The following is a 115,343-nucleotide window of genomic DNA, read 5'->3' as shown; positions in this document are numbered from 1 at the left end:
CTCGATCTCCACCGTGCCGAGGATGTCGGGGGTGTTGAGGTAGTTGCGGATCGCCAGCGAGGCCTTGTTGAGGCGCGCCTGGTAGGCGGCCGCGGTCAGCACCGGTTCGCCGATCGCCGGATCGTTCTGGTCGTCGAAGAAGCGCTCCATGTTGTAGGTGGCGATGTTGACGTCGTCGGCCTGCGGCGCGGGGGCGGCCTTGGGCTGGTCGGCGCCGTCGCACTGCACGGTGGGCGCGGTTTCCGGGTAGATGGTGTAGCGGCGGAAGCTGTAGTCCAGCGGGCCGCTGACGCCGAGCACGGTGCAGCCGGCGGCCACGTCGATGCGCTGGCCGCCGAGGCCGGCGCTGCCGACCGCGATCACCTGCGGGCTGGTGTTCCAGCGCGGCACGTCGGCCGGCGAGCCGGCCGGCAGCGCGTCGGGCTGCTGCACGCCGGCGGTGCGCCAGGCGCGCGGCAGTCCGGTGACCACGGCATGGAACACGCCATTGCTGGTGGCGCTGGCGTTGGTCTCGTTGACGTTGCCCAGGGTCGGCGTGTTGACGGTCAGGCTGGGCACGGTGACGCGCATGCCTTCCAGGCGCTCGAGCTGGTCGTAGGCGCCGTTCGGGTCGGGGAAACGGGTGGTCAGCTCGACCGCGGCCGGCAGCGGATTGCCGGTGGACTGCAGCAGCACCGTCGGCGAGGTCAGTTCGGTCAGCGGCGGCTGGCTGGGGTCGGTGCTGGGCACGTATTCGACCACCGTGGCCTGCACCCGCACCGAATTGCCCACCGCGGCCTCGGCCGGCGGCGCGCTGCCGGTGTAGACATAGATGCCCTCGGAGGTGAGCGGGTCGGCGTCGGCCTGGGCGTCGGGCGTCTGCAGGAAGAAGCCGGCGCTGCGCCGCGCGGTGACGATGCCGCTGGTGGCGACCACCTGGCCGACCAGCGGCGAGCGCGCGCCGCTGCCCTGGATGCTGTGGATCGGCACCAGGTTGAAGTCGTCGTTGAGGATCACTCCACTGGCGGTCAGCGTGGACGGCAGCGCACCGCTGACGCCGGTGATGTCGAGGTAGAAGGTCTCGTCGGGTTCGTTGCTGGTGTCGCCGTTGACCAGCACGCGCACCTCGGCGCTGCTTTCGCCGGCCGGGATGGTCACCTGGGTCGCGGCCAGTGCCTGGTAGTCGCTGCCGGCAGTGGCGGTGCCGTCGCGGGTGGCGACGGTGAAAGTCACACCGGCGCTACCGGCCGGCTGGCTCAGCGTCACCGTGAACACGAATGCGCTGCTTCCGCTGTCGCCTTCGGCGCGGCTGACGTTGGCCACGCTGGCCACCGGCTGGTTGCCGCCGCCGCACAGGCTGACCGGCGCGGCGCTGTTGCGCGGGGTCGGCGCGCCGGTGGCGAAGTCGGCGTTGTTGTTGTCGCTGTCGGTGCAGCCGCCGTTGCCGCGCAGCACCGCCAGGGTGTTGCTGGGCGCGGCGGTCGGGGCGCTGCCCTCGGCGCAGCTGGCGCTGCTGCCGTAGCCGACGAAGTCGGCGTTGCCGGCCGGGCAGGCGCCGCTCAGCGCGGCGCTGCTCTTGCTCAGCGCGATCTTGCCGGCGCTGCCGCTCATGGCGATGGTGCCGGTGGCGTCGGGCGTGGGCAGCGCGGTGCTGCCGCCGCTGCCGTCGGCCTGTTTGACCAGGTAGTAGCCGCCCGGCGCGATGCTGCCGCTGAGCGTGGTGACCTGCCAGCTGCTGCCGGCGGCCGAGGCGTACTGCACCGACCAGCCGGCCAGGCTCACCGCCTCGCTGCCGTTGTTGTGCAATTCGACGAAATCGCTTTTGTAGGTGGCGCCGCTGTTGCCGCCACCGCCATAGACCTGGCTGATGACCACCTGGGCCTGGGCGTACCCGGCACAACCCAGCGCGCACGACAACACTGCAGCTCGAAGCAGCATGGTTCGCATGAACAAGATCTCCCCAATCCTTGAAGACGTGGACTTAAGAGTGGCGAACGAAACGTAGCGAGCAGTCGCCAGGTGGGTGCGGACGGCGCGGAGGAACCGCAGTGTACGAGTGGTACATGAGGATTCCGAGCACCGTCCGCGCCCGCCTGGTGGCTGCGCAGTAGTTTGGTTTGCCGCTCTTACGCAGATAACGTGACGGCGCCCCCCAGGCGCCGCCGACGATTGTGCCGGAGTTTGTCAGCCGGTGCTGACGAATGTGTGACATTCGTCGCTGCGGTACCCTTGCCGGCCCGGAACGCCCACGCCGCCCATGCCCGTCGAACAGAACCAGCGCCCGCTCGAAGCCGGCATCCACACCGACCTGGAAGGCCGCCTGACCTACGGCGGCTACCTGCGCCTGGACCGGCTGCTGTCGGCGCAGCAGCCGCTGTCGAACCCCCCGCACCACGACGAACTGCTGTTCATCGTCCAGCACCAGACCTCGGAACTGTGGCTGAAGCTGCTGGCGCACGAGCTGGGCGCGGCGATCGCGCACCTGCAGCGCGACCAGGTGTGGCAGTGCCGCAAGGTGCTGGCGCGCAGCAAGCAGGTGCTGCGCCTGCTGACCGAGCAGTGGTCGGTGCTGGAGACCCTGACCCCGTCCGAGTACATGGGCTTCCGCGACGTGCTGGGTCCGTCCTCCGGCTTCCAGTCGCTGCAGTACCGCACCATCGAATTCATGCTCGGCAACAAGAACGCGCAGATGCTGCCGGTGTTCGACCACGACCCGCAGGGCCAGGCGGCGCTGCAGGCGGTGCTGGAGGCGCCCAGCCTGTACGAGGAGTTCCTGCGCTACCTGGCCCGCTTCGGCCACGCGGTGCCGGCGCCGTACCACGCCCGCGACTGGCGCCAGCCGCACGTCAGCGACCCGCTGCTGCGCCCGGTGTTCGAGCGCATCTACGAGAACACCGACCGCTACTGGCGCGAGTACGCGCTGTGCGAGGACCTGGTGGACCTGGAGACCCAGTTCCAGCTGTGGCGCTTCCGCCACATGCGCACGGTGATGCGGGTGATCGGCTTCAAGCGCGGCACCGGCGGCTCCAGCGGCGTCGGCTTCCTGCAGCAGGCGCTGGCGCTGACCTTCTTTCCGGAGCTGTTCGAGGTGCGGACCTCGGTGGGGCTGGAGAGCCGGGACCCGGGACTCGGGACCCGGGACCCGGGTGGGGCGTCGCAAGCGCCGTAGTGGAGCGCGCGGGCAGGCGCCGCTCGGCCTTGCTGCGCTGCGTCGTGGTCGGAGGCGTTGGTCTTTCCGCGTGGCGCGCCGCGCGGAGGCTGGCGTACCGCATGCGCACATCGCCTTCTCGCCCGGAATCCCTGGCCTTCGAGCGCCCGCCTTTCCGGGTCCCGGGCTCCGGGTCCCGAGTCCCGGCCCCACCACGCATTTGACGCCACGCCGTCGCTCGGTGATCCTCGCCCGTTGCCCGGCCTGGCCGGACGCACCGCCCCAGCCCATCCTGAATACGCAAGGGAACACCGCATGAGCGTTGACGTCGTCGCGTCGAATCACCCCGCCTCACCGCAGCCGCCGTCAGCGCAACCGCCCGAATTCAAGACCCTGCTGGGGCATCCGCGTCCGCTGTGGATGCTGTTCATGACCGAGTTCTGGGAGCGCTTCGCGTTCTACGGCATTCGCTGGGCGCTGGTGCTGTACATCGTGGCGCAGTTCCATGGCGGCCAGGGTTCGGGCCAGGCCGCGGCCAGCGCCACCTACGGCGCCTACCTGGCACTGGTGTACGCGGCGGCGATCTTCGGCGGCTACATCGCCGACCGGGTGCTCGGCTACCAGCGCTCGATCCTGGTCGGTGCGGCGGTGATGTCCACCGGCCTGTTCCTGATCTCCGTGCCCAACCCGCAGATCTTCGAACTGGGCCTGGCCACCGTGGTGGTCGGCAACGGCCTGTTCAAACCCAACATTTCGACCATGGTCGGCAAGCTGTACAGCGCCGCCGATCCGCGCCGCGACAGCGGCTTCACCATCTTCTACATGGGCATCAACCTGGGCGCGATGATCGCGCCGTGGCTGACCCAGCAGCTGGCCGAGAAGGTGTTCGGCACCGAAGCGATGCCGTCCTACAAGATGGTGTTCATCGCCTCGGGCATCGGCATGCTGATCAGCCTGGTGTGGTTCTGGTTCGGCCGCCGCCAGCTCAAGGGCATCGGTGCGCCGTTGCCGGGCGGTGCCGGCGGCATGCGCGTGGTCTACGTGTTGCTGGGCATGATGGTGGCGGTCCCGGTGGTGTACCTGGCGCTGGCCGCCGGCGCCGAAGTGCTGCAGTGGATCCTCAGCACCATGTTCGTGGCCCTGGCGATCATGTTGCTGGTGGAAGGCATCCGCAACGGCAAGGTCGCGCGCGACAAGGTCATCGCGATGCTGATCATCTTCGCCTTCAACGTGCTGTTCTGGATGTTCTTCGAGCAGGCCGGCAGTTCCTTCACCTTCCTCGCCGACGAGATCGTCAACCGCCAGTTCGGCGACTGGACCTTCCCGACCGCGTGGTTCCAGTCGGTCAACTCGCTGGCGATCATCACCCTGGCGCCGGTCATCGCCTGGATCTGGGTCAAGGCCGGCCGCTTCAATCCCTCGATCTCGCGCAAGTTCGCGCTCGGCCTGGTGTTCAACGGCCTGGCCTTCCTGCTGCTGATGTTCGCGCTGTCGAGCCTGGTCAACGACGCCGGCAAGATCCCGTTCTGGACCCTGTTCATGGTCTACGTCATCCAGTCGGTGGGCGAGCTGTGCCTGTCGCCGATCGGGCTGTCGATGGTGACCAAGCTGGCGCCGGTGCGGCTGGTCGGCTTCGGCATGGGCGGCTGGTTCCTGTCCACCGGCATCGGCAACAACCTGTCCGGCATCTTCGCCAGCCATGTCAGCGGCGAAGGCGGCATGACCGTGTCGTCCGCGCTGGGCGGGTATACCTTCGGCTTCTGGGCGCTGCTGGGCGCCGGCGTGGTGCTGTTCCTGATCGCGCCGCTGATCAGCAAGCTGATGCACGGTGTGAAGTAACCTGAGGACGACGCAATGGCGATGAACAAGACGATCTGCGCTGCCCTGGCGGCGATGCTGGCGCTGAGCGCGTGCGGGCAGACCGCGGCGCCGCCCGACGCGCAGGCGCCGGCCAAGCCGCTGGACACCTCGGTGCAGAAGCCGCCGGTGGCCGACCCCAACCAGCCGGTGGCCTCGGGCAATACCCCGGCCGCCGCCGACGTGGCCGCGGCCAAGGCCCTGGGCGCGCAGTTCGATCCGCAGCGCAATCCGGCCGACGACCTGGACACCGCCATGGTCGAGGCCAAGCGCGGCGGCAAGCGCATCCTGCTCGACGTGGGCAACGAGGCGTGCGACTGGTGCCACACCCTGGACAACTTCATCGAGGGCGATGCGGAACTGCGCAGCTTCCGCGACGCCAACTTCGTCTGGGTCAAGGTCAACGTCAGCGACGCCAACAAGAACGAGGCGTTCATGGCGCAGTACCCGAAGATCGTCGACTTCCCGCACCTGCTGGTGCTCGACGCCGACGGCAAGCTGCTGCACTCGCAGGTGCTCGCCGACCTGCAGAAGGGCAAGGACTACGATCGCAGGAAGTTCTCGGACTTCCTCAAGGAATGGGCGCCGCCCAAGGCCTGAGCGGTCGCGAAGCGCAGTTCTCGTAGGAGCGGGTCTTGTCCCTTTTGTGGGATCAGCCGCGACCGGGCTTCCAAGGAATGCCCGGTCGCGGATGAAGCCGCTCCTGCGGTGTTCGAGGCCCCGGTGTCACGGGCCCCGGCGCCTCAGCGCCCGGTCATGCTCGGCAGGCCCTCGGCCGCCAGGCGGTCGATCAGCCGGTTCAGCAGCCGCTGCTCGTCCTCGCTGAAGGGCGCCAGCAGGCGCCGTTCGCATTCCAGCACCATCGGCGCCACCACCTGGTACACCTCCACCCCGGCCGCGGTCAGGTGCAGCACCGAGCGGCGGCGGTCGTCGCCGTGGGTCTCGCGCTGGATGAAGCCGCGCTCCAGCTGCCGCGCCACCGCCCGGCTCACCGCCACCTTGTCCATCGCGGTGCGCTCGGAGACCTCGCCGGCCGACAGCCCCGGATACAGCGCCAGCACCGCCATCACCCGCCACTCGGTCACCGCCATGCCGTAGCGCTCGCCGTAGACGCGGGCGATGTTGCTGCTGATGCGGTTGGACAGCACGCTGATCCGGTACGGCAGGAACCGTTCCAGATCCAGGGAGGGCGAGTCGGGCGTCGGGGCGGGCGTGGCGATCGTCATGCTGCATTGCACCTTGCTGGTGGTTTCACTTGTAACTATAACGGAGGATACTACGGTCCATTCTCGCGAGTCTGGCGCCCGTCCGCATCCGAAATTTCGGCCCGGCCGCCGCGACTCCCCCCTCCAGGAGACGCGTCATGAATGCACAAGCGCAGCATCCGTCGCAGCCGACCAACCTCGGCATGCAGGTCACCACCTTCGAGAACCCGATGGGCATCGACGGTTTCGAGTTCGTGGAATTCGCCGCGCCGACCGGGCAGGGCGAGCAGTTGCACGCGTACTTCCGCAGCATGGGCTTCACCGCGGTGCTGCGCCATCGCCAGCGCGCGATCACCGTGTACCGCCAGGGCGGGGTCAACTTCCTGGTCAACGAGGAGCCGGACTCCTTCGCCGCCGATTTCGCTGCCGCGCACGGCCCCTGCGCCTGCGGCTTCGCGATCCGCTTCCGGCACCCGGCCGACGAGGTGTTCGCCAAGGTGCTGGAGAACGGCGGCGAAGCGATCGCCGACAAGGCCGACACCCGCGCGGTGCCGGCGCCGGTGGTCAAGGGCATCGGCGACTGCATGCTGTACCTGGTCGACCAGTACGGCGAGAAGGGCTCGGTGTACACCGAGTTCGAGCCGGTGCCCGGTGCCGAGCAGCATCCGGCCGGTTTCGGCCTGACCTTCATCGACCACCTGACCCACAACCTGTACTTCGGCAATATGCAGCGCTGGTCGGACTACTACGAGCGCCTGTTCAACTTCCGCGAGATCCGCTACTTCGACATCAAGGGCGCCAAGACCGGGCTGGTGTCCAAGGCGATGACCGCGCCGGACGGCGTGGTGCGCATCCCGCTCAACGAATCGTCCGATCCGAAGAGCCAGATCAACGAGTACCTGGACGCCTACCGCGGCGAAGGCATCCAGCACATCGCCTGCTTCACCGACGACATCTACGAGACCGTCGAGCGCATGCGCGCGGCCGGTGTCGAGTTCCTGGACACGCCGGACACCTACTTCGAGGTGATCGACCAGCGCATCCCCAATCACGGCGAGGACGTGGCGCGGCTGGCGCGCAACAAGATCCTGATCGACGCCGACCTGGAGACCAAGCAGCGCAAGCTGCTGCAGATCTTCACCCAGAACTGCATCGGCCCGATCTTCTTCGAGATCATCCAGCGCAAGGGCAACGAAGGCTTCGGCGAAGGCAACTTCCAGGCGCTGTTCGAGAGCATCGAGCGCGACCAGATGAAGCGCGGCGTGCTCTGAGGGCAGATGCTGACAGCGCAGCGCGGAGAGTTCGGACAGCGGCATTAGCCCCTCTCCCATCGGCGACCGAAGGAAGTCCCTGTGGGAGAGAGGGGTTGGGGTGAGGGTACGGTGGGGTCATGACGATCAAACCGCCACTACCCACATCGACACTGGCACACGCACGCCACCTACGTCGCACCATGACCGACGCCGAGCGCGCACTATGGCGTTGTCTGAGAAGCGGACAGTTGCAAGGTGCCAAGTTCCGGCGTCAGTACCCGATCCCACCGTATGTCGCAGATTTCTGTTGTGTGGCGGCAAAGCTGATTGTCGAAATCGACGGCGCGCAACATACCGAACCATGCGATGCCACAAGAACGCGTTGGCTGGCATCGCAAGGCTGGCGGGTCATGCGCTTCTGGAACAATGACGTACTGCTTTCGATCGATGCCGTGATCCAGGTGATTTGCGACGCCACTGGGTCGCCGTACCCTCACCCCAACCCCTCTCCCGGTGGGAGAGGGGCTTGATATCCAAGGCTCAAGCATATGCATGACCATCATCGCTACATGTCCGGCTTCGGCAACGAATTCGCCACCGAGGCGGTGCCCGGCGCGTTGCCGGTCGGGCAGAACTCGCCGCAGCGCGTGGCCCACGGCCTGTACGCCGAGCAGTTGTCGGGCACCGCGTTCACCGCGCCGCGCGGCGCCAACCGGCGCAGCTGGCTGTATCGCATTCGGCCGGCGGTGATGCACGGCGGCTTCGTCGCTTACGACCGTGCCGGCGCGTTCCACAACGACTTCCAGCGCGGTCAGGTGCCGCCGGACCAGTTGCGCTGGAGCCCGTTGCCGCTGCCGGAGACGCCGGTGGACTTCGTCGACGGCCTGTACACGATGGCTGGCAACGGCTCGGCCGAAGCGCAACATGGCGTGGCGGTGCACCTGTATGCGGCCAACGCGTCGATGCAGGGCCGTTTCTTCTACAACGCCGATGCGGAACTGCTGTTGGTCCCGCAGCTCGGGCAACTGCGCCTGTGCACCGAACTGGGCACGCTGGAAGTGGCCCCGCAGGAGATCGCGGTGATCCCGCGCGGGGTGCGCTTCCGCGTGGAACTGCCCGACGGCCCCGCGCGCGGCTACGTGTGCGAGAACTTCGGCGGCCTGCTGCGGCTGCCCGACCTGGGGCCGATCGGCGCCAACGGCCTGGCCAACCCACGCGATTTCCTCACGCCGGTCGCCGCCTACGAGGAAGACGAGGGCGAGTTCGCACTGATCGCCAAGTTCCAGGGCCATCTGTGGCGCGCGCCGATCGGGCATTCGCCGCTGGACGTGGTCGCCTGGCACGGCAACTACGCGCCGTACAAGTACGACCTGCGCCGCTTCAACACCATCGGCTCGATCAGTTTCGACCATCCCGATCCCAGCATCTTCACCGTGCTGACCGCGCCCAGTGACACGCCCGGCACCGCCAACATGGATTTCGCGATCTTCCCGCCGCGCTGGTTGGTGGCGCAGCACACCTTCCGGCCGCCGTGGTTCCACCGCAACGTGGCCAGCGAGTTCATGGGCCTGGTGCACGGCGTCTACGATGCCAAGGCCGACGGCTTCGCCCCGGGCGGCGCGTCGCTGCACAACTGCATGAGCGGGCACGGCCCGGATGCGGCCACCTTCGACAAGGCCTCGCAGGCCGACCTGTCGCGGCCGGACGTCATCGCCGACACCATGGCCTTCATGTTCGAGACCCGTGCGGTGCTGCGCCCGACCGCACAGGCGCTGGACGCCGCGCATCGCCAGCGCGACTACCAGCAGTGCTGGCAGGGCCTGCGCCGGCACTTCCGCGCGCCCTGAGCGGGCGCCGGCGCGGCCGCGTCGCTCAGGCTGCTGCCGGGACTGCCGCTGCGACGCACGGCGGCGCTGCCCGTCAGGCGGCCTCCGCCGCCGCCGTCAGCGCGCCGTGCAGCGATGCCGGCAGGATCTCCAACACGCGCTCGCGGATGCGCTGCGCGTAGCGCTCGGAGGTCATCTCCGGCATGGCGCGCAGCGCCAGCGCGATCGCGCGCAGGGTGTCCTGCTCCTCGCGCGCGGCGCGCAACTGCAGCTGCAGGGCAGGCGAGGCCGGATGCCGCTGCAGTTGCAGCAGGTCCAGCAGATACATGCGTGCATTGAGCAGGGCGCGACGCGGGTCGGCCGGTGGTGGTGGCGCGCTCGCGGCCACCGTTGCGGCGGCGACGCTGCGCCCATCGTCCAGGTAGCCCTGCTCCAGCAGCCCCTGCACGATCGCATCGGCGCCGCGGCCGCCCAGCGTGGCCAGTTCCTCGACGCTGCGCTGGCCGTCGGCCAGGATCAACACGCGTCGCTGGCGCATGTCCAGCGGCGCATCGTGCGATTGCAGTGCCGCAAGGGCGAGGGCGGTCTTGCGCGGGTGCATGGCGGCGGGGTCGGTAGGCGCGCAGCGTGGCGCAGTGCGGTGAAATGCCGATGACAGGGGCGATGCGTCGGCGTGTCAGTGCCGGCAAGCGGCACGCCGTCGACGTGGTCGAACGCCTGGTCCGGGACGCGGTGCTCGGCCGCGCATGCCTGGCAGTGGGTCGCCGCTGCCGTGCAGGGCGAGGGCATGCACGCTAGCCTATGCGCTGGTCCAGCGAGGAAGTGCGATGAAGCCGATTCAACCAGGCGTGGCGGTGTTGCTGCTCGCGCTCGCCGCCTGCGACCGGCAGCCGCCCGCGCCGCCGTCCGCGCCTCCCGCACCGTCTGCGCCGGCGCAGGCGCAGACCGCGGCACCCGCCACGGCCGACGACGGCGCCTTGCCGCCGCCGGACATCGACCAGCCCGATAGCGACGTGCCGCCGGCACAGGCGCCGGCCTCGGCGCTGCCGCCGGAACTCGCCGCGGACGACCGGCGACTGGCCCGCATCGATGGCTATGGCGACCTGCGCCTGGGCATGCCGGCGGCGCAGGCACGCGCCGCCTGGGGCGGCGAGCTCGACGGCCAGCCCAGCGCCGGCAGCAGCTGCTACGTGCTGCGTCCGCGCTGGGCCAAGGGCAACCACCGGTTCGGCCTGATGATCGAAGGCGACAAGTTGGTGCGCTACGACGTGCGCACCCCCAAGGAGACCGCGCCCGGCGGCGGCAAGGTCGGCATGGACCTGGCGCAACTGCGCGCGCTGTACGCCGGTCGCGTGGAAGAGCAGCCGCACAAGTACGTCGAAGGCGCCAAGATGCTGCGCGTGCGCGGCGAGTCCGGCCAGCCTGGCGTGCTGGTGTTCGAGACCGACGCAGCCGGCAAGGCCGTCGCCTGGCGCGTGGGCCTGCCGCCGCAGGTGGATTACGTGGAAGGGTGTGGCTGAGAAGCCGGGAATAGGGAATCGGGAGTGGGGAATGGGAAGAGCATGAGGGTCGAGTGACTGAGGCAACTGGTGCCGCTTTCGCCTCAGTGGCGCATGACCGCTCTTTGCTCCTCGCTTTTCCGATTCCCCATTCTCTATTCCCGATTCCCGGCCGTCAGGCCACCCGCAGCTGCCGCCGCTCGCGCCGCCGCGCGCGCCGCGCGTACCAGCGTTCGCGCAGGCAGGAGAAGATCACGTACAGCGCCGGGGTGCTGAGCAGGGTCAGGCTCTGCGAGATCAGCAGGCCGCCGATCATCGCGATGCCGAGCGGGCGGCGCAGCTCCGAGCCTTCGCCCAGGCCCACCGCCAGCGGCACCGCGGCCAGGATCGCCACCATCGTGGTCATCATGATCGGGCGGAAGCGCACGATGCAGGCTTCGCGCGCGGCCTCCAGCGGGGTCTTGCCGTGCTCGCGCTCGGCGACCAGGGCGAAGTCGATCATCATGATCGCGTTCTTCTTGACGATGCCGATCAGCAGCACCAGCGCGATCATCGAGATCACCGACAGCTCGGTGCCGGTGACCCACAGCGCCAGCAGCGCGCCCATGCCGGCGGCCGGCAGCGTGGAGAGAATGGTCACCGGGTGCACCAGGCTCTCGTAGAGCATGCCCAGCACGATGTAGACCACCACGATCGCGGCCAGCACCAGCACCAGCATCGAGTTCGGCTGCAGCTGCACGCCGAAGCCGCCGCCGTCGGCGATGCGGATGTCGCCGGGCATGCGCAGCCCGGCCACGGTGGCGGCGATGATCGCATCGCCCTCGCCGGTGCTCACGCCTGGCGCCAGGTTGTAGCTCAGGTCCATGGTCGTGTACTGGTTCATGTGCGTGATCTGCGACGGCGCCAGACCCGGCACCTGATGCGCCACCGCGGTCAGCGGGATCATCGTGCCGTTGCGGTTGGGCACGTAGATGCGGTTCAGCGCCGCCGGCGTGGCGGTCTGGTCCGGCAGCGCGTTGACCACCACGCTGTACTGGTTGAGGTCGGAGTAGATGGTGGAGATCTGGCGCTGGCCGAACGCGCCGTACAGCGCGCCGTCGATGGCGCCGATCGACACGCCCAGGCGCGCGGCCAGGGCGCGGTCGATCACGATGTTCTGGCGCAGGCCGGCGTTGTCCACGTCGGTGCCGACGTCGCGCAGCTTGGGGTTCTGCTTCAGGGCGGCCTGCAGCTTGGGCAGCCATTCCTGCAACTGCGCGTTGTCGTTGCCCTGCAGCGAGACGCGGTACTGCGCGCCCTGGCTGGTGCCGCCGCCACCGTCGCTGGGCAGGTCCTGGATCGCGCGCAGGCGCAACTGCAGGTCGGGGTAGCGGTCGGCCTTGGCGCTGAGCCGCGCCAGCACCTGCGCGGTGGTATCGGTGCGGCCTTCGTCGCGGCGCTTGAGCTCGATGTTGAAGCTGGCGCTGGAGCCCTGGCGGCTGCTGCCCAGGCGCGCACCGACGATCTTCACCGCAGGGTCGGACATAAGCATGTCGGTGATGCGGCGCTGGCGGTTGACCATGTCGGCGAAGGACACGGTGGCGCTGGAGGTGGCGCGGCCCCAGATCAGGCCGGTGTCCTGCGCCGGGAACGAGCCCTTCTTGACCGCGCCGGCCAGGAACACCGTGGCCGCGATCAGCAGCAGCGGGGTCAGCGCCAGCAACAGCGCGTGGCGCAGCGAGAAGTCCAGGGCCACGGTGTACACGCGCAGCATGCGCTCGTGCATGCGCTCCAGCCAGGCGCCGAAGCGGCCGGGTTGCTCCGGCTCGGCGTGCGCGGACAGGAAGCGGCTGCACAGCGCCGGGGTCAGCGTCAGCGAGACCACCGCCGAGACGCAGATCGCCGCGACCAGGGTGACGGTGAACTCGCGGAAGAACACCCCGATCATGCCGCTGGCGAACAGGATCGGAATGAATACCGCCACCAGCGAGGCGGTGATCGAGACGATGGTGAAGCCGATCTCGCGCGCGCCGGCCAGCGCCGCGTCCAGCCGCGACATGCCCTCGTCGAGGTGGCGCATGATGTTCTCGATGACCACGATCGCATCGTCGACGACGAAGCCGATCGCGATCACCAGCGCCAGCAGGCTCAGGTTGTTGAGGGTGAAGCCCATGACGTACATCGCCAGCGCCGCGCCGGCCAGCGACAGCGGCACGGTGGCCGCGGCGATCAGCGTGGGCGCCAGCCGGCGCAGGAACAGCGCCATGGTCAGCACCACCATCGCCAGGCTGATCATCAGCGTGGCCTGCACCTCGTTGAGCGAGGCGCGGATGGTCGGGGTACGGTCGAAGTACGCCGTCATCTTCGTGCCCGGCTGCAGGTAGGTGCGCAGCATCGGGATCTCGGCCTTGACCCGGTCCACCGTCTCCACAATGTTGGCGCCGGCGCGGGTGAACACATACATCACCACCGCCGGCTTGCCGCCGAACCAGGCCGCCTGGTAAGCGTCCTGCTGGCCGTCGTAGACGTTGGCGATGTCGCGCAGGCGCACCGCGCGGCCCTGTTGCTGGCTGATCACCACCTGGCCGAAGTCGGCGGCCTTGGCCACCGCGTCGTTGGCGACGATGGCCGTGGTGGTGGCGCCGTCGCTGAGGAAGCCGGTGGGCGAGGTGACGTTGGCCGCGCGCACCGCATTGCGCAGGTCGTCCGGGGTCAGGCCCATGGCGTTGAGCGCGCGCAGGTTCACGTCCACCCGCACCGCCGGCGTGGAAGCGCCGCCGATGTCCACCGAGGCCACGCCGGTGATCTGGCGCAGGCGCTGCGCGAGCAGCGAATCGGCGACGTTGTACAGCTCGTCGGCCGACTGCGTGTCCGAGGTCAGGGCGATGGCGATGACCGGATCGTCGTTGGGATTGGCCTTCTGGTAGCGCGGCGTGGCCAGGCCGGAGGGCAGGTCGGCCTGCGCGGCGTTGATCGCGGTCTGCACGTCCTGCGCCGCCGAATCGATGTTGCGGCTGCTCTGGAACACCATGAACACCTGGCTGTTCCCCTCCGAGCTGGAGGAGCGCATGGTGTCGATGCCGGGCACCTGGCCCAGGTGCCGCTCCAGCGGCGCGGTGACCGTGGCGGCCATGGTCGAGGCATCGGCGCCGGCCTGGCTGGCCTGCACGAAGATCACCGGGATCGAGATGTTCGGCAGCGCCGCCACGCCCAGGCGCAGGTAGCACATCATGCCGATCACGAACAGGCCGATGGCCAGCAGCGCGGTGCCGATGGGACGGCGGATGAAGGGCGCGGAGATGTTCATGGGGCCGGGAATGGGGAATGGGGAATCGGGAATCGCAGTACGCGCCCGGTGTCAGTCTTTCGAGGATCCGGCATGGAGTGAACGAGTCGGCAGCGCGCGGACTCGGCGCTTTCCGATTCCCCATTCCCCATTCCCCAATCCCGGCCCCTCACGCCCTTCCCTCCGCCGCCGTCGCCTGCCGTGCCGCACGCCGCTCGCGCCAGCGACGCACGCGCTCGGAGGCGCGTTCCATGTACAGGTAGATCACCGGGGTGGTGTACAGGGTGACCAGCTGCGACAGCAGCAGGCCGCCGACGATGGAGATGCCGAGCGGGCGGCGCAGTTCCGAGCCGATGCCGTCGCCCAGCGCCAGCGGCAGTGCGCCCAGCATCGCCGCGGCGGTGGTCATCATGATCGGGCGGAAACGCAGCAGGCAGGCGCGGCGGATCGCGTCGTGGGCGTTGGCGCCCTCGCGGCGCGCGTCGATCGCGAAGTCGATCATCATGATCGCGTTCTTCTTGACGATGCCGATGAGCAGCACGATGCCGACGATGCCGTCCACCGACAGGCTCAGTCCGCACAGCATCAGCGCCAGCAGCGCGCCGACGCCGGCCGGCGGCAGCGTGGAGATGATCGTCAGCGGGTGGATGTAGCTCTCGTACAGCACGCCCAGCACGATGTAGATCAGCACCACCGAGGCCAGCAGCAACCACACCACGTCGGTCTGGCTGCCGGTGAACTCGGCGGCCTTGCCGATGAACTCGGCATGCAGCTGCGGCGGCAACTGCAACTGCGCGCGGGTTTCCTCGATCGCCGCCACCGCCTGCGACAGCGAGTAGCCCTGCGCCAGGTTGAACGACACGGTGACCGCCGGCAGCTGCTGCTGGTGGCTGACCACCAGCGGCGTGGTCGACTGCTTGGCCTCGGCCACCGCCGCCAGCGGCACGGTGCCGCCACTGCCGACGGTGATGCCGGTGTTCTGCGCGCCGATGCCGGTGGCGGTGGAGGAGTTGCTGGAGGTGGTCTGGCCGAAGCTGGTGGCGTTGCTGGCGGTCAGCGCGCCGCTGCCGTTGCTGGCCACCGCCAACTGGTTGAGCAGCGCGGTGCTGGTGCGGAACTCCGGCGCCACTTCCAGCACCACGCGGTACTGGTTGAGCTGGGTGAAGATGGTGGAGATCTGGCGCTGGCCGAAGGCGTCGTACAGCGTGTCGTCGATGGTCTGCATCGGCACGCCGAGGGTGCTGGCCTTCTCGCGGTCCACGTGCAGTTCCAGCGCACGGCCCTGGTTGGCCAGGTTGTTGTCCACGTCGGCCAGTTCCGGGCGCTTGCGCAGCGCCTCGGTCAGGCGCGTGGCCTGGGTCGCCAGTTCGGCGCTGTCCACGTCCGAGAGCGAGTACTGGTACTCGGTGGCGGCCACGCGGGTGTCCAGGGTCACGTCCTGCACCGGCTTCAGGTACAGCGCCACGCCGGGCAGCCCGGCCACCGCCTTCTGCAGCCGCGGCAGCAGGTCTTCCAGGCTGTCGCGGTCGCTGCGCGGCTTCAGCACGATGCTGAGCTGGCCCTGGTTGAGGGTGGGGTTCATCGAGCCGGCGCCGATGAAGGCGGCCACGCCGGTCACCGCCGGGTCGCGCCGCAGCGCCTCGGCTACCGCCTGGGTGCGTTGCTCCATCTGCGGGAACGCCACGTTCTGGTCGGCCTGGACCACACCGGTGATCAGCCCGGTGTCCTGCTCGGGAAGCAGACCCTTGGGGATCACCACGTACAGCAGCACGGTCAGCACCATGGTCGCCAGCGCCACCAGCAGGGTGAGCTTCTGGTGGCCCAGCACCCAGTCCAGGCTGCGCTCGTACACGCCCACGGTGCGCGACCACAGCGTGGTCTTGCCGGCCGCCGCGGTGCGCTCGTGCGCGTCCTCGCCCTCGGGCAGGGCGTCGGGCTTGAGCAAGTAGGCGCACATCATCGGCGTCAGCGTCAGCGACACCAGCATCGAGATCACCACCGCGATGCTCAGCACCCAGGCGAACTCGTGGAACAGGCGGCCGGTGACGCCGGGCATCAGGATCAGCGGCAGGAACACCGCCACCAGCGACACGGTCAGCGACAGCACGGTGAAGCCGATCTGGCGCGCGCCGATCTCCGCGGCCTCGCGGCCGCTCTTGCCCTGCTCGATGTAGCGCACGATGTTCTCGATCATCACGATCGCATCGTCGACCACGAAGCCGGTGGCCACCACCAGCGCCATCAGCGACAGGTTGTCCAGCGACATGCCGGCGAAGGCCATCACCGCGAAGGTGCCGGCCAGCGACAGCGGCACCGCCACCGACGGAATCACCGTGGCCCACAGCCGGCGCAGGAACACGAAGATCACCGCCACCACCAGGCCGATGGTCAGGATCAGGGTGAACTTGACCTCGTGCACCGAGGCGCGAATGGTCTCGGTGCGGTCGGAGAACACGTCCAGGTGCACGCCGGCCGGCAGCACGCCCTGCAGCTGCGGCAGGATCGCGCGGATCTGCTCCACCGTCTGCACGATGTTGGCGCCGGGCTGGCGGCGCACTTCCAGCAGCACCGCCGGCTTGCCGTCGGCCCAGGCGGCGAGCTGGTCGTTCTCCACCCCGTCCACCACCTTGGCCACGTCCGACAGCCGCACCGGCGCGCCGTTGCGGTAGCTGATCACGGTGTCGCGGTACTCGGCGGCGCTGGACAGCTGGTCGTTGGTGCCGATGCTGTAGGACTGGGTCTTGCCGTTGAGCGAGCCCTTCGGCGCGTTGACGTTGGTCTGGGTCAGCGCGCTGCGCAGCGCCTCCAGGGTCAGGCCCATGTTCGACAGCTGCGCCGGATTGACCTGGATGCGCACCGCCGGGCGCACGTTGCCGGCGATCGACACCAGGCCCACGCCCGGCACCTGCGACAGGCGCTGGGCCAGGATCGAGTCGGCGTAGTTGTTGACCTCGCGCAGCGGCAGCGTGTCGGAGCTGAGCTTGAGGGTGAGGATCGCCGCGTCGGCCGGGTTCACCCGGTTGTAGACCGGCTGGTAGGGCAGCGAGGAGGGCAGGGTGGACTGGCGGATCGCCGCCTGCACGTCCTGCGCGGCGATGTCGATGTCGCGGTCCATCGCGAACTGCAGCACGATCGTGGACAGGCCGGCCGACGAGTCGGAGGTCATCATCTGCAGCCCGGAGATCTGCCCGAGCTGGCGCTCCAGCGGCGTGGTCACCAGCGAGGCCATGGTGCTGGCGTTGGCGCCGGGATACTGCGTGGTCACCACCAGGCTGGGCGCGTCGATTTCCGGCAGCGCCGACACCGGCAGCTGCCGGTAGCCGAGGATGCCGAGCAGCAGCACGCCTGCCATCAGCAAGGTGGTGGCGATCGGGCGGCGGATGAAGATCGTCGAAAAGCCCACGGGGAAGATCCTTGCTGGTGAGAGTCCGGCGCGGCCAGGCCGGCGCCGGGAAAGACGGCGGAATCAGCGGGGGCCGTGGCCCCGTGCCGCGATCGCGACGTGGGGCGGGAACGCCGCCGCCTGCGCGCGATCCGGCCGCCGCCCGCCACGCAGGCGCGGCAGGGCCGTTGCCGCCGCGCGCCGCGTGCGCGGCACGCTCAGCGCGGCCCGCCGCCGCCGCGGCGTCCGCCGCCGCGCTGCTGCTGCTTGCCCTCGGCCGCCTTCAGTTCGGCCTCGGTCGGCTCCGGCGGCGCTTCGCCCGGCTTCAGCGCATTCACCTTGGTGCCGGGCTTGAGCCGGAACTGGCCTTCGGTGACCACCCGCTCACCGGCCTTCAGGCCTTCCGTCAGCTGCACGTGGCTGTCGCCCACTTCCGCGCCCTGCTTGACCGTCTGCATCTTGACCGTGTTGTCGGCCTGCACCACGTACACGTAGTCGCCGTTGGGCCCGCGCTGCACCGCCTGGGTCGGCACCACCACGCCGTCGGCCACGGTGCGCAGGGTCAGGCGCACGTTGACGAACTGGCCCGGCCACAGCGCGCGGTCGTCGTTCGGGAACACCGCGCGGACCTTGAAGGTGCCGGTGTCGGCGCTGATCTGGTTGTCGATCACGTCGACCTGGCCGTCGCTGGCGATCGGATGCGCATCGGTGCGGTCCAGCGCGGTCACCGGCAGCGGCGCGGCGGCCTGCGCCTGGCGCACGTCCTGCAGCTGGATCTCCGGCAGGTTGAAGGTCACGTAGATCGGGTGCACCTGGGTGATGGTGACGATGGTGCTGCTGGTGCTGACGATGTTGCCCACGTCCACGCCGCGGATGCCGGCGATGCCGTCGCTGGGGGCGAGGATGCGGGTGTACTGCAACTGCACCTGCGCCGCACGCATCTGCGCGTCGTTGGCGGCGACCGCCGCTTCGTACTGCGCCACCTGGTTGCGCTGGGTGTCCAGGTCGGTCTTGGCCACGTACTGGCGGTAGGCCGGCGAGTCGGAGCGCTGGAAGGTGGAACGCGCAGTGGCCAGCAGCGCCTGGTTCTGGCGCTTGCTCGCCGCGGCCTGGTCGTAGCTGGCCTGCAGCGAGCGCGGGTCGATCTGCGCCAGCAGCTCGCCCTTCTTCACTTCCTGGCCTTCGCGGAAATTCAGGCTCATCAGCTGGCCGCCGACCTGCGGGCTGACGGTGACGGTGCTCAGCGCGGTCACCGTGCCGGTGGCGGTGGCGTAGATCGGCACCGCCTGGTGGGTGGCGGCGACGACCGTCACCGGGACCGGCGTGTTGTCGCTGTCGTCGCCCATGCCGTCACCGGGGCCGCCGCCCTTGTGATGTCCGCCGCGCATGACGCGCATGCCCACCACCACCACGGCCACCGCTGCGAGGATCAGCAGCGCAATCTTCCAGAAACGCGACATCCGGGGAAACTCCTGTGGCGAGGCGGGGTGGAGGGCCCTCCCGCAGTGGCTGGTGACGAGCGAGAAAGCATATCGCCGGCGCGTTGCGATTGGACCATGACTGAAGGGACAGACCCCGCGGGCGGGCAAGGCCGGTCGTCCGCTCTCGCAACGCGCAGGCGGCGCATCGGTTGACACGGATTCGCAAGGGTTTTTTGTCCGCAGCGGGATCCGTGGCCGCCCCTCGCCGGCGGCCGATGCACTACAGTGACTGAACGCCCGTTGCGTCCCGATCTGGAGCCTTGCCATGCCGCGCCTGTCCCGCCTGCTGTCCGCGATGCTGTTCGCCGTCCCCGCCCTGGCCTGGGCGCAGAGCGCCGAGCGCCCCGAGGTGACGGCCGCCGCGGCCAAGCTGCAGGCCAAGGTGGTGGAGTGGCGGCGCGACTTCCACCAGCACCCGGAGCTGTCCAACCGCGAGGAGCGCACCGCCGCCAAGGTCGCCGAACGGCTGCGCGCGTTGGGCCTGAAGCCGCAGACCGGCATCGCCCATCATGGCGTTGTGGCCATCGTCAAAGGCGCGCTGCCCGGGCCGAAGATCGCCCTGCGCGCGGACATGGACGCGCTGCCGGTGACCGAGCAGACCGGCCTGCCGTTCGCCTCCAAGGCCACCAGCGAGTACCGCGGCGAGACCGTGGGGGTGATGCACGCCTGTGGCCATGACGCGCACACCGCGATCCTGCTCGGCGTCGCCGAGGCGCTGGTGGCGATGCGCGCGCAGCTGCCGGGCGAGGTCATGCTGGTGTTCCAGCCGTCGGAGGAGGGCGCGCCGGGCAACGAGGAGGGCGGCGCCTCGCTGATGCTCAAGGAAGGCCTGTTCCGCGACTTCAAGCCGCAGGCGATGTTCGGCCTGCACGTGTTCTCCAGCGTCCAGGCCGGCAAGATCGCGGTGCGCGGCGGCCCGCTGATGGCCGCCTCGGACCGTTTCAGTATCAAGGTGATCGGCCGCCAGACCCACGGCTCGGCGCCGTGGAACGGCATCGACCCGATCGTGACCAGCGCCGACCTGATCGGCGCGGCGCAGACGGTGATCAGCCGCCGCGCCAACCTGTCCAAGCAGCCGGCGGTGCTCAGCTTCGGCGCGATCAAGGGCGGCATCCGCTACAACATCATCCCCGACGACGTGGAGATGGTCGGCACCATCCGCACCTTCGACGAGGGCATGCGCCAGCAGATCTTCGCCGACCTCAGGACCGTGGCCGAGCACACCGCCGCCGCGCACGGCGCCAAGGCCGAAGCGCACGTGCCCGACCAGGACGGCAACCCGGCCACGGTCAACGACCCGGCGCTGACTGCGCGCATGCTGCCCAGCCTGCAGGCGGTGGTCGGCGCCGGCAACGTCTACGAACCGCCGCTGCAGATGGGCGCGGAGGATTTCTCGTTCTACGCGCAGCAGGTGCCGTCGATGTTCTTCTTCGTCGGCGCCACCGGCCCCGGCATCGACCCGGCGACTGCGCCCAGCAACCACTCGCCGCAGTTCCTGCTCGACGAGACCGCCCTGGACGTCGGCCTGCGCGCGATGCTGCAGGTGGCGTTGGATTACTTGAAGCAGTGATTGGGGAGTCGGGATTGGGGATTCGTAAGCGCATGGGTGCGGCGGCTTAGGGAATCGTCATCGTTGCTGCCCCATCGCATATCCGTTGGAGCGGCGCTCGATCGTCCCGGGGAGTCAACCGTCATGCAGGTGCGAGGCGCGAGTGGCGCGCTTGCCGATGGCGCAATGCGTCGGGACTGAAGTCCCTCCCACAGTGCATCCGGCGGGCTCGCGGTGAGCCTTTGTGGGAGCGACCTCGGTCGCGACGTGCAACGCCTCGCATCGACGCAAGCACGTCGATCCAAGTGAGCCAGATTTTGCTTTTGCCACTCCCGAATCCCGAATCCCCGCCCCATACACCTCCCAGCCAGAACGCGCCCGCTACACTGCATGGCATGAACACCCCCCAGGATTCCAGTCTCGGCCGCGAGGTCGCCTACCCGTCGCAGTACGATCCCGCGCTGCTGTTTCCCATCCCGCGCGCTGCGGCGCGCACCGAGATCGGTCTCGACCCCGCGGCGCTGCCGTTCTTCGGCGTGGACCGCTGGCACGCCTACGAACTGAGCTGGCTCGATGCGCAGGGCAAGCCCTGCGTGGCCACCGCGACCCTGCACGTGCCGTGCGCCTCGCCCAACCTGATCGAATCCAAATCGCTCAAGCTCTATCTCAACTCGCTCAACGCGATGCGCTTCAACAGCGCCGAAGCGCTGCGCAGTTGCATCGTCACCGATCTGTCGGCGCGCGCCGGCGCCGACGTGGCGATGGAATTCGGCCTGCCGCCGATGGACACGCTGGGCGAGGGCGAGTCGCTCGATGCGCTGGACATCGCCATCGACTGCTACGGTCCGCCGCGTCCGGACTTCCTGTCCGCTGCCGACGGCGACATGGTCGAGGAAACGCTGACCAGCGAATTGCTCAAATCCAACTGCCCGGTCACCGGCCAGCCGGACTGGGCCTCGCTACATGTGCGCTATCGCGGCGGCCGCATCGACCGCGAAGGCCTGCTGCGCTACCTGATCAGTTTCCGCGAGCACGCCGGCTTCCACGAGCAATGCGTGGAGCGCATCTTCCACGACCTGATGACCCGCTGCCGGCCGCAGTCGCTGCAGGTGGAGGCGCGCTACACCCGCCGCGGCGGGCTGGACATCAATCCCTGGCGCGCCACCGCGGACGTGGCCGAGCCGCTGAGCTTCCTGCGCGATCTGCGTCAGTAGAGCGGCGCTGACAACGCGATTGCGCCATCGGCCGCGACGCGCGACATCATCGACGCGGCCGAGCGTGCTGCAGGCGGGACTGAAGTCCCTCCCACAAGAAGTGCCCTGCGGGGAGCGCTGTCGTCAGCTTCTCTGCGGCAGACCGGGGTTCGCGCAGTCGTCGCCTGGACGATGCGCCCACATGGCGATGGTGGCGAGTGCCCGCGGTCCCGCTGGCATGCACGGTCCCGAGCGTGCGAGCGACACATTTCGCCGCGTTGGAATGCGCGCGGCGCGCCTGAACCGCAGCCGCGCGGTTCACGGCCGCGCGATCCTTTTTTAACAAATCCTGTGACACCGTGGCAGCGTCCCATCACGCAGGAAGCCACGCGATGAACAGTGACAAGCGCGCCGATTTCTCGGCGGTCACCGCCAAGGTGGATACCACCGCCGACGTCGTACAGAAGGCGGATTTTTCCGCCGTGCAGAGCAAGGTCGACAGCACCGCCGAACAGGTGCAGCAGGTGTACGTGGTCAAGCCCGGCGATTCGTTGTCCAAGATCGCCAAGCTGCATTACGGCGACGGCAATGCCTGGACGCGCATCTTCGAGGCCAACCGCGACGTGCTGGCCGACCCCGACAAGATCTACCCCGGCCAGACGCTCAAGCTGCCGGCCGGCGCCTGAGGCGTCGCCACCACCCCCTTTCGTTATTCCGACAGGAGTCCCCACCGATGAAGACCCGCTCGATCTCCGCATTTTCGCCCCTGATGATCGCCTTGGTCGGCGCGTTGGCGCTGGCCGGCTGCAAGAAGCAGGAGCAGCAACAGACCGTGTCGCCCGATCCCACCTCGTCCGCGCCGACTGAGCAGATGCCGGGTCCGGCCGCAGCCCCGGCGGAGCAGCCGGCGCCGGCCGCCGCAGGCGCCAATGCGGTGAACGTGGCCGCCGTCGCTGTCGGCAACACTGCCGCCGCGGACAAGTCTGTCGCGCCGATGACCACGCTCGCCAGCAAGGACAAGATCATCGTTTCGGTGAAGACCGAGGGCTCGGCGACCAACGCCAACGTCGGCGCCAAGCTGGTGTTCCAGGACGGCCAGACCGCCGGCGAGCGCACCGAGACGCTCAATACCAGCGGTGCCGACACCACCAACTTCGAGTTCACCAATCCCAAGGGCTGGCCGGCCGGCCAGTACAAGGCCGAGGTCACCGTGAACGGTCAGGCGGCGGGCACGCCGCAGACGTTCGAGGTGAAGTGATCCAGGGCTGAGGCCCGGTCACGGTCGCACGCGCCGCCTCTCTCCCGGCACGTGCGACACGCTGGCGCAGCCGCGAGGCTGCGCCTTTTTTATGCGTGGCCCGATGCGCCGACAGCACTGCCGATGCGGTGGATGAAGACGATGTGGGGGGGACTTCAGGACACTCCCATAGCCCGGAAACCCGTCATAGGAGCGGCTTCGGCCGCGACCGGCTTTACCGGGACGCCCGTCGCGGCTGACGCCGCTCCTGCCACGGAGGCGCAAGCTGCATCCGGCGGATCAGCGGCGCCCTTCCATCCCGACGCACGTCCTGGACGATGCCTTGCCGTCCACTCGGCGGCGTCTGCGCGCACCGCCGCTGGCCAGCACCGCGCAGCCGCGCACGGCGATCAGTGATGCGCGTGCAGATCCAGCATGCGCCCACCCACCACCACCTGGCGCAGGCGCAGGTCGCTGTCCAGCACCGCCAGGTCGGCGCGGGCGTCGGGGGCGATGCGGCCGCGGTCGCCCAGGCCCAGGTAGTCGGCCGGGAAGGTGGACACGCGCTGTGCGGCATCGGCCAGTTCCAGGCCCGCCTGCACCAGGTTGCGCAACGCCTGATCCATGGTCAGTGCGCTGCCGGCCAGCGAGCCGCTGGCCAGGCGCACGCAGCCGCCGCACTTGTGCACGCGCTGCTCGCCCAGTGCGTATTCGTCGTCGGGCATGCCGGTGGCGGCGGTGGCGTCGGTCACCGCGTACAGGCGCGGGATCGCGCGCGCGGCAAGGCGAATCACGCCGGGATGCACATGCTGCAGGTCGGGAATGAGTTCGGCGTACTGCGCATGCGCCAGCGCCGCGGCGGCGATGCCGGGGCGGTAGTGGTCCACGCCGGTCATGCCGTTGAACAGGTGGGTGAAGCCGGCCGCGCCGGCCTGCAGCGCCGCCACGCCGTCCTCGTAGCTGCCGGCGCTGTGGCCGAGCTGCACGCGGATGCCCAGTGCGGTCAGCGCCGGAATCAGCGCGGTGTGCGCGCCGATCTCCGGCGCCAGGGTCAGCACCCGGATCGGCGCCAGCGCCTGCCACTGCTGGACCAGGGCGAGGCTGGCCTCGATCGTGCGGTCGGGCTGCGCGCCCAGCCGCTGCGGGCTGATGAAGGGCCCTTCCAGGTGCACGCCGGCGATGCAGGCGGCGTCGGCATCGGGCGCGGCCATGGCCGCGGCGACGCCGCGCAGTGCATGTGCGATCTCCTCGACGCCGGCGGTCATGGTGGTCGCCAGCAGGGTGGTGGTGCCGAAGCGCAGGTGGGTGCGGGCGATGCGCCGCGCCGCGTCGCCGCCCTGCATCAGATCCACGCCGGCGGCGCCGTGCACATGCAGGTCGACGAAGCCCGGCAGGATCAGCGGCAGCTGCGGATCGTCGCCGCCACTGTGGTCGTCCACCTGCAGCCGGCGCACGTGGGTGTCGAAGTGGACGTGGCCGCGGCGCCAGCCCAGCGGGGTGAGCAGGCGGCCGTGCAGGGAGCGGGTGTCGGTCATGGCGTGGGCTCGGCGACGATCACTTCGATGCCCAGCCGCTGCAGCCCCTCGCGGGTGGCCTCGTCGATGCCGGCGTCGGTGATGATGGCGTGGATCTGGTCCAGGCGGGCGATGCGGTGCAGGCTGACCCGGCCGAATTTGGAGGCGTCGGTCAGCACCACGATGCGCCGCGCGCGCTCGACCATGCGGTGGTTGAGCCGCGCTTCGGCCTCGTCGTGGGTGGTCAGGCCGAACTGCAGGTCCAGGCCGTCCACGCCCAGGAACAGCGTGTCGAAGCCGTAGGCGTTGAGGCTGGCCTCGGCCTGGCTGCCCTGCAGCGACAGCGATTGCTGGCGCAACTGGCCGCCGGTGAGCAGCACGTTGATGCCGGGCGCGTTGGCCAGTTCCCAGGCGATGTTGAGGCCGTTGGTCATCACCGTGACGTCGCGGTGCGCGCGCAGGTGGCGGGCCAGGGTCATCGTGGTCGAACCGGAGTCGATGATGATGTTGGCGCCGGGCTGCACCATGCGCGCGGCGCAGGCGCCGATCGATTCTTTCAGCGGCAGGTTCAGCGCGTCCTTTTCGTGGATGTCCTGCTCCTGCGGCGGCGTGCGCACCAGCGTGGCGCCGCCGTGGGTGCGGGTGGCCAGGCCCTGCGCCTCGAAATGGTTGAGATCGGCGCGAATGGTCACCGCCGACACGTCGAAGCGTTCGACCAGGTCGGCAACCTGCACCGTGCCGTGTTCGAGCAGCGACTGCAGGATCTGCTGGCGGCGGGAGCGGGTGTTGCGCATGGCCATTCTCGGATTCGCGGGCGACCGGGAAGATTAGCCGTTCGCCGCGACGCCGGCAGCCGCTTCGGCGTGTGGCCGGCGCGCGCCGGCGCGGTTGGCGCTGCAGGCGCGGGCGTATTCGCCCAGGCACAGGCCGATGCGGTGCTGGACCAGCGCCGCCGGGGTAGTGGCGAGCTGGCCTGCGCGCACCGCGCGGTACTGCTCGGGCAGGAACTGGCTGAGCAGCACCAGCGGCGGCGCATGCGCTTCCAGGTTGGCGAACAAGGTGTCCACCGCTGCGCGCACCGTCGGCGCGCCCCAGTAGTAGCGGCAGCGGTCGCTGAAGGAATGGCGGCGCAGCAGGCGTTGCGCGGCGGCGTCGCCCGGATAGTAGGACTGCCAATATCCGGGTTGCGCCTGCATCGCCGCGTCCAGCACCTGCGGCAGTTGCGAGCACTGCGCCGCGGGGAGCAGTTCGGCTTCGATCGCGGCCAGCGCGCACAGCGCCTCGCGGTAGGCGAAGGTGGCGGCCGGGCCGACCTTGAGGATGGCGAAGTGGTCGCGCACCAGCGCGTGCAGCGCGTCCTCGCGCTGGTAGTCGGTGGAATGCGCCTCGAACACGATGCGCGGCTGCTGCTCGAGGAAATCGGCCAGTGCGGCGGCCGCGGCCGGATCGTAGTCGTGCACGCTGCTGTGGTCGAAATCCACGCCCGGCTGCACCACCAGCGCGATCACCCGCTGCCACGCGGCGCGCAGCGACGGCGTGTCGAAGGCCCGCCGGTGGATGGCCAGGGTCTGCGCGGCCGCGGCCGGCGTGGTCACCTGCAGGCCGCCGGCCAGCGAGGCTTCGCCGCCGGGAATCGGCACCTCGGTGCCGATCACGTACACCGGCGGCGGCAGCCCATGTGCGGCGGCGGTGCGCTCGGCGATCTCGGCCAGTTCGGCCGACCGCGCGGCGACGATGGCATCGGGCAGCGGCACCGGGTCGTCGGCGCAGGCCATGCTGCAGTCCAGGTGGATCTTGTGGAAGCCCGCGGCGGCGTACTGTTCGATCAGCACGCGCGCATGCGCCATGGCCTCGGCGGCCGGCCCCTTCTGCCAGGCGTTCGGGCCCAGGTGATCGCCGCCCAGGATCAGCCGCGCGCGCGGGAAGCCTTCCGTCTCGGCCAGTGCGCCGACATAGTCGCGGTACTGCGCCGGGGTCATGCCGGTGTAGCCGCCGAACTGGTCGACCTGGTTGGAGGTGGCCTCCACCAGCAGCAGCGTGTCGTGGGCCAGCGCGACCTGCATCGCCGCGCGCAGCACCTGGTCGTTGCTGCAGCAGACGCTGTACAGGCCGACGTTGGCGCCGGCGCGGTGGGAGGCGAGCAGGGTCTGCAAGGGCGACATGGACACTCCGGCGGATCAGGAATAAGCGGGATGGCAGGCCAGCAGCGCGGCACCGCGGGCGCCGCCGGCATCGCCGAAGCGCGGCGGCACGATCGGCGGCACCTGCACGCCGGCGAACAGGTGCGCGGCGATGGCGTCGGGCAGTTGCCGGTACAGCGGCGGGTATTGCGACAGCCCGCCGCCGAGCACGATCACGTGCGGGTCCAGTGCCAGCACCACGGCGGCCAGGCTGTGGCCGAGCAGGTCGCGGTGGATGTCCAGCGCCTGCTGCGCGCGCGCATCGCCGGCCTCGGCCAGGGCGATCACCGCGCTGGCATCGGCGGCGTCGCTGCCGAGATGGCGCGCGATCGCCGCCACGCCGCTGCCGGACACGTAGCGCTCCACGCAGCCCTGCAGACCGCAGCCGCAGTCCAGCAGCGGCAGGCGATGGCGCTGCAGCAGGTGCCCGGGCACGCTCCAGTGGCCCCATTCGCCGGCGATGCCGTTGCAGCCGGCGAGCAGGCGGCCCTGCACGCAGAAGCCGCCGCCGGCGCCGGTGCCGAGGATGGCGCCGAACATGCTGGGGTAGCCGTCGGCGGCACCGCCGTGCGCCTCGGACAGTGCGAAGCATTGCAGGTCGTTGCCGATGCGCAGCGGACGCGGCAGCCGCGCCTGCAGGTCCTGCGCCACGCACTGGCCGGTCAGCGCCGGCACGTTCGCGCTCAACTGACGGCCGCTGCGGCGGTCGCGCACGCCGGGCAGGGCGATGCCGAGCGGGCTGTCATGGCGGCCGAGCGCGGCATCGGCCGCGGCCACCAGCGCCACCACGGCCTGCAGGAAGCCGGCGTAGTCGCCCTGCGGCGTGGCCACGCGGCGGCGCCACAGCACCTGCAGTGCGGCGTCGCAGGCCACCAGTTCGATCTTGGTGCCGCCAACGTCCAGGCCGTAGCAGGTGGGCGCGCCGGGCTCAGCCATGGTGGATGGTGACGCCCTGGACCACGCGGTTGACGGTGCCGTCGGGGAACGGATTGTCCGGGGTCAGGCCGAGCGCGGCCGAACGCTGCAGCGCGAACAACTGCGCGAAGCCCAGCCACAGCGGCGCCAGCCACGGATCGTCCAGGCCGGCGACGGCGAGCGTGTGGTCGTCGCCGGCCCCGATGTCCGCATGCGGGCCGATCGCCAGCACCTGGCCGGCCACGCCATCGCGATGCAGTTCGTCGAGCAGGTCCTGCTCGTAGCGGCGCGCCAGCGGCTGCACGCTGCGCAGCATCACCACCAGGGTGCTGCGGTCGAGCGTGGACTTGGGGCCGTGGCGGAAGCCCAGCGGCGTGTTGGCCAGCGCCAGCACGCGGCCGGCGGTGAGTTCCAGCACCTTCAGTGCAGCCTCGCGCGCCAGCGCTTCCAGCGGGCCGCTGCCGAGATAGATCACCCGCGCGAACGGGCGCTGCGCCAGCGCCGCCACCGCGCCATCCCATTGCGCCAGGCCGCGGTCGGCCAATTCGGCCAGCCGCTGCAGGCGCGCGCTGCGCGTTTCCCACGGAGCGCGGTCGAACACGCTCAGCGCCGCCAGCAGCATGCAGGTCAGGCTGCTGGTCATGGCGAAGGCGCGGTCGCAGCTGGCCGGCGGCATCAGCAGCGTGCAGGTGTCGGTGCGGCCGGCGCCGCGGCGGGCCAGTTCGCCATCGGCGTTGCAGGTGATGTCGAGGAAGCGCGCGTCGTCCACGTCGCTGCGCACGCGCTCCACCGCGGCCACGCTTTCCGGGCTGGAGCCGCTGCGCCCGAACGACACCAGCAGGGTCGGCCGCGCGCGCTGCAGGTACAGCGCCGGATGGGTCAGCAGGCTGGTGGTGTGCACCGCGCGCACCTCGGCCGGCCACTGCGCATTGATCGCGTCGGCCACCATCTCGGCGATGAAGCCGGAACTGCCGGCGCCGGTGAACAGCACGCGCTGGTTCGGATCGGCGAGGCGGTCGCCGAGGAAGGCCTGCAGGCGGTCGCCGGCCTGCGCCAGATCCTGCGCCAGGGTCCGCCACAGCGCCGGCTGCTGGGCGATCTCGCGGGCGGTATCGGCCCCGCCCAGGTGCTGCCAGGCGGATGCATCGGAAAGCGGAAGGAGGTCCATGCGGTGGTTCCTGTTGGGCCAGCGCACCATCCGGCTTTTCTTTCGAAATGTCAAACATCGAAAGAAAAAAGAAAGTATTTGCCTGTGCCCAATGTGCTTGCGGATCGCCCGCCTTAAAACGAAAGGTGCAAGTGGATGCCGCTATCGCAAGCCGGATCAGCCGATTCTGCCGAGCTGAAAGCAAAGTCATGCGAGGTAATATCTTTCGTTTTGCCAAAATAAATCTTGTTTTTTGCTTTCAATTTATTGACATCTTTCAAATCCCTGGCCTAGAGTCGGCGCAACGCTTTCGAAACGCCCGGGGAAACGGGTTTGGGGGTCGTGTGGAGAACCGCGTTCGTCGTTCGCCGCTATCGCCGGCGATCGCGCTGCCGGCCCTGCTGCTGGTGGCCGCCACCGTCGTCGCCGAGCCGGTCGGCAACCTGCGCACGGTCGCCGCCGGCGCCAACCGCGACGGCGTGCAGGGCTGGGACCTGCAGACCGACCGCGGCGTGCGCCTGCGCATCGAACTGCCGGCGGCCGACATCGTGCGCGTGCAGGCCGGGCGCCACGGCACGCTCACCGGTGCCGGCGACAAGGCCACGCCGATCGTGCTGCCGCAGCCCAAGGCCGCGGTGCAGGCGCAACTGGAAGACGATGCGCAGGAGCTGCGCGTGCGCACCGACGCGCTGGTGCTGCACGTGCAGCGGCAACCGCTGCGGCTGCGCCTGGAGCGGCTGGAACAGGGCCGCGCCGTCGCGCTGTGGCAGGAACTGCAGCCGCTGGACCTGGATGCCACGCAGAGCGTGCAGGTGCTGTCCTCGCAGGCCGACGAAGCCTATTACGGCGGCGGCCAGCAGAACGGGCGCTTCGAGTTCAAGGGCCGCGAACTGGAAGTGTCGTATTCCGGCGGCTGGGAGGAGGGCGATCGCCCGAGCCCGGCGCCGATGCTGCTCAGCAGCCGCGGCTGGGGCATGCTGCGCAACACCTGGAGCGACGGCAGCTACGACCTGCGCCAGTCCGACCAGGCCACGCTGCTGCACCGCGAAGACCGCTTCGACGCCTACTACTTCGTCGGCGCCGACCTGCCGCGCCTGATCGAGCGCTATACCCAACTGACCGGCCGCCCGAGCATGCTGGCGCGCTGGTCGCTGTCCTACGGCGATGCCGATTGCTACAACGACGGCGACAACGCCAAGAAGCCCGGCACCGTGCCCGACGGTTGGCACGACGGCCCCACCGGCACCACCCCGGACGTGGTCGACAGCGTGGCGCGGCAATACCGCGAGCATGACATGCCCGGCGGCTGGATCCTGCCCAACGACGGCTACGGCTGCGGCTACACCAGGCTGCCGGAGACCGTGCAGGGCCTGGCCCGCTATGGCTTCCGCACCGGCCTGTGGACCGAGAACGGCGTGGACAAGATCGCCTGGGAAGTCGGCAAGGCCGGCAGCCGCGTGCAGAAGCTCGACGTGGCCTGGACTGGCAAGGGCTACCAGTTCGCGATGGACGCCAACCACCAGGCCTACGACGGCATCCTCGCCAACTCCGATGCGCGCCCGTTCCTGTGGACGGTGATGGGCTGGGCCGGCATCCAGCGCTACGCGGTGGCCTGGACCGGCGACCAGAGCAGCAGTTGGGACTACATCCGCTGGCACGTGCCGACCCTGATCGGCTCCGGCCTGTCCGGCATGGCCTACGCCGCCGGCGACGTCGATGCGATCTTCGGCGGCAGCGCCGAGACCTTCACCCGCGACCTGCAGTGGAAGGCCTTCACCCCGGTGCTGATGGGCATGAGCGGCTGGTCGTCGAACGCGCGCAAGCATCCGTGGTGGTACGACGAGCCGTACCGCAGCATCAACCGCGATTACCTGAAGCTGAAAATGCGCCTGACCCCGTACATGTACGGCCTGGTGCACGACGCCGCGCAGACCGGCGCGCCGCCGGTGCGCGGATTGATGTGGGAGGACCCACGCGATCCGCACGCACAGGACGAGACCTACAAGACCCAGTTCCTGCTCGGCCGCGACCTGCTGGTGGCGCCGGTGTACCGCAGCCAGGCGGCCAGCCGCGGCTGGCGGCGCGACATCCATCTGCCGGCCGGCGGCTGGATCGACTACTGGGACGGCCGCCGCGTGCAGGCCGGCGCCGATGGCCGTCAGCTCGACCGCCAGGTCGACCTGGCCACGCTGCCGCTGTTCGTGCGCGCCGGCGCGATCCTGCCGATGTACCCGGCGATGCTGTACGACGGCGAGAAGCCGCTGGACGAGGTGACCTTCGACCTGTATCCGCAGGGGGCCTCGCAGTACACGCTGTACGAGGACGACGGCAACACCCGCCGCTACCAGCAGGGCGAGTCCAGCACGCAGGCCGTGCGCATGCAGGCGCCGGCGCAGGGCAGTGGCCCGGTGCAGGTGTGGATCGATCCGGTGCAGGGCCATTACGACGGACAGCTGCCGCAGCGCCGCTATGCCTTGCGCGTGCTCGCGCGGCAGGCGCCGCGGTCGGTGCAGGTCGACGAACGCGCGCTGCCGACGGTTGCCGACGCCGCGGCCCTCGCCCAGGCCAGCGAAGGCTGGTACTTCGACGCCACGGAGCGCCGCGGCACCGTGCACGTGCGCACCGCCGTGCAGGACATCCGCCAGCCCCTGCAGCTGCGGTTGGACTTCCCGGTCGCCGCCGCTGCGGCCGACGACGCCTATCCGCCGGCGCCGGAGCTGGGCCGCGCGCTGCCCGCCGACAGCCTGCTGGTGGTCAACCGCCCGGCCGAGGAGCCCGGCCATCCGCTGGAGAACGCCTTCGACGACGACCCGGGCACCTGGTTCCGCAGCGTGCGCAACCAGGCCGTGCGCACCGGCGCGCACGAATGGGTGATCGGTTTCGGCGAGCGCAAGATGATCGACGGCATCGAGTTGGCGCCGCGCAACGACAAGAACTGGAAGCACGGCCAGGTGCGCGACTACGAGGTCTACCTGGGCGACAGCAACGGCGAGTGGGGCGAGCCGGTGGCGCGCGGTCACCTGCGCCTGCAGGAAGGCGTGCAGCGCATCGACTTCCCCGCGCATGCCGGCCGCCTGCTGCGCTTCCGCGTGCTGAGCGTGCAGAACCCCGAGGGCGACGGCGCCGACAGCAACGATCCGATGGTCGTCGCCGCGCAGCGCCGCCCGCGCGCCTTCGACGCGCTGCAGCCGCGCGACGTCGGCCCGATCGCGCTGTCCACCTTCCACATCCTCGAGCACCCGGCTTCGGAGCGGCCGGCGCAGCAGCGTTACCTGTCCGAGCTGGCGTTGCCGGCGGCGCTGGCCGGTCGCGTGCGCGCCGACCAGGCCTTGCGCGGCGATGCCGGCATGCGCATGAACGGGCTGCAGTTCCGCCGCGGCCTGGGCGTGGGCGCCGACAGCCGCCTCGACCTGCGCCTGCACGGCGACTGGCGCCTGCTGCGCGCCGACCTGGGCATCGACGACGCCTGCCGCAGCGCCGGCGGCCTGCAGTTCCAGGTCTGGGGCAATGGCCGCCTGCTCTACGACAGCGGTCTGGTCAGCGCGCCGGGCGTGGTCAAGCCGGAACTGGACATCCGCGGCCTGTCCACGCTGAGCCTGCGCACGCTCGGCGCGCAGGGTCCGCAGCCTGCCCAGGTCTGCGCCAATTGGGCCAACGCCGTGCTGATCGGTCAGGAGGGCGACACCGCCAGCTTCGTCGCCCCATGACCGCCCCGTAACACCGCTCCTCCCCCGCCTTTCCCGACTGCGGCCGCCTGGCCGTGGCCCGGGAGCGCTTTGCCCGCCGATTCCGCGTTCGCGCCGCACCCTGCCAGGAGAGAACCCCGATGTTGCCCGCCCGTCACCGCCATCCCCGCTGTCGCCCACTCGCTCCGTTGACCCTGGCCATCGCCGGTGTCCTGCTCGCCGCCCTGCAGCCCGCCGCTGCGCAAGACAGTCAGGCCGCCACCGACCTGGCCCGGGTCGAAGTCACCGGCTCCAACATCCGCCGCACCGACGTGGAGACCGCCTCGCCGGTGCAGGTGATCAGCAAGCAGGACATCCAGGCGATGGGCGCGCGCACGTTGCTGCAGGTGCTCGACAACCTGCCCGCGGCACGCCCGGCGCAACAGGACGCGCGCTCGCTGTTCACCGGTTCCGATGGCGCCTCGCAGGCCAATCTGCGCGGCCTCGGCGCGCAGGGCACGCTGGTGCTGTTGAACGGCCGCCGCCTGTCGTACTACGGCGCGCCGGCCGGCTTCCAGACCCAGTTCGTCAACATCGATGCGATCCCGGCCGCGGCGATCGAGCGCATGGAAGTGCTCACCGACGGCGCCTCGGCGGTGTACGGCACCGACGCGGTGGCCGGCGTCATCAACGTGATCACCAAGCGCAACTTCCAGGGCGCGGAGATCAATTTCAGCAACGACACCTCCACCCGCATCGAGTCCTACGGCGAACACCAGGCCAGCATCACCGCCGGCTTCGGCGACCTCACCGAGAACCGCTTCAACGTCTACGGCGCGGTCAACGTGTACCGGCGCGACGCGATCCCGCTGCGCGACTTCTACGACAAGCGCCCGGCGCAGTACTACGTCAACAATCCCAACTACCTGACCAACCTGCGCCTGGGCGTGGGCAGCAAGCCGGGCCAGTTCAATCCGGGCAGCTACTTCGCCTTCGACCCGGTTACCGGGCGCCGCGTGCAGGAAGCCGCACCGGGCTGCCAGAACGTGCTGACCAGCGAGGCCGCCGGCCCGCGCTGCGTGTGGGAAACCTGGTTGAACAACGAGATCGACGCCGGCGCCAAGTCCGAACGCAACACGGCCTACCTCAACGGCACCTTCCTGGTCGGCGCCAGCACCGAACTGTTCGCCGAGGCCACCTACACCGACATCGACCTGCGCGCCAACGGCGGCACCCCACGCGCGTTCAACACCACCACCGGCAACCCCACCAGCTGGTTCTCGCGCAACACCGGCAACACCGTCAACCAGTTCCTGTATCCGTTCCTCGGGCCCAACAACGAGTACAACCATGCCAGCCCGCAGTTGAAGGCGATGATGGGCGGGGTGGTCGGCCTGCAGTACCTGCTGCAGGACGCCGGCCCCGACTACTTCGGCCAGCGCAACACCGACAAGAGCTACCGCGTGCTCGGTGGCGCGCGCGGCAGCTTCGGCGACTGGAACTGGGAAACCGCCTTCGCCACCGCCGGCACCCACTCGGTCACCTACCAGACCGTCAACGTCAACGTGAAAGGCTTCGAGAAGGCGTTCGGCCCGTTCACCATCGACCCGGGCACCGGCCGGGTGATCATCTCCGACCACCCGGCGTACAGGTTCGGCGAGATCAGCGCCGCCAACGCCGCGCTGATCCGCGAAGCATTCCCCACCTTCGACATCGAATCGTGGACGCGCTTGCACACCCTCGACGGCAAGATCGAAGGCCCGTTGTTCCAGTTGCCGGCCGGCGAGATGCGCGCCGCGTTCGGCTTCAACGCCAGCCGCGAGACCTTCTACACCCCCGGCAACCCGGACGCGGCCAACGGCCTGATCACCCAGCAGGGCGGCTCCTGGTTCGACGGCAAGCGCAACACCTATGCGCTGTTCGCCGAGACCGTCGCGCCGATCACCGACAAGCTGGAACTCGACGCCGCGTTGCGCGCCGACAAGTACCCGAACTTCAGTACCAACCTCGCGCCCAAGGTCGGCTTCAAGTACCAGGCCTTCGAGCAACTGTTGCTGCGCGGCACCTATTCCACCGGCTTCCGCGCGCCCAGCCTGGCCGAGTCCGGCAGCGGCGGCGTCTATGCGCAGCTGGGCGGCTACCGCGACGAGGTGCGCTGCGGCGAGACCAATGCCATCGCCAACCTGCTGCTGCAGTCGCGCCGCAGCGGCGACGTGGACCTGGGCAAGAGCCTGCTCAATGCCGACTGCAGCCACACCGTGGCGCGCATGACCCAGCCGAACCCGGACCTGAAGCCGGAGAAGGCCAAGATCGCCACGCTCGGCTTCGTCTACGAGCCGGCCAACTGGCTGTCGGTCTCGGCCGACTACTGGTTCATCTACCGCGACAACGAGATCGTCGCCCCCGACTACCGCCGCGCCGGCGACATCACCGCCATGACCCGTTCGCCGATCAGCGACAGCGACCGCGCCAACCTCGCCCAGCTGGCGGCGATGTGCGCCGATCCGGCCAGCGGCGTGGCCTGCCCGGGCACGCTCCCAGGCTACAGCGTGGGCAATGTCGCCAGTGTGGTCGGGCAGTACCGCAACCGCGGCAAGACCCTGGTCGACGGCTTCGACATCGACGCGCGCAGCCGCTTCTCGCTCGGCCAGTGGGGCGGGCTGAACATCGGCCTGGCCGCCACCATCGCCAACCGCAACCGCTTCTACATGGACCAGGACAGCGGCTGGTACTACGGCGACGTGGTCGGCTACTACAACAACCCGCGCCTGCGCGCCACGCTCAACGCCGACTGGACCTACCGCCAGGTCACCACCAGCATGTTCGTCAACTACGTCGGCGGCACCAAGTGGGCCACCGACCGGATCGACGCCGAGGACAACAACCCGCAGACCTGCACCGCCGGCTACCTCAAGCTGCAGCCGAGCAAGTGCGATGGCGCGCCGTCGTGGTGGACCGCCAACCTCAGCGTCACCTGGCGCCCGGACGACGCCTGGAACCTGAGCTTCACCGTCAAGAACCTGTTCGACCACCTGCCGTTCTACGATCCGAACAGCTTCCTGGGCGATTCCAGCGACTACGCCACCATCTTCGGCCGTGGCTACAGCGTGACGATCGGCTACCGCTTCAAGTGAGCGCACCTGCAGCAGCATGCGTGCCGGCCGACGCCGGCGCGCATCCAAGAGGAGACCGCACATCATGAAACGACGCGACTTCATCGCCGCTGGCGCCGCCATCGCCGCCAGCAGCCTGCTGCCGCAGACGCCGGCCTGGGCGCGCAAGCGCACCCTGCGCCTGGCCATGATCGGTACCGGCATGCGCGGTCAGGTGCTGCTGACCGAACTGCTGCGCCGCGACGACGTGGAACTGGTCGCCCTGTGCGATAGCGAGCCGATCATGCTCGGCCGCGCCATGGCCATGGTCGCCAAGGCCGGCAAGCCCGCACCCACCGCCTACGGCCAGGACCGCGACGCCAATGCATGGAAGCGCGTACTGGCGCACAAGGGCCTGGATGGCGTGATCGTGGCCACGCCCTGGGAGTGGCATGCACCGATGGCGATCGCGGCGATGCAGGCCGGCGTGGCGGTCGGCTGCGAGGTGGTGGCCGGCATCACCCTGCAGGACCACTGGGACGTGCTCAACGCCCAGCTCGCCACCAGCACCCCGTACATGCTGCTGGAGAACGTCTGCTACCGCCGCGACGTGATGGCCGCGCTGCAGATGGTGCGGCAGGGCCTGTTCGGCGAACTGGTGCATCTGCAAGCCGGCTACCAGCACGATCTGCGCGGGGTGAAGTTCAACTCCGGCGACCCGGACCAGCCCTACGACAGCGGCGTGGAGTTCGGCGCCAAGGGCTGGAGCGAAGCGCGCTGGCGCACCGCGCATTCGGTGCAGCGCAGTGGCGAGCTGTATCCCAGCCACGGCATCGGCCCGTGCGCGATGTACGCCGGCATCAACCGCGGCAACCGCATCACCCACCTCAACGCGTTCGCCAGCAAGGCCCGCGGCCTGCACGACTACACCGTGGCCAAGAGCGGCGGCAACACCCATCCCAGCACCAAGGTGGCGTTCAAGCTGGGTGACGTCGTCACCACCACCCTGGCCTGCGCCAACGGCGAGACTATCCTGCTGCAGCACGACACCTCGCTGCCGCGTCCCTACTCGATGGGGTTCCGCGTGCAGGGCACCAAGGGCCTGTGGATGGATCTCAACCAGTCGATCCACCTCGAAGGCCGCAGCCCGCCGCACCAATGGGAAGCCTTCAAGCCCTACCAGGACCAGTACGAGCACCCGCTGTGGACGCGCTACGCCGCCACCGCGGCCGGCGCCGGCCACGGCGGCATGGACTGGTTCGTCATCCACGCCTTCGTCGAAGCACTGAAGGCGAGGGCACCGATGCCGATCGACATCTACGACGCCGTGACCTGGAGCGCGATCACCCCGCTGTCCGAACAGTCTATCGCCAGCGGCTTCCAGACCGTCGCATTCCCGGATTTCACCGCGGGCGCGTGGCGCCAGCGCGCGCCGATCTTTGCGTTCGACGGCACGTACTGAGCGCGGTCGCCCCGGTACTCCACGCCTTGCATCCGTGCCGGGTGGCGGCCGGGTGTTTCGCTCCACGGACACTTGCATGTCAAACACCAGCGGCTATAGTGCCGCGCGTGGTGCGCTCCGGCGCGCTTTTTTCTGCGTGTCCAGTGGTGCGGTCGGGCCGATTCGCCTTGGGTGGATGGCCGGCCTGGGCTGGGCGTCGATCATCCTTTAGCCGTCAGTGAGCGCAATGAACGCACCCCTCTTGGAACTCGTCGAGCTTCTTTCTTCCGGCAGCACCGAACCCGACGAACGAAGCGAGATCGTTCGGGACATCGAAGCCTTCCTGCCGGAGCTGGAGTGGACCGAGTGCGAGGAACAGGCGTATGCAGTCGCGATCACCGCGGCGATGGAGCGTTACTCCGCCAACGGCGACAAGATGATCGATGTCCACCACGAGCTCTGCCAGATGATGGGCGACGCATTCCCTGCCTTTCCCAAGAACGTGGGGACGCAGACCGAGTACTTCACCTGGCTGGATCGCCACCTTGCCGAATGGACGGACGAAGGCGATGGCTACGACGTGGTGGACATTGACGATATGACCACCGAAGACCAGCACCTGTTTGTGGTCTACCGGCGCGACGTGCCGCGCATTCTCGAGATTGCGGCGTCGTTGGGCGTGCCCGCCAGGCGTCCGCTGGACTACTGGCGCGGGCTCGGGTACGTCTGAGGTCTGGCACCCTATCCGGGGGATGACGCAAAGCAGGGAGTCGAGCTTCCGGCTCGGAGTGCGGATTCAAAGCTGGCAGGGAGAGGTTTGAATCCACGCACCCGTGAGGGTGCGACTCGGCGCTGTATTCTTCGCGCAGTTCGTCGATGTCGTTTCAATCCACGCACCCGTGAGGGTGCGACTGAGGCGACGCCTCAAAATGCGGTTAGCTCTAGTTGTTTCAACCCACGCACCCGTGAGGGTTCGACCTTCAGGCGTCACCAGCATCCCGGCCTCAAACGAAGTTTCAACCCACGCACCCGTGAGGGTGCGACAGGATGATTTCCGACGGATCGCTGCCCGGATCATCGTTTCAACCCACGCACCCGTGAGGGTGCGACTTGCGCACCTCTTCCTTGACCAGCGGGTGTGACTGGTTTCAACCCACGCACCCGTGAGGGTGCGACGTGCCCACCACATGCCGTTTTCGTCCTCTCCACCGAAGTTTCAACCCACGCACCCGTGAGGGTGCGACGGGCTTGGACTGCTTTGCTGCACGCTCTAGCGCAGGTTTCAACCCACGCACCCGTGAGGGTGCGACCGCGGCACGGGGGCCTCACGGCATACGGGACTCAGCGTTTCAACCCACGCACCCGTGAGGGTGCGACCCGCAGATCCGGGACATCTTCTATCCGACCATCGAGGTTTCAACCCACGCACCCGTGAGGGTGCGACGAGCCGTCTTCCTGCGCGGTCAGCAGCAGGTACGCGTTTCAACCCACGCACCCGTGAGGGTGCGACGGTATCGCAAGATTTTCTTTCGGCGGCAGATTTCCGTTTCAACCCACGCACCCGTGAGGGTGCGACGGGGGCGCGCAGCGCCCCGCGACTGGACGGATGCGTTTCAACCCACGCACCCGTGAGGGTGCGACTGTCGGCGCTGCGCTTTTCGCGCTTGGACAAGCGGTTTCAACCCACGCACCCGTGAGGGTGCGACGCTCTCAACGGCGGCACCATCGAGCAGCTGGTCGAGTTTCAACCCACGCACCCGTGAGGGTGCGACTCACTGGTGTTTTTCACTGCCGCGCAGGTAGCTTAGTTTCAACCCACGCACCCGTGAGGGTGCGACGGCGCTCGGCGCCCTGCTGCCGCTGGTGATCGCATGTTTCAACCCACGCACCCGTGAGGGTGCGACGGGCGGCTGGCGCGCGCTTGCGTGCGCCATCTACCGTTTCAACCCACGCACCCGTGAGGGTGCGACTCGCCAAGATCGAACAGCAGGGCAAGGCCGCAGAGTTTCAACCCACGCACCCGTGAGGGTGCGACAGGACCACGAGCGCGACATCACCTGCTTCTGCATGTTTCAACCCACGCACCCGTGAGGGTGCGACCGCACACGACGATCCGCAAGCCCTCGCCGAGCAGCTGTTTCAACCCACGCACCCGTGAGGGTGCGACTGACCAGTGTCCAGCGCGACACGGCTAGCTATGCCGGTTTCAACCCACGCACCCGTGAGGGTGCGACCGTACATGCGGGACAGGCTGCGGGAAGATCTGGAAAAGTTTCAACCCACGCACCCGTGAGGGTGCGACGTACCAAGCGCCGACAGCCAAGATGACCGCAATGGGTTTCAACCCACGCACCCGTGAGGGTGCGACCAGTTGGTGGGCCTGAGCGTTGTCACCTTCGACGATGTTTCAACCCACGCACCCGTGAGGGTGCGACACTGGCGCGGTGGTCGCGCTCGAACTGACGAAGGCGTTTCAACCCACGCACCCGTGAGGGTGCGACACCCACCAAAGCTGAGAACCTTTCCATCGAGAGAGTTTCAACCCACGCACCCGTGAGGGTGCGACTTGCTGCTTGCGCCTCTCTACGTTCATGCAGCTAATCCGTTTCAACCCACGCACCCGTGAGGGTGCGACTCGCCCACCTGCGCACGTTCGATCGCTACGAGAAGTTTCAACCCACGCACCCGTGAGGGTGCGACGATTTGACTCAGCAAATGCGGCAGCACTTTCCTGGTTTCAACCCACGCACCCGTGAGGGTGCGACACGTAAAGGCGCCGATCACCGATGGCGCCTACGGGTTTCAACCCACGCACCCGTGAGGGTGCGACGCCCAGCCGCGCCGACGGTCCGCCACGCGGGCGGTGTTTCAACCCACGCACCCGTGAGGGTGCGACGCCAACCGCTTCAAGCGGTACATGGGCATGGACGAGTTTCAACCCACGCACCCGTGAGGGTGCGACGTCGTCGCCCCGAAGTTTGCGGAGAAGATCGACGAAGTTTCAACCCACGCACCCGTGAGGGTGCGACGCCACTGGCTGCAGGGGCGCGACTGGATTGAGCCGTTTCAACCCACGCACCCGTGAGGGTGCGACACCGTCAGCATTTAACATACGGCAGCCCTTACAGGTTTCAACCCACGCACCCGTGAGGGTGCGACCGGATGTGTTGGACGCGCTCGGGAAGAAAGGCTGGTTTCAACCCACGCACCCGTGAGGGTGCGACCTCCCAACCGGATTGGAACTTGCCCACCAGTTCGCTGTTTCAACCCACGCACCCGTGAGGGTGCGACATCGCGCTCGGTGCGGTGATCGTCGGTACTGGCTGGTTTCAACCCACGCACCCGTGAGGGTGCGACGCGTCCAAGTACAAGCCGCTTGCCGCGTTTGAGGAGTTTCAACCCACGCACCCGTGAGGGTGCGACGGAGAAGCGGACGCTGGCCCAGCAGATCGCGGACCGGGTTTCAACCCACGCACCCGTGAGGGTGCGACGTCCCGGCTCGGGCCGCAGTTCCTCGTTCGAGCAGAGTTTCAACCCACGCACCCGTGAGGGTGCGACCGGCCGACGACAGCTTGGTCGAGCTGGAACGCTCGTTTCAACCCACGCACCCGTGAGGGTGCGACAACCGGGCGCGCGCGAGATGCCAGCACGCTCTATGTTTCAACCCACGCACCCGTGAGGGTGCGACTGCCCCAGCATAAGTGCAGAGACGCGTTGGAGGAAAAGCGGCATTCGCGCGAACCGGCGCCGGGGAGGTGCCGCGCGACCGTGTCGATGTCGGTGTCCAGCGCGGATGGCGAGCGCTTTCCTTCTGCATCAATGGCTTGCGAAATGCGCGAACCTCCCCGGGATGTGCCGGTCGCTTGCGGTTCGCGTCAGAAGATCAGCGGCCCCTTGAGGTCCAGGCTGGGTTTGGCGCCGACGTGTTCGACGCGGGCTTCCCACTTGGCGCCAAGATGGTAGAAGCGCAGGCTGTCGATGCCGGGATCGATCAGGTCGCACAGGCGCTGCCGAAGTTCGGCCCATTGCGCCGGGTCGACTTCGATCTCGAAGACCGAGAACTGGACACGCTGCCCACGGTCTCTGCAGGCCTTGGCGACCTTGCGCAGGCGCTTCTCGCCGCCAGGGGAACTGGTGCTGACATCGTAGCTGACCAAGACCATCATGCGGCGCGTGTCCCTGTCATTTCCAGAAGAAGGCGGGGTAGCCGTCCAGGTCGCCCCGCAAGTGCCGGGCCAGCAACTGCGCCTGCACGAAGGGCAGCAGGCCGATCTCCACCTTCTCGCCGAGGAAGGCGTGGTGCAGTTGTTCGCGCTTGCGTTCCTGATAGGCCACCAGCACGGTCTTGCGGGCATCGTCCTTCAGCAGAACCGCGCCGTTGTCGAACACCTGGAAGTCGCGTGCATGCAGCTGCCGGCGGTTGATCAGCGACAGCGCCAGGCGTTCGCCCAGGAGCGGGCGGAACTCTTCGGCCAGGTCCAGTGCCAGGCTGGGACGTCCGGGGCGGTCCCGGTGCAGGAAGCCCACCGCCGGGTCCAGGCCCACGGTTTCCAGGGCCGAGCGACAGTCGTGGGTGAGCAGTGTGTAGAGGAACGAGAGCAGGGCGTTGAAGGCGTCGCGTGGCGGACGCCGGTTGCGGCCGCCGAAGCGCAGCAACGGGTGTTCGGCATGCACGAGTTGGCCGAACACGCCGAAATACGCTTGCGCCGCTTCGCCCTCCAGGCCGCGCAGGATGTCCACGTCGGTCTCGACGAGCACGCGTTGCGGAATGCGCTTGAGCCGCTTCAACGCATGCTGGAATGCCGCGGTGTCGGTCAGCCGGTCGCCGTGGTCGCGCCAGCCGCGCGCCAGGACGGCGCGCTGGTTGTGGATCTTGCCTGCCAGCAGGTGACGGACGATGGCGGCGCAGCCGGCGGGGTCGTCGCTGCGCCGGTACTGCGCGCGACGCAGCAGCACGTTGCCGGAGACCGGCCCTTCGACCCGCGCCAGGAAACGGCCCTGCGGCGTCAGGTAGCAGATGCTGATGCCCTGTTCGGCGCAGAAGCCCAGCAACTGCGGAGAGACGGCGACGCGACCGATGCAGACCAGGCTCTCCAGCATGTGCACGGGCAGGCGGGCGCGCTCCTGCCGCTCGACCTCCAGGACCACGTTGGCGCCATCCTTGCGCAGCCAGGCGCCGTCGGTGGTGACGTACAGCGTATTGAGTTGGCGGCGCATGGTCAGTCCTCCTCGGCATCGAGTTGGTCGTGCACCCAGTGCGCGACGCTGCCGCGGTCGAGCAGGCGCGGCTGGCACAGGTCGATCAGGGAGCAGGCATCGCAGCGCTTGGCGTCGTAGCGTGCGGCAGGGGTCAGGCCGGCGCGCAGCAGTGCGCGGGTTGCAGCGATGGTGCGCAGCGTGAGGTCGCGTAAAGCCGCGTCGAAGTCCACTTCCTTGCGCCGGCGCGTCTGCCCGTAGAACAGTGCACCGGCCGGCACCGCGCGTCCCAGCATGTGCTCCAGGCACAGCGCCTGCGCGCACAGTTGCACTTCGTCGGCGCGATGCGCCTTGGGGCGCCCGCGCTTGTACTCGACGGGGAAGGCGACGTCGGCGTCGCCGTTGGGATGGAACTCCACCACGTCGGCCTTGCCGGTGATGCCCAGCTCCAGCGCCAGCAGCGGCATCGCGGTCACGGTGCGCACGCCGCGCCGGCGTTCGGCCTGTGGCGCGTCGGCGCGCTGGTGCAGCAGGCGTCCCTCGGCCGTCTGCCGGTTCTCAGCCCATTGCTGCTCCACATGGATGAGCGCGCACTGCCGTGGGCAGTACAGGTAGTGCTGCAGGGCGGAGAGCGGGATCAGGTCGGCATCGTCCATGTCCCGCTCCCGTTTGCCTCAGAACAGATCCGTCACGCTGACGCCGGCCGGCAGGTCGCGGTCGATCGTGACCCGGTAGTCGGCGAAACTGCGTGCCGGGCCGGCGTCGCTGTCGGCGACGCGTTCGACCTTCACCTTGTCGAACAGCACGTGCGCCGGCGCGTTGCCCATCGGGTGGTCGTGCTTGAACACGATCAGCTTGCGCGCCGACATCTCGCCGCGCGCGGCGGAGCGGTCGTGCTCGAACAGGTTGGTCAGGGCCCGCCACAGCAGTTGCAGGTCGTCCTCGGAGAAGCCGGTGCGCTCTGCCAGCTTGGCGGAGATGAAGCCGTGTGCGCGGTACAGACCATAGGGCAGGATGTGCTTGCGGCCCATGGTGCGTTCCTTTTCCAGGTCCTTCTCGTTGGTCACCGCCACGCGGGTGATCGACACTTCCAGCGGCAGCACCGGTTCCACCGAGCTGGCGAAGGCCAGTTGCACTGGGCCGCGGACCTGCCCGGAATTGACTTCGGTGGTCATCACCGCGCCGAAGGTGCGCACGTCGAAGAAGTTCTTGCACATCCAGGCCGTCAGTTCGCGTGCCTTGGCTTCATCCTTGGGCAGCTTCTTGGCTTCCGGTTCGATCTTCAGTGCGGCATAGGCTTGCTTGTGCTGGTTGTTCAGCACCGACTTCTCCTGCATGTAGATGGCGTGGCCGGGCTGACCTTCCTGCTCCAGCGCAACGTAGTTGCGGATCTTGCGCTTGAGCGCCACGTCGGTGACCAGGCCGCGGTTGGTTTCCGGATCCAGGCGCGGCAGGTTGCCGGCATCGGGGTCGCCGTTGGGATTGCCGTTGGTGACGTCGAACAGGTAGACGAATTCGTAGCGGTTGGCGATGGCGCTCATGCGGTCTCTCCTTCGGAAGCGGTGTCGGGGGCGTCCTGGCCGTCGTTGCGGGCGAAGCGCGCCTGGCTCTGGTGGTAGTAGCCGATCGAAAACATTCCTTGGCTTTCAATGTCTAATGATCGTGGATAGGGACCCTTAAGCTGATTGATGATCTGTGCGGTATCCCGCTCAATGGCGCCGGCAATGCGGCTTTTGCTTTCGCCCATCTTTCGCAGTTTCGAGAGATGGTTCTGAAAGTTCCTCATTAGAGAAGGAAAGACCACTTGGGGAGTGCTTGATGCGGACCCGTAGTACTTGTCTTTAATGCTTGATCCCACTCCACCAAGCGCGTTTTCCTGGGCGTTATAAAGCAGGAAGAACAGCCGTCCCAGCAGGTAGCCGGGATCGGTATTGCCCGTATCGAGACTCATGGGTGGTTCCCTCTGGTCGGTTGACAGTCCTTGTTGCCTGCTCAAGCGCGCTTCGCGTGCCAGGACGGCCCGGCACAGCGCGATGCGCAATGGAGAGAGTTGCCCGTCGGCGCGGAAGCGCATCACGATGCTGCCGAGCAGGCTGTGCGGATAGCGGGTGCCGGCGAGGATCGCCCTGGTCAGCTCACCTGCCAGCAGGGGCGACACGTCTTCGGCTTTGGGTTTGCCGTGCTCGCCGTAGATCGGCGCGGTCTGCAGGGCGAGGTAAGCGGGTGTGGGCGCGCGCTTCCAGGCAGGCGGCAGCAAGCTCAGGTCGTCGTAGTGGTCGGCCAGGCGTTTGGCGAATCCGGCCAGCGTTTGCGTTTCCCAGAAGCGGATCGACAGGCGCGACGCGTTCGGCGCCAGGCCAAGGACAAAGATGCGGGCGTCGTCGTCCAGTCCGTCTTCCAGATCGCGCAACGGCCGCGCCTGCCGGACCTGCTTCATGACCAGTTCCAGGCGCCGGGTCGCCCGACCGTCGGCGATGCTGGGGTCTTCGGTGTCTTCGCCACGCATCAGGGCGGCGACCACGTCCTCGGCGTTCTGCGCCTGTGTCGTGGTCCTGGCCTGGGCCCAGAACACCACGGTGGTATCGCCGATCTGCACCCGCTGACGGTTGTGCGGGTCGCGGCGCAGCAGGTGGTTGAGCGCGGTGGTGTAGGCGAACGCCGCCTGTTCGGAGATCGGTGCGTTTTCGCCCTGCTGTTTGCCGTAGGAGGTGAAGGCATCGAGGTTGAAGGAGACGATGGAGGCGCCGGAACTCTGCGCGCCGTTCACCCCCTTGATCGCCGGATGCAGCCGCGCCAGCGGCGCCAGCGTGCCGCTGACCAGGCACAGGCCGCGGATACCATCGCCCACCTGGCCTTGTTGCCGGTCCCAGGCCGTACGAGCGGCCGCACGTTCGTGCAGATAGCCAGGGTCGCCCTCCAGCCTGAAGGCCAGGTTGGTATCCAGCAGCGCTTCGCCATGCGGGGCGAACGCAGGATGATCGGCGTATTGCTCGGGCGACCATGTGGCCAGGAACGCTAGCAGCGCCTGCAGTCCGGCGTCGTCGCTGTCGGCCAGGGCCGGCTGGTGCAGCGCCTTGAACGCGGCATGCTCCTGCGCGCTGCGCTTGCTGCTGGCGCTGACGCCAAGGACGTAGCTGGTCTTGTCCCACAGGAAGTTGGACTTGATGCCCGCGGTGCGTTTTTCCGGCTGGGGGACGCGCATGGCCTTGGCGAGGCGCTTCTTGCCCTCGTTGCGGTGCTCGTCCTGGACCGAAACGACGCTGCCGTCGGCGGCCAGTACCACGGTGTAGCCGATGTTCTGCTGGCTGTAGCCGGGTGCGGCGATGCCGGAATCGGGATCGTCCAGAAGCCGTTGGTAGTAGTCGGCGAGGGCGGACAGGATCATGCGCGTACTCCGCCGTCCTGCGGTGGCGGCACCGCGACCAGCCCATCGACCATCTGCGCACGGAAGAAGCGCGGGGTCATGCCGTCGGCGAAGTCGATGTCGTGCAGCATCCAGCCCAGGTCGTGTTCCCCGGACAAGCCTGGATCGCTGGCCGGCGGCGGGTCGTCGTCGCCGAGCAGGGTGAAGCTGGCGGGGAACTCGCGGGTCCCCAGGCAGGGCGCCTGGAAGCACTGCCCGCGCCGCGCGCGGCGGTTGAAGATGTCCAGATGCTTGCCGACGTTGTCGTCCGGGCCGGCCTTGTCGGTCAACTCGAAGTGCGCGGCAATCACGTAGCCGACATCGCGAAGGAGGGTGGCGGCGCGTTGCTGCCGGTCCTCCTCGATGTAGCTGACCAGGCCATCGGTGCGCCCGGCGTTGATCGCCTTGCCGACGCTGGCGGCCGACAGCTTGCCGCCGACTTCGTTGCGGCGGATCGACTCGAAGCGGATCGGCTTGAGCACCTGGATGCTGTCCACCACCCAACGGATCGCCGGCTTCCAGTGAATCGCTTCGAGAATGCCGCGTGCGGCAGACGGCGTGATGATGTCGTAGGACACCCGCTCTACTTTCATTTCCGGGCGCGTGAACAACGCCCGCTCGCCCCAGACATGGAGCCTGACTCCGTAACTCATCCTTGTTCTCCCGCCCATGAGAGCGTGTTTCCACGGAATGCCCCTCTCCGAGGAGAGGGGCATGGTTTACTCCCGTTGCATCACATTAGTTTCAATCCGCGTTCTTTCAGAACAGTTGTTTGAGCAGCCCTCGGAGCCAAGGGGTACCCAGCACAAGCGCAAAGAGAACGACCAGTACCCAAGGCCATACGGAGGGCTTTTCTCGCCCCTCGATGCGCAATCGCAGACTGATGGAATAGCTGGAGTCCTTTTCGTCTTTGGCAGGCTGAGGCATCGCTCGACCATCTGCATGGCATTGGGTGTCCTGACCTTATTTCTAGTTTTAATGCGAAGCGACGGGATATTTAAAAATATTTGATTTCCATTCCTTTTTCACCACACGTTGCCCTGAGCCTCCAGGAACTGTGGATCTTCCCAATGCAACCCGAACCGTGCGTCGTACAGCCGCGGGTTGCACAGGCGCACGAACTGCTCGCCGTAGCGATCGGGCGCGACCGGGGCGATGGCATGCGCCTGCCACAGCGCTCGGTATGCCTGTTCGGGAACCTGTACCAGCCATGGTTGCAGGCGGCGGGCGGCGCCGGCCACGCCGACCTGATCGGCGTGTTCCAACTGGCGCAGCACCTCGGCGACCTCGGACACTTCTGCATCCGGGTCGGGAGCGTAGGGCGCGTAGGGCACGATCACCGGACGCATGGCGGTCTCGATCATCTTGAACTTCTGTGCCACTGTGTCGAAGGGCAGGTCGTCGATCAGGGCATCGCGCAACAGCGTCAGGATCGCCTTGTCGTCGAGACTGCCGTCGCCGAGGCGCCGGTACAGTCCCTGGAAGTAGGCGTGGATCGCGTCCAGCGCCAGCAGGTCGTCGCGATGGGTGCGCTCGACGTCGCGGAAGACCTCTGTGAACAGTTTCGTTTCCTGTGGCGGCGGCCAATCGACTGGCGCGAACACCAGGACCTCGCTGGCCTCCGCCGGGCGCCCGCCTTCGCGATTGCAGCGCCCGGCCGCTTGCGCCACCGAATCCAGTCCCGCTTCCGCACGCAGCACAGTGGGGAAATCGACGTCCACCCCAGCTTCGATCAAGCTGGTTGCGATCAGCCGGCATGGCCGGTCCGCTTTCAGATCGCCCCGCACTTGCGCCAACACAACGCTGCGATGCCGCACATGCATCAACGTGGTCAGGTGGCGAGCGCCCGGCTGGTCGACGATGGCGTCGAACAGCGCACGGGCGTGGCGGCGGTTGTTGACGATGCACAGTACTTGCTCGCGTTGCTGCAGCCGTTCGGCCAGCGCGGCATCGTCCAGCGTCCCGGCATGACGCACACGCACCCGGCGCAGTCGCGTGTAGAGCCTCTCCGGCGCATCCACCAGTTCCTGGACGTCTTCGAAGCCGCCGGGAAAACCCTGGTCCTGACGCAACGCCGGCTGGGTGGCGGTGCACAGCACCGGGCTGACCCGGTAGCTGCGGGCCAGTTCGTCCAGCAGTGCCACGCATGGGCGCAGCAGCTTCGGGGGCAACGTCTGGGCTTCGTCGAGGATCACCACGCTGCCGGCGATGTTGTGCAGCTTGCGGCAGCGCGAGGGTCGGTCGGCGAACAGGCTCTCGAAGAACTGCACCGAGGTGGTGACGACGATCGGCGCGTCCCAGTTTTCCATCGCCAGCTTGCGTTTCTCGATCGCCTGCGGCGCCTTGGTCGGATCGTCGAAGAACGCGCTGTGATGTTCCAGCACGACATCGTCGCTGCCCTGCGCGCCCAGCGCATCGCGGAACACCGCGGCGGTCTGATCGACGATGCTGGTGAAGGGGATCACGTAGATCACCCGGCGCAAGCCATGCGCGATGGCATGATCCAAGGCGAACGCCAGCGAGGCCAGGGTCTTGCCGCCGCCGGTCGGCACGGTGAGCGAGAACAGGCCGGTACGCCGGTGCGCCTTGGCCCGCACCTCGCGCAGGATCGCCGCGCGGACCGGGTTGATGCCGCCTTCGGTGGGAAAGCCGGCCAGGTGCCTGTCCAGCCGTTCGCGCAGTGCCTCCAGGGTCGGCCGCTCGCCGATGTCCTCTGCGCGCGTGCCGCGGCCCTCGATGCGCCGGTAGAACGCGTCGGTATCGACGAAATCGGCATCGACCAGGCAGGAAAAGATCATCCGTGCCAGCACCGTCATCTGGAATGCGCGGCGCTCGAGGCGGGGATGGATCTTGAGGCTTGTCGGCAACTCCAGCCTTGCCGGTAGCAGAACCTCTCGCTCCCAGTCCGCCAGCAACGGCGGCAACTCGCGCAGGAGATAGTCTTCCGACAAGCGTTCGTGCAACGAGGGGCGGGAGGACAGCTCGTCGCGGCGTCCGTCCGCCAGCCCCGTGTGATGCCCGGCGATGCCGTAGGCCAGCAGCCTGCCGGTCTGGCCATAGCGCTCGCAGGCGATGCGCGCGCCCCAGGTCGCATGATCCACCTTGGCCGGATCGCCCCGCAGGCGCGCTTGGAACTTGCGGGTGTACTTGCCCAGGTCGTGCAGTTGCCCGGCCACCCGCGCCATCACCTGTCCGCCGAACGCAGCGGCATGGTCCGCGGCGCGTTCGCCGACGCCATTCAGATGCTCGGCCAGCCCCTGCCAATCGCCACGATCCCGATGCTCGGTCGAGTGCGCGTAGAAGTCCACGATGTCCCCCTGCTTCCATTCCCTATGGAAAGCACGCCAGCGCTGCTGGCAGCCCGCAGAAAATGCGCCATCGGCGCGCGGAAGTCGTAGACAAATGGACGTGGCGGCATGGAGGCGGCGGTCGTCCGCAAGCGCCCGGGCTCAACGCGTTCCGGTCACCAGCGGCAGATTCGCGTCCAACAGTTCGATGAAGCTGCGCTTGCGGTGGTAGTGCTGGCGCAGATGGTCGCAGTAGGCGACGAAACCGGACGCGTCGCCCAGGCTGTGGCACAGTCGCTGTCGCATCTGCAGCAGATCGATCGCCGTCAGGTAGCCCTGGCGATTGGTCTGCGCGACGGCGGTCTCGATCAAGCTGTCGCAGAGGGTCAGGGCGATCGCGGGGTCGAGCGCCTCGGCCTGCGTCAGCAGGCTGTTGCGGGTCGCGAAGGTGAGGTCGTGCAGATGGTCGCGGGCCAGGTCCAGGGCGCGCGCCGCCTGCCCTTCGGCAAGCAGCAGGACGATGCGCAGGTCGCGCGCGCGGGCCGGGTTGCGGGAGGTGCCGCCCTCCAGCGCCTGCATGGCGCGTTCGCGCCACTGCTCCCAGCCGCCGAGCGCTTGCGCCGTGGCGCGCAGGGCCAGGTAGGTCTCCTCGAACGGCTGCAGGACGTAGGCGTTCCAGCGCAATTGCAGCGCGTCCTCGGCAAAGCCCTCGCGCATGTAGGCGTCGGCGAGCGCGGTGAGCAGCCGCGGTTCCTGCGGATGGGTCTTGACGCCGCGTTCGAGCCATTCGATGGACTGGCGTGCGCGGCCATGCTCGGTGCAGCGCCGCGCCATCTCCAGGTAGCTCCAACCGCTGTCGCAGCGTTGGGCGAACCAGTCCAGCATGCGTTGCACGTCGCCGCCGCAGTGCGCGATCTCTTCGAGCAGCGCTTCGGCGGCCAGGCGCTCGCCGTGGCCTTGCGCAGCGACGTCGTTCAGGGCGTGCAAGGTGCGATGTTCCAGAGTGGCGATGCCGGAAGGACCCAGCAACGCGGCGTAGTCGCGCAGCGGCGGCAGCAGGTTCCACTCGTCGCGCAGGCGCAGGTCGGACAGGCGCTTGGCCAGGTCGCGCGGGTTGGCGCTGCGCACGAACTGCGGATGCAGTTGCGCCAGCGCGCGCAGGCACTGACCGATATGGCCGCTGGAATCGTCGCAATCGGCGTAGATCGTCAGCAGGCGGTCGAAGGCGTACTCGTGCAGGTCGAGGGCGGCCGCCGGGTCGCGTTGCCGCCCCTGTTCGAGCAGGGCGTTGAGCGGGCGTAGGCGCTTTGCGTAGGCGATGCTGTCGCGGTGGTCCATGAAGCGCTTGCGTCCGAGCAGCGCCGATACCGCCTTGCGCCAGTCCTGCGGCGGCGCACTGGCCAGTTGTGCCTGGCTGAGCAAACGCTGGCGCAGCGCGGGGTCGTGCTCGGCGACCTCCAGCAGCAGCGCCTGCAGGGCTTGCGGTGTCTGTTCGGACAGCCATTGCCGCAGTCTTCGCCCGGGGTCTTCCGTCGGCGTTGTGCCCTTGCGCGGCGCGGCGTCGCGACCTGTCGTGCGCGCCCAGATCAGGGCAGTCGCCACCTGGTGCTTGCAGAACTCCTCCTGCATGCCGACCGGACAGTCGCATTCCCCGTCCAGGCCGCCGTCGCGCCAGTGCAGGCGCACGGTGTAGACCTCGCTGCCGGCGACCTCGGCCTCCACGGTGTGCGCGGTTGCGGCGAGCAGGGTCACGCGGTCGTCCTCGGCGTAGGCGAGGCCGCGTTCGTAATGGCGAGTCTCGGTGATCGTCAGCAGCATGCGCCGATCGATCTGTGCGGGCGAGAAGACGGTCATCGACGCATTTTAGAGCGCTGCGCCGGGCATCGCGCACCCGCGCTTTGCCCGCAGCCGGCAGACACGCGACAATGGACGGCCGATGTCCGGCGGTTGGCGGCATCGCGAAACTACAAGAAAACATACGCCGCCGTACTGTCGGTGCTGCCTATTTCCCCCTGCCAGAGGTCATCCGTCGCGTCATGTCGAATACGCCCAAGATCCTGTACACGCTCACCGATGAAGCCCCGTACCTGGCGACGCAGTCGCTGCTGCCGATCGTCGCCGCGTTCGCCGGCACTGCCGGCATCGCCGTGGAGACCCGCGACATTTCGCTGGCCGGCCGCCTGATCTCGCAATTCCCCGAATACCTGCGCGAGGACCAGCGCATCGCCGACGACCTGGCCGAGCTGGGCCAGCTGGCGACCACGCCGGAAGCCAACATCATCAAGCTGCCCAACATCAGCGCCTCGGTGCCGCAGCTCAAGGCCGCGATCAAGGAACTGCAGCAGCAGGGTTATGCGCTGCCGGACTACGTGGACGAGCCGAAGGACGAGAAAGAGAAAGAAGCAAAGGCGCGCTACGACAAGGTCAAGGGCAGTGCGGTCAATCCGGTGCTGCGCGAGGGCAATTCTGATCGCCGCGCGCCGGCCTCGGTGAAGCACTACGCGCGCAAGCACCCGCACCGCATGGGCGCGTGGAGCGCCGAGTCCAAGTCGCACGTGGCGCACATGGACGCCGGCGATTTCTACGGCAGCGAGCGTTCGGCGCTGATCGAACAGGCTGGCAGCATCAAGATTGAGCTGGTCGGCAAGGACGGCGCGGTGACCGTGCTGAAGGAAAAGACCGCGGTGCAGGCCGGCGAGCTGATCGACGCGGCGGTGATGAGCAAGCGTGCGCTGGCCGCCTTCGTGCAGGCGCAGATCGCCGATGCCAAGCAGCAGGGCGTGCTGTTCTCGCTGCACCTGAAGGCGACGATGATGAAGGTCTCCGACCCGATCATGTTCGGTGTGGTCGTCGAGGCGTTCTACCGCGACGTGCTGGACAAGCACGCCGCCACGCTCAAGCAGGTGGGCTTCGACGCCAACAACGGCATCGGCGACCTGTACGCGCGCATTGCCAGCCTGCCGGAGGCGCAGCGTGCGCCGATCGAGGCCGACCTGCAGGCGCTGTACGCGCAGCGTCCGGCGCTGGCGATGGTCAACTCCGACAAGGGCATCACCAACCTGCACGTGCCCAGCGACGTGATCGTCGATGCGTCGATGCCGGCGATGATCCGCGACTCCGGCAAGATGTGGAACGCCGAAGGCAAGCTGCAGGACACCAAGGCGGTGATCCCGGACCGCTGCTACGCCGGCGTGTACCAGGCGGTGATCGAGGACTGCAAGCTGCACGGCGCGTTCGACCCGGCCACCATGGGCAGCGTGCCCAACGTCGGCCTGATGGCGCAGAAGGCCGAGGAATACGGTTCGCACGACAAGACCTTCCAGATCCCGGTCGACGGCAGCGTGCGCGTCACCGATGCCGGCGGCACGGTGCTGCTGGAGCATGCGGTGGAAGCCGGCGACATCTGGCGCATGTGCCAGACCAAGGACGCGCCGATCCAGGACTGGGTCAAGCTGGCGGTCGAGCGCGCGCGCCTGAGCGCCACCCCGGCGGTGTTCTGGCTGGATCCGCAGCGCGCCCACGATGCGCTGATGATCCAGAAGGTGGAGCGCTACCTGCAGGATCACGACCTCAACGGCCTGGACATCCGCATCCTGCCGCCGGTGGAGGCCACCGCGTTCTCGCTGCAGCGCATCCGCAAGGGCGAGGACACCATCTCGGTCACCGGCAACGTGCTGCGCGACTACCTCACCGACCTGTTCCCGATCATGGAGCTGGGCACCAGCGCCAAGATGCTGTCGATCGTGCCGCTGATGGCCGGCGGCGGTCTGTTCGAGACCGGTGCCGGCGGTTCGGCGCCCAAGCACGTGCAGCAGTTCGTCGAAGAGAACTACCTGCGCTGGGATTCGCTGGGCGAGTTCCTGGCGCTGGCGGCGTCGCTGGAGCACCTGGGCCAGCGTCACCACAACGCCGCCATCGGCGTGCTGGCGCGCACCCTGGACCAGGCCAACGGCCAGTTCCTGGACAACGACAAGTCGCCCTCGCGCAAGGTCGGCGGCCTGGACAACCGCGGTAGCCACTTCTACCTCGCCATGTACTGGGCGCAGGCGCTGGCCGCACAGGACGAGGACGCCGCGCTGAAGGCCCGCTTCGCCCCGCTGGCCAAGCAGCTGACCGAGCAGGAAGCGACCATCGTCGCCGAGCTCAACGGCGTGCAGGGCCAGCCGGTCGACATCCAGGGCTATTACCGTCCGAACCTGGAGCTGATCGGCAAGGCGATGCGGCCGAGCAAGACCCTCAACGACGCCCTGGCGACGTTGAACGCCTGATCGCCCGAACTGGCTGTGACGCAAGGGCCGCCCCTCGGGGCGGCCCTTTGCGTTTCCGGCGCAGGAAGCGTCCGGTAGGAGCAGCTTCAGCCGCGACAGGGCGTTCCCGGTACGGCCGGTCGCGGCTGAAGCCGCTTCTACGGCCGACCTGCGTCCGGCTCGATCCTGGCGAAGCGGGCTGCTGGATGTGCGCACGAGGCGGCGCGTGGCAGGGTGCCCGACACCCGCGCGACGCCACCATCTGGGTACACTGCGGGCATGCCCTCCACGCCGCTGCCGCTGCCGTCCGAACGCCGTGCCCTGGTCATCGGCCGCATCGTCTTCGAGGCGTTCGAGGACTACCACGCGCGCTTCGCGCAGATCTCCTCGCGTGCGCGCCAGCGCTTCGAGGCGCGCGACTGGAGCGCCGCGCGCGAGGATGCGATCGAACGCATCGCCCTGTACGACCAGTGCATCGCCGAGTGCATGCTGCGCCTGCGCGCGGTGCTGCTCGGCCAGGCGCACGATCGCGCGCTGTGGATCCGTGCGCGCGACCACTACGCCGAACTGATCGCCGCGCTGATCGACCAGGAACTGTACAAGACCTTCTACAACACCCTGACCCGGCGCTTCTTCCGCACCCAGGGCGTGGACGCGCAGATCGAGTTCGTGGCGCTGGACATCGAGCCTACCGACGCCATCACCCACCCGGTGGCGCGGCACAACTACGTGGTGTCCGAGGCGCGGCCTGTGGACGCGTTCGTGCGCGTGCTCGGCGATTACCGCTTCGACGTGCCGTACGCGCACCGCACCCGCTGCGCGGCGGCCATCGCGGTGCGGCTGCAGGACGACCTCGCCCACTGGGGCGAGAACCCGGTGCGCGGCATCGAACTGCTGGAGACGGTGTTCTATCGCGAGCGCCGCGCCTACCTGATCGGCCGCGTGTTCGGCGAACACCGCTTCTCGCCGTGCGTCATCGCCCTGGTCAACGACGAACAGGGCCTGCGCGCCGAGGCGGTACTGACCAAGCGCAACGACGTGGCGCAGCTGTTCGGTATCTCGCGCAGCTATTTCCAGGCCGACCTGGCCACCGTCGGCGATGCGGTGGTGTTCCTGCGCAGCCTGCTGCCGCACAAGCCGATCGACGAGCTGTACACCATGCTCGGCCGCGCCAAGCAGGGCAAGACCGAGCGCTTCCGCACCTTCTTCCGCCACTTCCAGGCGCATCCCAACGAACAGCTGGTGCATGCCGAGGGCACGCCGGGCATGGTCATGGCGGTGTTCACCCTGCCCAGCTACCCGCTGGTGTTCAAGCTGATCCGCGACCGTTTCGCCTACCCGAAGACGATGAGCCGCGAGGAAGTGGAGGAGAAGTACGCGCTGGTGTTCAACCTCGATCGCGTCGGCCGCCTGCTCGACGCGCAGCCGTACCGCTCGCTGCGCTTCCCACGCACGCGTTTCGCGCCGGCGCTGCTGAAAGAGTTGATGGAGGGCTGCGCGCGCAGCCTGCGCGAGGATGGCGACGACCTGATCGTCGAGCTGTGCTACGTGCAGCGGCGCCTGCGCCCGTTGAACCTGTACCTGCGCGAGCAGGGCGCCGAGGCCGCGCGCGAGGCCGCGCTGGACTACGCGCAGGCGATCAAGGACATGGCCCGCAACAACATCTTCCCCGGCGACATGCTGCTGAAGAACTTCGGCGTGTCGCGGCAGGGACGCGCGGTGTTCTACGACTACGATGAACTGTGCCTGGTCACCGACTGCAACTTCCGCGACTGGCCGCAGCCGCGCAACGAGGAAGAGGCGATGTCCGCCGAACCCTGGTTCCACGTCGCCCCGCGCGACGTGTTCCCGGAGCGCTTCGCGATGTTCATGGGCCTGCCCGCGGCTTCGTTGGAGGCAGTGCGCCACGCACACGGCGAGCTGTTCGATCCGCAGTGGTGGCGCGACCTGCAGGCGCGCCTGCGCGAGGACGACTATCCGGACGCGCCGCCTTACCCGGACGCGCTGCGCCTGGCCTGAGTTGCCGGCGGGCCGCCAGTGCGTTGTAATCGGCGCCTCATCTCAGGCAAAGGAATGCGCGATGCACCGTCGATCTCTCCGTTCGTGGTGGCGCTGGAGCGCCGTGCTGTCGCTGCTGCTGGCATCGACTGCCGTTGCCGCCGACGGAGTCGGCCCGGGCGCGGTGCGCAAGCAGATCGAGAGCAGCATGCTGGTGAGCGGCACCATCGACATCGAACCCAGCGGCGCGGTGTCGGCGCTGGCGCTGGACCAGCAGGAGCGTCTGCCCGAGGGCGTGGTCGGCTTCGTCCGCAACAGCGTGATGCAGTGGAAGTTCGAGCCGGGCATGCGCGATGGCAAGCCGGTGCCGGCGCGCGCGCCGATGACCCTGCGCCTGGTTGCTAAACGCCTGCAAGGCGACGACTATCAGATCGAGATCCGCAGTGCCGACTTTACCCGCTACGATCCGAGCGATCACAGCGTGGTGACCGCGATTCAGATGAAGCCGCCGGCCTATCCGGAAGCCGCCTACAGCGTCGGTGCCGCGGGCTCGGCGTACCTGGTGCTCAAAGTGGGCCGCGATGGTCGCGTCGCCGACGCCGCAGTAGAGCAGGTCAACCTGCGCGTGGTGGCGTCCGAGCGGCAGATGCAGCAACTGCGCGACGTGCTGGGCAAGAGCGCGCTCGGCGCGGCGCGCAAGTGGACCTTCCGCCCGCCGAGCGAAGGCAAGCACGTGGATGCGCCGTACTGGAACGTGCGCGTGCCAGTCGATTACGCGCTGCTCGACCAGCCCCGCCAGGGTGCGCCGTCGGCTTATGGCCGCTGGATGAGCTACGTGCCTGGCCCGCGCCAGCGCGCGCCGTGGAGTGCCGAGGAGGATGCTGCCGGCTTCTCGCCGGACCTGTTGCCGGCTGGCGGCGTGTACATGGCCGACGGCGCCGGTCCGCGCCTGCTGACGCCGCTGCAGGGCGGTTGATCGGCGACGGTGTTCGCCCGGTCTTACAGGCCGGGCTGCCCCGCATAGACCACCCGCCAACGTTAGCGCGCCGCGCGGCGGTCGTCGTCGCGGCGCCGGGTCGAGACGACCAGCACCGCCAGCAATAACGCGGCCAGCAGCAGCGACGCGCCGACCGTACCCAGGTCCAGCCCGCCTTTGCCGGCCGGCTTGCTGAGCAGGTCGCCGAGGGTGGCGCCGAACGGACGGGTCAGCACGAACGCCGCCCAGAACAGCGCCGTGCGCGAGACCCGGGTGAACGCGTAGGCCAGCGCGATCGCCGCCAGCAGCGCCGCGATCAGCAGCGCGCCGCCGGCGAAGCCCAGCCCCGAACTATCGGCCAGGTAATCGCCCAGCGCGGTCCCCAGCGTGTTGGAGACCAGGATCGCCAGCCAGTAGAAGATCTCGGCGCGGCCGCTGCCGATCCGCTCGACCGACAGGCTGCGTTCGCACAGCCACCACGTCGCCAGTACCGCGACCAGCAGGCTCACCAGCAGCAGCGCGCCCTGCGCGTAGCCCAGGCCCAGGCTGCGGTCCATGTAGTCCGACAGCGTGGTGCCGGCGGTGCTGGTGGTCAGGATCACCCACCAGTAGCGCCACGGCTGGAACCGCTGCGCGCGCAGCTGCGCCCACAGCGAAACAATGAACACTGCCAGCAGCAGCACGCTGCTCAGCGCGTAGCCGACATCCAGGGTCATCGACAACAGATCGCCGCCGGTCTCGCCCAGGGTGGTGGCGCAGATCTTCATCACCCAGAAGCCGAGAGTGACCGGGGCGACCTTGCTGACGGCGGTCGTGGCAGTGGTGTGCATGGCGGCGGACGCGGCGGGGCGAATGCCGCCCATCTCACCCGCGCCCACGTCGAAAGACCGTCGGACCCTGTATCGGCACGTCACCGGGCATGACCGATGGCCACAAACGCGAACGCCCCGCCGAAGCGGGGCGTTGCGGTCGAAGCGGCGCTGGACTCAGCGCTTCATCGAACCGAAGAACTCGTCGTTGGACTTGGTGTTCTTCATCTTGTCCAGCAGGAATTCCATCGCCGCGATCTCGTCCATCGGATGCAGCAGCTTGCGCAGGATCCAGATCTTCTGCAGCAGTTCCGGCTCGATCAGCAGGTCCTCGCGGCGGGTGCCGGAGCGGTTGATGTCGATGGCCGGGTACACGCGCTTCTCGGCGATACGGCGGTTCAGGTGCACTTCGCTGTTGCCGGTGCCCTTGAACTCTTCGTAGATCACCTCGTCCATCTTGCTGCCGGTCTCGACCAGCGCGGTGGCGATGATGGTCAGCGAGCCGCCTTCCTCGACGTTGCGCGCCGCGCCGAAGAAGCGCTTCGGGCGGTGCAGGGCGTTGGCGTCGACGCCGCCGCTGAGCACCTTGCCGGAGGACGGCACCACGTTGTTGTAGGCGCGGGCCAGGCGGGTGATCGAGTCGAGCAGGATCACCACGTCCTTCTTGTGTTCGACCAGGCGCTTGGCGCGCTCGATCACCATTTCGGCGACCTGCACGTGGCGCGCGGCCGGCTCGTCGAAGGTCGAGGAGATGACCTCGCCGCGCACGGTGCGCTGCATTTCGGTCACTTCCTCCGGGCGCTCGTCGATCAGCAGCACGATCAGGTGCACGTCCGGGTGGTTGGTGGTGATCGCCGTGGCCACCTGCTGCATCAGCATGGTCTTGCCGGCCTTGGGCGGGGACACGATCAGCGCGCGCTGACCCTTGCCCTGCGGCGCCATCAGGTCGAGGATGCGGCCGGAGATGTCTTCCGAGGAACCGTTGCCGCGCTCCAGGGTGAAGCGCTTGCGCGGGAACAGCGCGGTCAGGTTCTCGAACAGGACCTTGTTCTTGCTCGCTTCCAGCGGCTCGCCGTTGATGGTGTCGACGATCGACAGCGCGAAGTAGCGCTCGCCGTCCTTCGGGAAGCGGATGCGGCCGGACAGGTGGTCGCCGGTGCGCAGGTTGAAGCGGCGGATCTGGCTGGGCGAGATGTAGGTGTCGTCCGGGCCAGCGAGGTAGCTGGCCTCGGCCGCGCGCAGGAAGCCGAAGCCGTCCGGCAGGATTTCCAGCACGCCGTCGGCGGCGACACCTTCGCCGTGGCGGGTCAGCACCTTCAGCAGGGCGAAGATCACGTCCTGCTTGCGCGCGCGGGCCACGCCGTCCTGGATGTTGAGCTGCTCGGCGATGTCCAGCAGCTTCTGCGCCGGCATCTTCTTCAGGTCGCTCAGCGAGTAGATCGGGAAGCCTTCCGGCACGCTCGCGTGCGGACGCGGCACGAACGGCTCGTTGCCGCCGTTGTCGCTGGGCAGGCCGTTGTCCTGGAAGCGGTCGCCGCCGCGCTGGTTGCGGTCGCGGTCGCGGCGATTGCGGAAGCGATCGCGGCGGTTGCCCTGCTGGTTGTTCTGGTTCTGATTGTTGAAGCGGTTGTTGTTGCCGCCGTCGCGCGGCTCACGGCCTTCGCGCGGCTCGCCGCCTTCGGACGCCTGGCCGCCGCCCTGCTGGGCCGGCGCGTCGCCGCCGCCGTGGCTCTGGCCGCCGCTTGAGGCCGGGGCCGGAGCCGACTCCGTGGCCGCGGCGCGCGGCGCCTCGGTCTGGACGGGCGCAGGCGCGGGCGCGGGATTCAGCGGCAGGGTCGGCTGTGCCGGCGCGCCGTGCTCGGCGGCGCCTTCCGCGCCGCTCGCGGCCTTGCTGACGCGCGGCTTGCGCACGCGCTTCTCGGCGGGGGCGTCGGCGCTCCCGGGTTCGGACATGGTGTGATCGGACAAGTGGTGTTCCTCGCTAAGAGTGCGAGCGCCCAGCGTGGGGGCATACGGGGTTGGGAGGAGGTCTGGGAGAGAATCTTCCAGAGGGGGTGCGGTGTGCGAATGCCACCGGATGTATCGACACTATCACCGCCACGCAGGCACGGCAAGCAGGCGTTCGTGGGCGATTCAGCCGCCGGCGATGCTGCGCCGGCCGGGCTGCCGCGGCGCCGCTCCGGTTGCGGAGCGGTGCCGGCAGCGGGCGTCAGGCGGCGCTGCCGCCCAGGGTCTTGTCGATCATCTGGGTCAGCTGACCCTTGCCGACCGCGCCGATCTGGGTGGCCTGGATCTGGCCGTTCTTGAACAGCAGCAGCATCGGGATCGAGCGCACGTGGTACTTGATCGCGGTGGCGCGGTTCTCGTCCACGTTGACCTTGGCGACCTTGAGGCGGCCGTCGTAGGCATCGGCGAGGTCGTCCAGCACCGGCGCGATCATCTTGCACGGGCCGCACCACTCGGCCCAGAAGTCCACCAGGACCGGCTCGTCGGACTGCAGCACCGTGGTATCGAAATCGGCGTCGCCGACGTAAAGGACCTTGTCGCTCACTTTGGGGGTTCTCCTGGGCCAATGCGACTGGCCGGACCGGGTGGCCGCCGCATTGCGGTAAACTGGGGCATTGCGCGGCGATCTCAAGGGATTCCCCCTGTCGCGCGACCCGGCATGGAAGACGCCAGTGTGCGACGCTGCCGGGACCGATGCAAGCCGCGACCTTACGCTTCGGGCGGGGTGGCCTCACGAAGATGGAATGATGAGCGACAAACCGCTGACCGATGTGACTTTTTCCGCGTTCGAACTGCAGCCCGCGCTGCTCGCAGGCCTCGAAAGCGCCGGCTTCACCCGCTGCACCCCGATCCAGGCGCTGACCCTGCCGGTGGCCCTTCCCGGCCGCGACGTGGCCGGCCAGGCCCAGACCGGTACCGGCAAGACCCTGGCGTTCCTGGTGGCGGTGATGAACCGCCTGCTCAGCCGCCCGGCGCTGGCCGACCGCAAGCCGGAGGATCCGCGCGCGCTGATCCTGGCCCCGACCCGCGAGCTGGCCATCCAGATCCACAAGGACGCGGTCAAGTTCGGCTCCGAACTGGGCCTGCGCTTCGCCCTGGTCTACGGCGGCGTGGACTACGACAAGCAGCGCGAACTGCTGCAGCAGGGCGTGGACGTGATCATCGCCACCCCCGGCCGCCTGATCGACTACGTCAAGCAGCACAAGGTGGTGTCGCTGCACGCCTGCGAGATCTGCGTGCTCGACGAAGCCGATCGCATGTTCGACCTGGGCTTCATCAAGGACATCCGCTTCCTGCTGCGGCGCATGCCCGAGCGCGGCACCCGCCAGACCCTGCTGTTCTCTGCCACCCTCAGCCACCGCGTGCTGGAGTTGGCCTACGAGCACATGAACGAGCCGGAAAAGCTCGTCGTCGAGACCGAGAGCATCACCGCCGCGCGCGTGCGCCAGCGCATCTACTTCCCCTCCGACGAGGAGAAGCTGACCCTGCTGCTGGGTCTGCTGTCGCGCAGCGAGGGCGCGCGCACCATGGTGTTCGTCAACACCAAGGCGTTCGTCGAGCGCGTGGCGCGCGCGCTGGAGCGCAACGGCTACCGGGTCGGCGTGCTGTCCGGCGACGTGCCGCAGAAGAAGCGCGAGACCCTGCTCAACCGCTTCCAGAAGGGCCAGCTGGAGATCCTGGTGGCCACCGACGTGGCCGCGCGCGGCCTGCACATCGACGGGGTCAAGTACGTCTACAACTACGACCTGCCGTTCGACGCCGAGGACTACGTGCACCGCATCGGTCGTACCGCGCGGCTGGGCGAGGAGGGCGACGCGATCAGCTTCGCCTGCGAGCGCTACGCGATGAGCCTGCCGGACATCGAGGCCTACATCGAGCAGAAGATCCCGGTCGAGCCGGTCACCGCCGAGCTGCTGGTGGCGCTGCCGCGCACCCCGCGCGCGCCGGTGGAGGGCGAGGCCACCGAGGCCGATGGCGAGGAGAGCATCGGCGAGATCTTCCGCGAGGCCCGCGCCCAGCGCGAGGCCGACGAGCAGCGTCGTGGCGGCGGTCGCGGCAAGCCCGGCGGCGGTCGCAGCGGCCCGGGCGGCCGTGGCGAATCGTCGCGCAGCGCCGACGGCAAGCCGCGGCGTCCGCGCACGCCGCGTCCGGCCGATGCCACGGCCGCTGCGGCCGACGGCACTGCGCCGGTTGCCGCCGCGCCGGCGCCCGCGCCCAAGCCGCCGCGCGCTGCGCCGGCCGAGGGCGCAGCGCCCGCGGTCGAAGGCGAGCGTCCGCCGCGCAAGCGCCGTCGCCGTCGCGGCGGGCGTCCGCTGGAAGGCGCCGAGGGCGCACAGGCCGGCAACGGCAGCGCCGCTCCGGCGACCGCGGCCCCGGCCAAGCCGGTGCAGGTCGTGGCCACCCCGGTCAAGGCCGCGCGCCAGGCCGAGCGTGGTGCGGCGGCGAAGAACGATTCGTTCCTGACCCGCCTGGGGCGCAAGCTGCGCTCGCTGGTGTCCAGCTCCTGAGCCGGACCGGCCGTCCGCCGCGTGCGACGCGCGCGGTGGACGAACACCCCAGCCGCTCCGGCATAATCGCCGGATGAGCGTTCTGCGGTTCGACAATGTCAGCAAACAGTACGCCGGCGGCCACGCGGCGCTGGTGGACGTCAGCTTCGAGGTCGAGGAGGGCGAGATGCTGTTCGTCACCGGCCATTCCGGTGCCGGCAAGAGCACCTTGCTCAAGCTGATCCACCTGAGCGAGCGGCCCTCGCGCGGCGCCGTGCTGTTCGGCGAGCGCAACCTGCTGAAGGTACGCGGCCGCCGCGTGCCGCTGCACCGGCGCGAGGTCGGCGCGGTCTACCAGGACCACCGCTTGCTCACCGACCGCAGCATCGCCGAGAACGTCGCGCTGCCACTGATCCTGCGCGGCACCCGTCGCGCCGAGATCGGCAAGCGCGTGCGCTCGGTGCTCGAGCGCATGGGCCTGGGCCATCGCGAGAAGGCGCTGCCCTCGCAGCTGTCGGCCGGCGAGCAGCAGCGCGTCGGCATCGCCCGGGCGATGGTCGGCGAACCGCGGCTGCTGGTCGCCGACGAACCCACCGGCAATCTCGACCCGACCCTGGCCGCGGAGATCATGCAGCTGTTCGCCGAACTGCCGGCGCGTGGCACCAGCGTGCTGGTGGTCAGCCACGACCTGGCCCTGCTCAAGCAGATGCGCAAGCGCGTGCTGATCCTGGACCACGGCCGCCTGGTCGACGACATCTCGCCGCAGGACTTGGCCGAATGAGCGCGCGCAACGCCGGCGCCGCGGCGCCCTCGCGGCTGGGCGTGTGGTGGGACCACCACCTGCACAGCATCGTCTACAGCCTCGGCCGCGCCATGCGCAAGCCGTGGGCCACGCTGCTGACCATGGCGGTGATGGCGCTGGCGCTGACCCTGCCGCTGGGCCTGTCGATCGCCCTGGACAACCTCAAGCAGTTCGCCGGCAGCGTGCAGCAGTCGCGCGACATCAACGTGTTCCTGAAGACCGACGTCGACGCCGCCGCGGCGCAGGCGCTGGCGCAGACCCTGCGCGGCCGCGCCGACGTGGCCGCGGTAACGCTGCGCACCCCCGCCGAAGGCATGGCCGAGCTGCGCGACAGCGCCGGCCTGGGCGAGGCGCTGGACGCGCTGCAGGACAACCCGCTGCCGACGCTGCTGATCGTCACCCCGGCCGCGGCCGACGACACCCCGCTGGCGACCGCGCTGACCGCGCTGCCGCAGGCCGACCTGGTCCAGCACGACGCGCTGTGGCGCAAGCGCCTGGACGGCTGGCTGCATTTCGGCGAACGCCTGGTGCAGGTGCTGTCGCTGCTGCTCGGCGCCGGTGCGGTGCTGGTGGTCGGCAACACCGTGCGCCTGGACATCCAGTCGCGGCGCGAGGAGATCGGCGTGCTGCAGTTGCTCGGCGCCAGCGACGGCTTCATCCGCCGCCCGTTCCTGTACCTGGGCGCCTGGTACGGTTTCGGCGCCGGAGTGCTGGCGCTGGGCCTGCTCGCGGCCTCCGGCATGGCCCTGGGCCAGCCGCTGGCGGCGCTGGCCGACAGCTACGGCAGCCACTTCGTGCTGCACGGGCTGGACGCGCTGCACGCCGGCTTCGTGCTGCTCGGCACCCTGCTGCTGGGCTGGCTCGGCGCCTGGCTGGTGACCGGCCACTTCCTGCGCCAGACGCGGCCCACCGACACCTGAGGCGCACATGGCCGGGCACGAGCTCAAGCATCTGATCAGCGCCGCCCCCCGGGTGATGGTGGTCGATGGCTCGAAGCTGGTGCGCAAGCTGATCGCCGACGTGCTGCACCGCGAACTGCCCGACGTGACCGTGGTCGGCTGCGCCAGCATCGCCGAGGCGCGCGCCGCGCTGGAGGCCGGTCCGGTCGATCTGGTCACCACCTCGCTGGGGCTGCCCGACGGCGACGGCCTGACCCTGGCGCGCAGCGTGCGCGAGGCCGCCGGCCAGGCCTACGTGCCGGTGATCGTGGTCTCCGGCGACGCCCAGCAGCACCTGGTCGAGCGCCGCTTCACCGAGTACGTCACCGACTACTTCGACAAGGCGCTCGGCCACGAGGCGCTGGCCACCTTCATTCGCGGCTACGTGCAGCCGCAGCCGGTGGCCGGCGCCACCGTCCTCTACGTCGAGGACAGCCGGGTGGTGGCCGAAGCCACCAAGCGCATGCTCGAGCGCCAGCAGCTGCACGTGGTGCACGTGCTCAGCGCCGAAGACGCCTTCGCCCTGCTGACCGCCGAGTCGCTGGGCCGCACCACCCGCCGCATCGACCTGGTGCTGACCGACGTCACCTTGAAAGGCGAGCTCAACGGCCGCGACGTGGTCCAGCGCATCCGCGTCGACTTCGCCTACGGCAAGCGGCGCATGCCGGTGCTGGTGATGACCGGCGACAGCAACCCGCACACCCAGTCCGAGCTGCTGCGCGCCGGTGCCAACGACCTGGTGCAGAAACCGATCGAAGAGCGCCTGCTGGTCACCAAGGTGCTGTTCCAGTTGCGCCTGGCGCGGCTCGACGAGATCGCGGTGACCTTCTGACCGATGTGATGTCCCGAGCCTGGAAGCGATGAGCAACAACGAAGACGAAAGCCGGATCCAGCTGGAGCCGTCATGGAAGGCGCAGGTCGGCGACTGGCTGCTGCGTCCGGAGATGCGCGAGTTGGCCACCTTCCTGCGCCAGCGCAAGGCCGCCGGTGCGCGGGTGTTCCCGCCGGGGCGGCAGATATTCGCCGCCTTCGACGCCACCCCGTTCGAAAAGGTGGAGGTGGTGATCCTCGGCCAGGATCCGTACCACGGCTACGGCCAGGCGCACGGGCTGTGCTTCTCGGTGCTGCCGGGGGTGCCGGTGCCGCCGTCGCTGCTGAACATCTACAAGGAGATCGAGGACGACCTGGGCATCCGCCGGCCGGACCACGGCTGCCTGCTGCCGTGGGCGCAGCGCGGCGTGCTGCTGCTCAACGCGGTGCTGACGGTGGAAGAAGGCCGCGCCGGCGCGCACCAGGGCAAGGGCTGGGAGGGCTTCACCGACCACATCGTGGAGACCCTCAACCGCGAGCGCGAGGGTCTGGTGTTCCTGCTCTGGGGCAGCTATGCCCAGGCCAAGGGCAAGGTCATCGACACCCGCCGCCACCGTGTGCTCAAGGCCCCGCACCCCTCGCCGCTGTCGGCGCACCGCGGCTTCCTCGGCTGCAAGCATTTCTCCGCGGCCAATGAGTACTTGAAGCGCCGGGGTGCCGCCCCCATCGACTGGAGTCTGCCGCCGCGCGCAGAGCTGGAAGCGGTGCTGGGCGGCGCCTGAACCGCGGTTGGACGGGGCGACGCTGTCGCCTGACGTGGACGCCATTTTCGCGAACCGGCTGCTACTTTTGCGGTCAGAGAACGGGATGACGATGCGTCCCGATTGTTTCAGTGGCTTGTGATGCAGTGTCATTCCTGATTCATATGTTGCATAAACAGAACACAGGAACTTTTTACTGTACCCAGCAGTCCAATTAGTAGACTGCTAAGATGAGCCCTATGAGCCAGACGCTTACTTCCAACGCATTGGTTGCCAACAACCTCCCGATCCCCAGTCCGCTCGGTTCGCTGGATGCCTACATCGGCGCCGTGCATCAGATCCCGGTGCTGACGTCCGACGAGGAACGTGCACTGGCGGTGCGATATCGCGACCAGGAAGACCTGGACGCGGCCCGCGAACTGGTCCATTCCCACCTGCGCTTCGTGGTGCACGTGGCCCGCGGCTACAACGGCTACGGCCTGCCGCTGGGCGACCTGGTCCAGGAAGGCAACATCGGCCTGATGAAGGCGGTCAAGCGCTTCGACCCGGACATGGGCGTGCGCCTGGTCAGCTTCGCGGTGCACTGGATCCGTGCCGAAATGCACGAGTACATCCTGAAGAACTGGCGCATCGTCAAGGTCGCCACGACCAAGGCGCAGCGCAAGCTGTTCTTCAACCTGCGCAAGTCCAAGACCCGCCTGGGCTGGATGAACGCGGCCGAGGTCACCGCCGTGGCCAAGGACCTCAACGTGTCCGAGCGCGAGGTGCTGGAGATGGAGTCGCGCCTGTCCGGTCGCGACATCGGTTTCGATGCGCCGTCCGACGAGGACGACGACCACGCGCCGCCGTCGCCGGCCGCGTATCTGATGGCCAACGAGGAAGATCCCTCGCAGGCCTACGAACGCGCCGACAGCGAGGACAACCAGCTGCAGCTGCTGCGCGAAGGCCTGGCGGAACTGGATGCGCGTTCGCGCGACATCATCAAGCGCCGCTGGCTGGATGCCGACAGCAAGATCACCCTGCAGGAACTGGCCGACGAGTACGGCGTGTCGGCCGAGCGCATCCGCCAGATCGAGGCGAACGCGCTGAAGAAGATGAAGGCGCTGTTCGTCGCCTGAGTTGCCTGCGGCGAGCGATTGCAACGCGCGAGAAGGCCCGGCATTGCCGGGCCTTTTTTCTTGTCCTGGGCTGCCCGCGGATTGGCGACTGCCGGCTGCGGAAGTCCATCCGCACGCCGCTGGATCACGACTCCGGCGGACGCGCCACCGGCAGGTGCCAGCCGTAGCGGATCGCCATGAAGCGCAGGCCGAAGCACAGCACCGCACCCACCCCCAGGCCCCAGGGCTGCGGCAGGTGCAGCACCTGCGCCGCGGCCACCACGCCGCCGCCGAGCAGCGCCGCCACCGCGTACAGCTCGGCCTGCAGTACCACCGGCGTGCGCGCCACCAGCAGGTCGCGGACGATGCCGCCGCCGATGCCGCTGAGCATGCCCAGCAGCGGCGCGCTGAGCGGGCCCAGGCCGAACGCCAACGCCTTGCTGGTGCCGTAGACCGCGAACAGCGCCAGGCCCATCGCGTCGAAGATCTGCACCGGATTGCGCAGGCGCTCGACCGTGTGGTGGCTGTAGAAAGCCAGCAGCCCGGCCAGGCAGGCGACGCCGAGATAGCGCACGTCGGCCAACGCCGCCGGTGGGGTGGCGCCGATCAGCACGTCGCGGGCGATGCCGCCGGAGACCGCGGCCGCGCACGACAGCACCAGCACCCCGAACAGGTCCAGGCGGTGGCGCACGCCGACGGTGGCGCCGCTGATCGCGAACACGAAGGTGCCCAGCAGGTCGAGCAGGAACAGGAAGGTGGCCAAAACGGCACTGCGCTGCAGCAAAAAGGCCGGCTAGGATCGCAGCCCGGCCTTGCAGTGTCACCTGTCCACGGGCGGTGCGGGCTGCGCCTGCGTGTCCTCCGCCGCGGGCGGGTCGCCGAGGATGATGCGCGCGGCGCGCTGGTAGCTCCAGTACGCCCAGGCCCAGTTGAGCAGCACCACCACGCGGTTGCGGAAGCCGATCAGGAAGAACACGTGCGCGGCCAGCCAGAACCACCAGGCCAGCACCCCGGAGAGCTGCAGCCGGCCCAGGTGCACGATCGCGGCCATGCGCCCGATGGTGGCCAGGTTGCCGTAGTCGGCATAGCGGAACGGCACGCTGGCGGTGTCGCCGCGCAGCCGCCGGCGCAGGGTGTCGGCGACGTGCCGGCCCATCTGCTTGGCGGCCGGTGCCACCCCGGGAACCGGGCGGCCGTCGGCCTGCTGCAGCGCGGCCAGGTCGCCGGCCACGAACAGTTCCGGATGGCCGGGCACGCTCAGGTCCGGCTGCACCTGCACGCGGCCGCTGCGGTCCAGCGGCGCCTGCAGGGTCTTCGCTAGCGGCGAGGCGGCCACGCCGGCGGCCCAGACCACGGTCCGCGCCGGCACGAAGGCGTCGCCAAGGCGATAACCATGGGCGTCGATGTCGGCGACCGGCACCCCGGTCAGTACTTCCACGCCGAGTTTCTCCAGCTGTTTCTGCGCCTTGGCCGAAAGGTGTTCGGGGAACGAGGACAGCACCCGCGGGCCGGCCTCGATCAGCCGCACGCGCGCCTCGGCCGGGTCGATGTGGCGGAACTCATGCTTGAGCGTGTGCCGCGCGATCTCGGCCAGGGTGCCGGCCAGCTCGACCCCGGTGGGGCCGCCGCCGACGATGGCGAAGCTGAGCCAGGCCGCGCGTGCGGCCGGGTCGGTTTCCGCCTCGGCACGCTCGAACGCCAGCAGCAGGTGCCGGCGCAGTTGCAGCGCGTCGTCCAGGGTCTTCAGGCCCGGCGCATGCGCCGCCCAGTCGTCGTGGCCGAAATAGGCATGGGTGGCGCCGGTGGCGACCAGCAGATAGTCGTAGTCCAGCGCCTGGCCGTCGGCCAAGCGCACCTGCCGCGCCTGCTTGTCGATGTCGACGACCTCGCCCAGGCGCACTTCGACGTTGTCCTGGTGGCGCAGGATCTGCCGCAGCGGCGCGGCAATGTCCGGCGCCGACAAGCCGGCGGTGGCGACCTGGTACAGCAGCGGCTGGAACAGGTGATGGTTGCGGCGGTCGATCAGGGTGATGCGCAGCGGCGTCCTGGCCAGGGCGCGGGTGGCCCACAAGCCGGCGAAGCCACCGCCGACCACGATCAGGTGCGGCATGGGTGTGTCGTTCATGCAGGACTCCAGGAGCGGGAGAAAGAGGAGAGCGTCCGGTATCGGCGCGGCGGTCGCCTCGCAGTCGCGCGCGCACCGATCCGCCGGAACGCGCGCTGCCGAAAAGGCGCTGCGCGCTCGTCGAGGGCCGGACCTGCATGTCCGTATAGTAGCGCGATGCCAAGCGCGGTCAGCGACAGGGAGGACGCACGCTCATGCCAGCGACAGTGAAGCCGCGCGCATCGGCGCCGCCGCCGGCGCTGCTGCCGTCGCGCTGGCGCAGCCTGCTGTTCTGGGCCAAGACCCGTGCGCTGCAACTGCGCCGCGCGCTGCACGATCTGCGCGACGGTCCGCGTCGGCATCGCCGCGACGCCGGCCTGGCGATCGCCGCCGGCACCTGTGCCGAATCCGTCACCCCGCTGTGGCCCGACAGCGAGGAGACTACGCCGCGGCTGGTGGCCGGCAAGATCCACAACCTGCGCCTGGCCGCGCGTGCGCTGCACGGCGTGGAGGTGCCGGCCGGGGCGACCTTCGGTTTCTGGCGCCAGCTCGGCCGCGCCACCCGCCGTCGCGGCTTCGTCGCCGGCCGCGAACTGCGCGAGGGCTGCCTGGTGCCGTCGATCGGCGGTGGCCTGTGCCAGGTGTCCAATGCGATCTACGACGCGGCGCTGCGGCAAGGCCTGGAGACTGTCGAGCGGCACCGCCACACCCAGGTGATTGCCGGCTCCCTGGCCGAGCGCGACCGCGACGCGGTGGTGTTCTGGAACTACGTGGACCTGCGCCTGCGCGCCGCCGCGCCGTGGCGGCTGGAGGTGTGGCTGGACGGCGAAGCGCTGCACGTGCGCATCCGTGGCGGTGCCGTGGCGCCGGCGGCGTTGCCGTTGCCGCCGCTGCAGCGACCCACCGCGCCGGCCGGTGTCGACGCCGCCAACGACTGCACCCGCTGCGGCCGCAGTGCCTGCCATCGCCATGTGCCAGCGGCGCCCGATGGGCTGCACCGCACCTGGCTGGTCGACGAGGACTGGCCGGAGTTCGCCACCGACCGCCGACGCCGGCAGCAACCCGGCGACCGCGTGCTGGCGCTGCCGCGGACCAGCGTCGCTGCCTTGCGCGCGGCGCTGCTGCGGCGCTGGTGGTTGTGGCGCGGCATGCCGTTGCCGCAGGCGCGCCAGCGCGCGCAGCGCATCCGCCTGCAGGCGCTGCGGCGGCGCCTGGGCGCGCGCGATGTCGACCTGGTGGTGCCGCAGAGCCTGTTGCCGGAGCTGTGGCTGGCCGGCGAGTTGCAGGGCCGGCGCTGGGACGTGTACATGACCGCCTTGCCGATGCACCTGTTGCAGGCGCGCCTGGACGTGGCCGCGCAGCGGCATCCGCACAGTCCCACGCTGTGCGATTTCCGCGCCGATCCGGCGCTGGTCGCCGCCGAGCGTGCGGCACTGGCGCAGGCGCGGCACTGGATCACGCCGCATCGCGAACTGCTGGCGCTGGCCGGTAGCCGCGGCCTCGCGCTGGAATGGCAACGGCCGGCGCTCCCGGCAGCCGCGCCGGAGCATGCGGCCATCACGGCGGACGCCGTACCGCGGGTACTGCTGGCGGCCTCGGCGCTGGCGCGCAAGGGCGCCTACGAACTGCGTGAGGCGGTGCGTGGCCTGCCGGTGTTGTTGCTGCTGCCGCCCGGTGCGCAGGAGACGCCGGACTTCTGGAACGGCATCGCGGTACAGCGGGTCGCGTCGATGGCCGAAGGCGTGCACGCTGCTTGCCTGGTGCTGCTGCCGGCGTGGATCGAACAACAGCCGCGCGGCCTGTTGCTGGCCATGGCGCTGGGCAAACCGGTGATCGCCACCGCCGCCTGCGGCCTGTCCGCGGACGCTGGCGCGTGGCGCTGCGTGGAGGCCGGCGACAGCGCTGCATTGCGCGCCCAATTGGTCGACGCACTGGGTCTGGTGGACTGAGCGAAACCTGTAGGCATTAGGGCCACCGTCTGCTTTTCCACGCCGATTGGATGCGCGTTCGTCTGGAGCAGCTTCAGAGCCGCCCTGCCTGGCGACACGCGCCACTGCCGCGTAGGGGCGGCTTCAGCCTACCGGTAATGCCCGTCGCGGCTGAAGCCGCCCCTAGGGAAGCGGATTGCGTGCGGTGCTGACGATTTGCAGCTTCATGCAAGGCCTGCGTATCGCTGGCTCGACGCGCTCTGGCGCTCCAGCGATGTACGTCATCGGTGCATTGAAGGACTTGCGTCGCGCACCGCGCGCCTATCTCAGTACAGATCCTGCGGATCCACATCCAGCGACCAGCGCACCCGCCGTGCCTGCGGCAGCGCGTGGATCGCCGGCACCGCCGCGTCCAGCAACGCGTGCAGCGCGCGCCGCGTGTTGGCCGACAGCAGCAACTGGGTGCGCTGGAAACCGGCGCGGCGCGGCATCGGCGCCGGCATCGGGCCGAAGCGCTGCACCTCGTCCTGCACCGGCAGCAGCGCGCGCACTGCGGCGAGGAAGGCGTTGGCGTGCTCGACCTGCTTGGCCTCGGCGCGCAGCAGCGCCAGGTGCGCGAACGGCGGGAAGCCGGCGGCCTCGCGTTGCTCCAGTTCCGCGGCGGCGAAGGCGTGGTAGCCGCCGTGCACCAGGGTCTGCAGCAGCGGATGCGCGGGGTGGTGGGTCTGCAGCCAGACCTCGCCCGGGCGCGCGGCGCGGCCGGCGCGCCCGGCGACCTGGATCAGCTGCTGCGCAAGCTTCTCGCTGGCGCGGAAATCGGCCGAGAACAGGCCTTCGTCGATGCCCACCACCACCACCCGGCTCAATTGCGGCAGGTCGTGGCCCTTGGCCAGGATCTGGGTGCCGACCAGGATGCCGGGCGCAGTGCCGAGCGTGGCCAACTGCGTCTCCAGCGCATCGCGGCGCTGGGTGGTGCTGCGGTCGATGCGCAGCACCGGCACGTCCGGGAATGCCTGCACCAGGCGCTCCTCCAGGCGTTCGGTGCCGATGCCCTGCGGCTGCAGGGCCAGGCTGCCGCAGTCCGGGCAGGCCAGCGGCGCCGGCTGGCGCGCGCCGCAGTGGTGGCATTGCAGGCGCCGGCCGCCGGCGTGCACGGTCATCGGTGTGGCGTGCAGTGGGGTGCTGCAGCGCTGGCACGGCGCGGTCCAGCCGCAGTCGTGGCACAGCAGCACCGGCGCATAGCCGCGGCGGTTCTTGAACACCAGCACCTGGCCGCCGTCGGCCAATGCCGTGCCGATCCCGGCCAGCACCTCCGGCGACAGCCCGTCCTGCAGCGGGCGCTTGCGCACGTCGAGCACGCGCACCGTCGGCGGTCTGGCGTCGCCGGCGCGGCGGGTCAGGCGCAGGTGTGCGTAGCGGCCGCCGGTGGCGTTGTGCAGGCTCTCCAGCGACGGCGTGGCGCTGCCCAGCAGCACCGGCACGTCCAGCGCCTTGCCGCGCACCAAAGCGAAATCGCGGGCGTGGTAGCGGATGCCGTCCTGCTGCTTGTAGCTGCCGTCGTGTTCCTCGTCGACCACGATCAATCCTGCCCGCGGCAGCGGCACGAATATCGCCGAGCGGGTGCCGACCACCACCCGCGCCTCGCCGCGCCAGGCGGCGGCCCAGACCCGGGCGCGTTCGTTGTCGTTGAGCCCCGAATGCAGCGCGTGCACCGGCACCCCCAGGCGGGCGCGGAAGCGGGCCAGGGTCTGCGGGGTCAGGCCGATCTCCGGCACCAGCACCAGCGCCTGGCGCCCGCGCGCCAGACAGGCGGCGATCGCCTGCAGGTAGACCTCGGTCTTGCCGCTGCCGGTCACACCGTCGAGCAGGAACGGGGCGAAGCCGGCGGCGGCGACCACCGCGTCGATGGCGGCCTGCTGTTCGGCATTGGGGGGCGGACCGGGTTGTGGCTGCGGCGCCGCGGCGCTGGCCGGCACCGCGATGCGCTCGGCGTGGCCGCGCTTGGCCAGCGCGCGCGCGGCGCTGCGCCAGTCGTCCATCGCCTGGTCCAGCCGGTCCTCGTCCATGGCGCCGTCCGCCAGCAGCGCGGCGAAGCGGTGCGGGCGGGTGCCGGCGCGGGCGCGGTGGCTGGCGCCAGCCTCGGTCAGGCGCCAGGCCCAGGCGTGGGTGTCGGGCAGCGGTTCGCCGCGACGCAACGGCACCGGCAGGGCGGTCGCCAGCACCTCGCCCAGCGGCGCGTGGCTGTAGCGCGCCAGCCAGCGCAGCGACTCGGCCAGTTCGCCGTGGAGCAGGGGCACCGGGTCCAGCCAGGCCAACGCCGCGCGCAGGCCGTCGGCGTCCTCGACCTGGCCGATCGCCGCGACCACTCCGCTCAGTTCGCGGTTGCCGAACGGCACCTGCACCCGGCGGCCGACGTCGCCGTCGGCGACCGTGCCCCCGGGCGGCGGCAGGTAGTCGAACACCTGCGGCAGCGGCACGGGCAGGGCGACGCGGAGCGTGGCGGCGGGGGAGGGCATCCGCCTAGTCTAGGGCGTGTCACCGATCCCCGAGTACGCCGCGTTGGGTCTGGCAGGCGCGCTGCCGGCGTTGCGGGCGCAGCGCCTGACTGGCCGTCAGGTCAAGCCGCGCGGCGTCGGCAGCGCGCCTGCCAGACCCAACCCGAAGGGCCGTGGTTGCGCGTGCCCGTGGCCGCGTCATCGCTCGGGCGTGGACGCACGTCCACTTCCTCGCTCTTCCTTGCCACAAGCACGCGCAACCGCGGCGCGGCATGCTCGGGGATCGGTGACACGCCCTAGCGGCCGTGGCAAGTGGGTTCCGGGGGGCGGGAGTTGCGCGCGATTGCTGCCCGCAAAGTGATAAACCGGTCGTAAATGGCCGCCGCGCTTGGGGAATCGAATTTATCCACATCTGCTGTGGATAAAGCTGTGCATGACGGGCATGCTCCACGCCGTGAAGACGGACTCACAAGCCTCTGCCACGAGTTGGACAAAAAAGCGCCAATCGCATTTATTCTTTTCGAAACAACAACTTGGCCGTGAAACACAGATGCAACATGGTTTCGCGGGGGCTTGACAAGACCTGTCGCAGGCCAATTTCCGGCGCTGTGCACAACCGGCCGTCGCGACGGCCGCGGGTGAGCCGATCGGGACGCCGCTGTCAAGCGCGCGGTGTGGCGGCTGCCTCGCTATCATCGCGCCGATGATGGAGTCCCGATGACCGCCACGTCCCCTTCCGACGGCGTGGCCGCACCGCCCGCCCTGGCCGCGTTCCTGCGCGGCATCGAACGCCGCGCCGCGGTCCTGGCCGACCTGCAGAGCGGCCGGCCCGAACGCGGCATGCCGGCCCTGGCGGCGGCGATGCGGGCCTTCCGCAGCCACGCCGCGGCGCTGCCGATGGCCGACTGGCCGCTGCGGTTCTGGAAGCTGCTCGCTGCGGTGCCCACCCTGCGCCAGGCCGATGCCGCCGACGGTGCCTGGCCGGCGCCGCTGGCGCATCTGCGCAGCCTGCAGCCGGCCGACCGCCTGGCGCTGTTGTTGCGCATCGTCGCCGGACTGGACGAGCCGCTGGCTGCGCAGGTGCTGCAGCTGACCACCGAGGACTACCAGCAGGCGCTGGCGCGGGCCTGTCCGCGCGACGCCGGCGGGCGTCCGGATGCGGCCGGCTGGCGCGCGCTGGCCGACGCGGCGCAACAGTGTCTGCGCGACCTGCCGCCGGCGCGGCTGCAGGCCCTGGCGCAACTGCGCGATGCGGCGATCGCCGGCAGCACGGCCTCGCCTGCGCCGGCCAAGGCGCCGGCCTCTGCCGCGGCCGCGGCGCGTCCACGCCGCCGCGCCGCGCGCTCGGCCCTGCGCACGCGCCTGGCCGGGGCGGTGATCGCGGTGGTGGTCCTGGCCCTGGTCGGGACGCTGTTCTGGGACCGCCTGCCCTGGCATCGGTCCCGTGCCGCGACCGCGGCCGGTGGCAGCGACGCGAGCCTGGCGCTGGGCGATACCGGCCCGGTGCAGGTGGAAGTGCTGCCGCCGGAGTCGGACACCGCCAGCGCGCCGCCGCTGCCGGCCGACCCGCCGGCGCCGCTGCCGGAGCCGGCGATCTACGACCTGGATTTCTATGCGTGGTACGCGGCCGGCGCGCCGCCGCCGCGGATCGAGCGCAGTGCTCCCAGCGCGGCCGACTTGGCGGAGGCCGCCGAAGCCCCGCCGGCTGCCACCGTTGCCCCGGCCGTCGCGCCCGCGGCGACCACGCCACCGGCGCTGACCCCGGCGCAACTGCGCGCGCGCCAGGCCGCCTGGGATGCGCTGCCGGCGGCGGCGCAGGCGCGGCTGCGTCAGGTCGCCACGGCCTTCGCCGGCCTGCCGATCGAGCAGCAGCACAGCCTGCATGCGCAGTTCGCCGAGATGGACGCCCTGGAGCGCCACGGCTGGTTGCTCGGCCCGGAACTGGGTGCCGAGTTCTGGGCGCTGCAGCCGCTGCTGGGCTACGTGCCGGAGGCGCAGCGGCAGGCACTGCTGGGCCTGTTGCGCGGCCTGCCGGCGGACCAGCGCGAGCATCTGGCGCTGCTGTCGCAACGTACCCCGCCGCAGGACCGTGCCGCCTTGCGCCGCGACCTGCTGGCGCAGGGCGCCGACAGCCGTGGTGCCTGGCTGAAGCAGCGCGCCGCGCGCTGAACTGCCCGCGGCGCCTGGCGTTCCGGGCACCCGGTCCCGAGCCCCGGGTCCGGGCTCCTCCTGCAGTCATCCGCCGCAGCGGGTAGAATGCCCGGCCTCCGCCACCCGGTGCCGGCGCTGTCTGCGCGGCCGCAGTCGGCGGGATCGCCAGAGTCTTGCAATGTTTTCGTCTTCCACCCCGGCCTCGGTCCGGGGCCGCGAACTGCGCACCACCGCGCAGCTCGCCCTGCCGCTGGTCCTGGGGCACGTCTCCACCGGCCTGATCAGCTTCGTCGACAACGTGATCGCCGGCCACCACGGCACCCGCACGTTGGCCTCGGTGACGGTCGGTACCGCGCTGCTGTGGCTGCCGATGATGATCCCGATCGGCACCCTGATCGCCCTGACCGCCTCGGTGTCGCAGCTCGACGGCGCCAAGCGCCATGCGCAGATCGGCCCGCTGTTCCGCCAGGCGCTGTGGCTGTCGCTGGGCCTGGGCCTGCTGATGTTCGCGTTCCTGAGCGTGATGCCGATGGCGCTGCCGCAACTGGGCATCGCCCCGGAGATCGTGCCCGGCGCGCGCGACTTCCTGCTTGCGATCCGTTGGGGCGTGCCGGCGCTGGTGCTGTACTTCTGCATGCGCTACCTCAGCGAAGGCATGCACTGGACCCTGCCGACCATGCTGCTCGGCTTCGGCGGCCTGCTGCTGCTGGCGCCGCTCGGCTATGCGCTGACCTTCGGCCTGTGGGGCCTGCGCGAGCACGGCGCCGGCGGCCTGGGCATGGCCTCGGCGATCATGATGTGGGCGCAGGCGTTGTGCTTCGCCATCTACCTGGCGCGGTCCAGGCGCTTTGCGCCGTTGCGCCTGTTCGCGCGGTTCGAGGCGCCGGACCTGCGCGCGATCGTCGGGCTGCTCAAGACCGGGTTGCCGATCGGCGTGACCATCCTGATGGAAGGCGGCCTGTTCATCGTCACCGCGCTGCTGATCGCGCGGCTCGGCGAGGTACCGGCGGCGGCGCACCAGATCGCGATCAACGTGGCGCAGCTGTGCTTCATGGTGCCGATGGGCGTGGCCGAGGCGACCACGGTGCGGGTCGGCCGCGCCGCCGGCGCGGGCGATGCGGTAGGCGTGCGCGGCGCGGCCTGGGCCGGCTATGCGATCGTGCTCGGCACCCAGGCGCTGTCGGCGCTGGTGCTGCTGGTCGGCCACGACGCCATCGTCGGCGTCTACACCAGCGACCTGGCGGTGGCGGCGCTGGCCTCCACGCTGCTGCTGTACGCGGCCACCTTCCAGTTCCCCGACGGCGTGCAGGTGCTGTCGGCCGGCGCGCTGCGCGGCCTCAAGGACACCCGCGTACCGATGTTGCTGGCCCTGTGCTCCTACTGGGGCCTGGGCATGCCGCTGGGCGCCGGCCTCGGCCTGTGGCTGGGCTGGGGACCGCAGGGCATGTGGATCGGCCTGATCCTGGGTCTGACCGCGGCCGCGGTGATGATGGGTGCGCGTTTCCGCTGGAGCAGCGCGCGGCTGCTGGCCGCGCCGGCGGCCCCCTGACTTCAGACGCATGTGCGGCGCCTGATGCAGCCGGTATGCTGCGCAGGCGCAAGACGCCTTCCTTTCGGAGCTTTCCATGAACCAACCCGTGCGTCGCAGCCCCGTCGCCAACTTCTTCGTCGGCCTGTGGGATGTGATGAACTTCACCCGCCGGTTGATCTTCAACCTGGTGTTCTTCGGTTTCCTGTTGCTGATCCTGCTGGCGATGGTGTTCGCCATGGCGCGCGGCGACGGCGGCAAGGCGCTGCGCGACCGCACCACGCTGCTGATCGCGCCGGAAGGCAAGCTGGTCGAGCAGTTCAGCGCCGACCCGGTCAGCCGCGCGCTGGCCAAGGCGATGAACGACAAGGGCGCGCAGGAGATCCAGTTGCGCGACCTGGTGCGCGCCATCGAGGCGGCCAAGACCGACCCGAAGATCGAGCGCGTGGCGCTGCGCCTGGACAAGCTGCAGCCCAGCGGCTTCGCCTCGATGCGCGAGGTGGAGAAGGCGCTGCAGGACCTGCGCAGCTCCGGCAAGCAGATCGTCGCCTACAGCGACAACCTGAATCAGTGGCAGTACCTGCTGGCCGCGCAGGCCAACGAGGTCTACCTGGACCCGATGGGCTCGATGACCCTGGAAGGCCTCGGCCGCTACCGCCAGTACTTCCGCGAGGGGCTGCAGGACAAGCTCGGCGTGGACGTGCACCTGTTCAAGGTCGGCGAATACAAGTCCGCCGCCGAGCCGTACGTGCTCGACGCGGCCTCGGCGGCGTCCAAGGAAGCCGACCTGTTCTGGATGAACGATGTGTGGCAGCGCTACGTGGCCGACATCGCCAAGGCGCGCAAGCTGGCGCCTGAGCAGATCAACGCCGGCATCGACACCATGCCCGAGGGCGTGGCCGCCGCCGGCGGCGACCTGGCCAAGTTCGCCCTGCAGCAGAAGCTGGTGGACGGCTTGAAGACCCGCGAGGACGTCGAGCAGCTGCTGGCCAAGCGCGGCGTGGCCGACGACGATGCCGACACCGGCTACCGCAACGTCGACCTGGACGGCTACCTGCAGCAGCTGGACCTGCGCCGTTCGCCGGTGGACTCGCGTCCGCAGGTGGCGGTGGTGGTCGCCGCGGGCGAGATCAGCGGCGGCGAACAGCCGGCCGGCCGCATCGGCGGCGAGTCGACCGCGGCGCTGCTGCGCCAGGCGCGCGACGACGACGCGGTCAAGGCGGTGGTGCTGCGCGTGGATTCGCCGGGCGGTGAAGTGTTCGCCTCCGAGCAGATCCGCCGCGAGGTGGTGGCGCTGAAGGCCGCCGGCAAGCCGGTGGTGGTGTCGATGGGCGACCTGGCCGCGTCCGGCGGCTACTGGATCAGCATGAACGCCGATCGCATCTACGCCGACCCGTCGACGATCACCGGCTCGATCGGCATCTTCGGCATGATCCCCAACATCACCCGCACCCTGGACAAGATCGGCGTGCATACCGACGGCGTGGGCACCACCCGTTTCGCCGGCGCGTTCGACATGACCCGGCCGATGGATCCGGCGGTGGGCCAGCTGATCCAGTCGGTGATCAACAAGGGCTATGCCGACTTCACCGGCAAGGTCGCGCAGGCGCGCGGCAAGTCGGTCGAGGCCATCGACCAGGTCGCGCGCGGCCGCGTGTGGAGCGGTGCGCAGGCCAAGGAGCGCGGGCTGGTGGACGCGTTCGGCGGCTTCAAGGACGCGGTGGCCGATGCCGCCGCGCGCGCCAAGCTGGGCGGCCCGGACAAGTACCGGGTGCGCTACGTCGAGAAGCCGGCCACGCCGTTCGCGCAGTTCGTCAGCGGGTTCGCCGGCAGCCGCCTGGGCGTGTGGATGCTGAGCGACTCGGCGCTGGGCCATGCCCTGCTGGCACGCAGCCTGCCGGAACTGGACACCCAGCTGCGCTTCGTCAAGGACGCGGCCGACACCCGTCCGGGCGCGCCGGTGAAGGCGCTGGCCTACTGCTTCTGCGGTCTGTAAGCCGGCCCTGCGCCGGCAGCGGCGCGCTCTTGCGAGCGCGTCGCCTGCTTCCTGCAACGCCGGCCCCCGTGGCCGGCGTTGTTCATTGCGCGGTCGCGGCGTCGAGCGCGGCGTTCTGCGCGGCCGCGGCGTGGTCGAGCGTGGCCTGGGTGTGCCTGGCGCGATCCAGCGGCTGGGCGATGGCGCTGCGCAATGCGCTGGCCTTCGGCGGTGGCGGCGCATCGGGCGGTTGCGGCGGCTCCGGCTTGCATGCGGCCAGCAATGCGAGCAGCGGCAATGCCAACGTCATCCTGCGCAGTGGTGCGGACATGGCGGCGACCTCCTCGAGGGTGGAGGTATCATCCTACGCCTCCCATGTGAGCAGACAGGCACGCGCATGCAGCACCGTTGGCGGCTGGACGGACAGACCGCGCTGATCACCGGCGCCAGCGCCGGCATCGGCCTGGCGATCGCGCGCGAACTGCTCGGACTCGGCGCCGACCTGCTGCTGGTGGCGCGCGACCTCGATGCGCTGGAAGCGGCGCGCGACGAGTTGCGCGAGGCCTTTCCCGAGCGCGAGATCCTGGCGCTGGCCGCCGACGTCGCCGACGACGAGGACCGCCGCGAGATCCTGGACTGGGTCGAGGACCATGCCGATGGCCTGCACCTGCTGATCAACAACGCCGGCGGCAACGTCAGCAAGGCCGCGGTGGACTACACCGAGGACGAATGGCGCGGCATCTTCGAGACCAACCTCTTCTCCGCGTTCGAACTGTCGCGCTACGCGCATCCGCTGCTGGCGCAGCACGCGGCCTCGGCGATCGTCAACGTCGGCAGCGTGTCCGGGCTGACCCACGTGCGCAGCGGCGCGCCCTACGGCATGACCAAGGCGGCGTTGCACCAGCTCACCCGCAACCTCGCCGCCGAATGGGCCGAGGACGGCATCCGGGTCAATGCGGTGGCGCCCTGGTACATCCGTACCCGCCGCACCTCCGGGCCGCTGTCGGACCCGGACTACTACGAGCAAGTGATCGAGCGCACGCCGATGCGCCGCATCGGCGAACCGGAGGAAGTGGCGGCGGCGGTCGGCTTCCTGTGCCTGCCGGCGGCCAGCTACATCACCGGCGAATGCATCGCGGTGGATGGGGGCTTTTTGCGTTATGGGTTCTAGCGGGTCAGCCCTTTGCATGGCGACTGCGCGGGCGCATGGCCGCAGCTGAAAGGCGCAGTGCAGTACGTCCTGGGTGATACGGCGTCGGGACTGAAGTCCCTCCCACAAAAACCGGGATTGGGGAATCGGGAATGGGGATTGGTAAAAAAGCTGTGCGCACACACCGCGGTGACCTGTTCCTTTGCCTGCCGGCGGCCAGCGACATCGCCGGCGAATGCATCGCGGTGGGCGGCGGTTTTTGCGTTACGGGTTCTAGCGGTTCAGCCCTTTGCATGGCGGCTATGCGCGCGCAGGACACCAGCTGAAAGCGCTGCGTGGTACGCCCGGGTGATACGGCGTCGGGACTGAAGTCCCTCCCACAAGAAGCTGTGCGCGCGCACCGCGGTGACCGGTTCCTTTGTCTGCCGGCGGCCAGCGACATGACCGGCGAATGCATCGTGGTGGATGGTGATTTTTGGCTGAGCGCTTTGTTTAGCGCTGCCGGCTGTGGTGCACGCGATCAACTGCGCGCAGCGGAATGCCTAGGAGCGGCTGGAGCCGCTCCTACGAAAACAGGCGCACAGCCACGCGCGCGCGCGATGGGTCACGGTGCACGGCGATCCGGCGCGCCACACTCGCTGGCCTCGAGCAGGTGCTGGCGGCGTTCGAACTCCGTGCGCAGTGCCTCGGCATGGTCGGGCACGGCGAAACGCCAGTGTGTCTCGGCCTCGGCCACATAGTTCTTCCAGGCATCGCATAGCTGCTCGGCGGGCAGCGGCTGGCACTGGTCGCGCAGCACTTCGCAGGCGCTGCCGCCGGCCTGGTTGGGGCCGCCATCCAGGTCCGTCGTGGGCAGCGGCACGCACCGCGGCGGCGGTTCGGCGACCTCTCCGATGTAGGACGCCTGCTCGCGGGTGCTGCAGGTGTACAGCGGCGGGGGCGGCAGCATTGGTGGCGGTGGCGGTGGCGGTGGCGGTGGCGCGGCGGCTGCGTCTGCCGCGGTTGGCGTGTCAGCAGACGCGGTGGTGGACGCGGCGGTCGTGGCGCGTGCGGGCGGCGGCGATGGCGCGGGCTGGGCGGCGATCGCGGCCGGCAGTGCGGCGCTGCTGACGCCCTGCATGATTTTCTTCTGCTGGCGCATGCCCTTGGGACAGGGCTGGTTCTGGATGGTCAGGTTGTCCTGCGCGTCGGTGCAGCGATAGAACACCACCGGTTCGGCGTGCGCGGCGCCGACACAGGTCAGCACCACGGCGAGGCAGAGTGCGCGCCGCATCAGCTGCCGCCGCAGTCGCGCGCCAGACGCGCATCGATGCCGCGCTGCTCGGTTTCCATTGCGCGGCGCTCGCTCTGCAGCGCGCTGTTGTAGCGACGGATCAGTTCCCAGCGGCGATCGCTCAGGCGTGCGCAGACTTCCTGCTCGGGCAGCGCGGTGCAGGTGTCGCGGATCATCGTGCTGCCGGCCGGCACGATCACGCCGGCGCCGGCGGACACCCCAGGCGGCGTTGGACCGGGCGGGCGCGGGCCGCCGGGCGGAGGCGGTCCCGGCGGGCCGGGCGAGCGACCATCGGGGCCGCGCCCGGATGGCCGTGCGTACGGGCCCTCTGCGTAGCCATAAGCCCACAGCGGCACCCAGCGCGGATTGCCGGCGTTGTCGTCGCTGGTGTAGCGCGCGCCTTCCGGAGTGACGCACTCGTACATGGGCTGCGCAGGCTGCACGGTGACGATGCGGAGTTCGCGCTGCGGCAGCGGCGCCGGCGAGGCCTGCGCGCGTGCCGGATCGGTGCTGATGGTGGTGGTCGGCCGCGGCGGCGGATCGCGCGGACGCTGCATGTCCAGCACCTGCTGCTGGCGCGCGTTTTCGCAGGGGGCGTTCTGCAGGCTGACCGCGCCGGAAGCGGCGATGCAGCGATAGATGCGCACCGACGCATTGCTGCTGTCGCTGCTGACCGTCTGCGTCTGTTGCGCCCAGCCGGCACCGATCCAGGGCGACAGGCTCAGCAGCAGCAATGGGCGGAGAAGGAGGCGCATGCGCGCATCTTGCGCGCCTTGGGCAGCCAGGGAAAGGGCGGGCCGGCGAGGATTCAGGCCGCGGTGGCGCCGGGTGGTGCGCAGTGGGGTCTCGTAGCGCATCGGGCAGGCCGCGGGTCGGTCAGCGCGCTTCCTGCGGCATTTCGCAGCTGCTGTAAGGTGCCGCCGGCCTCGGCCAGGGCGCGCTCGTGCAGTACTGGCGCGTTGATCTGTCGCTGCGAGGCTTCGCCCGACCCTCATCCGGCCCTTCCGGCTACCTTCTCCCAATGGGAGAAGGGAACAGCTAGCCCTCTCCCGTCGGGAGAGGGGTTGGGGTGAGGGTCCGGCGCGAAGCGACTCGTGTAGTTTGAGTGCACCAGGCTGCGCCCGCACCCTCATCCGGCCCTTCGGGCCACCTTCTCCCAATGGGAGAAGGGAAGCGCTAGCCCCTCTCCCCCCGGGAGAGGGGTTGGGGTGAGGGTACGGTGCGCGAAGCGCCCGCGTGGTTCCATCGCGCCATTGCCGCCAGACGCCGACGCGGCGGAAGACAGGCGTGCCGCGCTGAAGAGCAGCGCCTCAGGCGCGCAGGATCTCGCCGCTGGCGGCATCGCGGATCGGGGTGGGTTGGGCCAGGCCGCCGGTGTCGCCGTCGAGCAGGCCGTCGAGGTCGCCCAGCACCAGCGGATCCAGTTCGCTGCGCTGCCGTGCCGGCGGCTCGCCGCCGCGGTTGGCACTGGTCGAGACCAGGGCGCCGCCCCAGGCCCGGCACAGGGCGGCCACCAGCGGATGGGCACTGATCCGCACGGCGATGCCCTGGTGCGCGCCGGTGATCCAGGGCGGCGCATGCGCGGCGGCGGGCAGGATCCAGGTATGCGGTCCGGGCCAACTGGCCAGCACCGCGGCCAGCCGTTCCGGCGGCAGGGCCGACAGATCGAGCAACGGGCGCAACGGGTCCAGTTCGGCGGCGACCACGATCAGGCCCTTGTCCACGGGTCGCTGCTTGATCCGCAGCAGGCGGGTCACGGCGGTCTCGTCGTGCGGATCGCAGCCCAGGCCCCACACCGCTTCGGTGGGATAGGCGATCACGCCGCCCTTGCGCAGGACGGCGACGGCATGGCTCAGGGACAGGTCGTTCATGCGCGCATCATGCGGCACGTCGTCGTCTAAGGACAATGAGGGTCGGTTGGGCAGGACTCGGGATTTTCGCAAGTCTCCGGCCCGCCGCTTTTCTGTGGGAGGTGCTTCAGCCCCGACGCCTTACCGATAAAGCGTCGCGGGCTGAAGCCCCTCCCACAGGAAAATCGGGTTGTCGCGGATCTTCAGGCGCTGAGAGACGCCGTCGGTACCGCGAGAAGGCGGCTCGGCGCCCGCGCTCATACTATTCGAGGGGGTGCATCGGGCCGCCCTGGGCCATCCGCAGAGCGGCTCAGCCGCCCTTGGCCACGGTCTTCTTCGCCGCCTTCTTCACCGTTTTCTTGGCGGTTTTCTTCGCGGCCTTCTTGACCGCTTTCTTCGCCGCCGGCTTGGCCGGGGCGTCGGCCGCGGCCTTCTTCGCCGCGCTCTTCTTCGGCGCGGCTTCCTTCTTGGCGGCGGCCTTCTTGGCGCCGAAGCCCTTGCGCACCGGCTTGCCGGTTTCCTCCAGCAGCTTCTGCACTTCGTCCAGGCTCAGCGAGGCGGGCTCGCGATCCTTGGGGATCTTGCCGTTGAGCTTGCCGTCGCTGATGTACGGGCCGAAGCGGCCGTTGAGTACCTGGATGTCGCTGCCGGGAAATTCCTTGATGATGCGGTTGCGCGCGATCTCTTCCTTCTCCTCGATCAGGAACACCGCACGGGCCAGATCGATGGTGTAGGGATCGTCTTCCTTCTTCAGCGAGGCGTAGACGCTACCGCGCTTGGCGAACGGGCCGAAGCGGCCGATGCCGACGCTGACCTCCTCGCCCTGGTCCTGGCCGAGGCTGCGCGGCATCAGGAACAGCTCCAGCGCCTCCTCCAGGGTGATGGTGTGCATGCTCTGGCCGGGCCGCAGCGACGCGAATTTGGGCTTGTCCTCGGCGTCCTCGGCGGTGCTGCCGATCGCCGCGTACGGCCCGAAGCGGCCCAGGCGCACGCTCACCGGCTTGCCGGTCTTGGGGTCGGTGCCGAGCTCGCGCGCACCGCTGGCTTCGGCGCGGTCGACCGATTCCTTCTTGTCCTCGACCAGTTCCTTGAACGGCTCCCAGAAGCGCGACATCAGCGGGACCCACTCCTCCTCGCCGCGCGAGACCGCGTCCAGCTCGTCTTCGAGCTTGGCGGTGAAGTCGTAGTCCACGTACTGGGTGAAGTGGCTGGACAGGAACTTGGACACCGCGCGGCCGACGTCGGACGGGCGGAAGCTGCGGCCTTCCATCTCCACGTACTTGCGGAACAGCAGGGTCTGGATGATCGAGGCGTAGGTCGAGGGACGGCCGATGCCATACTCTTCCAGCGCCTTCACCAGCGCCGCTTCGGTGAAGCGCGGCGGCGGCTGGGTGAAGTGCTGCTCGGCCAGGATGCGTTCCAGCGGCACGCGGTCGCCAGGCTTCATCGCCGGCAGCTTGCGGCCTTCGTCCTCGTCCTCGGCGCTCTTGTTGTCCTTGCCTTCCTCGTACACGGCCAGGAAGCCGGGGACCACCACGGTGGTACCGCTGGCGCGGAACACGTGTTCGCTGCCGGCCGACAGGTCGACGCTGACGGTGTTGAGCGTGGCCGGAATCATCTGGCAGGCCACCGCACGCTTCCAGATCAGCTCGTACAGCTTGCGCTCGTCGTCGGTCAGGAAGCGGGCCACCTGCGACGGGGTACGCAGCGCCGAGGTCGGACGCACCGCTTCGTGCGCTTCCTGGGCGTTCTTGGACTTGGTCTGGTAGGTGTTGGGCTGGTCCGGCAGCGAGGCGATGCCGTAGTCGCGGGCGATCACGTCGCGGATCTCGGCCAGCGCGTCCTGCGACAGGTTGACCGAGTCGGTACGCATGTACGAGATCAGGCCGACCGTGCCTTCGTCGCCGATCGCCACGCCTTCGTACAGCTTCTGCGCCACCTGCATGGTCTTGCGGGTGGTGAAGCCGAGCTTGCGCGAGGCTTCCTGCTGCAGCGTGGAGGTGGTGAACGGCGGCGCCGGGCGGCGCTTGCGCTCCTTGCTGGCGACGTCGGTGACGTGCAGCGCGCCCTGCGCGGCCTGCTGGATGCGCAGGCGCGCAGATTCGGCGGTGTCGCCGTCGGTGATGGTGAACTGCTCGAACTTCTGCCCGTCGAGCTTGATCAGCTTGGCGTTGAAGTGCTGCGAAGGATGCGCGCAGTCGGCGGCGATGGACCAGTACTCGCGGGCGATGAAGGCTTCGATCTCCTCCTCGCGCTCGACGATCATGCGCAGCGCCGGCGACTGCACGCGGCCGGCGGACAGGCCGCGCTGCACCTTGCGCCACAGCACCGGCGACAGGTTGAAGCCGACCAGGTAGTCCAGCGCGCGGCGGGCCTGCTGCGCATCGACCAGGTCGCCGGCGATCTGCCGCGGCTGCGCCATCGCTTCCTTGATTGCGCGCGGGGTGATTTCGGTGAACACCACCCGGTGCAGCGGCTTGCCCTTGAGCAGCCCGCGCTCCTGCAGGATCTCGGCGATGTGCCAGCTGATCGCCTCGCCCTCGCGGTCCGGGTCGGTCGCCAGGTAGATGTCTTCGGCCGCCTTGGCCGCCTTGGCGATGGCCTCCACGTGCTTCTCGTTCTTGTCGATCAGCGCGTAGCGCATCGCGAAGCCGTCGTCCGGATCGACCGCGCCTTCCTTCGGGATCAGGTCGCGCACGTGCCCATACGAGGCCAGGACGTGGAAATCCTTGCCGAGGTATTTGTTGATCGTCTTGGCCTTGGCGGGCGATTCGACGATGAGCAGGTGCTTGGACATGGCGGGTCGGGCTTCGATGGGCGTGGGCGGACGCCCTGGGGGCGGTAGGGTGGCGCAATTGCTCCGGTTAGTGAAGCGTTGCGGTCTCGCAGAGAAGCCGACGCCCGGGATGGAACCCCCGGGCGTTCAGCTACGGCGCTTATTTATTAGTGGGCATGTCCGGCGCCCGCTGTCAAGCCGGCGCCCGCCGGCCGGGCAGGCGCGCGGGCGGCAGCGGGGTTCCCGGAGCCCGCCGGACTCAGTGCCAGCCGCCCTTGGCGGCCACGCCGATCGCCAGCACCACCACCAGCAGTGCCGCTGCCGACAACAGGCCGAACAGCGCCAGGATCACCACGGTGACCGTGCCCAGCTTGCGCTGCTGCCATTCCGGGTGGTCGGTGTAGGCCCACTTGTCCACCACCAGGGTGTCGCAGAGCATGTCGTGCAGGGCCTGCTTGCGCTCGGTGAAGGCCGCCATCAGCAGGCCGATGCCCAGGGTCAGGCTGCTCAGCATGAAGCCGAAGTAGCGGCCCACGCCGCGGGACACGGTGATGCGGCTGCCGTCGGTGCGCACCACCTTGATGCCGACCGCCATCTTGCCCAGCGTGGCCTGCTTGGTGGAGGCGTGGAACAGGCCGTAGTACAGCGCCGCGATCGCCATCGGCAGCAGGTACAGCAGGAGCAGCATGACGATGCCCGCGGCGGTGCTGAAGTCCGGCTGCTTGCCGAAGCCGGTGATCCCGAAGAAGCCCAGCATCACCACGAACTGGATCACGTTGGCGACGATGCCGACCAGGAACGCGTCGATCAGGTAGGCGGCCACGCGTTTCCAGAAACCGGCCTGCACCACCTCGCCGCCGCCGACCACCCGCGCGCCACCGTCGAGCACGGCGCTGGGCGCCGCGTAGGGCGACGCCGCCACGGCCGGCGCGGGCGCGGTCCAGGCGTCGGGGACGGTCGCGGCCGGGGGCGGAGGAGGAGTCTCTTGGTCAACCTCGATCGGGGCAATCGCCGGCGCCGGTGCCTGGGTCAGGCCGAGTTCGTCGACGAACTCGGCCAGGGTGCGCCATTCGCTCAGGCCCTCGCGCCAGACCAGGGTGGACAATCCGATCTCGCCGCGCTGGAAGCGCTGCTGCAGGTCGGCGGCCGCTAGCGGCCCATGGCGCTGCTGCGCTGCGTCGGCGTAGTACCACTCAGTCATTCTGTTCCCCGGGAGTTGCAGTCGAAAACGGTGCGCCGGTCAGCCGCCGCGGCAGTGGACCGGCAGGACGCGATCGTCCAGGTCGGAACTGCAGTTCCAGGCGGACGTGCGCTCATCGTAGTCCAGCCACAGCGCTTTGCCATCCAGGCGCTTGTGGTCGGGCAGGTGCAGGGTGGCTTCCAGGCCGCAGTGGCCGTTGTCGAAGCGGCCGACCCGCACCTGCGCGATGGTGTCGCCGGCATAGCTCTGCGGTGCGCCGAAGCCGGTGTCGCCGTTGACCGCGCAGCGGTGCTCCTGTGCATTGAAGGCGGCGATCTGGTCCTTCAGCGGCGCCAGGTGGTCGAGCGCCTGCGCGACCTTCGCGCGTGCCAGGTAGTCCTGGTAGGCGGGCAGGGCGATCGCCGCGGCGATGCCCAGGAACGCCACCAGCAGCACGCCGACGATGGTGCCGACGATGGCCATGATCGCGCAGCCGGACAGGCCGCTGCGCGGCGCGGCGGTGGCAGCGGGGGGCACGGGCGCGGCCGTCTGGAGCGGTGGCGGCAAGGGCGGCGGGGTGGGGGCGTCGGGCAGGCCCAGTTCGGCGGCGACCGCGTGCAGCGGCCGCCACTCCGGCAGGCCTTCGCGCCAGACCAGGGTCTCGCGCTGCAGGCGGCCGTCGTGCAGGCGTTCCAGCAGGGCGGACGCCGGCAACGGGCCGTGCCGCTCGCGCGCGGCATCGACGTAGTACCAGATCGCCAATGGGGAAGTGTCTTCGTGCATCCGTGCGCGACCGTCAGCGACTCAGTGAACCGGCTCCGGCTCGTCGACGAACATCTGCGTTTCCATCCACGCGTACGCCGCCTCGGCACCAGGCTGGTTGAACAGCACCATCAGCACCACCCACTTCAGGTCGTCCAGATCCAGTTCGTCCTGATCCAGGGCCATGGCCCGGTCCAGCACCAGCTCGCGCTGGTCGCTGTCGAGGATGCCGTGCTGCTCCAGGAACAGCAGGAAGCCACGGCATTCCACGTCGAGCTTGTCCAGTTCCGGACCGTGGTAGATGCGGATCGGGCCATCGATGCGCGGCTGCGCCACGGCCGGGCGCTGGTCGGCCAGGGCGTCGAGCCAGTCGAACGCCTTGCTGATCTCGGTGGGGCTGAAACCGGCCTGGATCAGGCCATTCTGGAGGGAGTCGCGATCACGGACCGGATCCGCGTCTTCGCTGAAATAGTGTTCGAACAGGTACAGCAGGACATCCAGAATGCTCTCTTTCATTGCCCCTCGGCCTGCGTCGCGAGACGCTGTGGAGGTGAAGAAACTAGGGTTTGCGGGTGTAACGACCGCGTTCGACCGCCACGTAGCCATCCAGTTCCATGGCCAGCAGCATGGAGGACGCCGCCGCGGCCGTCAATCCGCTGCGTGCGATCACTGAATCCATACAGATGGGGTCGTGGCCCAGCGCCTGCCACAAGCGCTGGTAGTCGCGGTGGGGGAAGGCCGGTGTGGCCGCGCGCGCGGTGCTGGCTCCCTGTGTGGGGGCGTTCAGGCGCCCGCGCAAGGCGTCGGCCAGTTCGGCGGCCAGGGGCGCGACCCCGGCCAGCACCTCCTCGGCGCTTTCCACCAGCCCGGCGCCGTCGCGGATCAGCCGATGGCAGCCGCGCGCCAGCGGATTGTGGATCGAGCCGGGCAGGGCGAAGACCTCGCGCCCGGCCTCGGCGGCCAGCCGCGCGGTGATCAGCGCGCCGGAGCGGGTGGCCGCCTCGATCACCAGGGTCGCCAGGCTCAGTCCGGCGATGATCCGGTTGCGCGCCGGGAAGTGCCCCGCCCGCGCCGGCGTGCCGGGCGGGTGCTCGCTGACCACCGCGCCGCGTTCGGCGATCTGGCGGCGCAGGGCGGCGTGCTGGCGCGGGTAGGCCAGGTCGGGGCCGGTGCCGACCACCGCCACGGTCAGCCCGTCCGCGCGCGACAGTGCGGCCCGGTGCGCGGCGGCATCCACGCCGCTGGCCATGCCGCTGGTCACCGCAAAGCCGGCCGTGGCCAGGGCCAGGGCGAAGCCGTAGGCGTTGTCGCGGCCGCCGGCGCTGGGGGCGCGGCTGCCGACCACGGCCACGGCCGGGTGCCACAGCACCGTGGGATCGCCGTCCACGTACAGCGCCAGTGGCGGATTGGGCGTGCGCCGCAACAGGGCCGGGTAGTCGGCATCGTGGCAGCCCAGCAGGTGCCGACCTGGTTGCGCCAGCCAGTGCTCGGCGGTGTCCAGCGCGGCGCGGTCGGGCCGCTGCAACGCGGCGATCTGCGCCGCATCCAGGCCGGCGGCCTGCCAGCCGGCGGGACCGGCGGCCAGCGCCGCGGCCGGGCTGCCGTGTTGCTCCAGCAGCAGCCGGCGTGGGGCGCTGGCGCCGCCGGCCAGCGACAGGCGCAGCAGGGCCGGGTCGGCGGGTGTGTGGGTAGGGGCGATGACCGGACTGGACATGCGCCCAGCCTAGGCCGCAGACGCAGACGGCGCCCTCGGGCGCCGTCTGCAATCGCTGTAGGGGGAGTCCCCAGCCGCGGGTCAGCGCGCGTCCGGGTGCTTGACGTCGTAGCCGATCCGGGTCGGCTTGATGCCGTCCATCACCAGCGCGTAGCTGACCTTGTCGAAGGTGCGGAACACCATCGCGTGCGCGGCGTACTCGTCCGGCAGCGCCACGGTACCGCTGCCGCCGGTGAAGCCGTCGTCGGCGCGGGAGGTGTTGGGGTGGCGCACGCGGTCGTTGACCCGGGTGCCGTGGCGCCACAGCGACACCACGGTGCCGTTGTCGATGCCTTCGCGGCGGCCGCCGGAAATGGCGATCACGTCGCGCGGGCCGGCCGCGCTGAACGCGTCGGCCACCGCCAGCACCCGCAGGCCGGCGGCCATCGCCTGCTCGGACGGCGGATGCGGCACGAACTGCAGGTCGTAGGGCTGCGCCTCGACCGGAATCAGGCGGTCGCCGGCGCGCACTTCGCGGGCGTTGTCCTGCAGCAGCAGGCCGGTGGCCTGGCGGCCGTCGGCGGACACGCGGGCGACGGTGCCGATGTTGACCTGGGCCAGTTCGTAGCCGAGGGTCTCGCGGCGCTTGTCCGGCGGCACGAAGGTCTGCCACAGGTTGCCGCTGCCGGGGATGCTGCGGCCTTCGGCGTCGAGGTCGTCGCTGAGCTTGGGCAGCAGGTAGCGCACGGTCGGGCGGACCACGGCGTAGCGCTGGCCGGCCTGGGCCTGGCCGAGGCCGACCGCGTAGACCAGTTGCCCGTCGGTGGCGCGCAGCCGGTTGTCTTCGGTGCCGACCACGTAGGGCAGGTTGTCGATGCGATCGACCACGCGCAGGTTCTTCAGGAACGGCTCCACCTGCGCCAGCGGGATCGCGTCGATCGGCGCGTCCTGGCGCGGGCCCGGCTTGACCTCGGCATGCGCCACCCGGTCCAGGTAGGCCAGGCTGAGCACGTCGCCGGGGTAGATCAGGTGCGGGTTGTGCACCTGCGGATTGGCCTGCCAGATTTCCGGCCACAGCCAGGGCTTGCCGAGGAAGCGCCCGGCGATATCCCACAGCGTATCGCCCTTGCGCACCACGTAGGTGTCGGGGTGTTCGGCGGCCATGCTGGCGGAAGCAGCGTAGGTCGCCACGGTGAGCATCGCCACGGCGACGACCGTACGGAGTCGATTGAACATGAGCGCGAAGCCTGATTCCCCAACAGGTTCGCGCACTATAGTGCAGAACCCTGGTGCGGGCGCAAGCGGCGGGCGCAGAAACGGGTAGAATCCGCAGGTCTTGCCGAATCGTCCGGCGCCCCCATCTTGGGTACCGCTATGGCCCTGCTCCCCATTCTCGAATTCCCCGATCCGCGCCTGCGTACCAAGGCGGTGCCGGTCGACGCCGCCGAGGTCACCTCCGCGGCCTTCCAACGCCTGCTCGACGACATGTTCGAGACCATGTACGACGCGCCCGGCATCGGCCTGGCCGCCAGCCAGGTCGACGTGCACAGGCGCTTCATGGTCATCGACGTCAGCGAGGAGAAGAACGCCCCGCAGGTGTTCATCAACCCGCAGATCGTGCAGCGCGACGGCGAACAGGTGTACCAGGAAGGCTGCCTGTCGGTTCCCGGCATCTACGCCGACGTGACCCGCGCCGACGCCATCACCGTGCGCTACCTGGACCGCCAGGGCCAGCCACAGGAACTGAGCACCGACGGCCTGCTGGCGGTGTGCGTGCAGCACGAGATGGACCACCTCGACGGCAAGCTGTTCGTCGACTACCTGTCCCCGCTCAAGCGCGAAATGGTGCGCAAGAAGCTGGCCAAGGCGCGCAAGCACGTGGCGTGAGGCCGGGAACCGGGAATGGAGACACGGGAATCGTAAGCGCGGTGCCCGTGCCATTTCCGCGTCCGCGCGCTTTTCCCATTTCCCATTCCCCATTCCCGGTTCCCAGCCTCCATGAAACTCGTCTTCGCCGGTACGCCGGACTTCGCCGTGCCGTCGTTGCGCGCGGCTGCGCAGCGCCATGAAGTGGTCGCGGTCTACACCCAGCCAGACAGGCCTGCCGGGCGCGGCCGCGGGCTGACCCCGTCGCCGGTCAAGCTGGAAGCGGTGGCGCGCGGCATCCCGGTGTTGCAGCCGCAGACGCTGCGCGCGCCGGAAACCCTGCAGGCGCTGCGCGCGCTGCAGCCGGACCTGATCGTGGTGGTGGCCTACGGGCTGATCCTGCCCAAGGCGGTGCTGGCGATCCCGACCCATGGCTGCTGGAACGTGCATGCCTCGCTGCTGCCGCGTTGGCGCGGCGCCGCGCCGATCCAGCGCGCGATCGAGGCCGGCGACAGCGAGACCGGGGTGTGCCTGATGCAGATGGAAGCGGGTCTGGATACCGGCCCGGTGCTGTTGTCGCAGCGGACCCCGATCGGTGCCGACGAGACCGGCGGGCAGTTGCACGACCGCCTGGCCGCGCTCGGCGCGCAGGTGCTGGCCGACGGCCTGGGCCTGCTGCGCGCCGGCCTGCGTCCGGTGGCCCAGCCGCAGCCGGAGGCCGGCGTCACCTACGCGCACAAGCTGGACAAGGCGCAGGCGCGGCTGGACTGGCAGCAGCCGGCGGCGCAACTGGCGCGGCAGGTGCGCGCCTTCGATCCGTGGCCGGTCGCCGAGGCGGTGCTGGCCGGCGAGCGGGTGCGGGTGCACGGCGCGATCGCGCTGGACCTGGCCCACGGGCAGCAGCCGGGCACGGTGCTGACCGCGTCCAGGCAGGGCATCGACATCGCCTGCGGCCAGGGCGCGTTGCGCCTGCGCGTGCTGCAGCGCGACGGCGGCAAGGCGATCACCGCCGCCGACTACCTCAACGCACGGCGCGACCTGCCGGTCCTGGCCTGAGGCGTCGACCATGCCTGCGTACGCCGCGTTGGGCCTGGCAGGCGCGGCTGTGGCCGCCTCCGCGCTGCGGCGCGGGCCGGCGTCCACTGCGTCGCGCACCCCCATCATCCGCACGCGCAACCACGACACGGCATGCGCGCTAAAGCCTGACACCTCCCGGAGCGCCCGCCGATGACCGCGACGCCCGCCGCTGCGTGGCCGCCGGGCGTGGCCCCGCGGGTGCTTGCCGCCCGCGTGCTGACCGCGGTGATCGACCGCGGCCGCTCGCTCAAGGCCGAACTGGCCGCCGCGTTGCCGACGCTGCCGGATCCGCGCGACCGCGCGCTGGTGGAAGCGATCTGCTTCGCCGTGCTGCGCCGCCGCCCGGCCTACGAAGCGGCGCTGCGCATGTGGCTGCAGAAGCAACTGCCGCAGCGCGACGCCGAACTGCGCGGCCTGCTGCTGGCCGGCTTCGCCCAGCTCGATGCGCTGGGCCTGGCGCCGCACGCGGCGCTGTCGGCGACGGTGGAGGCGACGCGCGCGCTGGATCGGCCGCGCCAGGCCGGGCTGGTCAACGCGCTGCTGCGGCGCGCGCTGCGCGACGGGCTGCCGGCGGTGGCCGCCGACGCGGGCTGGCCGCTGTGGCTGCGCGACGCGCTGCGCGCCGACTGGCCGCAGCAGGCCGAGGCGATCTTCGCCGCCAGCCAGCAGCCGGCGCCGCTGTGGCTGCGGGTCAACCGCCAGCGCGGTACCCGCGACGCCTATCTGCAGGAGCTGGCCGCGGCCGGCATCGCCGCGCAGGCCTCGCCGCTGCTGGCCGATGCGATCCGCCTGGAGACGCCGCTGGCGGTGGGCGCCCTGCCGGGCTTCGCCGACGGGCGCGTGTCGGTGCAGGACGGCGCGGCGCAACAGGTCGCCGACGTGCTGGCGCCGACGCCCGGTGCGCGCGTGCTCGACGCCTGCGCGGCGCCCGGCGGCAAATCCGCGCACCTGCTCGAACGCGATCCCAGTCTGCGCCTGACCGCGCTGGACGTGGATGCGCGGCGCCTGGCGCGGGTCGGCGAGACCTTCGCGCGCACCGGCGCCGGTGCGCAGGCGCAGCTGCAGGTCGCCGACGCGGCGCAGCCGCAGGACTGGTGGGACGGCGTGCCGTTCGACGCGGTGCTGCTCGACGCGCCGTGTTCGGCCACCGGCATCGTGCGCCGCCAGCCGGACGTGCTGCTGCATCGCCGCCGCGAGGACGTGATCGCGCTGCAGGCGCTGCAGGTGCGCCTGCTCGACGCCGCCTGGCAGGTGCTGCGGCCGGGCGGGGTGCTGGTCTACGCGACCTGCTCGCTGCTGCAGGACGAGAACGCGCGGCAGGTGCAGGCGTTGCTGGCGCGGCAACCGGGCGCGGCACTGGAGGATCCGGGCGCGGCCTGCGGGCATGCTTCCGGCGGCGGCCGCCAGCGCTTCCCAGGCGAGCAGGACTGCGACGGTTTCTACTACGCAAGGTTCCGCAAGACGGCATGAACCGGCCCCGGTATCATCGCGTCCCATGCTGAAGACCCGCGCCTCCCGAGAGTTCTGGTTGTTGGCCATCCTGGCCGTGCTGGTGCTCGGCGCCGGCCTGGGCCTGCGCGATCCGCACCCGGCCGACGAACCGCGTTTCGCGCTGGTCGCCAAGCAGATGGTGGAGAGCGGCAACTGGCTGTTCCCGCACCGCGGCACCGAGCTGTACTCGGACAAGCCGCCGATGCTGATGTGGCTGCAGGCCAGCTTCTACGCGCTGTTCGGCAACTGGCGGGTGGCCTTCCTGCTGCCGTCGCTGCTGGCCGGGCTGGGCACGCTGGCCTGCGTCTACGACCTCGGCCGGCGCCTGTGGACGCGCCGCGTCGGCATGTACGCGGCCTACGCGCTGCTGTTCGCCTTCCACTTCACGTATCAGGCGAAAAAGGCGCAGATCGACCCGTTGGTGGTGTTCTTCATCACCCTGGCCAACTACGCGCTGCTGCGCCACCTGTTGCGTGGGCCGGACTGGCGGTTGTGGGCGCTGGGCTGGTTCGCCGCCGGCCTTGGCACGATCACCAAGGGCGTGGGCGTGCTGGCGCTGCTGATGCTGCTGCCGGCCGCGGCGGCGTCGCTGGCGCACTGGCGCGGGGTCCGGGTCGGCCTGCGCGATCCGCGGTTCTGGCTGGGGCCGCTGGCGTTCCTGGCGGCGGTGTCGATCTGGCTGGTGCCGATGGTCGCCACCGCGCTGTCGAGCAACGCGCCCGAGTACCGCGCCTACCTCAACGACATCCTGTTCCGACAGACCGCCGGGCGCTACGCCAAATCCTGGGACCACGCGCACGGGCCGCTGTACTTCTTCGGGGTGATGCCGAGCATGTGGCTGCCGGTGCTGCTGGCGCTGCCGTGGGCGATCCCCGCCTGGGCGCGGCGCCTGCGCCGGCGCGACGCGCGCTACCTGCTGCCGCTGGCGTGGTGGGCGCTGGTGGTGCTGTTCTTCTCGATCCCGACCGGCAAGCGCGACGTCTACGTGCTGCCGGCGCTGCCGATGCTGTGCCTGGCGATGGGGCCGCTCATTCCAGGGCTGTTGCGCAAGCCCGGGGTCAAGCGCCTGCTGCTGGCGTTCACCGCGTTGCTGACGCTGGCGCTCGGCGGCGTGGGCGCGGCGATCCTGCTGGGGCACGGCTTCCGCGCGAAGATGATGGAAGACCGCGGCATCGACCTGGCCACCGTGCAGGTGCTGGCCTGGATCCTGCTGGCGATCGGTCTGTGGGGCGTGGCCAGCCTGGCCGCGTTCGCGCGGCGCCGCCCGGAACTGGCGACTGTCTCGACCCTGACCATGGTCTGGGTGATGGCCGGCTTGCTGGTGTACCCGCTGATCAACATGTCCAGCTCGGCGCGCGGGGTGATGGAGTCGGTGGGGCGCCGCATCGGCCCGCAGGCCGAACTCGGCCTGGTCGCCTGGAAGGAGCAGAACCTGCTGATGGCCGACCGCCCGGCGACGACCTTCGGCTTCGTGGTGCCCTGGGACGAGCAACTGCGCCGCGGCATCGCCTGGCAGGCGCAGGCGCCGCAGCGGCGCTGGTTGCTGGTGCAGGAGGCGGCGATGCTGGGCTGTGTGGACCGCAACGCGAGCATCCTGGCCGGCGTGTCCAACCGGCGCGACTGGTGGCTGGTCCCGGCCAGTGCGATACACGGCCACTGCGTGGTCACCCAGGACGACCGCGACCGCCTGCGCGAGCAGGACAAGGACCGCTTCGAATGAGCCGCAGCCGCGCGTTGCGGCGGCGTGGCGCGGGTGCCGCTGGCGCCCGGCGCGCTGCGCGGGCAGGGAGACGCGCGTGCCGCCACGCCTGATCCGGGTCATCAGCCGCGACAACGGCGGCGGCCTCAGCCGCGACCTGCAGGTGGTCGCCGACCTGCTGCGCGACACCGGCCGCTACCGCGTGGAGGTGCTGGGCTTCGGCACCGTGCGCATGGCCAACCGCCTGCGCGAACTGCGCCTGTTCCTGCGCAGCCTGCTGTTCGGGCGCGCCGACCTGCAGATCTTCCTGGAGCGAGTGTATCCGCGCTGCCTGGGCAGCGGCTTGCGCAATGCCCTGATCCCCAACCCGGAGTGGTTCCGGCACAAGTGGCTGCGCTGCCTGCCGCGCTTCGCCCAGGTGCTGTGCAAGACCCGCCAGGCCGAGCAGCGGTTCTCCACGATGGCGCCGACCGCCTTCATCGGCTTTTGCAGCGACGACTGCTACCGTCCTGAGGTCCCGCGCGAACGCGCCTGCCTGCATGTGGCCGGGCGCAGTTCGGCCAAGGGCACGGCGCTGCTGCTGCAGACCTGGGCGCGGCACCCCGAGTGGCCGCGGCTGACGGTGGTGCAGAGCGCGAAGAAGTCCCACCCGATCGAGGCCGAGAACATCGACTACCTGACCGGCTACCTCGACCAGCAGGAGCTGCGGCGGCTGCAGAACGCGCACCGCTTCCACCTGTGCCCCTCCGAGGTGGAGGGCTTCGGCCACTACATCATGGAAGCGCTGAGCGTCGGCGCGGTGGTGATCACCACCAACGGGGCGCCGATGAACGAGCTGGTGAGCGCCGACCGCGGCGTGCTGATCGACCCGGTCGGTGAGGGTCCGGACAATTTCGGCGTGCGCTACCGGATCGAGGCCGCCGGCCTCGAGCAGGCGATGAGGCAGGCGCTGGCGCTGTCGCCGATGCAGTGCGACGCCCTGGGCACGGCCGCGCGCGGCTTCTTCGAGACGCGCCGGCGCGAGTTCGGCGAGCGCCTGCGCGCGGCGGTGGCCGATCTGCTCGGGGAAACGCCGCTGCCCGCCGTGCCGGCCAGCCATGGCGCCGATCGCGAGCAGGTCAGGCCGGGTTAGGGAAGCGCCCCGGATCATCGCCGACCACCCCCTCCCCACGGCCTTCCCTCCTTGATGTCCCAGCCGATCGCGCCACGCCATGCCGTTTCCGCGTTCTCGCGCCAGTCACTGGCCGAGCGCGGCGCGGCGCTCGCGCTGCTGTGCCTGCCGGCGCTGGTGATCAGCATCCCCAGCGGCCTGCTGCCGTTCGGCCTGCTGCTGCTGGCGACCAGCCTGCTGGCCCTGCCGCGGCTGCGCCAGGCGGTGGCGCCGATGCAGCCGTCGCTGCGCTGGCTGTGGATCCTGGCGCTGCTGGTGATCGGGCTGTCGCTGTGCTCGGTGCTGTACTTCGGCCAGCCGCTGAAGGACATCGATAACCGCACCCGCTTCCTGGTGCTGCCGTGGGCGGCGCTGTGGACCTATGCCCTGCGGCCTCCGCAGCGCCTGCTGTGGTGGGGCGCGCTGCTCGGCATCCTCGCCGCCCTGGTGCTGGCCAGCGTGCAGGTGTTGCAGGGCCAGCCGCGTGCCGAGGGCTGGACCAACGCCATCGTGCTGGCCGACGTGGTGCTGATGCTGATGGTGCTGGCGGTGTTCTGCCGGCCGCGCGGGCAATGGCCGTGGGCGGTCGCCGCGGTGGTCGCCGGCGGCATCGTCATCCTGCTCAGCGGCAGCCGCGGCGTGTGGCTGGGCGTGCTGTTGCTGCTGGTGGTCAGCGCGCTGTGTCTGCGCTGGCGCGACAGCGCGACGCGGCTGATGATCCTGGGTGCGTGCACCGCGCTGGTGGCGGTGCTGGTGCTGAGCGTGCCGGCGCTGACCAAGCAGACGCGCCTGGCCGAACTGCATCACGATGTGCAGCGCTACGAGCGCGGCGACAGCGATTCCTCGGCCGGCGCGCGCATCGAACGCCTGCAGGTGGCGGCGGCGACCTTCGTCGAACACCCCGTGGTCGGGGTCGGCGTGGGCCGCTTCGACAATGCCATGCTGCGCCTGCCGGACTGCCGCAAGGGCTTCGTCGAGCGCTGCCACCTGGGCCATGCGCACAACGACCTGGCCGAGTGGAGCGCGACCCAGGGCCTGCCCGGCACCATGCTGATCCTGATGGTGTACGGCGTGCCGCTGTGGCTGCTGCTGCGCCTGTACCGGCGCCGGCCGCAGCCGCATTTCCACGGCGCCGCGGCAGCCGGGATCATGGTGGTGGTGGCCTACATCCTGTGCGGCATGACCCAATCGATGTTCGCGCACCAGGTGAGCACCGGCTTCTACGTGGCGCTGGTCGGCGTGCTGATCGGGCTGGCCGCGCGCGAGGCGGTGCCGGCACAGGGCGCTGAAGGCGCCGCGCGAAGCCGGTAGACTGCCGATCCCGCATCGCCGGGCGGCGCGGCGCCTGGCGCCGACCGCCGGCACCGCGCCTGACTTCCGGATACCGCGCGCCATGGCCGACGCTGCCGCCGCCACCCTGCCGCTGAGCCTGGTGGTGATGACCTACAACGAGGCCGCCAACATCGCGCGCTGCCTGGACAGCGTGCCGTTCGCCGCCGACAAGCTGGTGGTGGACTGCGGCAGCACCGACGACACCGTGGCGATCGCCCGCGCGCACGGCGCGCGCGTGGTCGAGCAGGCCTGGCTGGGCTTCGGCCCGCAGCGCAACTTCGCCTCCACCCAGGCCGCGCACGACTGGATCCTGGTGCTGGACGCGGACGAATTCCTGTCCGACGCGTTGCGCGCCGAATGCCAGGCGCGGCTGCCGCAACTGCTCGCCGAGGACCGCGTGGACGCGGTGTGGCTGCGGCGCAGCACCTGGTACATGGGCGCGCCGATGCGCTGGTACAAACCGATGGTCGGCGAGCGCCTGGCGCGGCTGTACCATCGCGGCCGCGCGCGCTGGAGCGATGCGCGGGTGCACGAATCGCTGCGCTTCGACGGCGCCAGCGCCGCGTTCGCGCCGCCGTTCAACCATCTGCACAACCCGACGCTGGTACACAAGCAGCTCAAGGTGCTGCGCTACGCCGAACTCAAGGCGCTCGGCTGGCGCGACAAGCGCAAGCCGGTGAGAATGTGGCAGAGCCCGTTCGTGTTCGCCGGCGCCTTCCTCAAGGACTATCTGCTGCGGCTGGCCTTCCTCGACGGCTGGCGCGGCTTCGTGGTGGCGCAGACCGCGGCCAGCTACGCGCTGTACAAGCGCATGCGCTACTACGAGATGCAGATCAACCCGGCCTCGGTGGAACAGGCGCGGGCGCAACTGCAACGGCACGATTTGGAGCACTGATGAGCAAGCACTATCTGCTGTACGGGTCCGAGCGCTATGCGCTGGCGATCCTGCGCCCGCTGCAGGCGGCGATCCGCGCGCGCGGCGACGAGGCGGCATGGTTCTTCGACGGCCCCGGCGCCGAGGATCTGAGCGCCGACGAGCGCCATCTGGCGACGGTGGAAGAGGTGCTGGCGTGGAATCCCTACGCGGTGATCACCTCCAGCAACGCGGTGCCGCATTTCTTCCCTGGTGTGAAGGTCGAGACCTTCCACGGCTTCGATGCCGGCAAGCCGCGGCACATCTACGTGCGCGGCTTCTTCGATCTGTATTGCACCACCGGCCCGCGCGATACCGCGGCGTTCGGTGCGCTGGCGCGCAAGCTCGGCCACTTCGCGGTCAAGGAGACCGGCTTCCCCAAGATCGACCCGTTCATGCGCGAGATCGGCGCGGAACTGGCGCCGGTGCGGCAGCCGCCGGTGATCCTGTACCACTCCACGTTCTCGCCGTCGTGGAGCGCGGCCGGCATCCTCTACGACGAGGTCGCGCGGCTCTCGCGTAGCGGCGAGTGGCGCTGGATCGTCACCTTCCATCCGAAGATGGACCCGGCGATGGTCGCCCGCTACCGCGCGCTGGAGAGCGAGTACCTGCGTTTCGCCGACAACGACAACATCCTGGAACTGTTCCCGCAGGTGGACATGATGTGCTCGGACACCTCGTCCGCGCTCAACGAGTTCCTGCTCACCTACAAGCCGGTGGTGACCTTCAAGAACCGGCGTCCGGGGCCGCAGTTGATCGACATCGACGATCCGGCGCAGTTCGAGCCGGCGATCCGCCGCGCGCTGCAGCGGCCGCCGGAGCTGATGGCGGCGATCCGCGAATTCGCCGATGGCCTGCATCCCTATCGCGACGGCCAGTCCAGCGAGCGCGTGCTGCAAGCGATCGACGACTTCGTCGCCGAGGGTGCGCGCAACCCGCGGCGCAAGCCGCTGAACCTGTGGCGCAAGCTGAAGATCCGCCGCCGCATCGGCTACTGGGGACGCGGCGCGCGTCGCTGACGCGCAGCGCCGCCGCGCGCGCTCACCAGCGCAGCCGTCGCTGCGCCAGCGCTGCGCCCAGTTGCTCGTACAGCGCCCGCGCCTGCGCGTCCGGCAGTAGCCGCACGCGCAGCGGCGGTTCGCCGTGGCGGGCGCCGGCGGTGTCCAGCCACAGCGTCGCGGTGCCGCAGCAGCGGTCCAGCGGCGAACGGCTCAGGTGCAGCGTCTGCAGCTTGTCCAGTTCGGCCAGCCGCCACCAGCGCCGCCACCAGCCGCCGCGCACCGCCACGTAGCGCGCATCCAGCGCGTAGCCCATGCGCTGCGCCTGGCGCCAGGACTTGAACGCCGACCACGGCAGCCACAACAGCAGCAGCGCGGCCCAGGCACCGAGGGTGGGCCACAGCCCCGCGCACAGCAGCGGCACCAGCAGCAGCGCCGGCAGCGACAGGCGCCACCAGTGGCGCGTGGCGATCCCGTGCCAATGCGCCGGCGGCCAGGCGACCTGCGGCAGCAGCCGCTGCAAGAGCGCATCGCAGGCGGCCGGCGTGGCCAATGGCGCCAGTTCCGTCAGCGCGTGGTCGTGGCCGTGGCCGTGGTGCGACTGGATCACCGCCGTGTCGATGTGCAGGCTGCGCCGCCGCAGCAGCCGCTGCAGCACGCTTTCGTGCAGGGTCCAGGCCTGGATCCGGCGCCGCGCCACGCTGCTGCGCAACCGCGTCAGCAGGCCGCGCTCCACGGTCAGCCGGCGCTCGCTCTCGCTCAGCCGGAAGCCGTGGTACTGCACCAGCGCCAGCCCCATCGACAAGCCGCGCATCAGCAGCAACAGCGTCGCCAGCATCATGGCGAAGGTCACCGCGCCCGCCATCCAGCCCAGTTGCAGGTGCGTGGCGTAGCCGAACAGTTGCCGCCCGTAGTGCTCGATCGCGTTGGAGATCATGCGCTCGGGGAACAGGTGGTAGGTGGCGCCGAACGCGGTGAGCAGCACCACCATGCCGCGGTTGGAGATCAGGCCCTGGCGCAGCACCTCGGTGGTGGGCAGGGCCAGCAGCAGTTCGCTGTCCGGCGCGGCAGCGGGTGCAGCGTCGGCATCTGTCGCGGCGATCGTGTCGGCGGCAGGCGCGCGGTGGCGGATCTGCTGTTCCAGCGCCAGCGCCTGGTCCAGCCGCAGCACCCGCATCTGCGCCTCGGGCTTGGTGCCGCCGGCCGACTCCAGGCGTACCTCAGCCACGCCGAACAGCCGGTGCAGCAGCGACTGGTGCACCACCACGTTGTGGATGCGCGCGAACGGGATCTCGCGCAGGCTGCGTTCCAGCCAGCCGCTGCGGATGCTCAGGCTGTCGTGGCCGATGCGGTACTGGTAGGTGAGATAGCGCAGCAGCGACACCGCCACCAGCCCGCTGCACACCGCCAGCATCACCAGGTGATCGGCGTGATCGCGGTGGCCGTCGCGGCTGCCGAACACCAGCAGCGCCAGCAACGGCAGCAGGAAATGCCTGAGGTGCTGCAGCAGCACGAACAGCCACGACCACGGATGCAGGCGCCGCACCGGCGTGGTGTGTTCGGCGTCGGCCAGGCCGCTCACAGCGCGTCGTCGTCGTGGTCGAGCTGGTGCGCCAGGCGCTCGCGCAGGCGTTCGGCGTCGGCCTGATCCAGACCGGGCACGGCGACCGCGGTATGCCGGGTGCCGGCGGTGTGCACGACCAGGGTGGCCAGGCGCAGGGCGCGTTCCAGCGGGCCGCGGCGCAGGTCCAGGTGCTGCACGCGCGAGATCGGGACGTGCGTCTCGCTCTGCCACAGGCGCCCGCGGAACACGTCCAGGCCCTGGGCATTCAGCCGCCAGCGGATGCGCCGGTGGCGGACGAAGCCGACCCAGGCGCCGCACAGGCTGCCCACCGCCGCCGCCGCCGCCGCCGCGCCCAGGGCCAGCGCATGCAGGCTGTGCAGGCTGAGGCCGACGATGCCGGCGGCGACCACCAGGCTCAGCCCGAGCATGCAGCCGCCGCCGAGCGCGGCCAGCCAGGCACCGCGCAACGGCACCGGTTGCCAGTCGGCCGGCGGCCAGTCCGCGGGCGCCGGGGGGGCGGCGAAAGCGCTGGGCGCGGCGGGGGTGTCGTCCATGGGCGGCGGTGCGATCACGTCGGGGTCTCGGGGCGCGGGCGCGCGGCGTGGCCTGCGATCCTAACGCGGCGACGGCGGGCGTGCGCTGCCCGCCGCGCGGTTTCCGTCCCGATCCGGGCAGGCGGTGTAGGGGCCGACCTGCGCCGGTGGTTCAGCGCGCCGCGCGCAGCAGCGCGTCCACGTCCAGCGCGTGGCCGGCGCGGGCGGCCTTGGTGCGCAGGTAGCCTTCGTTCTCGGCGGTGATGGTGCCGGTGACCGGAATGCGCTCGGTCACCTCGATGCCGGCCGCACGCAGGCGTTCGGCTTTGTTCGGGTTGTTGGTGAGCAGGCGCACGCGGCCGATGCCGAGCCCGCGCAGCATCGCCACGGCGCTGCCGTAGCGGCGTTCGTCGGCGCCGAAGCCCAGTTGCGCGTCGGCGTCGATGGTGTCCAGGCCGTCGTGCTGGTAGCCGTAGGCGCGCATCTTGGTGGCGATGCCGGTGCCGCGGCCTTCCTGGTCCAGGTACAGCAGCACGCCGCCACCCAGCGCCTTGAGCTTTGCAAGGCCGTGCCGCAGCTGGTCGCCGCAGTCGCACTTGAGCGAGCCGAACAGGTCGCCGGTGAGGCAGGAGGAATGCACGCGCACCGGGACCGGCGCGCTCAGGTCGGGCTGGCCGATCACGATCGCGACCTGGTCGCGCTGCGCCACGCCGCCGCGGAACACCACGAATTCGCCAGGGCCCAGGTCGCGCAGCGGCACCTGGGTGCGGGTGACCAGGGTGTAGCTGTCGGAGGCGGCGAGGGCACAGCCGTGTTCCAGGTCGTCCAGGCGCAGCGACTGGCAGCCCTGGAAGGCGCTGCTGTCGGCGCCCAGGTCCGCCGCGACCATCGCCGGCAGCAGCAGGCCCAGGCGCGCGATCTCGGCGGCGCCGGCATCCAGCGCGTCGCCGGGCAGCCAGTGCGCGGGCACCGGGCCGTCGCGCAGGTAGGCCAGCGCCGCCAGCGCGTCGTAGGAGTGCCCGGCCAAGGCGATGCGCGCACCCTGTGGCGCATCCAGGCCCAGCACCTGCGCACGCGGCGGCGTCACGAACAGGTAGTGCCGCTGCCCGGTGGCCTCGGCGAAACCCAGGTAGGACGGTTCGGTACTGCTGTCCAGCGCCATCACCGCGCGTGTGCGGCCGTTGCCGTCTTCGAGCAGGACCGGGCGCCCGGCGCGCAGCTCCGATGCCGCGCGTTCGCTGCGGATCGCGGCAGGATCGCCGAAGGCGTGCGCGGAAGGGGCGGTGGGGCTGGTCATGCACGACTCCAGATGGGGGATCGGCGGCGCCGCTTCAAGGCTGCCGCATCCGGTCGCGGTGGCCCCGGCACGGTGCCGGTCGGCGCCGATGGCGCTCGGGCGCCATTGTCGCGCGCTTTGCCGGACGCGCCAGCCTGCAGGCGATGGAACGCACTGTGCCCGCTCGCGCGCGCCGCCGATGCAACCAAATCGGCGGCTGCGGCAACGCGCCGGCGTGAGGGGAGGTGTGCACGTGCCGCCGGTTGCTTGCTACTGTGCGGCACCGCGTCCGCTCCGGCCCCCGCATGCAGCTCGTCGATTGCACCGAACCGCGCCACGCCATGGCGATCCTGGAGATCTTCAACGACGCCATCGTCCATTCCACCGCGCTGTACGACTACCGGCCGCGCCCGCCGGAAAGCATGGCGGCGTGGTTTGCGACCAAGCGCGCCGGCAACTTCCCGGTGCTGGGCCTGGAGGACGCCGACGGCACCCTGCTCGGTTTCGCCAGCTACGGCACCTTCCGCGCCTGGCCGGCGTTCAAGTACAGCGTCGAGCATTCGGTCTACGTGCACCGCGACCATCGCGGCCGTGGCGCGGGCCGACGCCTGCTGCAGGCGCTGATCGACACCGCGCAGGCGCGCGGCGTGCACGTGCTGGTCGGCGGCATCGACGCCAGCAATGCCGGCAGCATCGCCCTGCACGAGCAACTGGGCTTCGTGCACGCCGGCACCGTGCGCGAGGCCGGCTTCAAGTTCGGGCGCTGGCTGGACCTGGCGTTCTACCAGCGCATCCTCGCCGGCCCGGCGCAGCCGCACGATGATTAGCGCGGGCTCTGTCAGAGGCGAGCGCCTCAGTCGCTCTTAGTGCGGATGACGCTCGGTGGCGTAGGGATTGGGCTCGGCCGGGTCCGGGCGCAGGGTGTAGCGCTTGTAGGTCCACTGGTACTGCGCCGGGTCGCGCCGCGCCACCCGTTCCACGCCTGCGTTGAGCGCGGTGGCCGCGCGCAGCGGGTCGGCATCGGCGATGTCCGGTGGCGCCGGCTGCACGTGCAGGGCGAACTCCAGGTCGTTGCCGACGCGCTCGCACCAGGCGAACAGCACGGTCGCGCCGGTGCGCTCGGCCAGGCGGTTGACCAGGGTCATGGTCAGCGCCGGCACGCCGAAGAACGGTGCGAACACGCCGTCGCCGGCCTTGGGCTGCTGGTCGGGCAGGATGCCGACCGCGCCGCCGTCCTTGAGCGTCTTGAACAGCTGCCGCACCGCCGGGCCCTCGGCGCGCACCTGGCGCACCCGCTCGCCGCTGCGCACCAACTGCAAGAAGGCGTCGCCCACGGCCGACTCCGGTGCGCGGTAGACGATGGCGATGTCGCCGCGCGAGGCTAGCCACTGGTTGAGCAGCTCCCAGTTGCCGAAATGCGGCGCGGCCACGATCACCCCGCGGCCGGCGGCCAGCGCCGCGTCGTACAGGCCCTGGCCGTGGCGCAGGCGCAGCCGCGCCAGGTTCTGCTCCGGCGGCCGGGTCCACAGCGCCAGGGTCTCGAACGCCTGCCGCGCGGTCGAGCGCAGCACGTCGCGCTGCAGCGCCACGCGCTCGCTGGGCAGCAGCTCCGGATAGGCCAGCTCCAGGTTGCGCCGGACCACCCGGCTCTCGCGCGCATCCAGGCGCAGCCACAGCCCGGCCAGGCCGTCGGCCAGGCGGCGCAGCCACGGCCACGGCAGGCGCGCCAGGGCGGCGGCGCAGCGGTACAGCAGGGAAGCGAGCGTGGCGGGTTTCATCGGCCCAGTTTATCCGCTCGGCGCATCTGGCCTGCCCGACGGGTGTCGCGGATCGCGCCGGCTGCGTGCCTTGTCGCTTTCTCAATCTCGCCCATTCGGCGATGATGTCGCACGATCGCAACCGTTCGTCGCGGCGCAACCAATCCCCAATCCCCAATTTCCGCCCTATGCTCTCGCTGATCCAACGCGTCACCCAGGCCTCGGTCAGCGTCGATGGCGAGGTCGTGGGCCAGATCGGGCCCGGTCTGCTGGCGCTGGTGGCGGTGGAGCCGGGCGACGACGAGGCCAAGTTGCAACGCATGGCCGAGCGCCTGCTCGGCTACCGGGTGTTTTCGGACGCCAGCGGTCGCATGAACCGCTCGTTGCGCGACACCGGCGGCGGCCTGCTGCTGGTCAGTCAGTTCACCCTGGCCGCCGACACGCGCTCGGGGATGCGGCCCAGTTTCACCACCGCGGCGCCGCCGGCCGAGGCTGAACGCGGCTTCAACCGATTGGTGGAGGTGTGCCGCGCGCAGCACCCGCCAGGGGTGGAAACCGGCCGCTTCGGTGCCCATATGGTCGTCAGCCTGGTCAACGACGGCCCGGTCACTTTCCTGCTCCGGCCGTAGACGCCGGCGCGTTCCTGGCGGAGCCGTTCAGGCTCCTCGTCCGGCAAGCGGCGGTACGGGCTGTTATAATGCTAGGTTCACTCATTCACCTACCTGCCGGTGGCGCGAGCACTCATGGCCAACGAACGTCCTGCCCAGCAATCCGACATCAAGCAACTGATCAGCAAGGGCCTGGAACAGGGCTATCTGACCTACGCGGAAGTCAACGACCATCTTCCCGACGATCTGGTCGACCCCGAACAGATCGAAGACATCATCGGCATGATCAACGGCATGGGCATCGATGTCCATGAAGTTGCGCCCGATGCCGAAACCCTGTTGCTCAACGACGGCAACACCGGCAACCGCGAAGTCGACGATACCGCGGCCGAAGAAGCCGCGGCGGCGCTGACCGCGCTCGACACCGAGGGTGGTCGCACCACCGACCCGGTGCGCATGTACATGCGCGAGATGGGCACAGTAGAACTGCTGACCCGTGAAGGCGAGATCGCCATCGCCAAGCGCATCGAGGAAGGTCTCGGCCAGGTGCAGGCCGCGCTGGGCGCGTTCCCGCTGGCGGTGGAGACCCTGCTCGAGGACTACGAACAGCACAAGGAAGGCAAGAAGCGCCTGGCCGAGATCGTGGTCGGCTTCAACGACCTGATCGAGGAAGAGCCGGCGCCGCCGGTCGCGGTGTCCGACGACGACAGCGCCACCGATGCCGATGCCGACGAGGATGACGACGAAGACGTCGACACCGCCGAAGAGGATGCCGGCCCGACCGGTCCGGATCCGGCCGAGGTCGCGCGGCGCATGGAAGTGCTGGCCACCGAGTACGCCAAGTTCAAGAAGGCCCACGCCAAGAACGGCGCCGAGCACAAGCTGGTCACCAAGTTGCGCAACGACATCGCCGAGGTGTTCGTCACCCTGAAGCTGCCGCTGCCGCTGACCGACGTGCTGGTGCGCAAGCTGCGCGACACCATGGCCCAGGTCAAGGACCACGAGCGCCGCGTGCTGCACCTGGCCACCCATGTGGCACGCATGCCGCGCAAGGACTTCATCCGTTCCTGGGAAGGCAACCAGACCAACGTGGCGTGGGTCGACGACGCGCTCAAGCGCAAGCAGAAGTGGTCGTCGGCGCTGCGCGACGTCAAGGACCAGATCATCGCCGAGCAGGAGGCCACCGTGGCGGTGGAGCAGGCCACCTACCTGAGCCTGGCCGAACTGAAGGAAATCAGCCGCGCCATGGCCTATGGCGAGGCCAAGGCGCGCAAGGCCAAGAAGGAAATGGTCGAAGCCAACCTGCGTCTGGTGATCTCCATCGCCAAGAAGTACACCAACCGCGGCCTGCAGTTCCTCGACCTGATCCAGGAAGGCAACATCGGCCTGATGAAGGCGGTGGACAAGTTCGAGTACCGCCGCGGCTACAAGTTCTCGACCTACGCCACCTGGTGGATCCGCCAGGCGATCACCCGCTCGATCGCCGACCAGGCGCGCACCATCCGCATCCCGGTGCACATGATCGAGACGATCAACAAGTTGAACCGCATTTCCCGGCAGATGCTCCAGCAGTACGGCCGCGAGGCCACCCCGGAGGAGCTGGCCAAGGAAATGGACATGCCCGAGGACAAGATCCGCAAGGTGATGAAGATCGCCAAGGAGCCGATCTCGATGGAAACCCCGATCGGCGACGACGAGGATTCGCATCTGGGCGACTTCATCGAGGACACCAACGTGGAGTCCCCGATCGAGAACACCACCAACATCAACCTGTCCGAGACCGTGCGCGACGTGCTCGCCGGGCTGACCCCGCGCGAAGCCAAGGTGCTGCGCATGCGCTTCGGCATCGACATGAACACCGACCACACCCTCGAGGAAGTCGGCAAGCAGTTCGACGTGACCCGCGAGCGCATCCGCCAGATAGAGGCCAAGGCGCTGCGCAAGCTGCGTCACCCGAGCCGTTCGGAACAGCTGCGCAGCTTCCTCGATATCGACTGATCGAGCGCGGTTCGTGTTAACAAAAAAGCCCCGCCATGTGCGGGGCTTTTTTGTGGGTGAGGAGTCGGTGGCGTTGCGCAGGGTTGCAGTCCATGCCGCAGCCATGCGCTGTCATGTCAGCAGCCAGCCAAGCCTTGTGGGAGCGACTTCACTCGCGACGGGCATTCCTAGTGAAGCCTCGTCGCGACTGAAGTCGCTCCCACAGTGCATCTCCCCGCTATTCGCCTACGCGAACGCCTCGCTGCCGCGCATCACCGCCAGCACGTCGTGGCAGGCGCCCATGGTGTGGTAGTCGGTCTTGCCGGCCGGGCTCTTCTCGTCGCTGTAGCTGCGGTTGTCGCGGCTGAGGATGCGGAACCAGGCGCCGTAGCGGTGGTCGACCAGGTGCTCCCAGGAATACGCCCACAGCCTGTCGTAGGCGGCGCGATACGCCGCATCGCCGGTGGCGGCCAGCAGCCGCGAGGCCGCGGCGATGGCTTCGGCCTGCACCCAGAAGTACTTGTCGTCGTCGCAGAAGTAGGTCGGTGCCGCGGCCACGTCGGGCACGCCGACCACCGGCGCGTCTTCGGTGCCGGAAGCGAAGCCGTAGACGATGCCGCCATGCTGCGCGTCCCAGCCGTGCGCCAGGGCGGTGTCGAACAGGTGCCGCGCGGTCGGCAGCAGCCACGCCGGCGCGGTGCCGGTGGACGCCTGCAGGTGCCCGTGCAGCAGCACCAGCAGCTTGGACCACTCGACCTGGTGGCCGGGCTGGAAGCCCCACGGCCGGAACAGGTGCTTGGGGTTGTCGCGGTTGTAGTCCCAGTCCACCTGCCAGTCGGCGTCGTAGTGCTCCCACACCAGGCCGCCGGCCAGTGCCGCCTGGCGGCGGGTGATGTGGTCGGCCAGCAGCAGCGCGCGCTGCAGGTAGCGCGGCTCGGCGCTGGCCTCGTAGGCGGCGATCAGCGCTTCGCACAGGTGCATGTTGGCGTTCTGGCCGCGGTAGCTGGAGAACGTCCACTCCGGGGTGGCCTCGTCGCGGTACAGGCCGGCAGCGGCGTCCCAGTAGCGGGTTTCCAGCAGTTGCCAGGTCTCGTCCATCCACGCGTCGGTGTCCAGGCCGGCCTTCTTCGCGGTGGCGTAGGCCAGCAACACGAAGGCGGCGCCGTAGGCGTGCTGGGTGCGGTCCTCGGCCACGCCGTCGCGCAGGGTCCACACGTAGCCGCCGCTGGCGGTATCGCGGTGCACCTCGCGCAGGTAGCGCAGGCCGTGGCGCGCGGCGTCCAGGTACTCGGCGGCCAGCGCCGAGTCGGCGAACTCGATCGCCGCCATCGCGTAGTTGAAGACGAAGCGGGTGCTGCTGACCAGGTGGCGATGGCCGGCGTCGTACACGCTGCCGTCGTCGCGGAAGTAGTGGAAGAAGCCGCCCGCCGGGTCGAGCGCGCGCGGGTGGTAGAAGGCCATGGTGTCGGCGATGTGCGCGCGCAGGACGGCGGCGTCGGCGAAGTCGGGCAGGGGCGTGGCGGGCAGGTTCATGCGGTTGGCTGGCGAGCTGGGTGAGGGAGGGGAAGACGGCGGCGCACGGCGGCGGCGTGTGCGCCGCCGTGCCGGGAACGGATCAGCGGATCAGTGCATCACGCGCGCGGTCGGCGCGGTGGTCGGCGCCGCCGCCGCCAGTTCCGGCGACAGGCGCGAACCGCGCAGGCCGTACCAGACGATGTAGGCGTAGCACAGCAGCGGAATCACGAAGGCGTGCTGGATGCCGATGGCGTCGGCCAGCGCACCCTGCGCCAGCGGCACCAGAGCGCCACCGACGATGCCCATGATCAGCAGACTGGAGGCCTTGCTGGTGAGCACGCCCAGGCGCTCGATGGCCACGGTGAAGATGGTCGGGAACATGATCGAGTTGAACAGGCCGATCGCGATCACGCTCCACATCGCCACATGGCCGGTGCTGAGCATGGTGGCGATCAGCAGCAGCGAGGCGATGCCGGCGAAGGTCGCCAGCAGCTTGCGGGCCGGGACGAACTGCAGCAGCGCGGCGCCGGCGAAGCGGCCGACCATCGCGCCGCCCCAGTAGAACGGCAGATAGTGGCTGGCAGCGGCTTCGGTCAGGCCGCCGGTGGTGGGGCCGGAGATGTAGTTGATCAGGAAGCTGCCGATCGAGACCTCCGCGCCCACGTACATGAAGATCGCCACCACGCCCCACAGCAGGTGCGGGTGGCGCAGCGCGTCGGCGAAGCTGTGATGCGATTCGGTGCTGGCATCGTTGTCCTCGCGCAGCGACGGTACCCGCATCACCAGCACGAACACCGCCAGCAGCAGCAGGCCGCCGGCCAGCATCAGGTAGGGGATCTCCACCGAGCGCGCCTGCTCGATGCGATAGGCGGACAACTGCTCGGGGTTCATCGCCGCCAGCTGGTCGGCACCGAGCACCGCGCCGGCCAGGATCAGCGGGCCGATCAGCCACGGGAATACGGTGGTGCCCAGCGAGTTCAGCGCCTGGGCAAAGTTGAGCCGGCTCGGCGCCTTCTCCGGGGCGCCGATCAGGCTGATGTACGGATTGGCCGCCACCTGCAGCAGGGTGATGCCGCTGGCCAGCACGAACAGCGCGGTCAGGAACAGTGGGTAGGAGGGCAGGCGCGCGGCCGGGTAGAACATCGCCGCGCCGATCGCCGCCACCACCAGGCCGATGACGATGCTGGCCTTGTAGCCAACCCGCGACACCACCGCGCCGGCCGGCACCGACATCAGGAAGTAGGCGCCGAAGAAGGTGAACTGGATCAGCATCGACTGCGCGTAGTTCATCTGGAACACGGCTTTCAGATGCGGGATCAACACGTCGTTGAGGCTGGTCAGGCCGCCCCAGGTGAAGAAGATCATGCTGACCACCGCGATGGCGGCGGTGTTGGACAGCGGGCGACGGCTCATGCAGCGACTCCGGGAACGGGCGAGAGGGCGACCCGGCTGCTGGCGCGCAGGCACAGCCGGGCGGGGGCGATGGTAAGCGCAGGCAGGGCCTGGCGGTGGCGCAGCGCGTCCAGCACCAGGCGCGCGGCCTGCATGCCGCGCTCGCGCGGGGCGACGGCGACGGTGGACAGCGGCGGGGTGGCGACGGCGGCCTCGGGAATGTCGTCGAAGCCGATCAGCGCGTAGTCGCGGCCGGCGATGCGGCCACGTTCGGCCAGGCCGCTGGCCAGGCCCAGCGCGACCACGTCGTTGTAGCAGACCAGTGCGGTCGGCAGCGGGTCGCGCGCGCACAGCGCGCCGGCCTGGCGCGCGGCTTCCAGCCGGGTCGGCGCGCATTCGATCAGCCACGCCGGGTCGACCGCGATGCCGGCGGCGGCCAGCGCCTCGCGGTAGCCGGCGCGGCGCTCGGCGCAGGAACTGGACTTGCGGTGGCCGCCGAAGAAGGCGATGGCACGGTGGCCCTGCGCCAGCAGGTGTTCGGTGGCCAGGCGCGCGCCACGACGGTTGTCCAGCGCCAGCAGCGGCCAATCGCCGTCCAGCGCGCGGTTGAACAGCAGCACCGGCAGGCGCGGCCCCAGCAACTGGCGCAACCGCGCCGCGTCGGTGTTCTCGGTGGGCGAGAGGATCATCGCCGCCGGGTGGTGTTCGATCAGCGAGGCCAGCACGGTCTGCTGGCGCTCCGGCGATTCGCCGGTGCTGCCCATCAGCATCACGTAGCCGGCCTCGGCCAGCGCCGCGTCCACGCCGCCAGCGAACTCGGCGAAGAACGGATTGGCCAGGTCGTTGACCACCAGCGCCACCGCATTGGACGCGCGGCCGCGCAGGCTGGCCGCGCCGCGGTGGTAGACGTAGCCCTGGCGGGCGATCTCCGCCGCCACCCGCGCGCGCGTGTCCGCATGCACCAGCGGGCTGTTGCGCAGCACCAGCGACACGGTCGCCCGCGACACGCCGCAGGCGGCGGCGATGTCGGACACGGTGACGCGTTTGTCGGCGGGAGACGGCGCCAAGGCGGATTAGACCGGTTCAAAAGGTCGCTCATCCTGCGCCGTCGTGATCCGATCCGCATTTTGCAGTGCAGCAAGGCATTGCGGTGGCTTTGTGCTATCCGTTTGGATCGATTCGATACGGGGAGCCTGCCATGCGCAGCTCGAGGACGCTGGGCGGCGTTGCCGCGCTGCTGCTGGCCGCGCTGTGGCCGATCGCATCCGCCGTCGCAGCGGCTGGCGGTGATGCCGGCGAACGTGCGGTGGCCGCGGTGGACCCCTTCATCGGCACCGGCGGCGAGGGCCACACCTATCCTGGCGCCACCGTGCCGTTCGGCATGGTCCAGCTGAGCCCGGACACGCGCATCCAGCCGCGCAAGGACGCCTACGGCTGGGCGGCGGGCTACCGCTACGACGATCGCAGCCTGGTCGGCTTCTCGCATACGCATTTCTCCGGCACCGGCCACTCCGACCTGGGCGACGTGCTGTTGATGCCGATCAGCGGCGCGGTGCGGCTGGAGCGTGGCGACCCGGACACGCCCGGCAGCGGCTACAGCGCGCGCTTCCGCCACGACGACGAGCGCGCCGAGCCGGGCTACTACGCGGTGACCCTGGACGACGACAAAGTGCGCGCCGAACTCACCGCCAGCGCCCGCGTCGGCGTGCACCGCTACACCTACCCGGCCGGACAGCCGGCGCACGTGCTGCTGGACCTGCGCACCAGCCTGTACGACTACCCGGGCAAGATCAGTTGGTCGCGGCTGCGTCTGCGTGCCGACGGCACCGTCACCGGCTTTCGCGAGACCCGCGGCTGGGCGCCCGGGCGGCAGCTGTACTTCGCCCTGCGCTTCTCGCAGCCGTTGCGCGGCCATGCCTTCCACAACACCGAGCAGGACATTCCCTACAAGGGCTTTCCGCCGCCGGGCGACAACGACCCCACCCAGCGCGCGCAGATCGAAGGCCGGCAACTGGTGGGATCGTTCGACTTCGGCGACGCCCTGCGCGGGCCGCTGCTGGTCAAGGTGGCGATCTCGCCGGTCAGCGAGGACAGCGCCATCGCCAATCTCGAGGCCGAAGTGCCGGGCTGGGATTTCGACGGCGTGCGCCGCGCGGCACGCGCGCAATGGGCGCAGGCGCTGGGCGCGGTGGAGGTGGACGCGCCGCCTGCGCAACGCACCCAGTTCTACACCGCGCTGTACCACAGCCTGCTCGGCCCGACCCTGTTCATGGACAGCGACGGCCGCTATCGCGGACCGGACAACGCCGTGCACCAGGCGCAGGGCTACACCCACTATTCGACTTTCTCGCTGTGGGATACCTACCGCGCGCTGCATCCGCTGCTGACCATCGTGCAGCCGCCGCAACGGACCAACGACATCGTCAACTCGCTGCTCGCGCACCAGCGCGAAAGCCCCTACGGCGTGCTGCCGGTGTGGGCGTTCCATGGTCTGGAGACCTGGTGCATGATCGGCTACCACGCGGTGCCGGTGATCGCCGACGCGTACATGAAGGGCATCCGCGGCTACGACACCGACGCCGCGCTCGAGGCCATGGTGGCCAGCGCCAACTACGGCCCCTACGACGGCATCGCCCAGTATCGCGAGCTGGGCTACGTGCCGATCGACGAGGAAGGCGAGGCCGCCTCCAAGACCCTGGAATACGCCTTCGACGACTGGACCATCGCGCGCATGGCCAAGGAGATGGGCCGCAGCGAGATCGCCGCCGCCTTCGCCAAGCGTGCCGGCAACTGGCGCAACGCCTTCGACCCGGACACCGGCTTCATGCGCGCGCGCAAGCGCGACGGCAGCTTCCGCACTCCGTTCGATCCGGACGCCAGCGGCTACGGCACCGACTACACCGAAGGCAACGCCTGGCAGTACTCCTGGTACGTGCTGCAGGATGTGGCCGGCCTGGCGCGTGCGCACGGTGGCGACGACAAGCTGCTGGCGCGGCTGGACCAGGTGTTCGACGCCAAGGTCGATCCCAAGGTGTTCGCGCATATGGAGGACATCACCGGGTTGATCGGCTGGTATGCGCATGGCAACGAACCCAGCCATCATGTCGCCTATCTGTATGCCTACGCGGGGCAGCCGTGGCGCACCCAGGCGCGGCTGCAGCAGATCATGCGCAGCCAGTACGCCGCGCGCCCGGACGGCCTGGCCGGCAACGACGACATGGGGCAGATGTCGGCGTGGTACGTGTTCACCGCGCTGGGCTTCTACCCGGTGGCGCCGGGCAGCAACCAGTACATCCTCGGTCGCCCGTTCCTGCCGCGCGCCACCCTGGCGCTGCCCAACGGCAAGCGCTTCACGGTGATCGCCGACGGCCTGGACGAGGCGCATCCCTATGTCGGCGGCGTCACCCTCAACGGACGTCCCTTGAATCGCGCGTTCCTGCGCCACGAGGAACTGATGGCCGGCGGCGAACTGCGCTTCACCTTGCAGGCCACACCCAACACCGCCTGGGCAGCGGCGGGTGCCGAGCGCGCCTATTCGATGAGCGAGTGAAGGGCGCTCCACCTATTCCGGGAGATGTTCCGTAAGAGCGGCTTCAGCCGCGACGGGGCATTCCCGGTCGAGCTCTGTCGGCTGAAGCCGCCCCACAGGGGCTTGCGGCGAGCCCGCCCGGTGCACTGTGGGAGGGACTTCAGTCCCGACGCATTGGGCGATCGGAAAACGCACATCACGTCGCGTGTCGCGGCGGCATGACAGTCGACCCCGCATGGATTTACGGCGAGCCTGCAGGGTGCATTGTGGGAGGGGCTTCAGGCCCGACCGCTGTAGCAGTCGGTCATTGGATGGCTTCACTGGTCGCGACTGAAGGCGCTCCCACAGGGGCTTACGGCGAGCCTGCCCGGTGCAATGTGGGAGTGACTTCAGTCCCGACGCATTGGGCGATCGGAAAACGCACATCACGTCGCGTGTCGCGGCTGCATGACAGTTGATCCCCGCGTGGGTTTACGGCGAGCCTGCCGGGTGCAATGTGGGAGGGGCTTCAGTCCCGACTGCTGTAGCAATCGGTCATTGGATGGCTTCACTCGTCGCGACTGAAGTCGCTCCCACAGGGGCTTACGGCGAGCCCGCCCGGTGCACTGTGGGAGGGACTTCAGTCCCGACGCATTGCTGCATCGGAAAGCACATCACTTCGCGCGTCGCGGCGTCATGAAAGTTGGGTTCCAGGGGCCAGCGGCGTTCGGCTGGAGTGTAGTGGCAGTAAGTTCGTAGATGCGTTGAAGCCGCTCCGACGTGAGTCTGCACCTGGAAGACGACCGAGGCCTCTGCGCCACACTGCGGCCTCGTGCGCGACGCAAGCGCGAGCGTCAGCATCACGTGAATTCGGCATGGCCCGCATTGCGTATGGCGTCGCGCAGCGTGCGCCGCCACACCCTGTCATAGCGCGTCGCATCACATGCACGCGCATTTAATGTCATCCACACATTCCATTTGCGGCGTTCGTGGTCTTGTAGCGCGGCTGCATCGCATCGCGCGGACCGGGTGCGCCGGCACCGTCGCGATGACTGCAAGCGCGACCGCGTGCAGGCCTGTCCCATTCCGATGCCGTTGCCATGCGACGGCGCGATCGGCGCTGCCGGCAACGGCGCGCAGAGGCGACGTGTCCTTCTCATTCGTCGAACGGGATCTTCCGAATGCATGTCTGCCTGCTGTCTCTCTTTCCTCCTCACGATGCGGCCGCGCTGGACACGGCCATGGCGGCGGCACAGGCACAGGGCTGCGATCACATCGTCTTGCCCAATCCGTTCGCACAGGATGCGCAGGGCCGTCTGCACGATCCGGCAGCCGACGACCCCGGCGGTAAAGCACAGTTGCGCAAGTGGATCCAGCGCGCCGAACAGCACGGCCTGCGCGTGCTGCTGGACCTGCGCATCGACGAGATCGGCGGCGGCAGCCGCCTGCTGCAGGAACATCCGCACTGGTTCCGCGCACGCAGCTCGGCGCTGCCGGATCCGCGCGCCGAACGTGCCGCGCCGGATATTGCGGTGGGCCGCTTCGCCTCTGCGGAAGAAGGGGCGGGCCTGGCGCAGTGGTGGAGTGCGCGCCTGGTCGACTGGCTGCGCAGCGGCGTGGCCGGCTTCCGCGTGCTGCAGCCAGACCGCATTCCGGCGCCATTGTGGCGCACTCTGATCGACGGGGTCCACGCACATGCGCCGCAGGCGCGGCTGCTGGCGTGGACGCCCGGCTTGGGCCTGGACGCCTTGCGCGGCTTGGCAGGCGCCGGCTTCGATGCCGCGTTCTCGTCGCTGGCCTGGTGGGACGGCCGCGGCGACTGGTTCTTCGATGAGGACAGCGCCCTGCGTGCGCTGGCGCGCTGCGTGGTCGCCACCGTCGATGCCGAGGCGGCCTCGGATACGCCACTGCCCTTGCCACGCGCGCAGCGGCAGCGCCTGGCCGCCGCGTTCGGTGGGGCCTGGGCGATCGCCGCGCAGGACACACCGACGGAACACGGGCAGCCCACGTCTGCGCAGCACGGATCCTCCGAGAGCGATGCGTCCACGCCGGCTGCATCGCTGCCCGACGCCACCGCGTCGCTGCGCCTGCGCCCGCTGCTGCGCGACGGCGCGCTCACCGCGGTGGCGGTGGAACCGCTGGACGCTGCGCCATGGCTGGTGCTGCTCAACAGCGAC

The 115,343-nt window shown here is 69.7% G+C and carries 84 protein-coding genes, 1 other RNA gene and 1 CRISPR repeat array (2 of these 86 running past the window's edge); of the genes, 42 read left to right on the top strand and 43 right to left on the bottom strand.

Features of this window, described 5'->3' with window-relative positions:
* Together SLW55_RS16650 and SLW55_RS16645 are read right to left on the bottom strand one after the other, a co-directional pair.
* Positions 1 to 1,926, bottom strand: partial view of a lamin tail domain-containing protein gene (locus SLW55_RS16650; protein ID WP_320745424.1) — the 5' portion only. It extends 1,656 nt beyond the left edge of the window; 1,926 of the gene's 3,582 nt are visible here — the first part of the coding sequence; its start codon is at positions 1,924 to 1,926; its stop codon lies beyond the left edge, outside the window.
* 42 nt (positions 1,927 to 1,968) lie between these two features.
* Positions 1,969 to 2,044: non-coding RNA, sX9 sRNA (locus SLW55_RS16645), on the bottom strand.
* A 192-nt stretch (positions 2,045 to 2,236) separates the two neighbouring features.
* Between SLW55_RS16645 and SLW55_RS16640 the strand changes: the two genes are divergently transcribed.
* The 3 genes from SLW55_RS16640 (at position 2,237) to SLW55_RS16630 (ending at position 5,584) form a co-directional block, all read left to right on the top strand.
* Positions 2,237 to 3,148, top strand: coding sequence for a tryptophan 2,3-dioxygenase family protein (locus tag SLW55_RS16640; RefSeq protein WP_152236756.1), 912 nt, complete (start codon positions 2,237 to 2,239; stop codon positions 3,146 to 3,148).
* Between the two features lie 294 nt (positions 3,149 to 3,442).
* Entirely contained in the window at positions 3,443 to 4,966 is a 1,524-nt protein-coding gene (locus tag SLW55_RS16635) for an oligopeptide:H+ symporter (protein ID WP_320745423.1), read from the top strand.
* 15 nt (positions 4,967 to 4,981) lie between these two features.
* Positions 4,982 to 5,584, top strand: a complete 603-nt coding sequence (locus tag SLW55_RS16630; RefSeq protein ID WP_320745422.1) for a thioredoxin family protein — start codon at positions 4,982 to 4,984, stop codon at positions 5,582 to 5,584.
* 143 nt (positions 5,585 to 5,727) lie between these two features.
* On the opposite strand, the gene SLW55_RS16625 is transcribed toward SLW55_RS16630, so the two are convergent.
* Positions 5,728 to 6,210, bottom strand: coding sequence for a MarR family winged helix-turn-helix transcriptional regulator (locus tag SLW55_RS16625; RefSeq protein WP_010341302.1), 483 nt, complete (start codon positions 6,208 to 6,210; stop codon positions 5,728 to 5,730).
* 182 nt (positions 6,211 to 6,392) lie between these two features.
* Here SLW55_RS16625 and hppD point away from each other — a divergent pair, with 182 nt between their 5' ends.
* The 3 genes from hppD to hmgA all read left to right on the top strand — a co-directional run bounded on the left by hppD (position 6,393) and on the right by hmgA (position 9,289).
* Positions 6,393 to 7,460 carry a 4-hydroxyphenylpyruvate dioxygenase gene (gene hppD / locus SLW55_RS16620; RefSeq protein ID WP_152236777.1) on the top strand — a complete coding sequence of 356 codons (1,068 nt, stop codon included), beginning with the start codon at positions 6,393 to 6,395 and terminating at the stop codon, positions 7,458 to 7,460.
* A gap of 119 nt (positions 7,461 to 7,579) precedes the next feature.
* Positions 7,580 to 7,972 (top strand): endonuclease domain-containing protein, encoded by a 393-nt coding sequence (locus tag SLW55_RS16615; RefSeq protein ID WP_152236753.1) that lies wholly within the window; start codon positions 7,580 to 7,582, stop codon positions 7,970 to 7,972.
* Positions 7,973 to 7,990: 18 nt separating this feature from the next.
* Positions 7,991 to 9,289: a homogentisate 1,2-dioxygenase gene (gene hmgA / locus SLW55_RS16610; RefSeq protein WP_295964160.1), complete on the top strand. Its 1,299-nt coding sequence runs from the start codon at positions 7,991 to 7,993 to the stop codon at positions 9,287 to 9,289.
* 73 nt (positions 9,290 to 9,362) lie between these two features.
* On the opposite strand, the gene SLW55_RS16605 is transcribed toward hmgA, so the two are convergent.
* A complete protein-coding gene (locus tag SLW55_RS16605; RefSeq protein WP_267097846.1) occupies positions 9,363 to 9,869 on the bottom strand; it encodes a hypothetical protein in 507 nt (168 codons plus the stop codon).
* A gap of 226 nt (positions 9,870 to 10,095) precedes the next feature.
* On the opposite strand from SLW55_RS16605, the gene SLW55_RS16600 reads away from it, so the two are divergent.
* Entirely contained in the window at positions 10,096 to 10,788 is a 693-nt protein-coding gene (locus tag SLW55_RS16600; protein WP_267100594.1) for a lectin, read from the top strand.
* 154 nt (positions 10,789 to 10,942) lie between these two features.
* On the opposite strand, the gene SLW55_RS16595 is transcribed toward SLW55_RS16600, so the two are convergent.
* From SLW55_RS16595 to SLW55_RS16585, 3 genes are all read right to left on the bottom strand, one after another.
* Positions 10,943 to 14,053, bottom strand: a complete 3,111-nt coding sequence (locus tag SLW55_RS16595; protein WP_267100593.1) for an efflux RND transporter permease subunit — start codon at positions 14,051 to 14,053, stop codon at positions 10,943 to 10,945.
* 148 nt (positions 14,054 to 14,201) lie between these two features.
* Positions 14,202 to 17,435: an efflux RND transporter permease subunit gene (locus tag SLW55_RS16590; RefSeq protein WP_043094504.1), complete on the bottom strand. Its 3,234-nt coding sequence runs from the start codon at positions 17,433 to 17,435 to the stop codon at positions 14,202 to 14,204.
* Positions 17,436 to 17,632: 197 nt separating this feature from the next.
* On the bottom strand, positions 17,633 to 18,874 hold the full coding sequence (locus tag SLW55_RS16585) for an efflux RND transporter periplasmic adaptor subunit (protein WP_267082742.1): 1,242 nt from the start codon (positions 18,872 to 18,874) through the stop codon (positions 17,633 to 17,635).
* Between the two features lie 286 nt (positions 18,875 to 19,160).
* Here SLW55_RS16585 and SLW55_RS16580 point away from each other — a divergent pair, with 286 nt between their 5' ends.
* The 4 genes from SLW55_RS16580 to SLW55_RS16565 all read left to right on the top strand — a co-directional run bounded on the left by SLW55_RS16580 (position 19,161) and on the right by SLW55_RS16565 (position 22,895).
* Positions 19,161 to 20,465 carry a M20 family metallopeptidase gene (locus SLW55_RS16580; protein ID WP_267100670.1) on the top strand — a complete coding sequence of 435 codons (1,305 nt, stop codon included), beginning with the start codon at positions 19,161 to 19,163 and terminating at the stop codon, positions 20,463 to 20,465.
* 374 nt (positions 20,466 to 20,839) lie between these two features.
* The gene (gene queF, locus SLW55_RS16575; RefSeq protein ID WP_267100669.1) at positions 20,840 to 21,658 is read left to right on the top strand and encodes an NADPH-dependent 7-cyano-7-deazaguanine reductase QueF; all 819 of its coding nucleotides are present in this window, start codon (positions 20,840 to 20,842) and stop codon (positions 21,656 to 21,658) included.
* A gap of 371 nt (positions 21,659 to 22,029) precedes the next feature.
* Positions 22,030 to 22,323, top strand: a complete 294-nt coding sequence (locus SLW55_RS16570) for a LysM peptidoglycan-binding domain-containing protein (RefSeq protein ID WP_017911040.1) — start codon at positions 22,030 to 22,032, stop codon at positions 22,321 to 22,323.
* A gap of 47 nt (positions 22,324 to 22,370) precedes the next feature.
* A complete protein-coding gene (locus SLW55_RS16565; RefSeq protein ID WP_017912389.1) occupies positions 22,371 to 22,895 on the top strand; it encodes a hypothetical protein in 525 nt (174 codons plus the stop codon).
* Positions 22,896 to 23,284: 389 nt separating this feature from the next.
* Here SLW55_RS16565 and SLW55_RS16560 read toward each other — a convergent pair whose 3' ends face one another.
* The 5 genes from SLW55_RS16560 to SLW55_RS16540 are packed head-to-tail and all read right to left on the bottom strand — an operon-like array spanning position 23,285 to position 28,651.
* Positions 23,285 to 24,409: an amidohydrolase family protein gene (locus SLW55_RS16560; protein ID WP_320745421.1), complete on the bottom strand. Its 1,125-nt coding sequence runs from the start codon at positions 24,407 to 24,409 to the stop codon at positions 23,285 to 23,287.
* Complete coding sequence (locus SLW55_RS16555; RefSeq protein WP_043090637.1) at positions 24,406 to 25,182, bottom strand: DeoR family transcriptional regulator; 777 nt, start codon at positions 25,180 to 25,182, stop codon at positions 24,406 to 24,408. The genes SLW55_RS16560 and SLW55_RS16555 overlap by 4 nt, the downstream gene beginning before the upstream one ends.
* A gap of 33 nt (positions 25,183 to 25,215) precedes the next feature.
* The gene (locus tag SLW55_RS16550) at positions 25,216 to 26,550 is read right to left on the bottom strand and encodes a D-tagatose-bisphosphate aldolase, class II, non-catalytic subunit (RefSeq protein ID WP_295942277.1); all 1,335 of its coding nucleotides are present in this window, start codon (positions 26,548 to 26,550) and stop codon (positions 25,216 to 25,218) included.
* A 15-nt stretch (positions 26,551 to 26,565) separates the two neighbouring features.
* Entirely contained in the window at positions 26,566 to 27,504 is a 939-nt protein-coding gene (locus tag SLW55_RS16545; RefSeq protein ID WP_320745420.1) for an ROK family protein, read from the bottom strand.
* Entirely contained in the window at positions 27,497 to 28,651 is a 1,155-nt protein-coding gene (locus tag SLW55_RS16540; protein ID WP_320745419.1) for an SIS domain-containing protein, read from the bottom strand. Before SLW55_RS16540 ends, SLW55_RS16545 begins: the two co-directional genes overlap by 8 nt.
* Before the next feature lie 323 nt (positions 28,652 to 28,974).
* On the opposite strand from SLW55_RS16540, the gene SLW55_RS16535 reads away from it, so the two are divergent.
* From SLW55_RS16535 to SLW55_RS16520, 4 genes are all read left to right on the top strand, one after another.
* A complete protein-coding gene (locus SLW55_RS16535; protein WP_320745418.1) occupies positions 28,975 to 32,337 on the top strand; it encodes a TIM-barrel domain-containing protein in 3,363 nt (1,120 codons plus the stop codon).
* A gap of 119 nt (positions 32,338 to 32,456) precedes the next feature.
* Positions 32,457 to 35,429: a TonB-dependent receptor gene (locus SLW55_RS16530; RefSeq protein ID WP_320745417.1), complete on the top strand. Its 2,973-nt coding sequence runs from the start codon at positions 32,457 to 32,459 to the stop codon at positions 35,427 to 35,429.
* A gap of 64 nt (positions 35,430 to 35,493) precedes the next feature.
* Complete coding sequence (locus tag SLW55_RS16525; protein ID WP_320745416.1) at positions 35,494 to 36,849, top strand: Gfo/Idh/MocA family oxidoreductase; 1,356 nt, start codon at positions 35,494 to 35,496, stop codon at positions 36,847 to 36,849.
* A 226-nt stretch (positions 36,850 to 37,075) separates the two neighbouring features.
* Positions 37,076 to 37,558 (top strand): hypothetical protein, encoded by a 483-nt coding sequence (locus SLW55_RS16520; protein ID WP_152236739.1) that lies wholly within the window; start codon positions 37,076 to 37,078, stop codon positions 37,556 to 37,558.
* A gap of 85 nt (positions 37,559 to 37,643) precedes the next feature.
* Positions 37,644 to 40,516: direct repeats of the CRISPR family, unit length 31 nt; unit sequence GTTTCAACCCACGCACCCGTGAGGGTGCGAC.
* Between the two features lie 187 nt (positions 40,517 to 40,703).
* Here SLW55_RS16520 and cas2 read toward each other — a convergent pair.
* From cas2 to SLW55_RS16480, 8 genes are all read right to left on the bottom strand, one after another.
* A complete protein-coding gene (cas2, locus tag SLW55_RS16515) occupies positions 40,704 to 40,994 on the bottom strand; it encodes a CRISPR-associated endonuclease Cas2 (protein WP_017907380.1) in 291 nt (96 codons plus the stop codon).
* Between the two features lie 16 nt (positions 40,995 to 41,010).
* Positions 41,011 to 42,045: a type I-C CRISPR-associated endonuclease Cas1c gene (gene cas1c, locus SLW55_RS16510; RefSeq protein WP_320745415.1), complete on the bottom strand. Its 1,035-nt coding sequence runs from the start codon at positions 42,043 to 42,045 to the stop codon at positions 41,011 to 41,013.
* 2 nt (positions 42,046 to 42,047) lie between these two features.
* Positions 42,048 to 42,680: a CRISPR-associated protein Cas4 gene (gene cas4, locus SLW55_RS16505; RefSeq protein WP_320745414.1), complete on the bottom strand. Its 633-nt coding sequence runs from the start codon at positions 42,678 to 42,680 to the stop codon at positions 42,048 to 42,050.
* Positions 42,681 to 42,698: 18 nt separating this feature from the next.
* A complete protein-coding gene (gene cas7c, locus SLW55_RS16500) occupies positions 42,699 to 43,565 on the bottom strand; it encodes a type I-C CRISPR-associated protein Cas7/Csd2 (RefSeq protein ID WP_320740166.1) in 867 nt (288 codons plus the stop codon).
* Positions 43,562 to 45,409: a type I-C CRISPR-associated protein Cas8c/Csd1 gene (cas8c, locus tag SLW55_RS16495; RefSeq protein WP_320745413.1), complete on the bottom strand. Its 1,848-nt coding sequence runs from the start codon at positions 45,407 to 45,409 to the stop codon at positions 43,562 to 43,564. The genes cas7c and cas8c overlap by 4 nt, the downstream gene beginning before the upstream one ends.
* The gene (cas5c, locus tag SLW55_RS16490; RefSeq protein ID WP_039725800.1) at positions 45,406 to 46,080 is read right to left on the bottom strand and encodes a type I-C CRISPR-associated protein Cas5c; all 675 of its coding nucleotides are present in this window, start codon (positions 46,078 to 46,080) and stop codon (positions 45,406 to 45,408) included. The genes cas8c and cas5c overlap by 4 nt, the downstream gene beginning before the upstream one ends.
* Before the next feature lie 372 nt (positions 46,081 to 46,452).
* Positions 46,453 to 48,735, bottom strand: coding sequence for a CRISPR-associated endonuclease Cas3'' (locus SLW55_RS16485; protein WP_320745412.1), 2,283 nt, complete (start codon positions 48,733 to 48,735; stop codon positions 46,453 to 46,455).
* A gap of 141 nt (positions 48,736 to 48,876) precedes the next feature.
* Positions 48,877 to 50,568 carry a hypothetical protein gene (locus SLW55_RS16480; RefSeq protein WP_267100657.1) on the bottom strand — a complete coding sequence of 564 codons (1,692 nt, stop codon included), beginning with the start codon at positions 50,566 to 50,568 and terminating at the stop codon, positions 48,877 to 48,879.
* A 182-nt stretch (positions 50,569 to 50,750) separates the two neighbouring features.
* Here SLW55_RS16480 and SLW55_RS16475 point away from each other — a divergent pair, with 182 nt between their 5' ends.
* From SLW55_RS16475 to SLW55_RS16465, 3 genes are all read left to right on the top strand, one after another.
* Complete coding sequence (locus tag SLW55_RS16475; RefSeq protein WP_267092872.1) at positions 50,751 to 52,982, top strand: NADP-dependent isocitrate dehydrogenase; 2,232 nt, start codon at positions 50,751 to 50,753, stop codon at positions 52,980 to 52,982.
* Positions 52,983 to 53,240: 258 nt separating this feature from the next.
* Positions 53,241 to 54,980 carry a bifunctional isocitrate dehydrogenase kinase/phosphatase gene (aceK, locus tag SLW55_RS16470; protein ID WP_148828665.1) on the top strand — a complete coding sequence of 580 codons (1,740 nt, stop codon included), beginning with the start codon at positions 53,241 to 53,243 and terminating at the stop codon, positions 54,978 to 54,980.
* 61 nt (positions 54,981 to 55,041) lie between these two features.
* Positions 55,042 to 55,935, top strand: coding sequence for an energy transducer TonB (locus SLW55_RS16465; protein ID WP_320740170.1), 894 nt, complete (start codon positions 55,042 to 55,044; stop codon positions 55,933 to 55,935).
* A gap of 62 nt (positions 55,936 to 55,997) precedes the next feature.
* Here the strand turns inward: SLW55_RS16465 and SLW55_RS16460 are convergent, their stop codons facing one another.
* The 3 genes from SLW55_RS16460 to trxA all read right to left on the bottom strand — a co-directional run bounded on the left by SLW55_RS16460 (position 55,998) and on the right by trxA (position 59,295).
* Entirely contained in the window at positions 55,998 to 56,798 is an 801-nt protein-coding gene (locus SLW55_RS16460) for a hypothetical protein (RefSeq protein WP_320745411.1), read from the bottom strand.
* Between the two features lie 123 nt (positions 56,799 to 56,921).
* Positions 56,922 to 58,712: a transcription termination factor Rho gene (gene rho, locus SLW55_RS16455; protein ID WP_295932531.1), complete on the bottom strand. Its 1,791-nt coding sequence runs from the start codon at positions 58,710 to 58,712 to the stop codon at positions 56,922 to 56,924.
* 241 nt (positions 58,713 to 58,953) lie between these two features.
* Positions 58,954 to 59,295 (bottom strand): thioredoxin TrxA, encoded by a 342-nt coding sequence (gene trxA, locus SLW55_RS16450; protein ID WP_295932534.1) that lies wholly within the window; start codon positions 59,293 to 59,295, stop codon positions 58,954 to 58,956.
* 202 nt (positions 59,296 to 59,497) lie between these two features.
* On the opposite strand from trxA, the gene rhlB reads away from it, so the two are divergent.
* From rhlB to rpoH, 6 genes are all read left to right on the top strand, one after another.
* Positions 59,498 to 61,258, top strand: a complete 1,761-nt coding sequence (gene rhlB, locus SLW55_RS16445; protein WP_295959260.1) for an ATP-dependent RNA helicase RhlB — start codon at positions 59,498 to 59,500, stop codon at positions 61,256 to 61,258.
* 73 nt (positions 61,259 to 61,331) lie between these two features.
* On the top strand, positions 61,332 to 62,018 hold the full coding sequence (ftsE, locus tag SLW55_RS16440) for a cell division ATP-binding protein FtsE (RefSeq protein ID WP_043094534.1): 687 nt from the start codon (positions 61,332 to 61,334) through the stop codon (positions 62,016 to 62,018).
* Positions 62,015 to 62,959: a permease-like cell division protein FtsX gene (ftsX, locus tag SLW55_RS16435; protein WP_010343178.1), complete on the top strand. Its 945-nt coding sequence runs from the start codon at positions 62,015 to 62,017 to the stop codon at positions 62,957 to 62,959. Before ftsE ends, ftsX begins: the two co-directional genes overlap by 4 nt.
* Before the next feature lie 7 nt (positions 62,960 to 62,966).
* On the top strand, positions 62,967 to 63,809 hold the full coding sequence (locus SLW55_RS16430; RefSeq protein ID WP_017909425.1) for a response regulator: 843 nt from the start codon (positions 62,967 to 62,969) through the stop codon (positions 63,807 to 63,809).
* Between the two features lie 28 nt (positions 63,810 to 63,837).
* Positions 63,838 to 64,569: a uracil-DNA glycosylase gene (ung, locus tag SLW55_RS16425; protein WP_267100256.1), complete on the top strand. Its 732-nt coding sequence runs from the start codon at positions 63,838 to 63,840 to the stop codon at positions 64,567 to 64,569.
* A 218-nt stretch (positions 64,570 to 64,787) separates the two neighbouring features.
* Positions 64,788 to 65,666 carry an RNA polymerase sigma factor RpoH gene (gene rpoH, locus SLW55_RS16420; protein ID WP_026143641.1) on the top strand — a complete coding sequence of 293 codons (879 nt, stop codon included), beginning with the start codon at positions 64,788 to 64,790 and terminating at the stop codon, positions 65,664 to 65,666.
* Positions 65,667 to 65,790: 124 nt separating this feature from the next.
* On the opposite strand, the gene SLW55_RS16415 is transcribed toward rpoH, so the two are convergent.
* Positions 65,791 to 66,408, bottom strand: coding sequence for a trimeric intracellular cation channel family protein (locus SLW55_RS16415; protein WP_026143642.1), 618 nt, complete (start codon positions 66,406 to 66,408; stop codon positions 65,791 to 65,793).
* 57 nt (positions 66,409 to 66,465) lie between these two features.
* Complete coding sequence (locus SLW55_RS16410; RefSeq protein WP_320745409.1) at positions 66,466 to 67,770, bottom strand: NAD(P)/FAD-dependent oxidoreductase; 1,305 nt, start codon at positions 67,768 to 67,770, stop codon at positions 66,466 to 66,468.
* Positions 67,771 to 67,964: 194 nt separating this feature from the next.
* On the opposite strand from SLW55_RS16410, the gene SLW55_RS16405 reads away from it, so the two are divergent.
* Positions 67,965 to 69,698, top strand: coding sequence for a VanW family protein (locus SLW55_RS16405; RefSeq protein WP_320745408.1), 1,734 nt, complete (start codon positions 67,965 to 67,967; stop codon positions 69,696 to 69,698).
* 305 nt (positions 69,699 to 70,003) lie between these two features.
* Here the strand turns inward: SLW55_RS16405 and SLW55_RS16400 are convergent, their stop codons facing one another.
* Complete coding sequence (locus tag SLW55_RS16400; protein WP_267100259.1) at positions 70,004 to 72,193, bottom strand: primosomal protein N'; 2,190 nt, start codon at positions 72,191 to 72,193, stop codon at positions 70,004 to 70,006.
* Positions 72,194 to 72,889: 696 nt separating this feature from the next.
* Here SLW55_RS16400 and SLW55_RS16395 point away from each other — a divergent pair.
* The 3 genes from SLW55_RS16395 (at position 72,890) to sppA (ending at position 77,847) form a co-directional block, all read left to right on the top strand.
* On the top strand, positions 72,890 to 74,341 hold the full coding sequence (locus SLW55_RS16395; protein ID WP_267100260.1) for a hypothetical protein: 1,452 nt from the start codon (positions 72,890 to 72,892) through the stop codon (positions 74,339 to 74,341).
* Positions 74,342 to 74,501: 160 nt separating this feature from the next.
* Positions 74,502 to 75,872 carry an MATE family efflux transporter gene (locus SLW55_RS16390; protein ID WP_017911990.1) on the top strand — a complete coding sequence of 457 codons (1,371 nt, stop codon included), beginning with the start codon at positions 74,502 to 74,504 and terminating at the stop codon, positions 75,870 to 75,872.
* A 76-nt stretch (positions 75,873 to 75,948) separates the two neighbouring features.
* Positions 75,949 to 77,847 (top strand): signal peptide peptidase SppA, encoded by a 1,899-nt coding sequence (sppA, locus tag SLW55_RS16385; protein ID WP_017911991.1) that lies wholly within the window; start codon positions 75,949 to 75,951, stop codon positions 77,845 to 77,847.
* 82 nt (positions 77,848 to 77,929) lie between these two features.
* Here sppA and SLW55_RS16380 read toward each other — a convergent pair whose 3' ends face one another.
* On the bottom strand, positions 77,930 to 78,136 hold the full coding sequence (locus SLW55_RS16380) for a hypothetical protein (RefSeq protein ID WP_320745472.1): 207 nt from the start codon (positions 78,134 to 78,136) through the stop codon (positions 77,930 to 77,932).
* A gap of 87 nt (positions 78,137 to 78,223) precedes the next feature.
* Between SLW55_RS16380 and SLW55_RS16375 the strand changes: the two genes are divergently transcribed.
* On the top strand, positions 78,224 to 78,997 hold the full coding sequence (locus SLW55_RS16375; RefSeq protein WP_150410895.1) for an SDR family oxidoreductase: 774 nt from the start codon (positions 78,224 to 78,226) through the stop codon (positions 78,995 to 78,997).
* A 583-nt stretch (positions 78,998 to 79,580) separates the two neighbouring features.
* On the opposite strand, the gene SLW55_RS16370 is transcribed toward SLW55_RS16375, so the two are convergent.
* The 9 genes from SLW55_RS16370 to SLW55_RS16330 all read right to left on the bottom strand — a co-directional run bounded on the left by SLW55_RS16370 (position 79,581) and on the right by SLW55_RS16330 (position 89,746).
* Positions 79,581 to 80,249: a DUF4124 domain-containing protein gene (locus tag SLW55_RS16370; protein ID WP_320745407.1), complete on the bottom strand. Its 669-nt coding sequence runs from the start codon at positions 80,247 to 80,249 to the stop codon at positions 79,581 to 79,583.
* Positions 80,249 to 81,004, bottom strand: coding sequence for a DUF4124 domain-containing protein (locus SLW55_RS16365; protein WP_320745406.1), 756 nt, complete (start codon positions 81,002 to 81,004; stop codon positions 80,249 to 80,251). Before SLW55_RS16365 ends, SLW55_RS16370 begins: the two co-directional genes overlap by 1 nt.
* Positions 81,005 to 81,559: 555 nt before the next feature.
* Positions 81,560 to 82,120, bottom strand: coding sequence for a Sua5/YciO/YrdC/YwlC family protein (locus tag SLW55_RS16360; protein ID WP_267100263.1), 561 nt, complete (start codon positions 82,118 to 82,120; stop codon positions 81,560 to 81,562).
* 289 nt (positions 82,121 to 82,409) lie between these two features.
* Positions 82,410 to 84,896 (bottom strand): DNA topoisomerase I, encoded by a 2,487-nt coding sequence (locus SLW55_RS16355; RefSeq protein ID WP_017913294.1) that lies wholly within the window; start codon positions 84,894 to 84,896, stop codon positions 82,410 to 82,412.
* 238 nt (positions 84,897 to 85,134) lie between these two features.
* Complete coding sequence (locus SLW55_RS16350; protein WP_267097877.1) at positions 85,135 to 86,076, bottom strand: RDD family protein; 942 nt, start codon at positions 86,074 to 86,076, stop codon at positions 85,135 to 85,137.
* A gap of 39 nt (positions 86,077 to 86,115) precedes the next feature.
* Positions 86,116 to 86,817 (bottom strand): pilin, encoded by a 702-nt coding sequence (locus tag SLW55_RS16345; RefSeq protein ID WP_173003432.1) that lies wholly within the window; start codon positions 86,815 to 86,817, stop codon positions 86,116 to 86,118.
* 42 nt (positions 86,818 to 86,859) lie between these two features.
* The gene (locus SLW55_RS16340; protein WP_010340686.1) at positions 86,860 to 87,333 is read right to left on the bottom strand and encodes a DUF494 family protein; all 474 of its coding nucleotides are present in this window, start codon (positions 87,331 to 87,333) and stop codon (positions 86,860 to 86,862) included.
* Between the two features lie 43 nt (positions 87,334 to 87,376).
* Positions 87,377 to 88,531 (bottom strand): DNA-processing protein DprA, encoded by a 1,155-nt coding sequence (gene dprA / locus SLW55_RS16335; protein ID WP_320745404.1) that lies wholly within the window; start codon positions 88,529 to 88,531, stop codon positions 87,377 to 87,379.
* A gap of 81 nt (positions 88,532 to 88,612) precedes the next feature.
* Positions 88,613 to 89,746 carry a LysM peptidoglycan-binding domain-containing protein gene (locus SLW55_RS16330; RefSeq protein ID WP_017912905.1) on the bottom strand — a complete coding sequence of 378 codons (1,134 nt, stop codon included), beginning with the start codon at positions 89,744 to 89,746 and terminating at the stop codon, positions 88,613 to 88,615.
* A 138-nt stretch (positions 89,747 to 89,884) separates the two neighbouring features.
* Here SLW55_RS16330 and def point away from each other — a divergent pair, with 138 nt between their 5' ends.
* From def to SLW55_RS16290, 8 genes are all read left to right on the top strand, one after another.
* On the top strand, positions 89,885 to 90,397 hold the full coding sequence (gene def, locus SLW55_RS16325) for a peptide deformylase (protein WP_295920419.1): 513 nt from the start codon (positions 89,885 to 89,887) through the stop codon (positions 90,395 to 90,397).
* Positions 90,398 to 90,508: 111 nt separating this feature from the next.
* Positions 90,509 to 91,432, top strand: coding sequence for a methionyl-tRNA formyltransferase (gene fmt / locus SLW55_RS16320; protein ID WP_267092858.1), 924 nt, complete (start codon positions 90,509 to 90,511; stop codon positions 91,430 to 91,432).
* Between the two features lie 171 nt (positions 91,433 to 91,603).
* Positions 91,604 to 92,923 carry a 16S rRNA (cytosine(967)-C(5))-methyltransferase RsmB gene (gene rsmB, locus SLW55_RS16315; protein ID WP_267112398.1) on the top strand — a complete coding sequence of 440 codons (1,320 nt, stop codon included), beginning with the start codon at positions 91,604 to 91,606 and terminating at the stop codon, positions 92,921 to 92,923.
* Positions 92,924 to 92,948: 25 nt separating this feature from the next.
* The gene (locus tag SLW55_RS16310; protein WP_320745403.1) at positions 92,949 to 94,664 is read left to right on the top strand and encodes a glycosyltransferase family 39 protein; all 1,716 of its coding nucleotides are present in this window, start codon (positions 92,949 to 92,951) and stop codon (positions 94,662 to 94,664) included.
* Between the two features lie 76 nt (positions 94,665 to 94,740).
* A complete protein-coding gene (locus tag SLW55_RS16305; protein ID WP_267100268.1) occupies positions 94,741 to 95,775 on the top strand; it encodes a glycosyltransferase in 1,035 nt (344 codons plus the stop codon).
* 54 nt (positions 95,776 to 95,829) lie between these two features.
* Positions 95,830 to 97,104 carry an O-antigen ligase gene (locus SLW55_RS16300; protein ID WP_267100269.1) on the top strand — a complete coding sequence of 425 codons (1,275 nt, stop codon included), beginning with the start codon at positions 95,830 to 95,832 and terminating at the stop codon, positions 97,102 to 97,104.
* Between the two features lie 82 nt (positions 97,105 to 97,186).
* Positions 97,187 to 98,020, top strand: a complete 834-nt coding sequence (locus SLW55_RS16295) for a glycosyltransferase family 2 protein (protein ID WP_010340695.1) — start codon at positions 97,187 to 97,189, stop codon at positions 98,018 to 98,020.
* Positions 98,020 to 99,057 carry a CDP-glycerol glycerophosphotransferase family protein gene (locus tag SLW55_RS16290; RefSeq protein ID WP_267100270.1) on the top strand — a complete coding sequence of 346 codons (1,038 nt, stop codon included), beginning with the start codon at positions 98,020 to 98,022 and terminating at the stop codon, positions 99,055 to 99,057. Before SLW55_RS16295 ends, SLW55_RS16290 begins: the two co-directional genes overlap by 1 nt.
* Positions 99,058 to 99,079: 22 nt before the next feature.
* Here SLW55_RS16290 and SLW55_RS16285 read toward each other — a convergent pair whose 3' ends face one another.
* The 3 genes from SLW55_RS16285 to ribA form a co-directional block, all read right to left on the bottom strand.
* Positions 99,080 to 100,618 carry a PH domain-containing protein gene (locus SLW55_RS16285; RefSeq protein ID WP_267100271.1) on the bottom strand — a complete coding sequence of 513 codons (1,539 nt, stop codon included), beginning with the start codon at positions 100,616 to 100,618 and terminating at the stop codon, positions 99,080 to 99,082.
* On the bottom strand, positions 100,615 to 101,154 hold the full coding sequence (locus SLW55_RS16280; protein WP_267100272.1) for a PH domain-containing protein: 540 nt from the start codon (positions 101,152 to 101,154) through the stop codon (positions 100,615 to 100,617). The genes SLW55_RS16285 and SLW55_RS16280 overlap by 4 nt, the downstream gene beginning before the upstream one ends.
* Positions 101,155 to 101,305: 151 nt before the next feature.
* Positions 101,306 to 102,430, bottom strand: coding sequence for a GTP cyclohydrolase II RibA (ribA, locus tag SLW55_RS16275; protein WP_267082780.1), 1,125 nt, complete (start codon positions 102,428 to 102,430; stop codon positions 101,306 to 101,308).
* 284 nt (positions 102,431 to 102,714) lie between these two features.
* Between ribA and SLW55_RS16270 the strand changes: the two genes are divergently transcribed.
* Entirely contained in the window at positions 102,715 to 103,236 is a 522-nt protein-coding gene (locus SLW55_RS16270) for a GNAT family N-acetyltransferase (protein ID WP_017911888.1), read from the top strand.
* A gap of 36 nt (positions 103,237 to 103,272) precedes the next feature.
* Here the strand turns inward: SLW55_RS16270 and SLW55_RS16265 are convergent, their stop codons facing one another.
* The gene (locus tag SLW55_RS16265; protein ID WP_267100273.1) at positions 103,273 to 104,187 is read right to left on the bottom strand and encodes a lauroyl acyltransferase; all 915 of its coding nucleotides are present in this window, start codon (positions 104,185 to 104,187) and stop codon (positions 103,273 to 103,275) included.
* A 167-nt stretch (positions 104,188 to 104,354) separates the two neighbouring features.
* Between SLW55_RS16265 and dtd the strand changes: the two genes are divergently transcribed.
* The gene (dtd, locus tag SLW55_RS16260) at positions 104,355 to 104,795 is read left to right on the top strand and encodes a D-aminoacyl-tRNA deacylase (protein WP_152247066.1); all 441 of its coding nucleotides are present in this window, start codon (positions 104,355 to 104,357) and stop codon (positions 104,793 to 104,795) included.
* A 114-nt stretch (positions 104,796 to 104,909) separates the two neighbouring features.
* A complete protein-coding gene (gene rpoD, locus SLW55_RS16255) occupies positions 104,910 to 106,772 on the top strand; it encodes an RNA polymerase sigma factor RpoD (protein ID WP_010340704.1) in 1,863 nt (620 codons plus the stop codon).
* Positions 106,773 to 106,997: 225 nt separating this feature from the next.
* On the opposite strand, the gene SLW55_RS16250 is transcribed toward rpoD, so the two are convergent.
* From SLW55_RS16250 to SLW55_RS16240, 3 genes are all read right to left on the bottom strand, one after another.
* A complete protein-coding gene (locus SLW55_RS16250) occupies positions 106,998 to 108,284 on the bottom strand; it encodes an AGE family epimerase/isomerase (RefSeq protein ID WP_320740185.1) in 1,287 nt (428 codons plus the stop codon).
* Positions 108,285 to 108,374: 90 nt separating this feature from the next.
* Positions 108,375 to 109,679, bottom strand: a complete 1,305-nt coding sequence (locus SLW55_RS16245; protein WP_267117406.1) for a sugar MFS transporter — start codon at positions 109,677 to 109,679, stop codon at positions 108,375 to 108,377.
* Positions 109,676 to 110,725, bottom strand: a complete 1,050-nt coding sequence (locus tag SLW55_RS16240) for a LacI family DNA-binding transcriptional regulator (protein ID WP_320745402.1) — start codon at positions 110,723 to 110,725, stop codon at positions 109,676 to 109,678. Before SLW55_RS16240 ends, SLW55_RS16245 begins: the two co-directional genes overlap by 4 nt.
* Before the next feature lie 131 nt (positions 110,726 to 110,856).
* Between SLW55_RS16240 and SLW55_RS16235 the strand changes: the two genes are divergently transcribed.
* Both SLW55_RS16235 and SLW55_RS16230 read left to right on the top strand, forming a co-directional pair.
* Positions 110,857 to 113,208, top strand: a complete 2,352-nt coding sequence (locus tag SLW55_RS16235; RefSeq protein ID WP_320745401.1) for a GH92 family glycosyl hydrolase — start codon at positions 110,857 to 110,859, stop codon at positions 113,206 to 113,208.
* Between the two features lie 1,199 nt (positions 113,209 to 114,407).
* Positions 114,408 to 115,343, top strand: partial view of a maltotransferase domain-containing protein gene (locus SLW55_RS16230; RefSeq protein ID WP_320745471.1) — the 5' portion only. 2,166 nt of this gene lie beyond the right edge of the window; 936 of the gene's 3,102 nt are visible here — the first part of the coding sequence; it begins with the start codon at positions 114,408 to 114,410; the stop codon falls past the right edge of the window.

The organism is Xanthomonas sp. LF06-19, from assembly GCF_034105425.1.
In the GTDB taxonomy this organism is placed as follows: domain Bacteria; phylum Pseudomonadota; class Gammaproteobacteria; order Xanthomonadales; family Xanthomonadaceae; genus Xanthomonas_A; species Xanthomonas_A sontii.
This window is presented reverse-complemented; position numbering and strand designations above follow the sequence as displayed.

Coding starts and splice junctions, on each gene's coding strand:
- fmt (WP_267092858.1), top strand. CDS start 90,509: ATGAAACTCGTCTTCGCCGGTACGCCGGACTTCGCCGTGCCGTCGTTG.
- hmgA (WP_295964160.1), top strand. CDS start 7,991: ATGCATGACCATCATCGCTACATGTCCGGCTTCGGCAACGAATTCGCC.
- SLW55_RS16635 (WP_320745423.1), top strand. CDS start 3,443: ATGAGCGTTGACGTCGTCGCGTCGAATCACCCCGCCTCACCGCAGCCG.
- SLW55_RS16595 (WP_267100593.1), bottom strand. CDS start 14,053: ATGAACATCTCCGCGCCCTTCATCCGCCGTCCCATCGGCACCGCGCTG.
- SLW55_RS16525 (WP_320745416.1), top strand. CDS start 35,494: ATGAAACGACGCGACTTCATCGCCGCTGGCGCCGCCATCGCCGCCAGC.
- SLW55_RS16235 (WP_320745401.1), top strand. CDS start 110,857: ATGCGCAGCTCGAGGACGCTGGGCGGCGTTGCCGCGCTGCTGCTGGCC.
- sppA (WP_017911991.1), top strand. CDS start 75,949: ATGAACCAACCCGTGCGTCGCAGCCCCGTCGCCAACTTCTTCGTCGGC.
- SLW55_RS16350 (WP_267097877.1), bottom strand. CDS start 86,076: ATGACTGAGTGGTACTACGCCGACGCAGCGCAGCAGCGCCATGGGCCG.
- cas8c (WP_320745413.1), bottom strand. CDS start 45,409: ATGATCCTGTCCGCCCTCGCCGACTACTACCAACGGCTTCTGGACGAT.
- ftsX (WP_010343178.1), top strand. CDS start 62,015: ATGAGCGCGCGCAACGCCGGCGCCGCGGCGCCCTCGCGGCTGGGCGTG.
- SLW55_RS16570 (WP_017911040.1), top strand. CDS start 22,030: ATGAACAGTGACAAGCGCGCCGATTTCTCGGCGGTCACCGCCAAGGTG.
- SLW55_RS16370 (WP_320745407.1), bottom strand. CDS start 80,249: ATGCGGCGCGCACTCTGCCTCGCCGTGGTGCTGACCTGTGTCGGCGCC.
- SLW55_RS16340 (WP_010340686.1), bottom strand. CDS start 87,333: ATGAAAGAGAGCATTCTGGATGTCCTGCTGTACCTGTTCGAACACTAT.
- SLW55_RS16530 (WP_320745417.1), top strand. CDS start 32,457: ATGTTGCCCGCCCGTCACCGCCATCCCCGCTGTCGCCCACTCGCTCCG.
- rpoD (WP_010340704.1), top strand. CDS start 104,910: ATGGCCAACGAACGTCCTGCCCAGCAATCCGACATCAAGCAACTGATC.
- ung (WP_267100256.1), top strand. CDS start 63,838: ATGAGCAACAACGAAGACGAAAGCCGGATCCAGCTGGAGCCGTCATGG.
- SLW55_RS16475 (WP_267092872.1), top strand. CDS start 50,751: ATGTCGAATACGCCCAAGATCCTGTACACGCTCACCGATGAAGCCCCG.
- hppD (WP_152236777.1), top strand. CDS start 6,393: ATGCAGGTCACCACCTTCGAGAACCCGATGGGCATCGACGGTTTCGAG.
- rpoH (WP_026143641.1), top strand. CDS start 64,788: ATGAGCCAGACGCTTACTTCCAACGCATTGGTTGCCAACAACCTCCCG.
- cas1c (WP_320745415.1), bottom strand. CDS start 42,045: ATGCGCCGCCAACTCAATACGCTGTACGTCACCACCGACGGCGCCTGG.
- SLW55_RS16480 (WP_267100657.1), bottom strand. CDS start 50,568: ATGACCGTCTTCTCGCCCGCACAGATCGATCGGCGCATGCTGCTGACG.
- SLW55_RS16410 (WP_320745409.1), bottom strand. CDS start 67,770: ATGAACGACACACCCATGCCGCACCTGATCGTGGTCGGCGGTGGCTTC.
- queF (WP_267100669.1), top strand. CDS start 20,840: ATGAACACCCCCCAGGATTCCAGTCTCGGCCGCGAGGTCGCCTACCCG.
- SLW55_RS16290 (WP_267100270.1), top strand. CDS start 98,020: ATGAGCAAGCACTATCTGCTGTACGGGTCCGAGCGCTATGCGCTGGCG.
- aceK (WP_148828665.1), top strand. CDS start 53,241: ATGCCCTCCACGCCGCTGCCGCTGCCGTCCGAACGCCGTGCCCTGGTC.
- SLW55_RS16540 (WP_320745419.1), bottom strand. CDS start 28,651: ATGGACCTCCTTCCGCTTTCCGATGCATCCGCCTGGCAGCACCTGGGC.
- SLW55_RS16360 (WP_267100263.1), bottom strand. CDS start 82,120: ATGAACGACCTGTCCCTGAGCCATGCCGTCGCCGTCCTGCGCAAGGGC.
- ftsE (WP_043094534.1), top strand. CDS start 61,332: ATGAGCGTTCTGCGGTTCGACAATGTCAGCAAACAGTACGCCGGCGGC.
- SLW55_RS16555 (WP_043090637.1), bottom strand. CDS start 25,182: ATGCGCAACACCCGCTCCCGCCGCCAGCAGATCCTGCAGTCGCTGCTC.
- SLW55_RS16355 (WP_017913294.1), bottom strand. CDS start 84,896: ATGTCCAAGCACCTGCTCATCGTCGAATCGCCCGCCAAGGCCAAGACG.
- SLW55_RS16270 (WP_017911888.1), top strand. CDS start 102,715: ATGCAGCTCGTCGATTGCACCGAACCGCGCCACGCCATGGCGATCCTG.
- SLW55_RS16280 (WP_267100272.1), bottom strand. CDS start 101,154: ATGGACGACACCCCCGCCGCGCCCAGCGCTTTCGCCGCCCCCCCGGCG.
- dprA (WP_320745404.1), bottom strand. CDS start 88,531: ATGTCCAGTCCGGTCATCGCCCCTACCCACACACCCGCCGACCCGGCC.
- SLW55_RS16465 (WP_320740170.1), top strand. CDS start 55,042: ATGCACCGTCGATCTCTCCGTTCGTGGTGGCGCTGGAGCGCCGTGCTG.
- SLW55_RS16520 (WP_152236739.1), top strand. CDS start 37,076: ATGAACGCACCCCTCTTGGAACTCGTCGAGCTTCTTTCTTCCGGCAGC.
- cas4 (WP_320745414.1), bottom strand. CDS start 42,680: ATGGACGATGCCGACCTGATCCCGCTCTCCGCCCTGCAGCACTACCTG.
- SLW55_RS16615 (WP_152236753.1), top strand. CDS start 7,580: ATGACGATCAAACCGCCACTACCCACATCGACACTGGCACACGCACGC.
- SLW55_RS16380 (WP_320745472.1), bottom strand. CDS start 78,136: ATGACGTTGGCATTGCCGCTGCTCGCATTGCTGGCCGCATGCAAGCCG.
- SLW55_RS16265 (WP_267100273.1), bottom strand. CDS start 104,187: ATGAAACCCGCCACGCTCGCTTCCCTGCTGTACCGCTGCGCCGCCGCC.
- SLW55_RS16300 (WP_267100269.1), top strand. CDS start 95,830: ATGTCCCAGCCGATCGCGCCACGCCATGCCGTTTCCGCGTTCTCGCGC.
- SLW55_RS16560 (WP_320745421.1), bottom strand. CDS start 24,409: ATGACCGACACCCGCTCCCTGCACGGCCGCCTGCTCACCCCGCTGGGC.
- SLW55_RS16405 (WP_320745408.1), top strand. CDS start 67,965: ATGCCAGCGACAGTGAAGCCGCGCGCATCGGCGCCGCCGCCGGCGCTG.
- SLW55_RS16390 (WP_017911990.1), top strand. CDS start 74,502: ATGTTTTCGTCTTCCACCCCGGCCTCGGTCCGGGGCCGCGAACTGCGC.
- SLW55_RS16310 (WP_320745403.1), top strand. CDS start 92,949: ATGCTGAAGACCCGCGCCTCCCGAGAGTTCTGGTTGTTGGCCATCCTG.
- SLW55_RS16605 (WP_267097846.1), bottom strand. CDS start 9,869: ATGCACCCGCGCAAGACCGCCCTCGCCCTTGCGGCACTGCAATCGCAC.
- SLW55_RS16295 (WP_010340695.1), top strand. CDS start 97,187: ATGGCCGACGCTGCCGCCGCCACCCTGCCGCTGAGCCTGGTGGTGATG.
- SLW55_RS16250 (WP_320740185.1), bottom strand. CDS start 108,284: ATGAACCTGCCCGCCACGCCCCTGCCCGACTTCGCCGACGCCGCCGTC.
- SLW55_RS16550 (WP_295942277.1), bottom strand. CDS start 26,550: ATGTCGCCCTTGCAGACCCTGCTCGCCTCCCACCGCGCCGGCGCCAAC.
- ribA (WP_267082780.1), bottom strand. CDS start 102,430: ATGACCAGCCCCACCGCCCCTTCCGCGCACGCCTTCGGCGATCCTGCC.
- SLW55_RS16630 (WP_320745422.1), top strand. CDS start 4,982: ATGGCGATGAACAAGACGATCTGCGCTGCCCTGGCGGCGATGCTGGCG.
- rhlB (WP_295959260.1), top strand. CDS start 59,498: ATGAGCGACAAACCGCTGACCGATGTGACTTTTTCCGCGTTCGAACTG.
- cas2 (WP_017907380.1), bottom strand. CDS start 40,994: ATGATGGTCTTGGTCAGCTACGATGTCAGCACCAGTTCCCCTGGCGGC.
- SLW55_RS16565 (WP_017912389.1), top strand. CDS start 22,371: ATGAAGACCCGCTCGATCTCCGCATTTTCGCCCCTGATGATCGCCTTG.
- SLW55_RS16400 (WP_267100259.1), bottom strand. CDS start 72,193: ATGCCCTCCCCCGCCGCCACGCTCCGCGTCGCCCTGCCCGTGCCGCTG.
- dtd (WP_152247066.1), top strand. CDS start 104,355: ATGCTCTCGCTGATCCAACGCGTCACCCAGGCCTCGGTCAGCGTCGAT.
- SLW55_RS16460 (WP_320745411.1), bottom strand. CDS start 56,798: ATGGGCGGCATTCGCCCCGCCGCGTCCGCCGCCATGCACACCACTGCC.
- SLW55_RS16600 (WP_267100594.1), top strand. CDS start 10,096: ATGAAGCCGATTCAACCAGGCGTGGCGGTGTTGCTGCTCGCGCTCGCC.
- cas5c (WP_039725800.1), bottom strand. CDS start 46,080: ATGAGTTACGGAGTCAGGCTCCATGTCTGGGGCGAGCGGGCGTTGTTC.
- SLW55_RS16580 (WP_267100670.1), top strand. CDS start 19,161: ATGCCGCGCCTGTCCCGCCTGCTGTCCGCGATGCTGTTCGCCGTCCCC.
- def (WP_295920419.1), top strand. CDS start 89,885: ATGGCCCTGCTCCCCATTCTCGAATTCCCCGATCCGCGCCTGCGTACC.
- SLW55_RS16625 (WP_010341302.1), bottom strand. CDS start 6,210: ATGACGATCGCCACGCCCGCCCCGACGCCCGACTCGCCCTCCCTGGAT.
- SLW55_RS16395 (WP_267100260.1), top strand. CDS start 72,890: ATGACCGCCACGTCCCCTTCCGACGGCGTGGCCGCACCGCCCGCCCTG.
- SLW55_RS16585 (WP_267082742.1), bottom strand. CDS start 18,874: ATGTCGCGTTTCTGGAAGATTGCGCTGCTGATCCTCGCAGCGGTGGCC.
- SLW55_RS16430 (WP_017909425.1), top strand. CDS start 62,967: ATGGCCGGGCACGAGCTCAAGCATCTGATCAGCGCCGCCCCCCGGGTG.
- rsmB (WP_267112398.1), top strand. CDS start 91,604: ATGACCGCGACGCCCGCCGCTGCGTGGCCGCCGGGCGTGGCCCCGCGG.
- cas7c (WP_320740166.1), bottom strand. CDS start 43,565: ATGAGCGCCATCGCCAACCGCTACGAATTCGTCTACCTGTTCGACGTC.
- SLW55_RS16640 (WP_152236756.1), top strand. CDS start 2,237: ATGCCCGTCGAACAGAACCAGCGCCCGCTCGAAGCCGGCATCCACACC.
- SLW55_RS16545 (WP_320745420.1), bottom strand. CDS start 27,504: ATGGCTGAGCCCGGCGCGCCCACCTGCTACGGCCTGGACGTTGGCGGC.
- SLW55_RS16245 (WP_267117406.1), bottom strand. CDS start 109,679: ATGAGCCGTCGCCCGCTGTCCAACACCGCCGCCATCGCGGTGGTCAGC.
- SLW55_RS16330 (WP_017912905.1), bottom strand. CDS start 89,746: ATGTTCAATCGACTCCGTACGGTCGTCGCCGTGGCGATGCTCACCGTG.
- SLW55_RS16375 (WP_150410895.1), top strand. CDS start 78,224: ATGCAGCACCGTTGGCGGCTGGACGGACAGACCGCGCTGATCACCGGC.
- SLW55_RS16365 (WP_320745406.1), bottom strand. CDS start 81,004: ATGCGCCTCCTTCTCCGCCCATTGCTGCTGCTGAGCCTGTCGCCCTGG.